The sequence below is a fragment of the Castellaniella denitrificans genome, from assembly GCF_027214045.1.
Taxonomy (GTDB): domain Bacteria; phylum Pseudomonadota; class Gammaproteobacteria; order Burkholderiales; family Burkholderiaceae_B; genus Castellaniella; species Castellaniella denitrificans_A.
Genome location: NZ_JAPWHE010000010.1, coordinates 1 through 95,062, shown reverse-complemented (window position 1 = coordinate 95,062; position 95,062 = coordinate 1). Strand labels below are relative to the sequence as shown.

General features: G+C 65.2%; 107 protein-coding genes, 3 tRNA genes and 1 pseudogene. 64 read left to right on the top strand and 47 right to left on the bottom strand.

Annotated features, from left to right (window positions below; translation table 11 throughout):
* The coding region (locus O4H32_RS12800; protein ID WP_269359757.1) for an MCP four helix bundle domain-containing protein at nucleotides 1–884 on the bottom strand (884 nt) is incomplete at its 3' end.
* Nucleotides 885–1,119: 235 nt separating this feature from the next.
* On the opposite strand from O4H32_RS12800, the gene O4H32_RS12795 reads away from it, so the two are divergent.
* From O4H32_RS12795 to O4H32_RS12730, 14 genes are all read left to right on the top strand, one after another.
* Nucleotides 1,120–1,533: a DUF2946 family protein gene (locus O4H32_RS12795; protein WP_269359755.1), complete on the top strand. Its 414-nt coding sequence runs from the start codon at nucleotides 1,120–1,122 to the stop codon at nucleotides 1,531–1,533.
* A 32-nt stretch (nucleotides 1,534–1,565) separates the two neighbouring features.
* A complete protein-coding gene (locus tag O4H32_RS12790; protein ID WP_269359753.1) occupies nucleotides 1,566–2,105 on the top strand; it encodes a YcnI family copper-binding membrane protein in 540 nt (179 codons plus the stop codon).
* Nucleotides 2,102–3,700 carry a copper resistance CopC/CopD family protein gene (locus O4H32_RS12785; RefSeq protein ID WP_269359751.1) on the top strand — a complete coding sequence of 533 codons (1,599 nt, stop codon included), beginning with the start codon at nucleotides 2,102–2,104 and terminating at the stop codon, nucleotides 3,698–3,700. The genes O4H32_RS12790 and O4H32_RS12785 overlap by 4 nt, the downstream gene beginning before the upstream one ends.
* Nucleotides 3,701–3,873: 173 nt before the next feature.
* The gene (locus tag O4H32_RS12780; RefSeq protein ID WP_269359750.1) at nucleotides 3,874–4,839 is read left to right on the top strand and encodes a chemotaxis protein; all 966 of its coding nucleotides are present in this window, start codon (nucleotides 3,874–3,876) and stop codon (nucleotides 4,837–4,839) included.
* Nucleotides 4,840–4,861: 22 nt separating this feature from the next.
* A complete protein-coding gene (locus O4H32_RS12775; protein ID WP_269359748.1) occupies nucleotides 4,862–6,043 on the top strand; it encodes an acetyl-CoA C-acyltransferase family protein in 1,182 nt (393 codons plus the stop codon).
* Between the two features lie 3 nt (nucleotides 6,044–6,046).
* Nucleotides 6,047–6,802, top strand: a complete 756-nt coding sequence (locus tag O4H32_RS12770; protein ID WP_269359747.1) for a class I SAM-dependent methyltransferase — start codon at nucleotides 6,047–6,049, stop codon at nucleotides 6,800–6,802.
* A 74-nt stretch (nucleotides 6,803–6,876) separates the two neighbouring features.
* Nucleotides 6,877–6,953: transfer RNA gene (locus tag O4H32_RS12765), tRNA-Val, on the top strand.
* 248 nt (nucleotides 6,954–7,201) lie between these two features.
* The gene (gene thrS, locus O4H32_RS12760) at nucleotides 7,202–9,148 is read left to right on the top strand and encodes a threonine--tRNA ligase (protein ID WP_269359745.1); all 1,947 of its coding nucleotides are present in this window, start codon (nucleotides 7,202–7,204) and stop codon (nucleotides 9,146–9,148) included.
* A 36-nt stretch (nucleotides 9,149–9,184) separates the two neighbouring features.
* On the top strand, nucleotides 9,185–9,706 hold the full coding sequence (gene infC, locus O4H32_RS12755; RefSeq protein WP_269359765.1) for a translation initiation factor IF-3: 522 nt from the start codon (nucleotides 9,185–9,187) through the stop codon (nucleotides 9,704–9,706).
* 136 nt (nucleotides 9,707–9,842) lie between these two features.
* Nucleotides 9,843–10,835: a glutathione synthase gene (gene gshB / locus O4H32_RS12750; RefSeq protein ID WP_269359743.1), complete on the top strand. Its 993-nt coding sequence runs from the start codon at nucleotides 9,843–9,845 to the stop codon at nucleotides 10,833–10,835.
* Nucleotides 10,832–11,245: a PTS sugar transporter subunit IIA gene (locus O4H32_RS12745; RefSeq protein WP_269359741.1), complete on the top strand. Its 414-nt coding sequence runs from the start codon at nucleotides 10,832–10,834 to the stop codon at nucleotides 11,243–11,245. Before gshB ends, O4H32_RS12745 begins: the two co-directional genes overlap by 4 nt.
* Nucleotides 11,246–11,273: 28 nt before the next feature.
* Nucleotides 11,274–11,543: an HPr family phosphocarrier protein gene (locus O4H32_RS12740; RefSeq protein ID WP_269359739.1), complete on the top strand. Its 270-nt coding sequence runs from the start codon at nucleotides 11,274–11,276 to the stop codon at nucleotides 11,541–11,543.
* A 13-nt stretch (nucleotides 11,544–11,556) separates the two neighbouring features.
* Nucleotides 11,557–13,311, top strand: a complete 1,755-nt coding sequence (gene ptsP, locus O4H32_RS12735) for a phosphoenolpyruvate--protein phosphotransferase (RefSeq protein ID WP_269359737.1) — start codon at nucleotides 11,557–11,559, stop codon at nucleotides 13,309–13,311.
* A 148-nt stretch (nucleotides 13,312–13,459) separates the two neighbouring features.
* Nucleotides 13,460–15,493: a diguanylate cyclase domain-containing protein gene (locus tag O4H32_RS12730; RefSeq protein ID WP_269359735.1), complete on the top strand. Its 2,034-nt coding sequence runs from the start codon at nucleotides 13,460–13,462 to the stop codon at nucleotides 15,491–15,493.
* Here the strand turns inward: O4H32_RS12730 and O4H32_RS12725 are convergent.
* Entirely contained in the window at nucleotides 15,481–16,710 is a 1,230-nt protein-coding gene (locus O4H32_RS12725) for an ammonium transporter (protein WP_269359733.1), read from the bottom strand. The two genes, O4H32_RS12730 and O4H32_RS12725, sit on opposite strands and share 13 nt — an antisense overlap.
* A gap of 25 nt (nucleotides 16,711–16,735) precedes the next feature.
* Entirely contained in the window at nucleotides 16,736–17,074 is a 339-nt protein-coding gene (locus O4H32_RS12720; protein ID WP_269359731.1) for a P-II family nitrogen regulator, read from the bottom strand.
* A 501-nt stretch (nucleotides 17,075–17,575) separates the two neighbouring features.
* Here O4H32_RS12720 and O4H32_RS12715 point away from each other — a divergent pair.
* The 9 genes from O4H32_RS12715 (at nucleotide 17,576) to O4H32_RS12675 (ending at nucleotide 25,035) form a co-directional block, all read left to right on the top strand.
* Entirely contained in the window at nucleotides 17,576–17,983 is a 408-nt protein-coding gene (locus tag O4H32_RS12715) for a hypothetical protein (RefSeq protein ID WP_269359729.1), read from the top strand.
* 89 nt (nucleotides 17,984–18,072) lie between these two features.
* Entirely contained in the window at nucleotides 18,073–19,590 is a 1,518-nt protein-coding gene (locus O4H32_RS12710) for a YifB family Mg chelatase-like AAA ATPase (RefSeq protein WP_269359727.1), read from the top strand.
* A gap of 79 nt (nucleotides 19,591–19,669) precedes the next feature.
* Nucleotides 19,670–19,909, top strand: coding sequence for an accessory factor UbiK family protein (locus O4H32_RS12705; protein WP_269359725.1), 240 nt, complete (start codon nucleotides 19,670–19,672; stop codon nucleotides 19,907–19,909).
* Between the two features lie 276 nt (nucleotides 19,910–20,185).
* Nucleotides 20,186–20,383 carry a 50S ribosomal protein L35 gene (gene rpmI, locus O4H32_RS12700; RefSeq protein WP_043682165.1) on the top strand — a complete coding sequence of 66 codons (198 nt, stop codon included), beginning with the start codon at nucleotides 20,186–20,188 and terminating at the stop codon, nucleotides 20,381–20,383.
* A gap of 13 nt (nucleotides 20,384–20,396) precedes the next feature.
* Nucleotides 20,397–20,756 carry a 50S ribosomal protein L20 gene (rplT, locus tag O4H32_RS12695; protein ID WP_043682169.1) on the top strand — a complete coding sequence of 120 codons (360 nt, stop codon included), beginning with the start codon at nucleotides 20,397–20,399 and terminating at the stop codon, nucleotides 20,754–20,756.
* 78 nt (nucleotides 20,757–20,834) lie between these two features.
* A complete protein-coding gene (gene pheS, locus O4H32_RS12690) occupies nucleotides 20,835–21,857 on the top strand; it encodes a phenylalanine--tRNA ligase subunit alpha (RefSeq protein ID WP_269359720.1) in 1,023 nt (340 codons plus the stop codon).
* Between the two features lie 32 nt (nucleotides 21,858–21,889).
* Nucleotides 21,890–24,295 carry a phenylalanine--tRNA ligase subunit beta gene (gene pheT / locus O4H32_RS12685; RefSeq protein WP_269359718.1) on the top strand — a complete coding sequence of 802 codons (2,406 nt, stop codon included), beginning with the start codon at nucleotides 21,890–21,892 and terminating at the stop codon, nucleotides 24,293–24,295.
* Nucleotides 24,296–24,307: 12 nt separating this feature from the next.
* Nucleotides 24,308–24,616: an integration host factor subunit alpha gene (locus O4H32_RS12680; protein ID WP_269359716.1), complete on the top strand. Its 309-nt coding sequence runs from the start codon at nucleotides 24,308–24,310 to the stop codon at nucleotides 24,614–24,616.
* On the top strand, nucleotides 24,613–25,035 hold the full coding sequence (locus O4H32_RS12675; protein WP_269359715.1) for a MerR family transcriptional regulator: 423 nt from the start codon (nucleotides 24,613–24,615) through the stop codon (nucleotides 25,033–25,035). The genes O4H32_RS12680 and O4H32_RS12675 overlap by 4 nt, the downstream gene beginning before the upstream one ends.
* Before the next feature lie 76 nt (nucleotides 25,036–25,111).
* On the opposite strand, the gene O4H32_RS12670 is transcribed toward O4H32_RS12675, so the two are convergent.
* A complete protein-coding gene (locus O4H32_RS12670) occupies nucleotides 25,112–25,582 on the bottom strand; it encodes a hypothetical protein (protein ID WP_269359713.1) in 471 nt (156 codons plus the stop codon).
* Complete coding sequence (locus tag O4H32_RS12665) at nucleotides 25,579–26,106, bottom strand: sigma factor (protein WP_269359711.1); 528 nt, start codon at nucleotides 26,104–26,106, stop codon at nucleotides 25,579–25,581. The genes O4H32_RS12670 and O4H32_RS12665 overlap by 4 nt, the downstream gene beginning before the upstream one ends.
* Before the next feature lie 133 nt (nucleotides 26,107–26,239).
* Between O4H32_RS12665 and O4H32_RS12660 the strand changes: the two genes are divergently transcribed.
* The 14 genes from O4H32_RS12660 (at nucleotide 26,240) to O4H32_RS12590 (ending at nucleotide 39,949) form a co-directional block, all read left to right on the top strand.
* A complete protein-coding gene (locus tag O4H32_RS12660) occupies nucleotides 26,240–28,033 on the top strand; it encodes an ABCB family ABC transporter ATP-binding protein/permease (RefSeq protein WP_269359708.1) in 1,794 nt (597 codons plus the stop codon).
* 58 nt (nucleotides 28,034–28,091) lie between these two features.
* Complete coding sequence (locus O4H32_RS12655; protein ID WP_269359706.1) at nucleotides 28,092–28,604, top strand: SUF system Fe-S cluster assembly regulator; 513 nt, start codon at nucleotides 28,092–28,094, stop codon at nucleotides 28,602–28,604.
* Nucleotides 28,601–30,049: a Fe-S cluster assembly protein SufB gene (sufB, locus tag O4H32_RS12650; protein ID WP_269359704.1), complete on the top strand. Its 1,449-nt coding sequence runs from the start codon at nucleotides 28,601–28,603 to the stop codon at nucleotides 30,047–30,049. Before O4H32_RS12655 ends, sufB begins: the two co-directional genes overlap by 4 nt.
* Before the next feature lie 11 nt (nucleotides 30,050–30,060).
* Nucleotides 30,061–30,843 (top strand): Fe-S cluster assembly ATPase SufC, encoded by a 783-nt coding sequence (gene sufC, locus O4H32_RS12645; protein WP_269359702.1) that lies wholly within the window; start codon nucleotides 30,061–30,063, stop codon nucleotides 30,841–30,843.
* Nucleotides 30,840–32,177: a Fe-S cluster assembly protein SufD gene (sufD, locus tag O4H32_RS12640; RefSeq protein WP_269359701.1), complete on the top strand. Its 1,338-nt coding sequence runs from the start codon at nucleotides 30,840–30,842 to the stop codon at nucleotides 32,175–32,177. Before sufC ends, sufD begins: the two co-directional genes overlap by 4 nt.
* Nucleotides 32,174–33,451: a cysteine desulfurase gene (locus O4H32_RS12635; protein WP_269359699.1), complete on the top strand. Its 1,278-nt coding sequence runs from the start codon at nucleotides 32,174–32,176 to the stop codon at nucleotides 33,449–33,451. Before sufD ends, O4H32_RS12635 begins: the two co-directional genes overlap by 4 nt.
* 4 nt (nucleotides 33,452–33,455) lie before the next feature.
* A complete protein-coding gene (sufU, locus tag O4H32_RS12630; RefSeq protein WP_269359697.1) occupies nucleotides 33,456–33,908 on the top strand; it encodes a Fe-S cluster assembly sulfur transfer protein SufU in 453 nt (150 codons plus the stop codon).
* 23 nt (nucleotides 33,909–33,931) lie between these two features.
* Nucleotides 33,932–34,489, top strand: coding sequence for a putative Fe-S cluster assembly protein SufT (gene sufT / locus O4H32_RS12625; protein WP_269359695.1), 558 nt, complete (start codon nucleotides 33,932–33,934; stop codon nucleotides 34,487–34,489).
* A 153-nt stretch (nucleotides 34,490–34,642) separates the two neighbouring features.
* Entirely contained in the window at nucleotides 34,643–36,499 is a 1,857-nt protein-coding gene (locus tag O4H32_RS12620) for a GGDEF domain-containing protein (protein ID WP_269359693.1), read from the top strand.
* A 28-nt stretch (nucleotides 36,500–36,527) separates the two neighbouring features.
* Nucleotides 36,528–36,604, top strand: a tRNA-Pro gene (locus tag O4H32_RS12615).
* Between the two features lie 224 nt (nucleotides 36,605–36,828).
* Nucleotides 36,829–37,815 carry a serine hydrolase gene (locus tag O4H32_RS12610; RefSeq protein WP_269359691.1) on the top strand — a complete coding sequence of 329 codons (987 nt, stop codon included), beginning with the start codon at nucleotides 36,829–36,831 and terminating at the stop codon, nucleotides 37,813–37,815.
* Nucleotides 37,816–37,902: 87 nt separating this feature from the next.
* Complete coding sequence (locus O4H32_RS12605; RefSeq protein WP_269359763.1) at nucleotides 37,903–38,520, top strand: class I SAM-dependent methyltransferase; 618 nt, start codon at nucleotides 37,903–37,905, stop codon at nucleotides 38,518–38,520.
* Between the two features lie 103 nt (nucleotides 38,521–38,623).
* A complete protein-coding gene (locus O4H32_RS15000; protein ID WP_331284293.1) occupies nucleotides 38,624–39,490 on the top strand; it encodes a PAS domain S-box protein in 867 nt (288 codons plus the stop codon).
* 249 nt (nucleotides 39,491–39,739) lie between these two features.
* Nucleotides 39,740–39,949, top strand: a complete 210-nt coding sequence (locus O4H32_RS12590) for a cold-shock protein (protein ID WP_269359689.1) — start codon at nucleotides 39,740–39,742, stop codon at nucleotides 39,947–39,949.
* Between the two features lie 475 nt (nucleotides 39,950–40,424).
* Here O4H32_RS12590 and O4H32_RS12585 read toward each other — a convergent pair whose 3' ends face one another.
* From O4H32_RS12585 to O4H32_RS12410, 36 genes are all read right to left on the bottom strand, one after another.
* The gene (locus O4H32_RS12585; RefSeq protein WP_269359688.1) at nucleotides 40,425–41,579 is read right to left on the bottom strand and encodes a type I restriction endonuclease; all 1,155 of its coding nucleotides are present in this window, start codon (nucleotides 41,577–41,579) and stop codon (nucleotides 40,425–40,427) included.
* Between the two features lie 733 nt (nucleotides 41,580–42,312).
* The gene (locus O4H32_RS12580; RefSeq protein WP_269359687.1) at nucleotides 42,313–42,519 is read right to left on the bottom strand and encodes a hypothetical protein; all 207 of its coding nucleotides are present in this window, start codon (nucleotides 42,517–42,519) and stop codon (nucleotides 42,313–42,315) included.
* A 156-nt stretch (nucleotides 42,520–42,675) separates the two neighbouring features.
* Complete coding sequence (locus O4H32_RS12575; protein WP_269359685.1) at nucleotides 42,676–42,837, bottom strand: hypothetical protein; 162 nt, start codon at nucleotides 42,835–42,837, stop codon at nucleotides 42,676–42,678.
* Entirely contained in the window at nucleotides 42,837–43,511 is a 675-nt protein-coding gene (locus tag O4H32_RS12570; protein WP_269359683.1) for a hypothetical protein, read from the bottom strand. The genes O4H32_RS12575 and O4H32_RS12570 overlap by 1 nt, the downstream gene beginning before the upstream one ends.
* Nucleotides 43,508–43,819: a holin gene (locus O4H32_RS12565; RefSeq protein ID WP_269359682.1), complete on the bottom strand. Its 312-nt coding sequence runs from the start codon at nucleotides 43,817–43,819 to the stop codon at nucleotides 43,508–43,510. Before O4H32_RS12565 ends, O4H32_RS12570 begins: the two co-directional genes overlap by 4 nt.
* Nucleotides 43,816–44,214, bottom strand: a complete 399-nt coding sequence (locus O4H32_RS12560; protein ID WP_269359679.1) for a hypothetical protein — start codon at nucleotides 44,212–44,214, stop codon at nucleotides 43,816–43,818. Before O4H32_RS12560 ends, O4H32_RS12565 begins: the two co-directional genes overlap by 4 nt.
* Nucleotides 44,215–44,252: 38 nt before the next feature.
* Nucleotides 44,253–45,344, bottom strand: coding sequence for a hypothetical protein (locus tag O4H32_RS12555; RefSeq protein WP_269359677.1), 1,092 nt, complete (start codon nucleotides 45,342–45,344; stop codon nucleotides 44,253–44,255).
* 166 nt (nucleotides 45,345–45,510) lie between these two features.
* The gene (locus O4H32_RS12550) at nucleotides 45,511–48,213 is read right to left on the bottom strand and encodes a phage tail tip lysozyme (RefSeq protein ID WP_269359675.1); all 2,703 of its coding nucleotides are present in this window, start codon (nucleotides 48,211–48,213) and stop codon (nucleotides 45,511–45,513) included.
* Between the two features lies 1 nt (nucleotide 48,214).
* Entirely contained in the window at nucleotides 48,215–49,501 is a 1,287-nt protein-coding gene (locus O4H32_RS12545) for a hypothetical protein (RefSeq protein ID WP_269359673.1), read from the bottom strand.
* Nucleotides 49,501–50,862, bottom strand: coding sequence for a tail fiber domain-containing protein (locus O4H32_RS12540; protein WP_269359671.1), 1,362 nt, complete (start codon nucleotides 50,860–50,862; stop codon nucleotides 49,501–49,503). The genes O4H32_RS12545 and O4H32_RS12540 overlap by 1 nt, the downstream gene beginning before the upstream one ends.
* Nucleotides 50,849–51,307, bottom strand: coding sequence for a GNAT family N-acetyltransferase (locus tag O4H32_RS12535; protein ID WP_269359670.1), 459 nt, complete (start codon nucleotides 51,305–51,307; stop codon nucleotides 50,849–50,851). The genes O4H32_RS12540 and O4H32_RS12535 overlap by 14 nt, the downstream gene beginning before the upstream one ends.
* Complete coding sequence (locus O4H32_RS12530) at nucleotides 51,304–52,827, bottom strand: hypothetical protein (protein ID WP_269359668.1); 1,524 nt, start codon at nucleotides 52,825–52,827, stop codon at nucleotides 51,304–51,306. Before O4H32_RS12530 ends, O4H32_RS12535 begins: the two co-directional genes overlap by 4 nt.
* 23 nt (nucleotides 52,828–52,850) lie before the next feature.
* The gene (locus O4H32_RS12525; RefSeq protein ID WP_269359666.1) at nucleotides 52,851–53,753 is read right to left on the bottom strand and encodes a hypothetical protein; all 903 of its coding nucleotides are present in this window, start codon (nucleotides 53,751–53,753) and stop codon (nucleotides 52,851–52,853) included.
* Between the two features lie 6 nt (nucleotides 53,754–53,759).
* The gene (locus tag O4H32_RS12520) at nucleotides 53,760–54,347 is read right to left on the bottom strand and encodes a hypothetical protein (protein WP_269359664.1); all 588 of its coding nucleotides are present in this window, start codon (nucleotides 54,345–54,347) and stop codon (nucleotides 53,760–53,762) included.
* An 82-nt stretch (nucleotides 54,348–54,429) separates the two neighbouring features.
* Nucleotides 54,430–54,633, bottom strand: coding sequence for a hypothetical protein (locus O4H32_RS12515; protein WP_269359662.1), 204 nt, complete (start codon nucleotides 54,631–54,633; stop codon nucleotides 54,430–54,432).
* A gap of 9 nt (nucleotides 54,634–54,642) precedes the next feature.
* Nucleotides 54,643–54,933 carry a hypothetical protein gene (locus O4H32_RS12510; protein ID WP_269359660.1) on the bottom strand — a complete coding sequence of 97 codons (291 nt, stop codon included), beginning with the start codon at nucleotides 54,931–54,933 and terminating at the stop codon, nucleotides 54,643–54,645.
* Nucleotides 54,934–54,983: 50 nt separating this feature from the next.
* A complete protein-coding gene (locus O4H32_RS12505) occupies nucleotides 54,984–55,985 on the bottom strand; it encodes a phage major capsid protein (RefSeq protein ID WP_269359658.1) in 1,002 nt (333 codons plus the stop codon).
* 15 nt (nucleotides 55,986–56,000) lie between these two features.
* A complete protein-coding gene (locus O4H32_RS12500; protein ID WP_269359656.1) occupies nucleotides 56,001–57,032 on the bottom strand; it encodes a hypothetical protein in 1,032 nt (343 codons plus the stop codon).
* Between the two features lie 26 nt (nucleotides 57,033–57,058).
* The gene (locus tag O4H32_RS12495; protein ID WP_269359654.1) at nucleotides 57,059–57,349 is read right to left on the bottom strand and encodes a hypothetical protein; all 291 of its coding nucleotides are present in this window, start codon (nucleotides 57,347–57,349) and stop codon (nucleotides 57,059–57,061) included.
* A 1-nt stretch (nucleotide 57,350) separates the two neighbouring features.
* A complete protein-coding gene (locus O4H32_RS12490) occupies nucleotides 57,351–57,842 on the bottom strand; it encodes an HNH endonuclease (protein ID WP_269359652.1) in 492 nt (163 codons plus the stop codon).
* Nucleotides 57,839–59,959 (bottom strand): hypothetical protein, encoded by a 2,121-nt coding sequence (locus tag O4H32_RS12485; protein ID WP_269359650.1) that lies wholly within the window; start codon nucleotides 59,957–59,959, stop codon nucleotides 57,839–57,841. The genes O4H32_RS12490 and O4H32_RS12485 overlap by 4 nt, the downstream gene beginning before the upstream one ends.
* On the bottom strand, nucleotides 59,959–60,102 hold the full coding sequence (locus O4H32_RS12480) for a hypothetical protein (protein ID WP_269359648.1): 144 nt from the start codon (nucleotides 60,100–60,102) through the stop codon (nucleotides 59,959–59,961). The genes O4H32_RS12485 and O4H32_RS12480 overlap by 1 nt, the downstream gene beginning before the upstream one ends.
* An 18-nt stretch (nucleotides 60,103–60,120) precedes the next feature.
* Nucleotides 60,121–61,500 carry a PBSX family phage terminase large subunit gene (locus O4H32_RS12475; protein ID WP_269359647.1) on the bottom strand — a complete coding sequence of 460 codons (1,380 nt, stop codon included), beginning with the start codon at nucleotides 61,498–61,500 and terminating at the stop codon, nucleotides 60,121–60,123.
* Nucleotides 61,497–62,012 carry a helix-turn-helix domain-containing protein gene (locus O4H32_RS12470; RefSeq protein ID WP_269359645.1) on the bottom strand — a complete coding sequence of 172 codons (516 nt, stop codon included), beginning with the start codon at nucleotides 62,010–62,012 and terminating at the stop codon, nucleotides 61,497–61,499. Before O4H32_RS12470 ends, O4H32_RS12475 begins: the two co-directional genes overlap by 4 nt.
* Nucleotides 62,009–62,389: a ParB N-terminal domain-containing protein gene (locus tag O4H32_RS12465; protein WP_269359644.1), complete on the bottom strand. Its 381-nt coding sequence runs from the start codon at nucleotides 62,387–62,389 to the stop codon at nucleotides 62,009–62,011. Before O4H32_RS12465 ends, O4H32_RS12470 begins: the two co-directional genes overlap by 4 nt.
* Before the next feature lie 94 nt (nucleotides 62,390–62,483).
* Nucleotides 62,484–62,927: a hypothetical protein gene (locus O4H32_RS12460; RefSeq protein ID WP_269359642.1), complete on the bottom strand. Its 444-nt coding sequence runs from the start codon at nucleotides 62,925–62,927 to the stop codon at nucleotides 62,484–62,486.
* A complete protein-coding gene (locus tag O4H32_RS12455; RefSeq protein ID WP_269359640.1) occupies nucleotides 62,924–63,211 on the bottom strand; it encodes a hypothetical protein in 288 nt (95 codons plus the stop codon). The genes O4H32_RS12460 and O4H32_RS12455 overlap by 4 nt, the downstream gene beginning before the upstream one ends.
* Entirely contained in the window at nucleotides 63,208–63,843 is a 636-nt protein-coding gene (locus O4H32_RS12450) for a RuvC family protein (RefSeq protein WP_269359638.1), read from the bottom strand. The genes O4H32_RS12455 and O4H32_RS12450 overlap by 4 nt, the downstream gene beginning before the upstream one ends.
* Nucleotides 63,840–64,784 carry an AAA family ATPase gene (locus tag O4H32_RS12445; protein WP_269359636.1) on the bottom strand — a complete coding sequence of 315 codons (945 nt, stop codon included), beginning with the start codon at nucleotides 64,782–64,784 and terminating at the stop codon, nucleotides 63,840–63,842. Before O4H32_RS12445 ends, O4H32_RS12450 begins: the two co-directional genes overlap by 4 nt.
* Nucleotides 64,781–65,128: a hypothetical protein gene (locus O4H32_RS12440; protein ID WP_269359634.1), complete on the bottom strand. Its 348-nt coding sequence runs from the start codon at nucleotides 65,126–65,128 to the stop codon at nucleotides 64,781–64,783. The genes O4H32_RS12445 and O4H32_RS12440 overlap by 4 nt, the downstream gene beginning before the upstream one ends.
* Nucleotides 65,125–66,039, bottom strand: coding sequence for a DUF1376 domain-containing protein (locus O4H32_RS12435; RefSeq protein ID WP_269359632.1), 915 nt, complete (start codon nucleotides 66,037–66,039; stop codon nucleotides 65,125–65,127). The genes O4H32_RS12440 and O4H32_RS12435 overlap by 4 nt, the downstream gene beginning before the upstream one ends.
* Nucleotides 66,036–66,488 (bottom strand): class I SAM-dependent methyltransferase, encoded by a 453-nt coding sequence (locus O4H32_RS12430; RefSeq protein WP_269359759.1) that lies wholly within the window; start codon nucleotides 66,486–66,488, stop codon nucleotides 66,036–66,038. The genes O4H32_RS12435 and O4H32_RS12430 overlap by 4 nt, the downstream gene beginning before the upstream one ends.
* A gap of 41 nt (nucleotides 66,489–66,529) precedes the next feature.
* On the bottom strand, nucleotides 66,530–66,889 hold the full coding sequence (locus O4H32_RS12425) for a DUF968 domain-containing protein (protein ID WP_269359630.1): 360 nt from the start codon (nucleotides 66,887–66,889) through the stop codon (nucleotides 66,530–66,532).
* Nucleotides 66,886–67,317: a NinB/YbcN family protein gene (locus O4H32_RS12420; protein WP_269359628.1), complete on the bottom strand. Its 432-nt coding sequence runs from the start codon at nucleotides 67,315–67,317 to the stop codon at nucleotides 66,886–66,888. The genes O4H32_RS12425 and O4H32_RS12420 overlap by 4 nt, the downstream gene beginning before the upstream one ends.
* A gap of 1 nt (nucleotide 67,318) precedes the next feature.
* A complete protein-coding gene (locus O4H32_RS12415; RefSeq protein WP_269359627.1) occupies nucleotides 67,319–67,705 on the bottom strand; it encodes a hypothetical protein in 387 nt (128 codons plus the stop codon).
* Nucleotides 67,706–67,889: 184 nt separating this feature from the next.
* A complete protein-coding gene (locus tag O4H32_RS12410; protein ID WP_269359625.1) occupies nucleotides 67,890–68,138 on the bottom strand; it encodes a transcriptional regulator in 249 nt (82 codons plus the stop codon).
* 78 nt (nucleotides 68,139–68,216) lie between these two features.
* Here O4H32_RS12410 and O4H32_RS12405 point away from each other — a divergent pair, with 78 nt between their 5' ends.
* The 23 genes and pseudogenes from O4H32_RS12405 to O4H32_RS14995 all read left to right on the top strand — a co-directional run.
* The gene (locus O4H32_RS12405) at nucleotides 68,217–68,876 is read left to right on the top strand and encodes a LexA family protein (RefSeq protein WP_269359623.1); all 660 of its coding nucleotides are present in this window, start codon (nucleotides 68,217–68,219) and stop codon (nucleotides 68,874–68,876) included.
* Nucleotides 68,873–69,199, top strand: coding sequence for a hypothetical protein (locus O4H32_RS12400; RefSeq protein ID WP_269359621.1), 327 nt, complete (start codon nucleotides 68,873–68,875; stop codon nucleotides 69,197–69,199). The genes O4H32_RS12405 and O4H32_RS12400 overlap by 4 nt, the downstream gene beginning before the upstream one ends.
* 157 nt (nucleotides 69,200–69,356) lie before the next feature.
* Nucleotides 69,357–69,602, top strand: coding sequence for a hypothetical protein (locus O4H32_RS12395; RefSeq protein ID WP_269359619.1), 246 nt, complete (start codon nucleotides 69,357–69,359; stop codon nucleotides 69,600–69,602).
* A gap of 1 nt (nucleotide 69,603) precedes the next feature.
* The gene (locus O4H32_RS12390; protein ID WP_269359617.1) at nucleotides 69,604–69,912 is read left to right on the top strand and encodes a hypothetical protein; all 309 of its coding nucleotides are present in this window, start codon (nucleotides 69,604–69,606) and stop codon (nucleotides 69,910–69,912) included.
* Nucleotides 69,906–70,268, top strand: coding sequence for a hypothetical protein (locus O4H32_RS12385; protein ID WP_269359616.1), 363 nt, complete (start codon nucleotides 69,906–69,908; stop codon nucleotides 70,266–70,268). Before O4H32_RS12390 ends, O4H32_RS12385 begins: the two co-directional genes overlap by 7 nt.
* A gap of 23 nt (nucleotides 70,269–70,291) precedes the next feature.
* The gene (locus O4H32_RS12380; protein ID WP_269359614.1) at nucleotides 70,292–70,810 is read left to right on the top strand and encodes a pentapeptide repeat-containing protein; all 519 of its coding nucleotides are present in this window, start codon (nucleotides 70,292–70,294) and stop codon (nucleotides 70,808–70,810) included.
* Nucleotides 70,807–71,082, top strand: a complete 276-nt coding sequence (locus O4H32_RS12375; RefSeq protein ID WP_269359612.1) for a hypothetical protein — start codon at nucleotides 70,807–70,809, stop codon at nucleotides 71,080–71,082. The genes O4H32_RS12380 and O4H32_RS12375 overlap by 4 nt, the downstream gene beginning before the upstream one ends.
* 1 nt (nucleotide 71,083) lies before the next feature.
* Nucleotides 71,084–71,986, top strand: coding sequence for a recombinase RecT (locus O4H32_RS12370; RefSeq protein ID WP_269359611.1), 903 nt, complete (start codon nucleotides 71,084–71,086; stop codon nucleotides 71,984–71,986).
* On the top strand, nucleotides 71,983–72,792 hold the full coding sequence (locus tag O4H32_RS12365) for a lambda exonuclease family protein (RefSeq protein ID WP_269359610.1): 810 nt from the start codon (nucleotides 71,983–71,985) through the stop codon (nucleotides 72,790–72,792). Before O4H32_RS12370 ends, O4H32_RS12365 begins: the two co-directional genes overlap by 4 nt.
* A 10-nt stretch (nucleotides 72,793–72,802) precedes the next feature.
* The gene (locus O4H32_RS12360; protein ID WP_269359608.1) at nucleotides 72,803–73,171 is read left to right on the top strand and encodes a hypothetical protein; all 369 of its coding nucleotides are present in this window, start codon (nucleotides 72,803–72,805) and stop codon (nucleotides 73,169–73,171) included.
* Between the two features lie 9 nt (nucleotides 73,172–73,180).
* On the top strand, nucleotides 73,181–73,681 hold the full coding sequence (locus tag O4H32_RS12355; RefSeq protein WP_269359606.1) for a hypothetical protein: 501 nt from the start codon (nucleotides 73,181–73,183) through the stop codon (nucleotides 73,679–73,681).
* A gap of 138 nt (nucleotides 73,682–73,819) precedes the next feature.
* Nucleotides 73,820–73,999 carry a hypothetical protein gene (locus O4H32_RS12350; RefSeq protein WP_269359604.1) on the top strand — a complete coding sequence of 60 codons (180 nt, stop codon included), beginning with the start codon at nucleotides 73,820–73,822 and terminating at the stop codon, nucleotides 73,997–73,999.
* Between the two features lie 2 nt (nucleotides 74,000–74,001).
* Nucleotides 74,002–74,247 (top strand): hypothetical protein, encoded by a 246-nt coding sequence (locus O4H32_RS12345; protein ID WP_269359602.1) that lies wholly within the window; start codon nucleotides 74,002–74,004, stop codon nucleotides 74,245–74,247.
* Nucleotides 74,244–74,588 (top strand): hypothetical protein, encoded by a 345-nt coding sequence (locus O4H32_RS12340; RefSeq protein ID WP_269359600.1) that lies wholly within the window; start codon nucleotides 74,244–74,246, stop codon nucleotides 74,586–74,588. The genes O4H32_RS12345 and O4H32_RS12340 overlap by 4 nt, the downstream gene beginning before the upstream one ends.
* 61 nt (nucleotides 74,589–74,649) lie before the next feature.
* On the top strand, nucleotides 74,650–74,925 hold the full coding sequence (locus O4H32_RS12335; protein ID WP_269359598.1) for a hypothetical protein: 276 nt from the start codon (nucleotides 74,650–74,652) through the stop codon (nucleotides 74,923–74,925).
* The gene (locus O4H32_RS12330) at nucleotides 74,922–75,353 is read left to right on the top strand and encodes a hypothetical protein (protein WP_269359596.1); all 432 of its coding nucleotides are present in this window, start codon (nucleotides 74,922–74,924) and stop codon (nucleotides 75,351–75,353) included. Before O4H32_RS12335 ends, O4H32_RS12330 begins: the two co-directional genes overlap by 4 nt.
* On the top strand, nucleotides 75,347–75,481 hold the full coding sequence (locus O4H32_RS12325; RefSeq protein WP_269359594.1) for a hypothetical protein: 135 nt from the start codon (nucleotides 75,347–75,349) through the stop codon (nucleotides 75,479–75,481). The genes O4H32_RS12330 and O4H32_RS12325 overlap by 7 nt, the downstream gene beginning before the upstream one ends.
* Before the next feature lie 58 nt (nucleotides 75,482–75,539).
* Nucleotides 75,540–75,854 (top strand): hypothetical protein, encoded by a 315-nt coding sequence (locus O4H32_RS12320; RefSeq protein ID WP_269359592.1) that lies wholly within the window; start codon nucleotides 75,540–75,542, stop codon nucleotides 75,852–75,854.
* A complete protein-coding gene (locus O4H32_RS12315) occupies nucleotides 75,851–76,210 on the top strand; it encodes a hypothetical protein (RefSeq protein ID WP_269359590.1) in 360 nt (119 codons plus the stop codon). The genes O4H32_RS12320 and O4H32_RS12315 overlap by 4 nt, the downstream gene beginning before the upstream one ends.
* 146 nt (nucleotides 76,211–76,356) lie before the next feature.
* Entirely contained in the window at nucleotides 76,357–77,208 is an 852-nt protein-coding gene (locus tag O4H32_RS12310) for a hypothetical protein (protein WP_269359588.1), read from the top strand.
* Nucleotides 77,201–77,446, top strand: coding sequence for a helix-turn-helix domain-containing protein (locus tag O4H32_RS12305; protein ID WP_269359586.1), 246 nt, complete (start codon nucleotides 77,201–77,203; stop codon nucleotides 77,444–77,446). The genes O4H32_RS12310 and O4H32_RS12305 overlap by 8 nt, the downstream gene beginning before the upstream one ends.
* A gap of 155 nt (nucleotides 77,447–77,601) precedes the next feature.
* Nucleotides 77,602–77,934 (top strand): hypothetical protein, encoded by a 333-nt coding sequence (locus O4H32_RS12300; protein WP_269359584.1) that lies wholly within the window; start codon nucleotides 77,602–77,604, stop codon nucleotides 77,932–77,934.
* Nucleotides 77,935–78,005: 71 nt separating this feature from the next.
* A pseudogene (locus O4H32_RS14995) lies at nucleotides 78,006–78,737 on the top strand (tyrosine-type recombinase/integrase); the annotation flags it as partial.
* Here O4H32_RS14995 and O4H32_RS12290 read toward each other — a convergent pair.
* Nucleotides 78,642–78,899, bottom strand: coding sequence for a hypothetical protein (locus O4H32_RS12290; RefSeq protein ID WP_269359583.1), 258 nt, complete (start codon nucleotides 78,897–78,899; stop codon nucleotides 78,642–78,644). The pseudogene O4H32_RS14995 and the gene O4H32_RS12290 overlap by 96 nt on opposite strands.
* Before the next feature lie 8 nt (nucleotides 78,900–78,907).
* A tRNA-Ile gene (locus O4H32_RS12285) sits at nucleotides 78,908–78,986 on the bottom strand.
* A 133-nt stretch (nucleotides 78,987–79,119) separates the two neighbouring features.
* Here O4H32_RS12285 and O4H32_RS12280 point away from each other — a divergent pair.
* The 4 genes from O4H32_RS12280 (at nucleotide 79,120) to O4H32_RS12265 (ending at nucleotide 89,458) form a co-directional block, all read left to right on the top strand.
* Nucleotides 79,120–85,092 (top strand): alpha-2-macroglobulin family protein, encoded by a 5,973-nt coding sequence (locus tag O4H32_RS12280; protein WP_269359581.1) that lies wholly within the window; start codon nucleotides 79,120–79,122, stop codon nucleotides 85,090–85,092.
* 8 nt (nucleotides 85,093–85,100) lie between these two features.
* Nucleotides 85,101–87,371 carry a penicillin-binding protein 1C gene (gene pbpC / locus O4H32_RS12275; RefSeq protein WP_269359579.1) on the top strand — a complete coding sequence of 757 codons (2,271 nt, stop codon included), beginning with the start codon at nucleotides 85,101–85,103 and terminating at the stop codon, nucleotides 87,369–87,371.
* Nucleotides 87,372–87,484: 113 nt separating this feature from the next.
* The gene (locus tag O4H32_RS12270; protein ID WP_269359577.1) at nucleotides 87,485–88,021 is read left to right on the top strand and encodes a hypothetical protein; all 537 of its coding nucleotides are present in this window, start codon (nucleotides 87,485–87,487) and stop codon (nucleotides 88,019–88,021) included.
* Between the two features lie 144 nt (nucleotides 88,022–88,165).
* Nucleotides 88,166–89,458 carry an aspartate carbamoyltransferase gene (locus tag O4H32_RS12265; protein ID WP_269359575.1) on the top strand — a complete coding sequence of 431 codons (1,293 nt, stop codon included), beginning with the start codon at nucleotides 88,166–88,168 and terminating at the stop codon, nucleotides 89,456–89,458.
* A 68-nt stretch (nucleotides 89,459–89,526) separates the two neighbouring features.
* On the opposite strand, the gene O4H32_RS12260 is transcribed toward O4H32_RS12265, so the two are convergent.
* The 4 genes from O4H32_RS12260 to O4H32_RS12245 all read right to left on the bottom strand — a co-directional run bounded on the left by O4H32_RS12260 (nucleotide 89,527) and on the right by O4H32_RS12245 (nucleotide 94,894).
* The gene (locus tag O4H32_RS12260; RefSeq protein WP_269359573.1) at nucleotides 89,527–90,432 is read right to left on the bottom strand and encodes a recombination-associated protein RdgC; all 906 of its coding nucleotides are present in this window, start codon (nucleotides 90,430–90,432) and stop codon (nucleotides 89,527–89,529) included.
* Between the two features lie 116 nt (nucleotides 90,433–90,548).
* Nucleotides 90,549–91,097: a dTDP-4-dehydrorhamnose 3,5-epimerase gene (gene rfbC / locus O4H32_RS12255; RefSeq protein ID WP_269359571.1), complete on the bottom strand. Its 549-nt coding sequence runs from the start codon at nucleotides 91,095–91,097 to the stop codon at nucleotides 90,549–90,551.
* Nucleotides 91,094–91,972 (bottom strand): glucose-1-phosphate thymidylyltransferase RfbA, encoded by an 879-nt coding sequence (gene rfbA, locus O4H32_RS12250; protein ID WP_269359569.1) that lies wholly within the window; start codon nucleotides 91,970–91,972, stop codon nucleotides 91,094–91,096. The genes rfbC and rfbA overlap by 4 nt, the downstream gene beginning before the upstream one ends.
* A gap of 108 nt (nucleotides 91,973–92,080) precedes the next feature.
* Nucleotides 92,081–94,894: an ATP-binding protein gene (locus O4H32_RS12245; protein ID WP_269359567.1), complete on the bottom strand. Its 2,814-nt coding sequence runs from the start codon at nucleotides 94,892–94,894 to the stop codon at nucleotides 92,081–92,083.
* Between the last annotated feature and the right edge of the window lie 168 nt (nucleotides 94,895–95,062).

Below are 95,062 nucleotides of genomic sequence, written 5' to 3'. Positions count from 1 at the left end.
AGGGAACTGGCCTGCTGTTCGGTGCGCGAGGACAGGTCCAGGTTGCCGGCGCTGATCTGCGCCGAGGCCGAGGCGATGGAGTCGGCGCCGGTGCGCACATCCTGCACGGTCTGCTGCAGGCTGAGCATCATGTCGTGCAGATTGTGTTCCAGCACGGTGATCTCGTCCTTGCCCTGAGGCGTGACATTGTGGTCGAGGTTCCTTCGTGCGACGAAACCGGCCAGTTCCACGGCCCGCCCCAGGGGCTGCGCGATGGAACGGCTGATGCGCCAGGCCAGCAGGATGCCACAGGCCAGCGCCAGGATGGCGATCAGCCCCAGGACGAGCAACATGCGCTGGCCGGCCTGCTGACCTGCGGCGAACAGGCGCTTTTCATTTTCCTGCTGGAAGGCGTAGACCGCGTCGATCGAGCTCTGGTAGGCGCTGATCAGGCCCGGCATCTCTTGCAGGAAGAACTGGTTGGCTTTGTCGGCGTCGCCTTTCTGCTGGTCCTCGATGGCGATCTTGCGCCGGCTGGTGTAGTTCTTGCGTGTCTCCAGCACTTTGGCGTACAGGGCCTTGGCCTCGGGCATCCTGATGCGCGCGCCGATCTGGTCCTGCAGGTCGGTGATCTGTTTCGAGGTGGCCGCCATCTTTTTCTGCATGGCGTCGCGCGCAGCGGGGTCGGTGATGTGCGTCATGGCGAGCGTGCGCTCGCCGTTGACTTCGACGGATCGCGCCCATTGCAGGACCATGGCGTTGATCTCGTGGCGGTTCCGGACGACCTCGCTGTCGTTCAGACTGTTCTGGGTTTGCCAGGCGCCCAGTCCGGCCAGCAGCGCGACGATCAGGATCAGGATGCCGAATCCGAGCGAAAGTCTGGTGCTGATTTTGATGCTGCGCATGTTCATTGAGGCTCCTTGGAGTCGGGTGTGTCGGGTGCAAAAAAGGTGCGGCCGCTCATGCAGAAACGGGATTCATGCAAAAAAAGGATGGAATAACACTATCTTTAACATGGGTTAAATACATAGAGAGCGTCGAAATGGCCCCCGGAAGCCGGGTATTTAGGTGGAAAGAGGTCTGGCCGGGTCCTGTGGCGCGGGGCGCGCGACCGTTTCGGGTGCCCTATACTGCATCCGCATGAAGCCCCCTCCGCCACGACGGCCGCTCCGCGCCCTGTGCCCGCTCTGGGTCTGGACCTTGTGTCTGGCCCTGGTGCTGCGCGCATTGGTGCCGTCGGGCACGATGCCGGATTTCGGGAACCGGGATGGCTTCTTTCCGGGGCTGGTGCTGTGTCCGGTCCAGAATCCAGGTGTGCCGGTGGGGGGGCATCATCGCTCCGATGACCTTCCCCGGTCCCACGCCAGCCCCTTGTGCCTGCTCGTCCAGCATGCCGGCGGCTCGCCCTTGCCGGGGGCGGCTCCGACGCTCGCATCGGCCGCGCCGGCGGCGGTTGCGCCGGTCTCGCCCGGGATTTCCGCGCCTGCGGCGCGGCGCGTACGCCGGGTGCCCCTGGGATCCCGGGCGCCCCCTCTGCCTTTCATCCGGACCTAGGGAACCTCTGAATTCATTTGAAAGGCATCATCATGAAAATTTTTCTTGCCGCGGGCTTGACGGCCCTGCTCGGCCTGGCGACAGTCGCCCAGGCCCACATCACCCTGGAAACGCCCCAGGCCGCCGCCGGCGGCTACTACAAAGCGGTGCTGCGTGTCGGCCACGGCTGCGACGGCGCCGCTACGACCCGGCTGCGCGTGCGCATCCCCGATGGCGTGCTGGCGGTCAAGCCGCAGCCCAAGGCCGGCTGGACCCTGGACCTGACCCAGGGCAAGTATGACCATCCCCAGACCCTGCATGGCGCAGCCGTGGACAGCGGCGTGCGCGAAATCGGCTGGCGCGGCGACTTGCCGGACGCGTATTACGACGAGTTCGTGTTTCGCGTCTATCTGTCGGACTCTTTCAAGGCGGGGCAGACCGTGTATTTTCCCGTCGTCCAGGAATGCGGCCAGAGCGTGTCGCGCTGGATCGACATGTCGGGCGATCCCGATGCGCAGGGCCCCGCGCCGGGCGTGAAGATCGTGGCGCCCGCCCATGAGGGTACGGGCGGCGGCCACGGCCATCACCATTGAAGGCCTTGCTCGTCCTGGCCGCCTGCCTGTCGATGTGGGGTCAGGCGGTCTGGGGGCATGCCGCGCTGGTGTCTGCGGACCCGGCGCCCGGGGCCGTGCTCGAACAGGCGCCGGGCTTCGTCGTCCTGGTGTTCAGCGAACCGGTCAGCGTCACCGCGTTGCGCCTGATCGGTCCCCGGGGAGCGGCCAAGGTGGTGGCGCCGATGGATGCCGGGGGGCGCCGGATTCGCGTGTCGCTGCCCGGCGACGCGGCCCGGGGCGCCTACCTGCTCAGTTGGCGCGTCGTGTCGGCGGATGGACACCCCGTGGGCGGCACATTGGACTATGCGGTCGGCGAGTCCGCCGGCCCGGCTGGGGCGGCGGGCGTCTCCGCCGCGCCCGGCGGACGCCAGGCGGCCATCTGGCTGAGCCGCTGGCTGGGCTACGTCTGCCTGTTCGTCTGTGTGGGCGCGGCCGTGTTCCGAGCGTGGAATCCATCGGACCGCCAGACCTGGGCCTGGCCCCTGGTCTGGGTCGGGCTGGGCCTGCTGCCCGTGAGCCTGGGCCTGCAGGGACTGGACCTCTTGGACTTGCCCGAATCCGCCCTGTTCCATGGGGCGGCGTGGAAGGCCGCCCTGGGCAGTCGCTCTGCCTGGACGCTGGGCCTGTGCGCCCTGGTCTTGCTGGCCTCTGCGGGGGCTTTGCACACCCGCAGGGCCGCGCTGTCGCGGGCATGCGCGGTCGGCGCCCTGGCGTTGGCGGGCGTGGCGCTCGCCGCCAGCGGCCATGCCGGCACGGCGCCGCCGCAATGGCTGTCGCGTCCGTTGGTCGCGCTGCACGTGGCGACGGCGGCGGCGTGGCTGGGGGCGTTCGTGCCGCTGATCCGCGTGTCGGGCGCCGGCAGGGGCGGCGCTGCGGGATTGGCGCCGCTGGCCTGGTTCTCCCGGTGGATCCCACCGGTTGTGGCCGTCCTGCTGGCGAGCGGAGCGGGGCTGGCGTTACTGCAACTGAACCAGCCAGGTGACTTGTGGCGCACGCCGTACGGCATCGTCCTGAGCGCGAAGCTGGCGCTGGTGTGCGGGTTGCTCGCCATCGCGGCGTTCAACCGCTGGCAATGCACGGGGCCCGTCCTGGCGGGCGAGGCGCCGGCGCGCCGGCGACTGCGGCGCGGCATGCTGCTGGAAACCGCCGTCGCCGTGGCCTTGCTGGGCGTGGTGTCGCTCTGGCGCTTCACGCCGCCACCCCGCAGCCTGGGTGCTGCCGCCGACCTCCTCGACGGCGCGCCCGGCCGGTGGCATGGCCATGCTTCGGCGTCCTTCACGCTGTCCGGGGATAGGGCGCAGGCCGTCGTGACGCGATCCGGGGAGACATGGTCCGTGCGGCTGACCGATCCGGCCGGCAGGCCGTTCGTCGCCCAGGGGCTGACGCTGGCGCTGAGCAATCCGCAGGCGGGCATCGAGCCGCTGCGCCGCACCGCGCGCCTTCTGGCCGATGGACGCTGGCATGCCGGAATGGGGCCTCTGCCTTCGCCGGGCATCGGGCACTGGCGGCTGGGCCTGGAGATCCTGGTGGACGATTTCGATCAAGTGACGCTGGAGGGGCCGCTGCCTCCCTGAAGCAAGTTCGGCCCGTTGCATGAGCCGGCCACGCTTTGAAGCGATGCGGCGCGGATTCGCGGGCAAGGGGAGATGCGCTCAGGGCCGGAATATTTTCAGGACTTGGCTGCAAGAGATTGCGGCGCCCTTTAGAATCTCCGGTTCGGGGACCCCGCATTCACACAAGGCCTGACATGAGCTCACTCCAGAAAGAAATCGATGAACGCACCAACCTGACCGGGACCAACCGGTTCGAACTGCTGCTGTTCCGCCTGGGCACGGATGCCGTTCTGGGCCAGTCGGAGCTCTTCGGCATCAATGTGCTGAAGGTCCGCGAAATCGTGACCCTGCCCACCATCACGCCGATCGCGGGCGCGCCGAAGTTCTCGCTCGGCGTGGTGCACCTGCGCGAACAGGTGATTCCCGTGTACGACCTGCCCGCGATCATCGGCTGCAAGCTGTCGGCCGCGCCGAGCCTGATGCTGGTGACGGAGTACGCCAGGACCACGCAGGCCTTCACGGTCGAGTCGGTCGAGGACATCGTGCGGCTGGACTGGAACCAGGTCATCTCCGCCGAGAACACCGGGACAGGGCCCAGCCTGATCACCAGCATCGCCCGGCTTTCCGAGGGCAGCGGCGATGAGGCGCGCCTGGCCCAGGTGCTGGACGTCGAGGCCATCCTGCAGGCCATCACGCCCGAGCAAAACCGGCACCAGGTCGATCCCAGGGAAGTCGGGGACAAATTCGCTCTCAAGCCCGGCACCGTGATCCTGGTGGCCGACGACTCTTTCGTGGCCCGCGCGCTGATGGAACAGACCCTCAAGGCCATGGAAATCCCCTACGAGATGACCAAGTCCGGGCAGGAAGCCTGGAACCGTCTGAACACGCTGGCCTCGGCCGCCGAGGCCGAGGGCAAGACCATTCACGACAAGGTCAGCCTGATGCTGACCGATCTGGAGATGCCCGAAATGGATGGCTTCACGCTGACGCGCAACATCAAGCAGGACCCGCGATTCAGCGCCATGCCGGTGGTGATCCATTCGTCCTTGTCCGGCTCGGCCAACGAAAACCACGTGCGCAGCGTCGGCGCCAACGGTTACGTTCCCAAGTTTTCCGCCGAGGAACTGTCCAGCGCCATCCGCAAGGCGCTGGGGCGCTGATTTTCATCATCTGGAGTTGAACATGCAAGACATCGTCATCGTTGAAGCGTGCCGCACCGCCGTCGGGGATTTCGGCGGAGGCCTGAAGGACGTCGCCCCCTGCGAACTGGGGGAACTCGTGGTGCGCGGCGTGCTGGCGCGCGCGGGCGTGGCGGCGGAGGACGTCGGCCATGTCGTCTTCGGCCACGTCATCAACACCGAGCCGCGCGACATGTACCTGTCGCGCGTGGCGGCCCTGAACGCGGGCATTCCCCAGGTCGTGCCGGCCTTCAACGTCAACCGCCTGTGCGGTTCGGGCCTGCAGGCCATCGTGTCCGCCGCCCAGGTGCTGATGCTGGGCGACGCGGAGGTCGCCATCGGCGCCGGTGCCGAAAGCATGAGTCGCGCGCCCTACATGGCGCTCGGCCAGCGCTGGGGCTCGCGCATGGGCGACTCGCGCCTGGTGGACATGATGACCGGGGCCTTGTCCTGCCCGTTCGAGAAATACCACATGGGCGTCACGGCCGAGAACGTCGCACAGAAATATGGGATCAGCCGCGAAGACCAGGATGCCCTTGCGCTGGAATCTCACCGACGCGCGGCCCATGCCATCGAGCAAGGCCATTTCAAATCGCAGATCGTGCCGGTCGTGCAAAAAACCCGCAAGGGCGAGGTCGTGTTCGAACAGGACGAGCATGTGCGCTTCGATGCCACGGCCGACAGCTTCAGCAAGCTCAAGCCCGTCTTCGCCAAGGAAAACGGCACGGTGACGGCGGGCAACGCGTCCGGCCTGAACGACGGCGCGGCCGCCGTGCTGCTGATGACCGGACAGGCCGCTCGGGCACGGGGGCTGACGCCCATGGCGCGCCTGGTGTCCTACGGCCATGCCGGCGTGGACCCCCAGTACATGGGGATCGGTCCGGTGCCGGCCACGCGCGCCGCCCTGGCGCGCGCCGGCCTGACCCTGGACCAGATCGACGTGATCGAGGCCAACGAGGCCTTCGCGGCCCAGGCCTGCGCAGTCTCGCGCGAACTGGGTTTCGATCCTGCCAAGGTCAACCCCAACGGCAGCGGCATCAGCCTGGGGCACCCGATCGGCGCCACCGGCGCGCTGATCACGGTCAAGGCGCTGCACGAACTGCGGCGCGTCCAGGGCCGCCATGCGCTGGTCACCATGTGCATCGGCGGCGGGCAGGGTATCGCCGCCATCTTCGAGCGCCTGTAGTCCGTGGCACGCGCGACGCGCGGGCCGGCCGTCGAGGCCGACCTGCCGACCCTGTCCGAAGAGGCCGGCATCCGCTACCTGCATTTCGACTCGGAATGGATCCAGGGCGCGATGCGCATCGCCCGGCCATCCGAGCTGGTGTTGGCCTATACCCAGCAGATGATGGCCTGGCTGCTGTTCGTCACGGCCGGCGCCCGCGACCGGGTCGGCATCCTGGGGCTGGGCGCCGGCTCGCTGCTGCGCTTCACTCTGCGGCATACCCGCTCCCCTGTGGACACGGTCGAACGCAATCCCGCCGTGACGGCCCTGTGCCGGGCCTTCTTTCGGCTGCCGGGCGGCGCACGTTCCGTCGTCGACCACGCCGACGCGCGCGACTGGGTGGCCGAGCCGGGCAGGGCGGGGCGTTATCGGGCGCTGATGGTGGATCTGTACGACAGCCGGGCCGAAGGACCTGTGTGCGGCGATCCGGATTTCTACCGGGATTGCTACCGGATCCTGGACGAGCCGGGCGTGATGAGCGTGAATCTCTTCGGCCGCCACGAAAGCTTCGAGGAAAACCTGCGTGGCATCCGCGCGGCCTTCGGCGGGCGCGTGCTGTGCCTGCCGGAGATCGACGAGGGCAACACGGTGGCACTGGCCTTCAAGGGCGATGCCCTGGACCTGTCGCGCCAGGACTTGCTTGACCGGGCGGAACGGCTGGAAGCGCGCACCGGTCTGCCGGCGCGGCGTTGGGCGCGCTCGCTGCTGGTCGGCGGCTGAAAGCCGGTCTTGCTTGTCGGCTTTGGGTGTTTGACAGCCTGAGAAATCCACCCTAAAATTGCGTTCTTTCCTGAAGGCGGTTAGCTCAGTTGGTTAGAGCGCTACGTTGACATCGTAGAGGTCGCTGGTTCGAATCCAGTACTGCCTACCAGAATTCCGCGATGGCCGCCTGGCCGTGCCAAAAAGCCGCCTAACCCATTGGTTTGGCGGCTTTTTGCTGTTTCACAACAATCCACGCGCTCCTGTGTGCCAGGCTTGCCTGGAATCCGTCGTGTTTCCCGCATCAAATTGATTGTTGCCCGTCCGGTTGCTACACTTGGAAATTACCTCCTGCACGGCAAATTCAGGCTTTTTATCGACGCGGCGCAGGCCGCGTTTCGCATTTTCAGGATACGCTCAATGGTTTGCATCACCCTTCCCGACGGTTCGCAGCGCGAATTCGACCATCCTGTTTCCGTGCACGAGGTCGCGCGCTCCATCGGGACCGGGCTGGGCAAGGCGGCGCTGGCGGGCAAGCTGGCCGTGGACGGCCAGCCGGCGCGGCTGGTGGATGCCAGCCACATCATCGATCATGATGCGGGCCTGAGCATCATCACCGACAAAGACCCCGAGGGCCTCGACCTGATCCGTCATTCGACGGCGCATCTGCTGGCCTACGCGGTCAAGACCCTGTTTCCCGACGCCCAGGTCACCATTGGTCCGGTGATCGAAAACGGCTTCTATTACGATTTTTCGTACAAGCGGCCCTTTACGCCCGAAGACCTTGAGGCCATTGAAAAGAAGATGGCCGAACTGGCCCGCCGCGACGAGGCCGTGACGCGCGAGGAATGGGACCGCGACGATGCCGTGAAATTCTTCCGCGGCATCGGCGAGGCCTACAAGGCCGAGATCATCGCCTCGATTCCGGCCAACGAAAAGATCAGCCTGTACCGCGAGGGCGATTTCATCGACCTGTGCCGCGGCCCGCACGTGCCGTCCACCGGCCGCCTGCGGGTGTTCAAGCTCATGAAGGTCGCCGGGGCCTATTGGCGTGGCGACAGCGGCAATGAAATGCTGCAGCGTATTTACGGCACCGCCTGGGCTCGCAAGGAAGACCAGGATGCGTACCTGCACATGCTCGAACAGGCCGAATTGCGCGATCATCGCCGCATCGGCCGCGAACTGGACCTGTTCCACTTCCAGGACGAGGCGCCCGGCCTGATTTTCTGGCATCCCAAGGGCTGGACGGTCTGGCAGCAGGTCGAACAGTACATGCGCCAGGTGTATCAGGACAATGGCTACCAGGAGGTCAAGGCGCCGCAGATCCTGGACCTGTCCCTGTGGAAGAAAACCGGCCATTGGGACAACTACAAAGAAAACATGTTCACGACGGAGTCCGAGAACCGCGTGTATGGCCTGAAGCCCATGAACTGCCCGGGCCACGTGCAGATCTTCAACGCCGGCTTGCACTCGTATCGCGAACTGCCCCTGCGTTATGGTGAATTCGGCCAGTGCCACCGTAACGAGCCTTCCGGCTCGCTGCATGGCATGATGCGCGTGCGCGGCTTCACCCAGGATGATGGTCACATCTTCTGCACCGAGGACCAGCTCCAGGCCGAATGCGCCGCCTTCACCCGGCTGCTGCAAAAGGTTTACGCCGATTTCGGTTTCACCGAAATCCTGTACAAGGTCGCCACCCGCCCCGAAAAGCGCATCGGCGCCGACGAAGTCTGGGACAAGGCCGAGCAGGCCCTGAAGGACAGCCTGGATCTTTCGAATTGCGAATACGAGGTATCCGAAGGCGAAGGCGCCTTCTACGGCCCGAAGATCGAATACACCCTGAAGGACGCCATCGGCCGGCATTGGCAGTGCGGCACCATCCAGGTGGATTTTTCCATGCCGCAACGCCTGGGGGCCGAATATGTCGACGCCCAGGACCAGCGCCGCACGCCCGTGATGTTGCATCGGGCCATCCTGGGCTCCCTGGAACGCTTCATCGGCATGCTGATCGAGAACCACGCCGGGGCGCTGCCTGCCTGGCTGGCGCCGCATCATGCCGTGGTCTGCTGTATTTCCGACAGTTCCGCCGCCTACGCCGAACAGATCGCCCGGGACCTGAAGCAGCAGGGCCTGCGTGTGTCCGCCGATATCCGGGGCGAAAAGATCACCCGTAAAATCCGTGAACATAGCCTGCAGAAAATCCCGTATATTCTGGTCGTCGGCGACAAGGAGCGCGAATCCGGCGCCGTATCCGTGCGCGGGCGTGGCAATCTGGATCTGGGTACGATGCCGGTGGCGGACTTCACCGCCCGGCTGAAGCACGAAATCTCGACCCGCCAGCAGGGGACCGAATCGGCCCAGGCCTGATTCTCCCCTTTTCATCAACTCACAGGAGTTCTAGACATCGCAACCGAAAAGAAACACCGCGTCAACGGTGATATCCGCATCCACGAAGTCCGCCTGATCGGCGTGGACGGCGAACAACTGGGTATTGTCCGCACGTCCGAGGCCATGTCCATGGCGGAACAGAACGACGTCGACCTGGTCGAAATCGCCCCCACGGCCAGTCCTCCGGTCTGCCGCCTGATGGACTACGGCAAGTTCAAGTACCAGGAACAAAAGCGTCAGGCCGAAGCCCGCGCCCGCCAGAAGATCATCCAGGTCAAGGAAGTCAAGTTCCGGCCTGGCACCGACGAAGGCGACTACCAGGTGAAACTGCGCAATCTGCGCCGCTTCATCGAGGATGGCGACAAGGCCAAGGTCACGCTGCGTTTTCGCGGCCGTGAAATGGCGCACCAGGAACTCGGCATGCGCGTCCTGGAACGGGTGCGCGACGATCTGGGCGAACTGGTCCTGGTCGAAGCCATGCCCAAGCTCGAAGGCCGTCAGATGGTGATGGTGCTGGCGCCCCGCAAAAAAGCTTGATGGAGCGGTACTTGCGACAGTCCCCGGCGGGCTGCCGCAAACCAGGCGGATCCGGGCGTCTCGCACGGCGCGCGGCGGGGTGTCGTCATGGTTCGAGAAGTCCCGGCAGGACCCCAGAGGTATCACAGAGGCATTCATGCATTTTCTGTTCGTCATCGATCCATTGCCCGCCCTGAAGGCCTGGAAGGATTCCTCCGTCGCCATCATGCGCAGCCTGGCGGCGCATGGGCACGATTTCAGCTTCGCCACGATGGGCGACCTCTATGTCCTGGAAGGCCGCGTGCTGGTTTCGGCCACGGCGATGCGCCTGCGTGCAGACGCCGACTGGCAAGGCCACGACTGGTGGACGCAGGATGCCGCACCGCGCGAATGCGCGCTGGCCGACTTCGACGCCGTGCTGATGCGCAAGGATCCGCCCTTCGACATGGAGTACGTCTACGCGACGCACTTGTTCGACTACGCGGCGTCCCAGGGTGCGCGCGTGTTCAACGCCGGGGCGGCCATCCGCAATCATCCGGAAAAGCTCGCCATCACGGAATTCGCGCAATACACGGCGCCCACGCTGGTCAGCCGCGACATGGCGAGGCTGCGCGCCTTTCAAGCGCAGCACGGCGACGTCATCGTCAAGCCTCTGGACGGGATGGGCGGCAGCGGCATCTTCCGCCTGAGGCCCGACGAGCCGAATCTGGGTTCGATCCTGGAGGCCCTGACCGGCATGGGTGAGCGCACCATCATGGCGCAACGCTATATCCCGGAAATCCGGGACGGCGACAAGCGCATCCTGATCATCGATGGCGAACCGGTGCCCTTCGCCCTGGCGCGTGTCCCGCTGCAGGGCGAGACCCGTGGCAACCTGGCGGCCGGCGGCCGGGGCCGGGCGCAGCCTCTGTCGGACCGGGACCGGGAACTGGCCCGGGCCGTGGGCCGGCGGCTGGCCGGACGCGGCCTGCTGCTGATCGGTCTGGACGTGATCGGCGACTACATTACCGAGATCAACGTCACCAGCCCCACCTGTTTCGTGGAAATCACCGAGCAGACCGGTTTCGATGTGGCCGGCCGTTTCGTGGACGCCCTGGTCCGGATTGTATCCGGGCGGCCTGCGGACCGCGGTGCGGCCGCCACGCCATGAGCACCCGCATCGCGCTGGTCATGCACGATCCTCTGGGCGCCGCCTTCCAGGCCTGCGCCAGGCATGTGCTGGGCCGCGTGCCGGACCTGACGGTTTTCGACATCGAGCCGGATGCCGATCCGCCCATCCAGACCGGACGCATCCTGGACTGGATGCGCGCACGCGGGCCGGGCGAGCCCGTCCTGATCCTGTGCGACCTGTATGGGGCGACGCCGTTCAATATCGCGGCCCAGGCCCAGCGCCAGGCGCTGGAGGACGGCTACATGGTGCATCTGCTGACCGGCACCAATGCCTGCATGGTGCTGAAAGCCTTGACAGACCAGCAGGAAAACCCCGAATCTTTCAGCGAGCGCGTGCGTCAGGGGGCGCTGCGCGGTATCGTGAATGCGGAACCCCCGTATGATTGCTAGTGTGAGCGGACCCTAGGAACCCATCCCCATGCCTTCCATCGATCTGGTGATTTCGAACAAACTGGGACTGCATGCGCGCGCGGCGGCCAAGCTGACCCAACTGGCGGGGCGCTACCGCAGCGATATCTTCATCTCGCGGGGGGCGCAGCGCGTCAACGCGAAGAGCATCATGGGCGTGATGATGCTGGCCGCGGGACTGGGTGTCACCGTCAAGATCGACGCCCAGGGCGAGGACGAGGCCCAGGCGCTGACCGACATCCGGGCGCTGTTCGAGGGCCGCTTCGGAGAAACCGAATAGGGTCTCGTTGCGCATGAATACGTCGGAACCTGTTTCTTCCACGATCGCCTCCACCGTGTGCCTGTACGGCCAGGGGGTGGTGCGCGGCTATGCCATCGGCCGGGCCGTGGTCATGAGCGCGGCCTCGCTCGAGGTCGCCCACTACCGCATCGCCCCCGAGGACATCGAGTCCGAGCAGCGGCGTTTCACGCAGGCGGTGGACGAGACCGTGCACGATTTGTGCCAGATGGCCGAGGACCTGCCGGCCGACGCACCTCGCGAACTCGGCGTGCTGCTGTCGGTGCATGGCATGTTGCTGCAGGACCCCATGCTGACGCAGTCCGTCTGCCAGTTGATCTCTGAACGCCAGTACAACGCGGAATGGGCGCTGACGACCCAGGGCCAGATCCTGGCGGAGCAGTTCTCCCTGATGGAGGACGCCTATCTTCGCGAACGCGGCGCGGACGTGCGCCAGGTGATCGAGCGCGTCCTGCGGGCTCTGTCGGGATCCGGGCATTGGCTGCCCAATCTGGATGCCGTGGATGTCGACGGCAGCCTGATCGTGGTGGCGCGCGATATTTCTCCGGCCGACATGATGCGGCTGCGGGGCGGCCGTTTCGGCGCCTTCCTGACGGACCTGGGGGGGGCCACCTCGCACACGGCCATCGTGGCGCGCAGCATGAACGTGCCGGCCGTGGTCGGCATGGGGGCGGTGCGCGCGCTGGTGCGCGACGGCGACCGGCTGATCGTCGACGGTCTCAACGGACTGGTCCTGGTCAACCCCTCGGACGCCGTGCTGCACGAATACCAGGAGCGCCAGGCGGCCTTCCTGCGCGAGCGCGACGAGCTCAAGGCGCTGCGGTTCGCGCCGGCCGTCACGCTCGACGGCGTCCAGATCCGCATGGAGGCCAATATCGAATTGCCGGAGGAGGCCGCCGACGCGCTGGCGGCCGGCGCCGAAGGCATCGGGCTGTTCCGCAGCGAATTCCTGTTCATGGGGCGTCCCGACCTTCCGGACGAGGAAGAGCAGTACCAAGCCTATGCCTCGGTCGTGCGTACCATGGCGGGCCGGCCGGTCACCATCCGGACGCTGGATATCGGGGCGGACAAGACGCTCGACGGCGAGGTGACGGTGGCCACCAATCCGGCGCTGGGCCTGCGTGCGATCCGGTACTGCCTGGCCAATCCGGAGATGTTCAACACCCAGTTGCGCGCGCTGTTGCGGGCTGCCGCCCACGGGCCGATCCGGGTGCTGTTTCCCATGGTGTCGCACATGCACGAGATCCATGCCGCCCGCCGCGCCCTGGCACGGGCCGCAGAGGAACTGCGCGCCGAAGGCCTGCCCCATGACGCGGACATCCAGGTGGGCGCCATGGTCGAGATCCCCGCCATCGCCATCGCCATCGAACCCTTCGCCGAGGCGCTGGACTTCCTGTCCATCGGCACCAACGATCTGATCCAGTACGTGCTGGCGATCGACCGGGGGGACACCGATGTCGCGTCCCTGTACGATCCGATGCATCCGGCGGTACTGCGGCTGATCGCGCACACCATCAACGCCGGTGAACGGGTGGGCAAGCCCGTATCGATCTGCGGCGAGATGGCCGGGGATGTGCGCGTCACCCGGATGCTGCTGGGGCTGGGACTGACGGGATTCTCCATGCATCCGCAGCAATTGCTGGACGTGAAGAAGGAAATCCGCAAGGCGCATTCCAACGCCCTTCGGGTCAAGGTCGCCTCCGCCCTGAACCGGGCCGAACGCATCGATCTGTCCTCTCTGGATGCCTGAGCCGGGCATCGGCGCCTTTTTCCTGGTTCCTGGTCCGGCGGTTCATTGGTAGAATCTGTCGGCGGCAATACCCCGATTGACGACCCTGATATTCCCGGGCCACTTCTTGCGACTCGATTCTCTTCCACGTACTGTGCGGCAGAAGGCCTTGCTGGCCTTCACCCTGGTGGTGTTGCTGGCGATTGGCAATGTCTCCATCGTTCAACTCCTGCTGCGGGAAAGCGATGGCGTGGCCGCGACACTGAACGTGGCGGGCAAGATGCGCATGCTCGGTCAGCGCATTGGCCTGGAGACGCTGGCCGCGCGCCGGAACCCGGATCCGCCCGATCCCGCATCGACGGATCTGTCCGCCGCATTCGAGGCCGCGCACGATGCATTGCGCTTCGGCGGACACGTGTTCGGCCTGGACATTCGCCCCGTGCCGGCGGCGCTGGCGCCGCAATTGCAGGACATCCGCCAGGCCTGGCTTCGTTACCGGCGCGCCGTCGACGCGCTGGCCGATGCGCCGGTCGAGGCGCCGGGAGAGCGGGCCGCCGTGGCGGACTTGACCCGCGCCGGCGCCGATCTGCTGGCCCGGACCGAGGCGCTCGTGGACAGGCTGGTTGCCCGGGCCAAGGAAATCCAGCGCCGGGCCCTGTATAGCGCCTATGCGCTTTTCGCGCTGGATCTGCTGTTGCTGGGGCTGGCCGGCTGGGTGGTATCCCGGCGGATCCTGCGTCCCATCCAGACTCTGGCGCGGCAGTGCCGTGCCCTGGCGGCGGGCGATCATGGTGCCCGATCTTCATTGCCGCCCGGCGACGAGCTCGGCGAGCTCGGCCGGGCCTTGAATGATTCCGCCGCCCATATCGAGCAACTGCTGCAGGACGTCGAAAAGGAGCACGCGGCGCTGGCCGACGCCCAGGCCATGTTCGACGGCCTGTCGGCCAATACGGTGGCCGGCATTTACATGGTGGACGAGACGTTGCGCTTCACCTATGCCAACGAGCGGATGGCGGACATGCTGGGCTATTCCCAGGCCGAGTTGATGGACGGCTTTCCCCTCGAACGCCTGTTCGTCGGGCCGGCCTACGAGACGGTCCGCGCCCAGGCGCTGGATCGTTTCGAGGGGCACGAGACGAGGACGCGTTATGAGTGCGCGGCGCGGCGCGGCGATGGCGAACAGATCGAACTGGAAATTTTCGGTTCCCTGATGAAGCTGCACGGTCGGCCGACGCTGATCGGCATCATGTTCGACATCACGGAACGCAAGCGCGCCGAGGTCTCCGCGCGCAGGGCCGCGCTGGTCTACGCACACACCAGCGAGGCCATGGTGGTCACCGATGCCAACGGCGTCATCCAGGATGTGAATCCGGCATTCACGGCGGTGACAGGCTACGGCCCGCAGGATGTGCTCGGGCGCACCATGAGCGTGCTCAGCTCCGGTCGCCATGGCGAAGATTTCTACCGGGCGATGTGGGCCGATCTGCAGGCGACCGGCCGCTGGAACGGCGACATCCACAATCGACGCAAGTCCGGTGAGGAATACGTCGAGCGCCTGTCGATCAATACGTCCTACAACGAGGACGGCAGCGTCAATTGCCGCATCGGCCTGTTCTCCGATGTGACCGAGAAACGGCGCCGCGAGGCTTCGATCTGGCATCAGGCGCATTACGATCACCTGACCCAGCTTCCCAACCGGCAGATGTTCGAGGAAAACCTGCGCCGCAGCATCCAGCATACCCGGCAGGGGGGATTGCCGTTCGCCTTGTTGTTCCTGGATCTGGACTTGTTCAAGGATGTCAACGACACCCTGGGGCACGAAGCGGGTGATCAACTGTTGCGCCTGGTGGCCCGGAGGCTGAGCGAATGCGTGCGCAGTTCGGACCTGGTGGCGCGGCTGGGCGGTGACGAGTTCACGCTGCTCATTCGCGATCTCCAGAATCCGGACGACATCTTTTCGCTGGCCGACAAGATCCTGGATTCCTTGTCCCAGCCTTTTTCCCTGGGCGGGCATACGGTACGGATATCCGCCAGCATGGGGGCGTCCTTTCATCCGCGCGACGGCGACAGCGACAGTGAACTGCTGCGTGCCGCCGACCTGGCGATGTACGCCGCCAAGGAGCAGGGGCGTAATCATTTCCGTGTCTACTCGGCCGACATGCGCGGGCTGGGGCCCGCGCGTATCCGGCCTCAGTCCGGGTAGGCGGTTTCCCCGTGCTCCGCCGCGTCCAGGCCCTGGCGTTCCTCGTCGGGCGCGGCCCGCAGTCCGATCAGGCGGTCGACCAGAAAGGCGCAGACCGCGGCGCTGAGCGCCGCCCACGCCAGGCTGACCAGGACGGCCTCGGCCTGCAGCCAGACTTGACGCAGCAGCGCGTCCAGACCCGACGGGCCGGGGCCGCCGAGGTCGGCGGAATAGAAGATGCCCGTCAGAATGGCGCCGACGATGCCGCCCACGGCATGGATGCCGAAGACATCGAAGGCGTCGTCGATACCCAGCAGGCGTTTCAGGCCGCTCACACCCCAGAGTGCGGCCCAGGAGGCCAGCACGCCGATGACGAGCGAGGCGCCGGGCGCGACCAGGCCGGCGGCCGGGGTGATGCCCACCAGCCCGGCGATGGCGCCGGAGGCCGCGCCCAGCAGCGAGGCCCGGCCCTTCAGGATGCGTTCCGCCAGCGCCCAGGCCAGCACGCCGCTGACGGCGGCCAGCAGCGTATTGGCCACGGCCAGCACGGCTTGTTCGTTGGCGGCCAGCGCCGACCCGCCGTTGAAGCCGAACCAGCCGATCCACAGCAGCGCGGCCCCGGTCAGGTTCAGCGGCAGGCTGTGGGGCAGCATGGGTTCCCGGCCATACCCCAACCGGGGGCCGACCCAACGCGCGCCCACCAGGCCAGCCACCCCGGCGCTGATGTGGACGACGGTCCCGCCGGCGAAGTCCAGGGCGCCGCGCAAATGCAGCCAGCCGTCGCCCGCCCAGACCATGTGCGCGATCGGCATGTAGCCCATCGTGAACCAGAGTCCGGCGAATGCCAGCGCCGCGCCGAATCGCGTACGTTCGGCCATGCTGCCGGTGATCAGCCCGCAGGTGATGGCCGCGAAGGTCGCCTGGAACAGGGCGAACAGCAACTCGGGAATCGTGCCGAGCAGCGGCAGGGGCGCGGCGTCTCCCGCCCGGTACAGGCCGGCCAGTCCCAGGCGCGTCCATCCGCCCAGGCCGCCGAATCCCTCGGTGAACACCAGGGAATAGCCGTAGGCGAACCACAGCACCGTAATCAGGGCGCAGACGCCCAGCGTCTGGGTCATGACGGACAGTGCATGTCGCTTGCGCGCCAGGCCGCCATAGAACAGTGCCAGACCCGGCACGCACATCAGCCAGACCAGCAGGGTCGAGGTCATGGTCCAGACCAGATCGCTCTTGTCCATGAGAAGAACTCCTTTTTCGTTGAGGTCAGAGGGCGGCTTCGCCGGTTTCGCCGGTGCGGATGCGCACGACATGTTCGAGAGGGGAGACGAAAATCTTGCCGTCGCCGATCTTGCCGGTACGGGCCGCCTGACACAGGCATTCCACCGTCATTTCGACCTGGTCGTCCGGGACGGCGACCTGGATTTGCAGCTTGGGCAGGAAGTCGACCTGGTATTCCGCTCCCCGGTAGAGTTCGGTGTGCCCCTTCTGCCGGCCGAATCCCTTGGCCTCCGTGACGGTCATGCCCTGAATGCCGGCGGCTTCCAGCGCGGCATGGACCTCCTCCAGCTTGAAAGGTTTGATGAGCGCGGTGACGAGTTTCATGAATGCTCCTTTGCAGTGTGCTTGCATCGGAATTCAAGCAAAAGGCGTGCCAACTTTTCCTCGGCGCGCCGGCAGGGGCTGTGAAGGGAGGCTGCGAGGGGGCGGGGAGGCGGCTGCGTCGATCCTTGCACCGAACGGGTGCGCGACCGCCCCGGACCGGTGCGCGGGGATGTCCGGCACGTCGCTGCGTGCATGGATCGTGCCTGTGGCGGAGTTGAAAGCCGGAACGAGGGCTTCAGGGCCGGGTTCCCGGATTGCCACGGTTTTGTGTCCAGTTGTTGACCGCAAGGCGGACCGCCGTGCGGCGGCCCGGGCCTGTTTCCCCGGGAGCGGGGCGGTTGGGGGGCGTCTTGCGCGCCCGGCCGTCCGGACATCAGTCATTACATGTCAGGGTTTACCCGCGATTCTGGGTGGCTAGAATTGTAACCAAGCCGGTTGTAACAGACTGGTCCTCGAAAATGATCCGCACGTCATCCTGCGGAATTTTGTATAGGGAAGATCATGAACACGACGCGTAAAACGCTGACGCTGGCCGCCATGGTGGCATCGCTGAGTCTGTTGGCCGCTTGCTCCAAGAGCGATGACGCTTCGGCGCCGCCACCGGCGGCTCCCGCGCCTTCGACGGCGCCGACCCCGGCTCCCGTGCCTCCCGTCACGCCCGCTCCGCAGGAACAGCAGAGCGCCCCGGCCGACCAGCAGTCCATGCAGGACAAGATCAAGGAATCCGCCGCGGCGGCCAAGGAAAAGGCCGCCGAAGTCGGCCAGGCCGTGTCCGACAAGGCGGGCGAGCTGGCCCATGAGGCGGGTGAGGCCGCCAACAGCGCCCGCGAATCCGTGAAGGAAGGCGCGGCCAAGGCCGATGCCGCCATCCAGGGCGCCGTCGGCGACTCGAACAGCGGCGCGAAGTAGGCGCGACGGGGCGGGACGGATTCGTCCCGCCCGCCTCCCATGATGCGTTCTTCGACCCTATAGTGGCGGGGAGCATGCGGGAGGAGCCGATGTCGCTTGCCGTTCTATCCAGCCGGGCGCTGTTCGGGCTGCAGGTCCGCCCGGTGCAGGTCGAAGTCCATGTGGGCGGCGGCCTGCCCACTTTTTCAATTGTCGGCCTGCCGGGCGCGGGCGTGCGCGAAAGCCGTGAGCGGGTACGCTCGGCGCTGCTCAGCAGCGGCTTCGAATTCCCGGCGGGGCGCATCACCGCCAACCTGGCGCCCGCCGACTTGCCCAAGGATTCCGGCCGCTTCGATCTGCCGATTGCGCTGGGCGTCCTGCTTGCTTCGGGGCAGGTTGCCGATGTCCGGGGACAGGCGCCCGATGTGCGGCATTATGTCCTGGCGGGCGAACTGTCGCTCACCGGCAGTATCGTGCCGGCGGACGCGGCGCTGGCGATCGCGCTCTCGGTCGCACGCGACGATCCCGAGGCCGTCCTGATCATGGCGCCGGCCTCGGCCGCAGTGGCCGCGCGTGTGCCGGGCCTGCGGGTGCTGGCGGCGTCGGGCCTGGACGAAGTCGTGGCGCATTTCTCCGCTCGGCTCGAACTGCCCGCCGCCGCGCCGGCGCGCGACGAGCCGGCCGACGAAGTGTCCGTGCCCTGCCTGTCGGACGTCCGGGGGCAGGCGGCGGCGCGCCGTGCCCTGGAATTGGCGGCGGCCGGAGGACATGGCCTGTTGATGAGTGGCTGCCCCGGCGTGGGCAAGAGCATGCTGGCGCGGCGCCTGCCCGGCCTGTTGCCGCCCCTGAGCGCCGAGCAGGCCCTGGAGGTCGCCGCCGTGCACGGGCTGGCCCGGTCGGATCCCACCGTGTCCCGGGTGCCGCCGTTTCGCGCACCGCATCATGGCGCGTCCATGCCGGCGCTGGTGGGCGGAGGCGCCAGGCCGCGGCCAGGAGAAATCAGTCTGGCCCATCACGGGGTGCTGTTCCTGGACGAACTGCCGGAATTCGGACGTCAAGCCCTGGAGGCCCTGCGCGAGCCGCTGGAGACCGGCTGCGTCACGATCGCCCGGGCCGCTGGCGGCTGTACTTTCCCTGCCCGTTTCCAGCTCGTGGCCGCCATGAATCCCTGTCCGTGCGGCTGGCATGGGCACCCGCATCCCCGGCGGGAATGCCACTGTACGCGTGAAGTCATCGCACGCTATCGGGCGCGGATCTCGGGGCCTTTGCTGGACCGGATCGATCTGCATGTCGGCCTGGGCGTGGAGCCTGCGTGGATGGACGCGCCGCCTGGAGAGCATTCGGCGCAGGTCCGGGAACGGGTGTGGGCGGCCCGGCGCCGGCAGCATGCCCGACAGGGCTGTCTTAACGCCGCGCTGGATGGCGCGGCACTGGACCGCCACGGCGATCCGGGCGCCGAGGGCAGGGCGCTGCTGATGCGCGCCGCGTCGACCTGGGGCTGGTCGGCGCGTGCCGCGCGTCGCACCCAGCGCGTGGCGAGGACCCTGGCCGATCTGCAGGAGCGTGACCGGGTCGAAGCCGGTCACATGGCCCAGGCCATCCAGTACCGCTCGGATGTCGCCGCATGATGCGTCGCGGGGGACGCGCGGGAACGGGTTGGCGTGCCGGGTAAAATGTATTTTTATTCGCAAATCCCAGGAGGCCGCGATGATCGCCCCCAATCAATTGTTCGATGATTTCCAGAAGAACATGTCAGAATTCCTGGCCAAGACCCCGGCCGCCGACATCGAGCGCAACATGAAGGCCTTCATGACGCAGGCCTTCTCCCGCATGGACCTGGTCACCCGGGAGGAATTCGACATCCAGGCCGATCTGCTGGCCCGTGCGCTGGAGCGTGTCGAGTCCCTGGAAGCCCGCGTCCAGGCTTTGGAGCAAGATGGCGAATAGCGGCCTTTCCGCCGCCCGACCGTCCCAAGGCGAAAGCGCCTCTGACGAGGCGGCAATCGGTCGAAGGGCCGCGCGGCGCGGGTCCCGGCCGCAAGTGGACAAGTCCAAAGAAAGTGCCTTATAATCAATGGCTTTTCCCAATGGGTAACCAGTGGGGGAAGCAGGATTCGCGCATGCAGGTTGCGCACGCCGGGTCCGAAACACATGCGAATGCCAGGTCTGACAAGCGCCCGGACCCCGGGTCACCTGGATTTGCCAAGCCAACAGAGTATCGTCATGCCCAAGATGAAGAGCAAAAAAGGCGCTTCCAAGCGCTTCAAGGTGCGCGGCAGTGGTTCCATCAAGCGCGGCCAGGCTTTCAAGCGTCACATCCTGACCAAGAAAACCACGAAAAACAAACGTCAGCTGCGCGGTTCGGCCGCTGTCCATGAAACCAACGTCGCCTCCGTGAAGGCGATGCTGCCTTTCGCCTGATCGGAGATTACACATGCCTCGCGTCAAACGCGGCGTCACCGCTCGTGCACGCCATAAAAAAGTCATCAAGGCCGCCAAGGGCTACCGCGGCCGCCGCGGCAACGTCTTCCGGATCGCCAAACAGGCGGTCATGCGCGCCGGCCAATACGCCTACCGCGACCGCCGCAACAAGAAGCGCACTTTCCGCGCCCTGTGGATCACCCGCATCAACGCGGGCTGCCGCGAACTGGGCGTGACCTACAGCGTCTTCATCGCCGGTCTGAAGAAGGCCTCGATCGAACTCGACCGCAAGGTCCTCGCCGACATGGCCGTGCACGACAAGGCGGGTTTCGCCGCCGTTGTGGCCCAGGCGAAATCCGCGCTGGCCGCCTGACCGACACAGTTTCGTTTTCGATTCTGTATCATCGCAAACGGAGCTCCATCGGGCTCCGTTTGCGTTTTGGAATGCACCATGGACTCATCGCTCGACGAACTGATTGCCCAGGCCCGAGACCGTTTCGCCCAGGCCGGGGACGCCGCCACGCTGGAAAATGAAAAAGCCGTCTTCCTGGGCAAGCAAGGATCGCTGACCGCGCTGCTCAAGGGCCTCGCGGCGCTGCAGGGCGAGGAAAAGCGCACGCGCGGCGCGCAGATCAACCAGGCCAAGCAGCAGGTCGAGGCGCTATTGAATACGCGGCGCGGCGAACTGGCGCAGGCCGAACTGGACCGGCGTCTGGCGGCCGAGACCATCGATGTCACCCTGCCGGGCCGGGGGCGCGGCGTCGGCGGCATCCATCCGGTGATCCGCACCTGGCAGCGTGTCGAGCAGATCTTCCGCTCCATCGGTTTCGATGTGGCCGACGGCCCCGAGATCGAAAACGACTGGACCAATTTCACCGCCCTGAACAATCCGGAAAACCATCCGGCGCGCTCCATGCAGGACACGTTCTACGTGGACATGAATGATGCGGGCGGGCTGCCGCTGGTGCTGCGCACCCACACCAGTCCCATGCAGGTGCGTTATGCCCGCATGAACAAGCCGCCCATCAAGGTCATCGCGCCGGGGCGCACCTATCGCGTCGACAGCGACGCCACGCATTCCCCCATGTTCCATCAGGTCGAGGGCCTCTGGATCGCCGAGGACATCTCTTTCGCGGATCTCAAGGGCGTCTATACGAACTTCCTGCGGGCCTTCTTCGAGACCGACGATCTGACCCTGCGCTTCCGGCCTTCGTTCTTTCCGTTCACCGAGCCTTCGGCCGAGATCGACATGATGTTCACCTCCGGCCCCAACCAGGGCCGCTGGCTGGAAATCTCCGGCTCGGGCCAGGTGCACCCACAGGTCGTGCGCAATTTCGGGCTGGACCCGGAACGCTACATCGGTTTCGCCTTCGGCTCCGGACTGGAACGCCTGACCATGCTGCGCTACGGCGTGGACGACCTGCGCCAGTTCTTCGAGGGCGATCTGCGCTTCCTGCGCCAGTTCAACGACTAGGCCCCAGGCCTCAGCGACACGGAATCCGAATCATGCAATTTCCCGAATCATGGCTGCGCGCCTGGGCTGATCCTGATATCGACGGCCAGGAGCTGGCCCATCGGCTGACCATGGCCGGCCTCGAGGTCGAGGACGCCGAACCTTACGCGCCGCCGTTCTCCGGCGTCGTGGTGGCGCGCATCGACTCGGCCGAACCGCATCCCGACGCCGACAAATTGCGCGTCTGCCGGGTCGACGATGGCTCGGGCGAGCCGCTGCAGATCGTCTGCGGCGCGCCCAACGCGGCGGCCGGTCTGATGGTGCCCCTGGCCCGCGTGGGCGCGGAACTGCCGGGCGGCATGCGCATCGGCCCCGTCAAGATGCGTGGCGTCGAATCGCGCGGCATGCTGTGTTCGGCCCGCGAACTGGGGCTGTCCCAGGACCATGCCGGACTGCTCGAATTGCCCGCCGATCTGACGCCGGGACAGGACCTGCGCCAGGCCCTGGACCTGGACGACACGATCTATACCCTGAAGCTGACCCCCAACCGGGCCGATTGCCTGTCCATCCTGGGCGTGGCGCGCGAGGTCGCGGCCTTGACGGGCTGCGCGCTGCGCGCGCCGGATGTTCCCCAGGTCCCCGTGACCCTCGAGGACCGCCTGCCCGTGACCGTGCAGGCCCCGGACCTGTGCGGCCGTTTCGCCGGGCGCATCGTGCGCGGCGTGAACGCCCGCGCCGCCACGCCCGAGTGGATCAAGTCCCGCCTGGAACGCGCCGGCCAACGACCGGTGTCGGCGCTGGTGGACATCTCCAACTACGTCATGCTGGAACTGGGGCGTCCCACCCACGTTTTCGATCTCAAGCGGATCGAGGGCGGTCTGACCGTGCGCTGGGCGCGCGACGGTGAACGGCTGGCACTGCTCAACGACCAGACGGTCGAACTGGCACCCGACGTGGGCGTCATCGAGGCCGGCGGATCCCTGGAAAGTCTGGCCGGCATCATGGGCGGCCAGGCCTCCGCCGTGAGCCTGGATACGACCGATGTCTATCTGGAAGCGGCCTTCTGGTGGCCGGAGGCCATCATGGGCCGCCCGCGCCGCTACAAGCTCAACTCCGAGGCGGGCCACCGCTTCGAGCGCGGGGTGGATTTCGCCACCATTCCCGAGCACCTGGACCTCATGACGTCCCTGATCCTGGACATCTGCGGCGGCCGGGCCGGCCCGCTGGATGACCGGATCGTGAACCTGCCCGCGCGCGAACCCGTGCGCATGCGACTGGCGCGCTGTGCCCGCGTGCTGGGGATCCCTCTGGATGCCGGGGCCGTCGGCGACGTGTTCGCGCGCCTGGGCTTCGCATTCGAGCGGCAGGGTGACGATTTCATCGTCACGCCGCCCGCCGCGCGCTTCGATCTGATGATCGAGGAAGACCTGATCGAAGAGGTCGCCCGCATCCACGGCTTTGACCGCATCCCCGACCGGCCGCCGGTGGCGCCGGCGGTCATGCGGGCGGCTCCCGAGACCCTGTACGGTCCGCATGCGCTGCGCGCCGCCCTGGCCGCACGCGATTACCAGGAAGTCATCAATTTTTCCTTCGTCGAGGAATCCTGGGAACGGGACTACTGCGGCAACGCCGACCCCATCCGTTTGCTCAACCCCATCGCCAGCCAACTGGCGGTGATGCGTTCCGGCCTGATCGGCGGCCTGCTGGCCAACATCGCCCACAACGTCAAGCACCGCCAGACGCGCGTGCGGGTCTTCGAGCTGGGCCGCGTGTTCGCCCGCGACCCTGCGGTGGCGGACGGCGGTCTGGCCGTCGCGGGTGTGGCACAGCCCACCCACCTGGCCGCCGCGGCCTGGGGGCCGGTTCTGGACGAGCAATGGGGCGAGCCGGTCCGTGCGGTGGATTTCTTCGACGTCAAGCGCGACCTGGAAGCATTGCTGGGCGCGCGCGCGGCCGGCCTGCGCTGCGAGGCCGCCAGCCACCCCGCACTGCATCCCGGACGCAGTGCACGGCTGCTGCTGGACGGCGACGCGATCGGCTGGCTGGGCGAGGTTCATCCGCGCTGGGCGCAGGCCTTGGGCCTGCCGCATGCGCCCGTCGTCTTCGAACTTGATGCCGAAGCCGTGTCGGAACGTATCTTCCCCCATCCCCGGGAACAGTCCCGGCAGCCCGTGGCGGTGCGGGATCTGGCGATCTGGGTCGATGCGGATGTGCCGTGGCAGTCGCTGCTTGATACACTGCGTCAGCGGATCGCGGCCGACGATACCCTCTCCGTGGTCAAAGACATTAAACTGTTCGATATCTGGCGCGAAGCCGCGACTTCACAGCAACGCAGCCTGGCGCTGCGCCTCTGGCTCCAGGGCCGCGACGCGACGCTGGAGGACCGCCAGGTCGAACATTGCGTGCAAAGCCTGCTCGACGCCCTGACCGAGACACATGGCGCGCGCCTGCGCTCATAGGAGAAATCGTTGGTGAATACGGATCGGACGCTCACCAAAGCCCACCTCGCCGAACTGCTGTTCGAACGTGTGGGCCTGAACAAGCGCGAAGCCAAGGACATCGTGGACACGTTTTTCTCCGAGGTTCGCGACGCCCTGGTCCAGGGCACCGAGGTCAAGCTGTCGGGTTTCGGCAGTTTCCAGGTGCGCAACAAGCCGCCTCGGCCCGGCCGCAATCCCAAGACCGGCGAGGTGATCCCGATCGCCGCGCGCCGGGTGGTCACCTTCCATGCCAGCCAGAAGCTCAAGGACGGCGTGGGTTCCGATGGAGACGCCGCATGACGTCCGCCACGCCAGCGGCCGCGCTGCCGCCGATCCCCGCCAAGCGTTATTTCACCATCGGCGAGGTCTCCGAACTGTGCGGGGTCAAGCCGCACATCCTGCGTTATTGGGAACAGGAATTCGTCCAGCTCAAGCCGGTCAAGCGGCGCGGCAACCGCCGCTACTACCAGCACCATGAAGTCCTGCTCGTGCGCCGCATTCGCGACCTGCTCTACGAACAGGGCTTCACCATCGCCGGGGCGCGCAACCGCCTGGGCGACAGCGGCGATGCGCCGCATGATCAGGACGCCGCCGTGCGCCTGAGCGGCGCCGAACTCCAGGCCCTGCGCGCCGACCTCCTGGCCGCGCGGGACCGTTTGGCCCAGGCGCTGGACGGCAACCGCCGGGACCATCAGGCGGCGGGGCTGCTGGATCTCTGATTCCGTCCATATGCCGGATGGCCATGAAAACCCCAGCCACGCGGCTGGGGTTTTCATGGGGCGACGACGGGACTGCTTACCGGTTTTCCAGGTGGACGGGCTGCTGAACGACCGTGCCGACAGGCGTCGGGCGCAGGCCGGCCCATAGCGCCAGGGCCACCAGACAGAGTACGACGGCGATGCCCAGCGCAGCGGCCACGCGGCCGCGCCGCAGCCGGACGCCACGCTGCGCGCGCCGATGACGGGACCCGTCAACGGCCGTCGGGCGCTGCGCGGCGCTGTCCGTCGCGGATTCGCCCATGACGGGCGGCTCGTCCATTTCTATGCCCAGGCTCTGGCGGATGCGCTCCAGAACGGCATCGGGCACGGGCTGCGCGGGCAGCGCGTCGACGATCCCCAGGAAATAGGCCTCCCATTTCAAGGCGCGGGCCGCAGCCGCATTGTCATGGGCCAGGCGCGACTGGATGTCCGCCACGCGGTCGGGCATGTCCAAGCCCAGCACGTAACGGGCGATCTCGTCGTCGGAGTAGGAGCGCAGGGGCTTCATGCGCGCACCGCCGCGTCGATGTGTGTCAGGGCGGCGTCCAGGGAAGCCTCGATGTCGGGCTCGGAGCGATCCAGGCGGGCCGCGATGCGGGCCGGATCGCCGCCGTGCAGATAGGCCTGCAGCAGGGCATCGAGTTGCGGGCCGGGCAGGGAAGCCAGGGCGCCGGCCACCGTGCCCGCAGGCGCGTCGGGCGGCAGGTCCAGACGGGGCAGGGGGGTGTTCTCCGCCGGGTGGCGGCCTTCGGCGCGCATCTGCCGCGCGTGAGCGGAGGCACGGTAACGCAGGATGCTGTAGATCCAGGCGCGCGCCGTGCCGATGGCTGGGCTGTAGCCGGCCGCATTGCGCCAGATCAGGACGAAGGTTTCGTGCAGCACGGTGTCGGCCGCGTCTGGGTCGTCCAGCATGGCCAGCGCCAGGGCGCGCATGGCGGGGGATTCCTGGCGATACAGCGCCAGGAAGGCGGCGCGATCGCCGGCCGCGCAGGCACCCAGCTCCGCCTCGAAATCGAAAACCGAAACAGTCATACAATCTTTCCCGTTCACCGGGTCTCGGAACGCGTGGGTCGGGCGGCGCGTTCCCCAGGGATGACATTATTGTATGCGGTCCCGCCCTCGCGCACCCCGCCATCCGCCATTCGCCTGATTTCCGGATATTTCCATGCGCTTTTCCCATACCGGTCCCGCGCCCGAGCGGCGCGACGACTGGCTGACCCTGAAGACCCTGTGGCCGTACGTCTGGGCTTTTCGCGGCCGGGTCGCACTGGCCTTCGCCTGTCTGGTCGCGGCCAAGGTCGCCAACGTCGCCACGCCGGTCTGGCTGAAGGATATTGTCGATGCGCTGGGCGTGGCGCCGACGCTGATGGCCGTGCCGCTGGCGGCCCTGCTTGGCTACGGGCTGTCGCGCCTGGCCACCTCGGTATTCGGCGAACTGCGTGACGCCCTGTTCGCCCGCGTGACCCAGGGTGCCATCCAGCGGGTCGCCAGCCAGGTCTTCCGCCATCTGCTGTCGCTGTCCTTGCGTTTCCACATGGGCCGGCGCACCGGCGGCTTGACGCGAGACATCGAACGCGGCACCAAGGGTATCGGCTTCCTGCTCAATTTCACGGTCTTCAACATCGCACCCACGCTGCTGGAGATCGCCATGGTCACGGGCGTGCTGCTGTGGCGCTACGACTGGATCTTCGCCGCGCTGACGCTGGGCACCATCGCGGCCTACGTCCTGTTCACGCTGAAGGTCACGGAGCGACGCATGGCCTACCGTCGCACCATGAACACCCTGGACAGCCAGGCCAACGGCCGGGCGGTCGATGCGCTGCTGAACTACGAGACCGTCAAGTATTTCGGCAACGAGGATTACGAAAGTCACCGCTACGACGCCGACATGGCGCGCTGGGTGGACTCGGCCGTGCGCAACCAGGTGTCGCTGAACCTGTTGAACATGGGGCAGGGCGTCATCATCACGCTGGGGATGACCGCGCTCCTGTGGCAGTCGGCGCGCGGGGTGGTGCAGGGGCATATGACCGTGGGCGACGTGGTGCTGGTGTCGGCCTACCTGACCCAGTTGTACGCGCCGCTGAATTTCCTGGGCTTCGTCTATCGGGAGATCAAGCACGCCCTGGCCGACATGGAACGCATGTTCGACCTGCTGGGCAACCGCCAGGAAGTGGCCGACCGCCCCGACGCCGTCGAATTGCGGACGGACCGGGCCAGCCTGGCCTTCGAGGCTGTGGATTTCGCCTACCAGCCGGACCGCCAGATCCTGCATGGGGTCGGCTTCAGCGTGCCGGCGGGCGGCTCGTTGGCGGTGGTCGGCGCCTCCGGCGCCGGGAAGTCGACCTTGTCGCGCCTGTTGTTCCGTTTCTACGATCCCACGGCGGGCAGCGTGCGGGTGAATGGCCGCGATATCCGCGAGTACACACAGGCCAGCCTGCGTGCCCATATCGGCATCGTGCCTCAGGATACCGTACTGTTCAACGACACCATCGGCTACAACATCGCCTATGGCCGTCCCGACGCTACACAAGAAGACGTCGAGCAGGCGGCGCGGGCCGCCCACATCCACGATTTCATCGCGTCGCTGCCCCAGGGCTACGAGACGCCGGTCGGCGAACGCGGATTGAAACTGTCGGGCGGGGAAAAGCAGCGCGTCGCGATCGCCCGGGCGCTGCTCAAGTCCCCCCCGATCCTGGTTTTCGACGAGGCGACCAGCGCCCTGGACACGCGCACCGAACGCGCCATCCAGTCGCAACTGGAGCGCATCGCCCAGGGCCGCACGACACTCATCATCGCGCACCGTCTGTCGACCATCGTCCATGCCGATCACATCCTGGTCATGGACGCGGGGCGCGTGGTGGAACAGGGCACCCACGAGTCGCTCCTGGCGCTGGACGGTCGTTACGCCCGCATGTGGCATTTGCAACAATCCAGGCCCGAACGGGATATTGGGGTTTGACCTATATCGTACCAAAGAGGTACTATTTGGTTTTCAACGCCCGACCCTGGAACAGCCGATGCTGCGGATCAGCAAGATCGTCGATTACGGAATCCTCGTGCTCACGCACATGGCCTCCCGTCCGACGCACGTCTGCAGCGCGGCCGAACTGGCGGGCGATCTGGGTCTGGGCCAGCCCGTCGTCAGCAAGGTCCTGAAACTGCTCGCCCAGCGCGACCTCGTCGCCAGCACCCGGGGCGCCCACGGCGGCTACCGGCTGGGCCGCGACGCCGACCGGATCAACGTGGCCGAGATCATCGACGCCCTCGAAGAGCAGCCCTTCGGCCTGACCGAATGCACGGCGCTTCCGGGCGCCTGCAGTGTCGAAGGCGCTTGCCACATCCGCTCCCATTGGCAGCGCATCAACCGCATCGTGCGCCGCACGCTGGAATCCGTCACCGTGGCCGACATGCTCGACGGCGAGAGCCCCGGCGCGCCGGCCGCGCCCGCGTCTTCCGTCCTGGTGCCCGCGCCCAAGCCCGGCTCGCGCCGGGCCATCCCGAATATCACGAACTGGAGTCTGTCCAAATGAGTACCGTCAACGACAAGCTCGATTCCTTTCTCGACCGAGACTACGAGGCCGGCTTCGTCACGCAGATCGAATCCGAGACCTTCCCCAAGGGGCTCGACGAGGATGTGATTCGCCGCCTGTCCGCCATCAAGCGCGAGCCCGAATTCATGCTCGAATGGCGCCTGAAGGCCTATCGGGAATGGCTCAAGATGACCTTGCCCAAATGGGCCAAGGTCCACTATCCCGACCCCGATTTCCAGGACATCAGCTATTACTCGGCGCCCAAATCGAAAAAGGACGGTCCCAAGAGCCTGGACGAGGTCGACCCCGAACTGCTGCGCACCTATGAAAAACTGGGCGTGCCGCTGCACGAACGCGCCAAGCTGGCCGGGGTGGCGGTGGACGCGGTGTTCGACTCGGTCTCCGTGGCGACCACCTTCCGCAAGCAACTGGCCGACGTCGGGATCATCTTCTGTTCGTTCTCCGAAGCCGTGCGTTCGCATCCCGACCTGGTGCAGAAATACATGGGCTCGGTCGTGCCCCCCGGCGACAATTTCTACGCGGCGCTGAATTCGGCGGTGTTTTCCGACGGTTCCTTCGTCTACATCCCCAAGGGCGTGAAATGCCCGATGGAACTGTCCACTTATTTCCGCATCAACAACGCCGACACCGGCCAGTTCGAGCGCACCCTGATCATCGCCGACGAAGGCGCCAGCGTCAGCTACCTGGAAGGCTGTACGGCGCCCATGCGCGACGAAAACCAGTTGCACGCCGCCGTGGTGGAACTTGTCGCGCTGGATGATGCCAAGATCAAATACTCCACGGTGCAGAACTGGTACCCCGGCGACGAGAACGGCGTGGGCGGCATCTACAACTTCGTCACCAAGCGCGGCGACTGTCGCGGGCCGCGTTCGCGGATTTCCTGGACCCAGGTGGAAACCGGATCGGCCATCACCTGGAAATATCCCAGCGTGATCCTGCGCGGCGACGATTCCACCGGAGAATTCTATTCCGTGGCGCTGTCCAACCATCACCAGCAGGCCGATACCGGCACCAAGATGATCCACATGGGGCGCAACACGCGCAGCACCATCATCTCCAAGGGCATCTCCGCCGGACACGGCAGCAACACCTTCCGCAGCCTGGTGCGCATGACGCCCAAGGCCGAGAACGCGCGCAACTACACGCAGTGCGACTCGCTGCTGATCGGCAGCAAGTGCGCCGCGCATACCTTCCCCACCATGGAAGTCCAGCATCCCAGCGCCAACGTCGAGCACGAGGCCACGGCCTCGCGCATCGCCGAGGACCAGCTTTTCTATGCCATGCAGCGCGGCCTGTCGGCCGAGGACGCGGTATCGATGATCGTCAACGGCTTCTGCAAGGAAGTCTTCAAGGAATTGCCCATGGAGTTCGCCGTCGAAGCACAGAACCTGCTCGGCGTGAGTCTCGAAGGCAGCGTAGGTTAAGGAGCCCTCTCATGCTGAAAATCGACAATCTGCACGCCTCGATCGAGGACAAGGAAATCCTCAAGGGTCTGAGCCTGGACATCAAGCCGGGCGAGATCCACGCCATCATGGGGCCCAATGGGGCCGGCAAGAGCACGCTGTCCCAGGTGCTGACCGGCCGCGAGGCCTACACCGTCACGTCCGGCAGCATCGAATTCGAAGGCCGCGACCTGCTGGAACTGAGCGTCGAGGAACGCGCCCGCGCCGGCATCTTCCTGGCCTTCCAGTACCCGATCGAGATCCCGGGCGTCTCCAATGCCTACTTCATGCGCGCCGCCGTCAACGCCATGCGCCGCGAACGCGGCCTGCCGGAACTGGACGCCATGGATTTCGTGAAAAAGGCCAAGGCCGAGATGAAACTCGTGGGCATGCGCGACGAATTCCTCTACCGCTCGGTCAACGAGGGTTTTTCCGGCGGCGAGAAAAAGCGCAACGAAGTCCTGCAGATGGCGTTGCTGGAACCCAAGCTGGCCATCCTGGACGAGACCGACTCGGGCCTGGACATCGACGCCCTGAAGACGGTGGCCGACGGCGTCAACCGCCTGCGTTCGCCCGACCGTTCCATGATCGTCATCACGCACTACCAGCGCCTGCTGGACTACATCGTGCCCGACTACGTGCACGTGCTGGCCCAGGGCCGGATCGTGCGCTCGGGCGGCCGTGAACTGGCCCTGGAACTGGAAGAAAAGGGCTATGGCTGGATCGAGGGCGCCGCGCCCGCCGCCAAGCCCGCCGCCCGGGGGGCTGCGGCATGAGCGGACAGCATCTGGCCAGTCCGGCGGATGCCGGCCTGCAAGTCTGGGCCGACGTGTTCGGCCGGCGCGCCGGGAGCCTGCCCGGTGCCGGGGTGACCTGGCTGGCGGACGTCCGCCGCCGGGCCCTGGACCGCTTCATGAGCGAAGGCTGGCCCACCCCCCGCATCGAGGCCTGGCGCCATACCTCGCTGGCGCCGCTGGCCGCCGCCGTCTTCGACGACGGCGACGCGCAACCGGTCGCCGAACAGATCGCCGCGCTGAAAGCCGGCGCGCCGGGTCATTGGCTGGTGTTCGTCGACGGCGCCTTCGACGCCGCCCTGTCCGACATCGGCGCGCTCCCGGCCGGTGCCACGGTCCTGCCGTTGTCGCAGGCCTGGTCCGATCACGCGGAAGTCCTCCGCGCCGCCTACGGCGATGCGGCCGAAGGCCACAGCACCAGCGCGCTGAACCTGGCGCTGGCCAGCGACGGCGCCTGGATCCGGCTGGCGCAGGGCGTCGCGGTCGAACAGCCCATTCATCTGGTCTGCGCGGCGGCCTCGCCGCGCGCGGCGCACTTCCTGCGGCATCTGATCCAGGCCGAGGCCGGTTCCCAGGCCACGGTGGTGGAACATTACGTGGGCGCCCCGGAGGCGGCCAATTTCCGCCATGCGGCCACGCGCCTGCGACTGGACCGCGACGCGCGCGTCACGCACCTGAAGCTGCAGCAGGAATCCGCACAGGCCTGGCACCTGGGCGAGATCGACGCCACCCAGGGGCGCGGCTCGACCTTCGTCTCGCATTCGGTGTCCCTGGGCGCGCGGCTGGCGCGCCACGACATCGCCACGCATTTCGCCGACGAGCGCTGCGAGACCCTGCTGAATGGCCTGTACTACGTCGACCAGCGCCGCCATGTCGACCACCACACCCTGATCGGCCACGAAAAGCCGCGCTGCGTCAGCCACGAGTCGTATCGCGGCATCATGGCCGACGCTTCGCACGGTGTCTTCAGCGGCCGCATCCTGGTGGCGCCCGGCGCCGACGGTACCGACGCCATCCAGCGCAACGACAGCCTGCTGCTGTCGCGTCTGGCCAAGTCCGACGCCCGTCCCGAACTGGAAATCTATGCCGACGACGTGAAATGCGCCCACGGCGCCACCGTTGGTCAGATCGACGAGGACAGCCTGTTCTACCTGCGCTCGCGCGGCCTGGACGAGGCCCACGCGCGCGACATCCTGATCTACGCCTTCGCCGCCGCCAGCGTTGCGCGCATTGAATCCGACCCGCTGCGCCGGCGGGTGGAGCGCGCCGTGCGCGCCCTGCTGCCGGGCGGCGCCGCCCTGGAGGAAGCCGCATGAATGCGCCGCTGACCTCGCAGCAAAGCGTCCGGCTGGCCAACGGCCCCGCCGGGGACGACCGCCTGGCGTCGCCCTGGGCGGCCGATTTTCCGATCCTGGCGCGCCCGGTGCGCAAGCGCCGCCTGGCCTATCTGGACAACGGCGCCACGACCCAGAAACCGCGCGCCGTCATCCAGGCGCTGGAGGCGTTCTACGAACAGTCCAACGCCAATATCCACCGCGGCGTGCACTGGCTGTCCCAGCATGCCACCGACCTGTACGAGCAGGCGCGGGACCGGGTGCGCATGTTGTTGAACGCGCCGGACAGTCAGGAGATCGTCCTGACGGCCGGCACCACCGCGTCCATCAATCTGGTGGCCCAGTCCTGGGGCCAGTCGCTGCGCGCCGGCGACGAGATCCTGGTCACGGGCATGGAGCATCATTCCAATATCGTGCCCTGGCAACTGCTGTGCGAGCGCACGGGCGCCGTGCTGCGTCACGCGCGCATCACCGACACCGGCGAGCTGGACCTGGACGACTTCCGCGCCCAACTGAATCCGCGCACGCGGCTGGTGGGGGTCGCCCATGTGTCCAACGCCCTGGGTACGGTCAATCCCGTGGCCGAACTGGTGCGCCTGGCCCACGAGGCCGGCGCCCTGGCCTTGATCGACGGTGCCCAGGCCGTGGCGCACGCCCCTGTCGATGTGCAGGCGCTGGATTGCGATTTCTATGCTTTTTCCGGCCACAAGCTCTACGGCCCCACCGGCATCGGCGCGCTCTACGTGCGCGGTTCGATCCTGGCCGACCTGCCGCCCTGGCAGGGCGGCGGCGACATGATCCGTACGGTCAGCTTCGAGGGCAGCACCTGGGCCTCCGGCCCGCAGCGCTTCGAGGCGGGCACGCCGAACATCGGCGGGGCAGTCGCGATGGGCGCCGCCATCGATTACGTCCTGTCCATCGGTCTGGACCGCATTGCCGCTCACGAGGCCGCGCTGCTGTCCGAGGCGACCGCGCGCATGCGGGAATTGCCGGGCGTGCGCCTGATCGGGACCGCCGCCGACAAGGCCGGCATCCTGTCGTTCCTGGTGGACGGCATCCATCCGCACGACCTGGGCACGATCCTGGACACCGACGGCGTGGCCATCCGCGCCGGCCATCATTGCGCCATGCCCCTGATGTCGCATTTCGGCATTCCCGGCACGGCGCGCGCGTCCTTCGCCCTGTACAACGACGGGCGCGACATCGACGCCCTGGTGGCGGGCGTGCGCAAGGCGCAGAAACTGTTTGGGGTATGAACCGATGAGGGATAACGACGACGGCCTGCGCGACCTGTACCAGGAAGTCATCTTCGATCACAACCGCAAGCCGCGCAACTTCCATGCGATGGACGATGCGTCGCACCGCGCCGACGGGCACAATCCGCTGTGCGGCGACCAGTTGACGGTCTACGCCAAGGTCAGCGACGGCATCGTCCAGGACGTCAGCTTCATCGGTCACGGCTGCGCCATTTCCACGGCGTCCGCTTCCCTGATGACCGAGGCCGTGCGCGGTCAGCCGGTCGAACAGGTCGAGGCGCTGTTCCGCGACATCCATGCCATGCTGACCGAGGCCCACCCGGACTGCGACCTGGGCAAACTCGAAGTCCTGTCCGGGGTGCGCGAATTCCCGTCGCGGGTGAAATGCGCCACTCTGGCCTGGCATACCCTGCACAACGCCATCACCCGGGCGGGCGATACGGCTGTCACTGAATAACGCGATGAACCAAAGGTAACCTCATGAGCTTCAATCGTCAGGAAGTGATCGTCAACCGGGACTGCCCGGCGGTCACCGTCCCCTACGGCTCGCCCGTCACCATCGAGGCCGGCTGCGAGGCCGTCATCACCCAGCAGCTGGGTGGCACCTACACCGTCATGGTCGAGGGGAACCTTTACCGCATCGAGGGCAAGGACGGCGATGCCCTGGGCTTCGAGCCGGTCGAGGAGGTCAAGCATGTCCACCAGGGCCCCGCCACGGCCGAGTCCGTGGAAGAAGCCGCCTGGGCCATGCTGTCCACCTGCTATGACCCGGAAATCCCCGTGGACATCGTGAATCTGGGGCTGGTGTACGAATGCAAAGTCGTGCCCGCCAGCGTCCAGGACCGTTTCCGCATCGAGATCAAGATGACCCTGACGGCGGCCGGCTGCGGCATGGGCACCATGATCGCCGACGAGGCCCGCAACAAGCTGCTCAACATCGAAGGCGTGGACGAAGCCGCGGTCGACCTGGTCTGGGATCCCCCCTGGAGCCGCGAAATGATCAGCGAGCCCGCGCGACTGCAACTGGGCCTGCTGTAGTCTTTTGCACGCAGGGCTTGTGCGCCGCAGGAGATCGGATCCCGTGGACCGAAGTGTTTGATCTTTCGCAGCATGGCCATCGGCGGGGTCATCCTCCTGTCATGAATTTCATTTAAGGTACGCGGTATTGCAATTTGACCCGCTGTGCCTTTCATGTCTCTTGCCCTGGATCCCGAGTTGTGCGAGCCGCCGATGATCGATCATGACCGCCCCGGGGGAGCGGACGTTGTGGCCACCCTGCTGCTTCATGGGGATCTGAGCGCCGTCTTCCAGCCCATCCTGTGGATGCGGGAAGGGACGCTGCTGGGGTACGAAGGACTCATCCGGGGCCCGCAGGGCAGTCCGCTCCGGGCGCCGGACCGCCTGTTCGAGGCGGCGCGTGCGCGCCACCTGGGCATCCAGGTCGAACACCGCGCCTGCCGCGAGGTGGTGCGCCGCTTCGCGGCGCTGAACCTGCCGGGCCGGTTGTTCCTGAACGTCAGCCCCATGGCCTTGCTGCACGCGGCCGACGGGGCGCTGGATCTGGCTGTGTTGCTGGCCGAGTCCGGCCTGGATCCCGGTCGACTGGTGATCGAAATCACCGAGCAGGACCAGGGCGAATGCTGGGCGGACCTGCCTCCGGCCGTCACCCGGTTGCGGGTCAGAGGCGTCCAGTTCGCCATCGACGACCTGGGATCGGGATTGTCCAACCTGGGGCGCTGGCTGGATCTGCGGCCCGAGTTCATCAAGACCGACAAGGTCTTCACGGCCGGCATCCAGGACGATCTGCTGCGCCAGCAGGTCTTGCGTTCGGTCTGCGACATCGCCACCGTGGCCGGCGCCGTCGTCGTCGCCGAAGGCGTCGAGACGCTGGACGAACTGGCCTGCGTCGCCGACTTGGGGGTGGCCTGCGCCCAAGGCTACTATATCGAACGGCCCGCGGCCGAGCCTTCCCGGACGCGCTGGTCCGATCTGACCGCCAGCCTGGCGGAACGCCGGCTTGCCGATTCGCGAGGCGGCCTGGAATTCGACCCGGCACACGACGGGGTCGAGGGCAGGGCGCTGCAACTGTTGCGCCGCGTGCCGTGCGTATCGTCCAACATGCCCAACGAGGCGGTGTTCGACCTGTTCCGGCGCCATTCCGAACTGCACACCATTCCCGTGGTGGACGGGGAGGTGCCGGTCGGCGTGCTGACCCGGGCCAGTCTGATCGAGCGTTTCTCGCTGCCGTATCAGCGCGAACTGTATGGCCCCAAACCCTGCCGTCTGTTCATGGACGCCTCGCCGCTGATCGTGGACATGCACACGCCGCTGATGACGCTCAGCCGCTGGCTGGCCGAGGCCGAGGGCCATCAGTTGGCCAGCGATTTCATCATCACGGGGCGGGGACGCTACCTGGGCATCGGCGCCAGCCAGGATCTCCTGCAGGCACTCAACCGGCTGCAGCTGCGTGCCGCGCAGCACGCCAACCCCTTGACGCAACTGCCGGGCAACGTCCCCATCGACAGGCGGGTCCAGCGTTTCCTGGCCGATGGGCAGCCTTTCGTGGTGTGCCATGCCGACCTGGACCACTTCAAGCCCTTCAACGACGTATTCGGCTACCGCTGCGGCGATGACGTGATCCAGCTATTGGGCCGGATCCTGTCGGCGCATACCGATGCCGGCCGGGACTTCCTGGGCCATATCGGCGGCGACGACTTCATCCTGCTGTTCCGCAGCCCGGACTGGCGGGCACGGTGCGAAGCCATGCTGGGCGATTTTTCCCTGGGGATGATGCGTCTGCTGGAAGAGACCGGACAGACGGTGGACGGCGGCTACGAGGCCGAAGATCGTCTCGGCCATCGCCGCCATTACGGACTGCCCACGCTGTCGCTGGGCGCCGTGCCGGTCGAGCCTGGCGCCTACCAGTCGCGCCACCAGATCGCCCAGGCGGCCAGCGAGGCCAAGGCCCAGGCAAAAAAACACGCCGGTCCCTGCCTGTACGTCGAGCGCAGACGGCCCCATCCGCAACCCGCGCCGCAAGCGGTGTAAAAATTTCTATGCTAGAATCACGTTCTTTCGGGGCGTAGCGCAGCCTGGTAGCGCACTTGCATGGGGTGCAAGGGGTCGCGAGTTCGAATCCCGCCGTCCCGACCAGCATTATCAAGGGCCTGCAGAGTTTTCTCTGCGGGCCCTTGTCATTTAGGATGCCGGCCGCCTCCCCGCGCCCTCGGTAAGCATGCAGCATGCATTGCATCGGCTGTGGCAGGGCATGCGGTGATTCCCGTCTCGGCGCGTCGCGCCGGCGGGAGTAAGATAGTCCCAAAACTGATGTCTTGTCGCCGCGCGGCTTTGCGCCGCGCCGGCGGATTGGGGGCGGCATGGCTGGACAGCGGGCGATCTTCCTCATGACGGCGATCCTTGCCATGGTCGCGGGTGCAGGCCGACCGTCTCCGGCGCTGGCCCAGGCCGCCAATTTCCACCCCTGCAATGCCCAGCCCGCCCTGCCGATCTGTCAGCACGGCTATGGTCGGCGTGTCGCCGCGATGCGCTGGGGCGCGCCGCGCGAAGCGCTGGACCCGGATGCCGCCGTCAAGGCGCCCTTGATCACGCGCGATCCGGCCGGTGAAATCGGAAAGCTCAGGTCGACCACGATCTTCGTGGAGGACATGGACAGGGCCGAGGTCCTGTTCGCGCGCGACGCGGATGTCGTGAGGCCGATCGCCTCCATCGTCAAGCTGATGACGGCACTGGTGGTGGTCGATGCACGCCTGCCCATGGACGAGATGATCACCATCGATGCCAGCGACGTCGGCGTGCCCAGTGAACTGCCCTCGCGCCTGGCCGCCGGCGCGCGCCTGAGCCGCGTCGATCTGCTGCACCTGGCGCTGGCCTCGTCCGAAAACAGCGCGGCGCATGCGCTGGGGCGGACCTATCCGGGCGGCATGACGGCCTTCGTCGAGGCGATGAACGCCCGGGCGACCGTGCTGGGCATGAATGATTCCCGATTCGTCGAACCCATCGGCCTGTCCAATGAGAATGTGTCCTCGGCCAGGGATCTGGCCAGGCTCGTGCATGCGGCATCCCGCCAGCCATTGATCGGCGAGTTCACCACGGATGCCCGGTACAGCGTCGACGGGCGGACATTCCACAATACCAACATGCTGGTGGGCCGGCCCCGCTGGGACATTCTGGCGTCCAAGACCGGCACCACCCGCGAGGCCGGCGACTGCCTGGTGATGATGGTCCGGCTCGGCGGTCGCAACCTGGCCATGGTGCTGCTCAACGCACAGGGTATGAGCGGCTCGCGCTTCGGCGACGCGGTGCGCTTGCGGCGAGTCCTGGACAGCCGGATGGCGGCGAATTAGAGTCTTTTCCATTGAGGACGGAAAGGGGATTCCATGTTGAAGAACGCGGGAATCGCGCTGTTGCCCCTGATCGAGGGGGTGCGGTCCATGGGGTTGCGGTATCTGGCCGACACACGCCGATTGGCCGATGGAATCCGGGCGGCGCCATCGGGACTTTTTCTGCGTGAGCTTCTGGAGTCGCCCGCCGTGGTCGGGGCGGTCTGGCCCAGCTCGGCGCGCCTGGCGCGCGCCATGGCGGCGTCGGTCGATCCCCGGAGCGACGGCCTGGTGGTGGAACTGGGGGCCGGCACCGGCGTGGTGACCCGGGCGCTGCTTGAACGGGGCGTCCCTGCGGAGCGCCTGCGCGTGGTGGAGCGCTCGCCGGCGTTCGCGCGGCATCTGCGCCGGCGCTTTCCCGAATTGACGATCCTGGAGGGCGATGCGGCCCGGCTGTCGGAGGTGCTCGATGAAAGCGCCCAAGAACGGCCGGTCGACACCATTGTTTCCAGCCTGCCGCTGCGTTCCCTGGATCCGGCCGTCGTATCCGCCGTGCTTGATCAATGCCGGCTGCTGCTGGCGCCGGGCGGCACATTGGTACAGTTCACCTATATCCTCAAAGGCCTGCCCGCCGTCGGGCTGTCGGAAGGGTTTTCCGTACGCGACGACCCGATTGTCTGGGCCAACCTGCCGCCCGCCCGGGTGATCGTGCTGGAACGGGCGGAGTAGCCGGGATCGCGCGTGGCCGGGCGCGCGACGGACCGCCGCGGGGATCGGTGAGGCGAATGCGGTGGCATGCGCTACAGTCGCTTTTCACCGATGGAGATGATGCATGACCCGCAAGACGATCAATGTCGCGTTCACGTCCGATGAATGGCGCGGCGTCGCACTGTCCAACTTCAGCCTGTCGCCGTTCGAGCTGGATGGTGTGTCGCTGGCCTCCGTGGAGGGCTTCATCCAGGGCATCAAGTTTCCCCCGGGGCACCCGGCCAGGGAGCGGGCCTTTGTGTCGTCGGCCTGGGAAGCCAAGGCCTGCGGCCAGGGGGCGGACAAGCGGTTCGCTTATTGGGGCGGGGCACAGATTGAATTTGGATCCGATGCGCATCACCGGCTGGTCGAGCGGGCGCTGCGCGCGCGCTTCGTCCAGAACGAGGGCCTGCGCCGTGTGCTGGCATCGACCCGGGGCCTGGACATCCTGCACCAGACCGGCGAAGCGCCGGAGCCGGAACGGACTTCGCTGCCGGCGGCCCTGTTCTGCCGCATCCTGAGCGACATTCGCGATGCCGCGCAGGAGCCCGGGGACCTGGCGGAACGGATCGTGGCGCAGACGACCGACGCCCTGATCTATGCCGATCGTGACGGCAGGATCGTGCGCTGGAACCCGGCGGCGAGCCGGCTGTTCGGTTTTTCGCCGGAAGAGGCGCTGGGCGCCAGTCTGGACCTGATCATCCCGGAACATCTGCGCGCCGCCCACTGGGCCGGGTATCATGCCGCACTCGCCAGCGGCCGGATGAAGCTCCAGGGCCATCCGACCCTGACACGGGGCTTGAGAAAGGACGGCGGCAAGTGCTATGTGGAGATGACCTTCGCGATGGTCCGGGACGATGCCGGCGCGGCGATCGGCTCGGTCGCCATGGCGCGCGATGTGACGGAGCGGGTGGAAAAAGAACGCGCCGCGCGGGGGCGACGAGAGGGCTGATTGCGGCTTTGCGTCGGTGTCAGGCCCCTGCGCATCAATGGGACAGCGTGCGGCCTGGTCGGCAGTCTGACTACCCGGGTCCCGGCGGCTGCGCGATGGCAGCGGATGTCAGAGTTACACCTCCTGTGGGCGCGCGTGCCGCCGTTGAGGCAGAAGGGCGTTATTTGGTAACAGTGCTGGCTTTAATGTGTTCCAGCCCCCATAGTGGCCGTGGGGATATTTTTCCCTTCCAAAAAATTAGGATTTACATTGAAAACAGAAATCGGTATCGTGAAGTGGTTCAACAACGACAAGGGCTTCGGCTTTATCATGCCCGAGTCGGGCGGCAAGGACCTCTTTGCGCATTACAGCGAAATTCAAGGCTCTGGTCATAAAAGCCTCGAAGAAAACCAGCGAGTTTCGTTTGTAGCAACGCAGGGCCAAAAAGGCCCGCAAGCATCAAACATCCAAATAGTTTGATCGCTCTGCTCGCCTGAACCGGCGGGCAAATAGAGTGGCCATATGAGGCCGAGCTCCTTGAAACATTGGGCTCGGCCTTTTGCATTGGGCGCCGAGATTTCCGACAGCCGCACTCCGGATCGGACCCGGCTGGTGCTCAGATTCCGGTCGTGCAGGCGTTGATCGTTCGCAAGTAAACGAAGATTTATTACGCGATGTGGTCTATGCTGATGAACTGACTGAAACAAATTCGTTCCGGTCACTGACAGCAGGGAAGAAATGGACAAGAAAGATAAAGATCGGATGCAAGAGGCGGTGAAGCCCGCAAATCCCAAGGCCGTGCCGAAACAGCCGCGTTGGCCTGGACTGGGCGGCAACTCAGGGATCAAAAGCGCCAAGTCTGTGCATAGCCGCATGCCAACGGGACGCGGCTCGGCGCGGGGTCGATAGACGGGGTTACTGTCTACTCCCAAGCCCGCCACGCCAGAAGGCGCGGCTACTCAGTATCTCCACCGCGCCCCTTTCTTCGGAAATTCTCATCGTCCTTGCAGTAGGCCAGAGCATCGCCCACTATCCCGACCAAGCGGTACAGGTTCTCGGGTTTGTCGAGCAGGACTTGGTCGCTGGCGCCGATCTGCAAGCCCGCGCGCGCGATCTCTGAACGGTGAGTATCGGTCAATGACACAATGAACTGCACGGCTGGATGTTTTTTGTCACCCCAGAACCGGAACAGCCAGCGGTTAGATTTTCCCCCATGCACGATTGAGAAATAGGACTCAGTGTCTCGGGCCTGGAGATACTCTCCCGGCAGGATGTCGCAGCAGATTTTGAACAGATTGCGTTCATCCGCAGTAGTAATGATGCGATCGTTTTCTGGATCTACGACAGGAGCGTCTTCATCCGCCACAACCTCCACGGGGACTGCGGCCGGTATAACCTCTGGTGCCGACAGGCTGGTGGCCACCATAGAACTGACGGATTGAGCTACCGCCTGCTTGACGATCGATTGAATGCTCTCCAAGAACTTGCTGGTCATGGTTCGTTGTGTACCCGAGCGAGTGGCGACGTATTTCACAAAGTCCAGGTCGCAGTCACGCAGCGCAGAGGTGATGGCATCCTTGAAAGCGTGCAGGTAGACGTTTTCTTCCGCCAGGGCGCGTAGCGCGTCAGGCTCCAGGTGGTCATAGTGGAAGCGCTCAAGCTGCTCGGCAATGTCTTCAGTTTCACCGGTGAAATCGACCACCAGGAACGGGTCGCGGTCCATGATGTTGCGATTGTCCAAGTCTGTGAAAAACCGCCACTCCCGGCCGTTGGTGATTGCAGCGACGGCGACCTCGGGTGTGGCGTTGTAGTAGCGTGAGAGCTGAGGGCAGTGATTCGTCAGATTGGCCGCATAGGCCTTGGCCTCGATGAACAGTACGGGAATGCCGTTGCTGAACAGTGCATAGTCGACGCGCTCACTTGCCTTGGCCCCCGGAAAGTCTGCGCCGTACTCAGCCTTGACCTTGGTCGGATCGTAGGGACTGAAACCCAAGATATCGAGCAGTGGAAGAATTAATGCCTGTTTGGTAGTTTCTTCGGTCGTGCAATGCGCGCCGACATTCTTGACGTGTTCGATATGATTCTCAATACGTCGCCTAAATTCCTGCATAATCCTCTCCGTCTTCCCTGCTAAAAATATTTTCACACGATCATAACGCTTTGTTACCTTCCATCAGAAAGTAATCCTCTCGTCTGCGCTCATCAATCAGGGTTTTTCAGAGGCCGACGCTACACCAAAAAACGCGGTCCAGATACAGTCTCACTGTTGAGCCAGTCGCTCCCTTTGTTCTGGGTTCAGGTCGATACCACCCTTGCGGGCCGCCTCGAACGTTCGTCGAAATTCCATGGGCCTGGAGTTCTCCTTAAACGGCGCTTGAGGATTTCCGGCGCTGGCTAGAACGATGGCCCCAATGTTGCATACCTCCGAGCCCGGCGATCAGTTCCGGTGCATCGTAGGCTTCCAGAAGTTGGGTGATCGCATAGAGCGGTGACCTTGGCGGAATCCCAGATGCAAAAAAGCCCGCGTTGGGGCGGGCGCAGGCAAGACCGGTATGTCAAATTTTTCCCCGCCGAACAAGCATGGCGATGGCGGGATGGCTTGGAGAACCGCATGAATTCTGGTGGGCCCCCCGAGAGTCGAACTCGGCACCAACGGATTATGAGTCTTGCACATCAGAAAGCAGCATAGGCAGTTGTCCTTTTAACTCAATGACTTGCAGCGCCAGCCGCGATTGCAGTCAGGACAATATGCTGTATGAGCATACAGTATTCTGCCGATTTTGGGCACGTTTTGGGCACACTTCAACGGTGCGATATTGCCCGCACATACCCCTGCAGCCCGTTCACCGACACAGCTTCTCGACGGTCTCATTGTGCGCCACCACTTGTCGGGTGATCCCCGGCGGCGTGGCGTCCAGTTCCTGGACATCCTGCCACCAGATTGGTCGGGCGATGTCGCAGTAGTTACCGGCCGGGCCGGCGCACCCACCGTTCAGCGCGATCACGGACAGCAGGATCATCCAGCGCATCGATTTTCTGAGCCACAGCATTGGCTTTCCCCTTCGCGGCTGCATCGCGCCGCCGTTGATCCAACTCTGCACTCCGGCGCGCCGCCCGGCCGCCCGCCGCGTAGGCCCCGGCCAGCACCAGCAGAGCGGCGCCCAGCATGAGCAGCCAGCCCTGCACGCGCGACCACAGCGCGGCAATCACGGATACCCCCGCCGGAATTGCGTCCACGCGTAGCCGTACATTTCCCGCAGGCCGGCCCAAGTCACCCGATGATCCACGATCAGCAGCAGGATGGGGTACAGCAACGGGGACACCAGCAGGACCAGCAGCACGAACGCCCGGTATGCGGCGGCGCGCATCACAGCACCCCGGCCTTGTGCTTCGAAACCTGCGACCATGCGATGAACACGGCCAAGGCCACCAGCACCAGCCCCACCACCACGCGGCTGATCTGGCCGGACGACAAGCTATCCTGCTGACGGGTGATGGCGTCCACGACGGCCGGCGCGGCTTCGGCAAGCTGGCTGATGCCCACGCCAGCGGTCGCGGTGGCGCCCACGGTCTCCCGCGTCACGGGGACGGGCCCGGCCGCACGCTTGGGTGGCTCGACCCCGGCCAGCGCCAGGCCCTTGTCGATTGTCTCGGCGTCGTACCAAGTGTTCGCCGTGTTCAGCGGGCCTTTGGTGTTTTCGTGCCGGATGATCGCTTCGACCAGCGGACGCAGGTCCGCGTAGCTCTGCATGTCCAGCCGGTCATTTGCCGCGCGGCCGGTCTGGACGGCCACGGCGCGCACGTAGGCGTTCGTGTAGTTCTCCTTCGGAGGAGCCCACCTTCCGATGATCTGCCGGATGGTCCGCAGCCCGTACTTATCCTGGTAGGTGATCAGCGTGCGGGCCAGCGCGCGGATGCCGTAAGCCGCCGACGCGAACGTGGCGAAATCCTTGTCGGGCTGATCCTTCGCCAGGCCTTGCCATGGATCGCCGTGGCGGATGTTGCCGGGGTTGTGGTTGCGAATTCCTCGGGATTGTTTCATTCTTCGGCCTCCATACGGCTGTTCATCTGGTGCTGCATAAGTTGCATTCGCAGCTGGCTTTCCAGTTCGTCACGCTTCATGCGGGCGACATGTTCCGCGTGTTCGTCGGCGCGTCGGGCCGTGTCTCTGCGATCCTGCCGGCGCTTGAAATAGCTGTTGATGGCGAAACCGCCCACGGCGACAGTCAGGCCGACGAGGCCCAGCCAGTCCACCCCGGACCACCACCCAGCAGCCCCGCCGATTGCACCGGCCACGGTGGCTTTGCTGGCGTATCCAGCCACGGCGGTGTCAACGGCGTCCAGGCTCATGCGGCGGGCTCCGGTTGCAACAGTTCGGCTTTGCGTGTCGCATCGATGATCCCGAGCGAGATCATCAGGTCCAGGCCCATTCCGACTGCGGGGTCCGACAGATCCACGAACTGAGCGGCGATCAGGCTGTCATAGGCCCGTTGCATGTCGATGCTTTCCGACGCCCGTACGGCGGCATATTCTGCGTTCGTGAAGCGCGTCAGGTATTCGCGGCTGGACAGGATCGTGCGTGGCTGGGGCGGTTCCGGTTCCGGCGCGGGCGGATCTTCGGGCGCCGGCGGATCGACCATAGCAAACCCATCTTCGATGCTGACCAGTTTCCCGGAGGCCATCCCGGCCAGCGCCTCGTCGTACTGCTCATCGTCAATTTCGATCCATGCCGGATCGCCGGACATATCAGCGCGGGATACCCCGCCAATGGTTGCGTATGGCATTATTTGATCCTCCGGTAGTACACGGCCGAGATATTGCGAGGACGCGCTTCGTCGCCGCCGCTTGATCCGGTTGTTGATGCTGAATTCGCTGAATATCGATTAGGAGTTACGGAATTTTGAACGTCAGCGCTCCCTCGCACGGCTCCGGCATGATCGTGTTCAGCGTTCTGGCTGAGTTGTGTGATTCCTTCTGTGGCGCCAGGACGAAAGAATTCACGGGTCGTATTGACCAGTCTGATCGTCTGTCCGTCCATCGGGCTGCCAGCCAGACTCACAACAGCAGTGGCGACGATGTTCGGGCTGCTGCCCGTGACGGTCTCCCCCGTCAAAACGCCTTCGTTGTAGCCACCCACCCCAGTCTGACCCGCAGTGCAGAGGATGTACCGATACCGGAGATCATTCGTGGGCGGCGGACTGTGGGGTGTGATGTAGCCGCCGATGGGGGTGCCGAGCCACTGTAGATCCGTGGTCGCGTCATCCAGGATGCGATGCTCGTAATCCCATCCGTCGTCGGCAGCATTGCGGCGCCACAATGTGTTCGTGCCGCTGTCCGCCCAGGTCATGCCGGACCATGTTTCCGCAGGCTCCGTGGGACCGAAATGATCGGAGGAAGCGGGCCGCAGGATCGCATCATTTTGCGCCCGTGGATATAGCCAGCACTGCCACTTTGTTCCATCGAGACACACGAACGCCGCGAAGTCTCCGGTCTGTGTCGTGATATCCGCTCCGCCAGGAAGAATCAGATTCGTGCCATTGGTGAGCGTGAGGGCGTCAATGAACCTCACAAGCACCATCCGCCCAGGGAAAGCCCCGGAAATCCCGGTAATGGTCGTGGTGCCGGTCACATCGAACAGCGATCCCTCGATGGGGAAGGCTATGGTGGCGGCAGATGCAACATCAGCGCCCTTCATCATTTGCTCAAAGCGCAGCGCATCGCCCTGTCCTTGGGGGGCGCCAGCATTTCGCAGCCGAAAGCCCCCGAAGTTCAGGCTTCCAGTGATCGGCGTTTGACCATCTGCGGCAATGCTTGCCTGGATGGCCGCCACCATGTCATTGAGAATCGCCATCCAGTCATTGGGCAGCGCACCCATGCCATTGACCGCCGGGTTCCAACTGTTCTGCGGTACCGTGTAACCGCCACTTCCGTTTCGGGGCATTGTGGGTACTCCAAAAAAATGCCCCGCTCGATCGCGGGGCGCTTAGAATTTCGATATGAAAGAAACGATCTGGGGCTTTGACCCTATATTCCTGGGGTGGCTACTGGCGGCGGTTATCCTGGCTTGGTGGAACAGCCGCAAGAGCTGATCCGTAGATAGCGGCTGGAATGGCAGCTCCTTGTCGCGGCGCGCGCGGCTGAATCAAGGCTCCACGCACACCCAGGGCCTTGCGTTGGCCCAAGGCCGCCTCGATGGCCTTGATCTGATCGCTGATCCCCAGCAGTTTGAATCCACGGCCGGCGCTGCCCATCATGTCCAAGACGCGTCCGATCGCCGCGGCTGCGGTGTTTGAGTTGTTGACCGCAGAGCCCACGGGCTGATTCACCATCAAGCGTCCCACACGGCCGATTGCGTGCAGTTGCCGGATTTCGGCCGGATCGAAGAATGCGCCTAGTTTTCCATCGCCCAGCGCCTTCAATGCCTTAGCGTACTGATCCGCGCTGAACCTCGCCGCCCCGATGTCATCGGGCTTTCCGGACAGCGCCCGATCCTTCAGGTGTTGCGCGATCCCCGAGCGCACCGATTCGCGCGCAGGCTGATTTTCGGCCAGCAGGCGCCCAAGGCGGCGAACATCTGCGTTCGAGGCGGACTGACTGGCGATGTACTGCTGGACGAATTTTTCAGGCGCGAGATCCCCAGCCTCCAGGGCTTGCAGGGCCGGGGTGTTCTCGATCTGGCGCTTCATGGCCCGCGTGGCGCCTCGGGCTCGGTTGAATGCCCCCACGGCCTGTTCGCCCAACGCGGAGTTTCCAGGCTCGGCTGGCAGCATTCCTGGGTTCACGGCGCGCGCGCCAACCGCTCCGGTCTGTTCTCCCAGGCCAAGGATCGGCGTGTCATCCAGCGCCTGACGCACGAGGCCCAGGGCGTAACGTGCCGATCCGTCGCTGGTCCCGCGCTGCAGAGCCGACATGCGGGTTTTCAGTTGCTCTGCATAATCCACGGTGAAAGGAACCCGACCCTGTGCGATCTGGTTCAGGTGGTTGCGCACGTCGGCGGGAAGGGCGCCTGCCACAAGGTTATCGTCCAGCAGTTGGCCCGCGCGCTGGGTGAAGGCCGCTCCATCAAGCGGGAAACTTCGTCCGGCGCTGTCGCGGGCCTGAGAGTACAGGGCGTTGATGTTGGACCGCTGCGTGTTCAGCCGGGACTGAAGCGCCCCCGTAGCGGATGCGCCCACGGCGGCCGGGTCGCTGTTCGGGTTGAATTCGTTGAGCGCCCTCACCAAGGCCGCATTGTTCTGGTTCTGGATGTCCGGCAGCCCGGCGCCGCCCAGTTGGGCCTGCATCTTCGCCAGGTTCTGTTCGCGGGTCACGATGTGGGGGTCCTGGGTCAGCATGCCGCGCGTGGGTGTGGCGCCCTGAACCTGCTGGAAGTCGGCCAGCCTGGCCAAGGCCTGAGGATTCAGGTCGCCCGTGCGCAACGCTGCCGCCGCTTCCGCCATCAGTTGCTGCTGTACGCGCGGCGGGACGGTCTCCCACGCGATGCCGGATTGGGCGAGAGAGGATTTCACGCGATCCAGCACCTGGGAAGGCCGCATGGCGGCGATGCGGTTGCCCACGCCCTGCACGATCCTCTGTCCGGCGGACGCGGCCATGGGAGCAGCCAAGCCACCCGCCAGACCAGCCATCATTTGCACGGGAGCGGGCGCCCCAGCTTCGCGCGCTGCGCCCCCGGCGGCCCCTGCGCCCCCAGCAGACACGACCTGCTGAGCGGGATTCATCGCGAGCCCCAGCAGCCCGGCTTGGGTCGCCCCGCTTGTGATCTTTGACAGCGCGCCAGCACCTCCGGAAAGCCCCCCAGCGCCAGCCATGAGCCTGGCGGTGTCGCCAACGACGTTTTCCACGGCCCCCTGAGGCTGAGGCAGGCCCAGCGCATCGGCGCCACGCGCGGCCATCTGACCGGTGGATTCGGTCGCCTCGGGCAGCCCCATCGCGCGCGCCGCCGGGTTCACAACCATCCGGCGCAGCGGCTCGGTGAATATGTCCGCCACCTGGCCCAAGCCTTCGAGGCCGTAGCGCGCCGTCAGGCCGACTTGGCGACCAAGACGGTCAACGATCCCCGGCTGGTCCTGCTCCTGAGTGGCTTGTGCGGGCTGCTGTGGCTTTGCTTGCAATCCCATGCGTCCGTAGATTTCTTCATCTGTAAATCCGGCCTCACGCGCTTTCTGAATGCGCGCGGCCATATCGGCATTGCCCTGGATACGAGCCAGTATCTCTTCGTCATTGAAGCCAGCATCCCGCGCCTTCTGGATGCGCTCCGCCATGCTCATTTTCTGTTCCAGGGGCAGTGTTCCAGCCTGGGCGGCCGGCATGATGAAATCCAGAGCCTTCTGGGTCCAAGACGCGCGGCTGTCGTATGCCGGCACTCCTGGGCGCAGAAACTGATCCGTGAACAACCGGCCGGCAGCCTGAGCATCCGGCGCGGCCCGCAAGGCAGGCAATACGCGCCCCTCTGGGGTGTCCTTCAATTCGTGCAGCAGGAACTGGTAGTTCGCCTCAGGGTCGCTCACATCTGCCTTGTTCTCAGCCGCCCACTGCTCGAACGCTTGACGGCGCGGGCCGGTCCATTGTGCCCAGCCGAATCCGCCGCGGCTGCCGGGCACCGCCGGATTTTCTTCGTTGATGGCCTGCAGCCCGGCCGATTCGTGGCCGAGTTGGCCCACAACGCCGGCGGCTTGCTGGGGCGTCAAGTTCAGGTCCGATGAGAGCCGCCGGATGACGATGGGCGCGAGAGTTTCCCAAGCCATGTCAGAACCCTAGAATGTCGTTCAATTGTTGTGCGCGATCCGGTTCCTTCTGCGGGAACATCGGATTTTCATCTGCATATTGACGCGCAATTTGGTTGAAGCCAGCATCCAGACGCCCGTTTTTCTGTACGTATTCATCTGCGAGCTTGGCGATGTCGAGTTTCCGTTTCTCCAATTTTCGAAAGGCGTCGACCATTAAGCGATTGCCCTCCGGGGAGCGATCCAGGCCGATGTTCGATTCTTTCAAGAAATTCAAGTCGCGATCCGAAACGGCCCCAGGCAAACCCATGCCTGAATCTGGGGAGCGCATCAGCAGGGCCATGCGGTTCTGCACTGCAGTTAACAGTTCGCCCCCTGCGATCTTGTCGGCATTCCCGACGCCCATCGTCAAAGCCATTTGACGAACGGCCTGTTCCGCGCTTCCCAAACTGCCAGTCCTAACACCGGAATCCAAACCTACTTGAGCCAGATCCAGTAGCCCGAGCATTTGCTGAGCGCTCTGGGCCTGAGTCGAGAGGTCGTCATAGCGCTTGGCGAACAGCTTGGCCGATTCCGTATCCCATGCTTTTTCGCCCGCGCCCACGTTGACGGTGGTGCCGCGCGTGCCTTGCAGCACCGCATCACGATACGCGGGAGTGCCGGGTTGCAGGCCTGCCGCTTCAAGGTTTTGCATGAGGGATGTCGGGCGCTGTCCAGGGTTGACGTTTTCCAACACGGCGCGCTGAAACTCGGGTGTTCCGGGCTGCAGGCCCGCAGCGGTCAGGTTTGACTGCAGACTGGTGGGAGCCTGTTGAGAGGCTGTTGCCTTCAGATAATTTCCCGGCCCCATGGCTTGGTATGCCATCAGGGAACGCTGAGGATCGTTGGGGAACAGCAGGGGCATGATGGGCTTGCCGGACAAGGCTTGCCCAAGCTGGGCCGCGTTCTGGTTCGTCGGGCCTACAGAGCCGCCTGCTGCGCCGGAGGCCAGCACCTGACCGATCATCTTGCCCTGATCTTGCTGAGGCATGAATAGCGACCTGTCGTAATCCTGCTGGGATTTCTGGATGTCGGCCAGCCGGTCCGGGATCGAGTTCATCGTCCTACCGCCCAGATAGGATTTCAGCCCCTGGGACAGGTACTGTGTCCAGGATGGCGCGACGTAATGCCCCGAGACCATCTGACCTTGGGGAATTTCGGAGCCCTGATCCATGAGCGCACGGCCCATCTGAGCGGCGCGCTCCAGTTCGAACTTCTTGCGCTGCAAATCTGGCGCAAGAAGGGGGGATGTGAATTCTTGCTGTGCCATCAGATTGCTCCATAATTCACGGTCTTGAAGCCGCCGATCTCGCTCACGGCGTGCGGTGCGACCTTTTCGACTTCATCAGCCATGTAGCCCATCTGAACGGGGCCTCCCCAGACGTATCGGTACGAGTAGATCGACAGCCCATGGGCGCCGGTGCCAACTCGCTTGATGTCTCGCTTCAGGCGACGGTCGGAAAACAGAGCACCAAATCCGCCCGCTGCGCCGGCGCCTTGCAGCAGACCGCTGCCGATTCCGAACAGGCCGCCGAGCATGTTTCCACTGGCCGCTTGGTCTGCGTTGTAAGCTCCGAGTTGCGCCTGATAGCCAGCATTCGCCGCGCCCAGCATGTCCGCGCCGCCGGTCGTGGCCTGTTGCGCGAAGCCAGGAAACTGCGGCATGGAGACCTGGTTTCCGGTTCGGAGCGCATTCAGTTCGTTCAGCGGCAGCGATCGAGCCCACGCTTGTTCCTGCAGGGCTTGCTGGCGCCCCTGCTGAGACTGGTTGAACTGCATGCCCTGCTGCTGCATGCCCAGACCGATGCCCTGCAGTTGGGCCTGGGTCAGCGCGTCGTTTCGCTGCTGTCCGAATTGGCCCATAGCGTTGTTGTACGCCTGGGATCCCTGGGTGATGCCTTGCTGAGCCAGTTGCGCCCGCAGGGCTTCCTGCTGCCGGTCCAGATCGGGATTCATGCGCTGCATGATCAGATCGGCCGCATTGTTCGTCGCCAGATTCGGGTCGTATACCCGACCAGCAGAGGGCAGATTCGACATGTCGAAGCCCTGGCCCATGGTTTCGTTCACCCGGCCTGCTGCGGAGTTCTGGGCGTCAAACAGGCCCATCTGCAGCTTGTTTTGCTGGTCCAGCAGCGCCTGCATTTCCGGGGAAAGCTTGATGGTCTGGGTCCAGTTGTCGCCGCCAGACCAAAAATCGCTTGCATTGGGGGCGACAGGCGCAGAACCATTAAATCCTGAGCCGCCGTCTCCACCAACATAGTTCACCGGGGTCTCTTCAGGCCAATTTCCCAGCAAGCCACCCCCTGCGCTGTTTCCGGCTTTTGCCGCTTGGTTCGCCAGGGCCTGGTTATAGGACGCCAGGGCGGCATCATACCCGGCTTGATTGAACGCGCGGTCGTTCGTCCAGGTGGAAGTGCCCCAGGGGGTGTACTGGTTCGGACGGTTGGCCTGGGTCGCGTATTTCGCAGCGGCGAGGTTCCCGGCTGCCGTTGCTTGGGCTGCGCCAGCGTAGTCAGGTGCGTCAGGAGCGTCCCCTTTGCCACCGCCGGCCGGCTTGATCAGGCCGCGAAAATCCGGCCGAAAAGCGCGATAGGGAAGGGCAGGGACGCCCAGGATATCAAGGGTTCGCATAGGGTAATTCCTTCAGCCAGCGGCATTTTTCCGCTGTCATGGTGTAGATGCACAAGTCGCCTTCGGGATGTGCGTCTGAAAGGATTGCTTCCAGCTCGAAACCCAGGTGTTCATCGAATCGGCGGGCGCGCTCATTCACGGACGACACTACCCCGGTGATGCGCCGCGCCTTCAGTTGGACAAAGGGGTAGTGGAAGATGACGGAAAGAAAGCGTCGGTCCAGCCATCCCCGACCTTCACCGGCGATGTGACAGAACACGTTCACGCCGTTGAAGTCCTGGTACAGGACGCCAGCCACGATTTGGCCCGCCTTGACCCTGCCTATGGCCTGCGCGGTGCCTGGCGTGTAGCGCGTGTTCATGGCACGTTCGCACACCCAGGGGCCAATCACATCGGGATCGAAAATAATCCCGTCCTGAATCATCTGGCCGCCGGCAAAGATCACAGCAAGCCTCCGCGGGTGTAGACGAAATCGGTGGCAGACCATTCGACGGGGGAGAAATTGTTCTGCACCAGCAAGCGCAGGCCGGCAGCCTTGGCGATATTGCCCACCGTCAGCCAGTCCTGGACCTGTTGCAGGGAACCCCCCCAGACCATCGAGCCCCAGACCATCGAGCCCCAGACCATGCCGTCCGGTGCGTTTGCTGTGAGCGCGCCATCCGGAACGGCAGGGAGATAATCACCGTTCAGCGCATACAAGATCGATGGATTACCACCGGTGGCGATGTATGGCCGGACCATCGTGAAATACTTGGTCTGGACCTTGGTGCCGAAGTGTCCGAAGGCCTGCAGGCAGTCGGCGGTGATCGGCTTGGCGTCGTCCGAGCTCCCAGTCCAGGCCATCATGACCTTGCCATTGGTGCCGAAAAACAGGCCCAGTTCCGAATAGCACCAGCACGTAGCATCCCAGCCGCTGAACTTCGCCCACGACCCTGTCAGCGTGTTCTGCAGGTACTGAATATTCTCTGTTTGCCCCGGAACATTCAGCACCAGGGCGGAATAGTCGGAGGCCAGGCACAGTTCCCAGCCGAATGTCGATTTGTAGGTGTTCGCGGCCAGCCGAATCTGGTTCTGGATTTTGTCAGTAAGGGCTACGCGGCGATCCACCGAGGCGGACAGAAGACCCCGGCCCAGGGGGAAAACTCCGTCCTCGCAGATGATCAGCAAGTCTCCGCCGAACTTGATCGCGCACCGCTGGCCAATCGGCCGGCCCAGGTAGAAGACACCGATCAGAGACCAATTCCCGAGTGTGGACGGATCGAATCCTGCGTATACCGCGACCTCGCCATTGCTGGAAATGACCACCATGTGATCGTCCGAGCCATTTCCGGAGTCGATGGTCCATGTCTTCGCCGTGACGATATGCCCCCCGCGCTGAAAGATCTGTCCCATGTCGATCGCCGTGGCTGCGCCGCCGATCTGCGCTGGCGGCAGATACCATAGGGACATCGAGCCCTTCTCAACCAGGTACAGACGGCCTTTGAACACCAGTCCGTCGACGATGCGAGTGGTGTCCGCAATGCCGGTGATGCTGGGCGTGCTGCTGCCGTCAATAGAGGTCCAGGTTGTCCCGTCGAACAGCAGCGGTTTGTCTGCCCCATTGAAGGCATACAGGAAAGATCCTCCGGCGGTTGTGGCGGAGACGATCTGGTAGCGCGCGCTGGTCTGTCCGCTGACATCGGGGGCCCCAACCGTGCCCGATGAGGTGATGTTGTAGATCCCACTTCCGGCCGCCGCGTACAACTGGGTCACACCGTCAGGCGGGTTGTATTCCCAGATCGTTTCCACGTTGCCCGTGATGCCGTCCGCGTGCGTCAATGATCCGCGGCGAACAGAAACCTTTCCCGGCTCCGGCCACCAGTTCTCCATGATTACCGCGTCCGTTGGCGGCATGTCGGCGATGGCATCGCGATCATTCAGGCCGCCCACAGGCGCGGGAATCGTCGTAGCGCTGGTCTGCGGCATGCGCCCAAGGGAGCGACGGCGCTTCACCATTGCGGACTGCCCCAGCTCCCGTCAGGGATATTGCGGTTGGAGAGGAACTGATTGGCCGGACGGCGGGAGATCGACAGTGCCGGCGAGCTCGCATCCTGGGCCTTGCACTGGTCCAGCAGGTTCTGGAACTGAGAATCCTCCAGGCTGAAATCGAGCCCCTTGGCTTGCAGGAAAAGAACCTTTGCGCCCAGCACCATCAAGGAATCGTCGTAGATCGTGGTGTCGGTGTCGGCGGTGAATGCAGCCTTGGGGGTGCCGTCCTGGCTCAATACCCAGTTCTTGCTGACGTACTCGAAGGCGAACAGCAAGCCATCGGGCGGGGGGGGATTCAGCGCGATGCAGTTACCCAGGATGCGGAACCGCTCCCGAGGACCGCTGTACACGATGCCGGACTTGAAGGACTGCCATGCTTGCCCGGACTGCGGACCCATCAGCGGCCAGCGGTTCGTGCGGTCCCATTCCGTCTGCGGGATCTGCTTCTTCCAGTCGTCAGGCAGAGGATATTCAACCTGGGAGAACTGCAGGTCGAACGTTCCCGAACGGTCCGCCGGCATGTTCATCGTCAGTTGCGTTGGGGAATCCACGCTGACGATCTGCGCGAACGGACGCGCTCCGGTGCCCCAGATTCCCCACTTGGGAGAGAGTCCTGACGTGTCGGCCACCGTCACCACCGCGCTGTTTTCCGTCAGCATGGCGGCCATCGTGGCGGCCTTGGTGGTCAGGATGTGTTCGCGCACCAGACGCTGCCAGTCGTGGTCGCGGGTCAGATCACCGCCCAGGCGCGACATGAGCGCGAACACCTGACGCACGGTCTGATCGTTATTCCCCACGACGCCCGAGATATTGGCAAGCCCCAACTCTGCGAGGGCCTGACGGACCAGTTCCAGCAGCGTCATGGCGGCTTACTCCGTGACCTTGCGCGGGCGCCCGGGGGCGCGTTTCTCGGTCTGGTCGGCCGCAGCGTCGGCATCGGCGGTCTTGGTGGCATTCTCGGCCTTCAGGGCCTCGTTCGCTTCTTCCAGCAGACGGATGCGCTCCTGCATGGCTTCGCGCTCCCGCGCCCATTCGGTGGCCGCAGCGTCGGCATCGGCGGATTCCAGGAACTGCTTGGCCCGTTCACGCAGCTGGTGATAGCCAGGCCCCAGCCGCTGGATGTTGCCGTCCGACACGCCGGCCAGCGACTCGACCGTCGTGATGTTGACGTGCTTCAATTCTTTGACCTGGCTGCGGGTGACCTGCGGCCATTCTTCCAGGGGGGTCCCCTGTTCAGCGATTTCCAGGCCGCGAGAAAACGCATCCCAGGCCCTCGGAAAGCGCTGCTTGTCCTGATCGGACGCCACGCGGGCGATCACCGTGCGAGTGTCCCCCGGCGTCTGGATGCGCACGAAATCCTTCTCGTCGAAGATGGGGCGGCCCGCCTCGGCCGATTTGAAATTGTTCTGGACCGCGTCCCGATAGAACTCGACCAGCGCGCCGTTTTCCTGAATCATGGTGTTTATCCTTCGCGGGATTGCCGCTGAAAAGAATGGGGCGACCCGAAAGCCGCCCCTGTTGGTGGTGAATCAGCGAATGTCACGCTGTCGTGGTGATGTCGATCTCGCGCGGATTGGCGGTGCCGGTGCTGGTCGCCGTGCCGTTGGCCGTACCCGTGAGAGTCACCTTGATCTGCAGGGCATCCACGGCGGCCTGAGCAGACGCATCGATCGCCTGCGCAATGGCGTTCGCCAGAGCAGGCGCACACCCCAGGCCGATGAAGGTTTCAGGTTTCGTTGCCATGTCGCCTCCTTAAACCGACGACGCGGCGAACCAGCCTTGGTCTCCGCTCGACATTGCTACGGGCGGGGACGTGTAGCTGCCGCCGCTGCTGGCCGCTTCGAACGTGGCCGCGTTGATCGCGCAGGCCGTCGTGCTGGCCGAAATCGAGCCGCCGGCCTGGGCGTAGACGTACCGTTTGCCGTCCGAGCCCCAGACCTGGGAGCCCAGGCGGTGGCCGGAACGGCGCTTCGTGTCGGCGCTGTCGATTTTCTGCAGCAGCGCCACCCCGATTTTCGGGGTATCGGTGAACTTCGTAGCCATGATGATTTCCTCGTGTGGTTGGAAGATGCGGGCCGAAGCCCGCATCGCAATCAGTTGGAGAGCACGCCGTTGAACTGGCTTCCAGAGCAGGTCAGGTTGCCCGCCCAGCCGATCAGGCGCACCACCGCATCCTGGTTGACCGATTGCCGGTCATTGCCAAGGGGCACGAAGTTGCGCTGACGATGGGGCCGGAACTTCAGATACGACGTATTGATGAAGTACATCGTCTTGGCGGGCATGTTGCCGCCGATCCCGCCGTCGAAGATCACGTCCGCGTTGGCGCCCGCGCCGTGGTACTTCAGGCTGGTGAAGCCGGCGCCGGCCAGGCCTTGGCCCGAGTCGTTCGTCACGCGCTGGATGGCCTGCAGCGCCGACTGGTAGTAGTCGAACGCCTCGTTATCCGCCACGATCAGATCCACGCGATCGGTACCGCGTGCGCAGGCCAGGGCCAACTTGTTCATACCCGACAAAATGGTGCTGGCCGACATGGCCGCGCCGACATCGGACGTGCAGGAGATTTCCTGATTGCGCCAGAAGTTCCAGGTCCCGCGGTCAATGCCGCCATAAACCCCGGAGGTCGGGGTGGTGGAGATCGCGGCCAGAAGGCCCGTGATGTCCTTCCCGCCGTTGCCGGTACCATCGCCGTACAGGCCGGCCGAGATCGCGTTTCGCAGCTTCGTTTCGGCAACCTGCACGCGACCGGCCAGCAGGTCGATCATCTGCTCGCGGCCGGCGTTCTGGATGATCTCCAGGCCGCTGATCGTGACAGCGCGGGCATACTGCTTGAAGTCGTACTCAGCCGCGCTGATCGGGGAATCGGGCGTGATGTCGATCACGTCATACCCGCTGTACGAGCCCGAGGACGTATCCCCATCGTCGTACACGATTTCTTCCATGATGTGCGTGCCGCCCGACACGAGTTTCACGTTGCCGCGCTGGCGCAGCTTCATAAGGAGCGCATTGTTGTGCTCCAGGTTGTCCGCCAAGGCGCGAGACCGGGCGGCGATGGTGGTGGCGAGCAGGTCGCTTACCTGAGAGTTTGCGAAAGCCATGGTAATTTCCTCGTGTTAAATGAGCCCGTCCATCGCAGCGGCCACGGTATCTTCGAGGCTTGCGTTGGCGGACAATGCACCAGATGACGAAGGCGCCGATCCTTTGACGCTGCCTGCGGCGGATTTCGCCCGGGCCTTGCGTGCTTGCTCGGTTGCCTGTTTTTCGGCTTCGGTGCGCTGTTGCTCAACGAGGGATTTCCTCAGGTCGGCTCGCGCCCATACTGCCTTGTCGTAGGCCTCTTGCAGGTCTTGAGCCATGCCGGATTGCAGCATCGTGCTCATGTCCTGTTTGACGGCCTCGAAATGCTCATGCCCGGGGGCCTGAGCAAATTCTTGGATCTGAGACAGCACGGCTTGATTCTGCTGCTGCAAAGTCTCGTGCTGGAATTGTTGGAGTTGCTGACGCTCTTGCATCAGTCGTTGGACCTGCGGATCAACCGGCGCGGCCGGCGTGAGGTCCTTCAGATCGATCTGGCAATCCCGGGCGATGCGGGCAATGGCCTCACGCTTCTGGTCGGGCGTGCCGTAGGTCAGCGTACGGTGGGCATTGAACAGGTATTCCAGGGCCTGCGCAGGCTGCACGCCGGACTGCTTGATCATGTCCATGTTCGGGCCGACGACGCGCTCGTATTCCTGTCCCAGTTGGGCGTAGGGCTTGTACTGCTCGATGCCCTTGTGATATTCGGTCTCGCGGCGCTGAATCTCGGCCTTGACCTCGGCGGGAAGATCGGCCCACTTCGAGGCCACGTCGGGTTTCCAGGAAGAGGGGGCGGCGTCAGCGGGTTGGGTTGGCTGCTCAACGGCGGGTTTATCGTCCTGCTGCGCCTCGGGCGAAGCCTGGTCCGCAGGTTTTTCCTCGGGTTTGACTTCGGACGCGCTTTCGGCGGCCGCCGTGGGCGTAGGCAGTTCGGCGGCAGGAGCATCCAGCGTTTCAGGCTGAACCTCGGGCGCTTCCAGCGTGCCGGCCTCCATCGCATCCATGGCCGCAGCAAGCGCGGCCTCTGGACCTGCGTCGTTGGCATCAGGGGTGTCGTTTTCAGTGGTCATGAGGATTACTCACAGTTGGTTGATAGTCAGAATCCCTTGCTGGCCATGACGGCAGCAACGGAGCGCCGGTAGTCGTCCCGGGAAGGATTGATGGTCTTGTGCGGGGTCAACTTTTCGTTGCCGACCTCGATGCAGCCGTGCTCGCGCAAGTGGGCGCGGTGCTGGGCGCGCCCCTGGATCATTTCGCCCGTGATCATCGACTTGTATGGCTGGATGTCGCCCATAACAAAAGGCCCCGCACTTTGGCGGGGCTGGTACTCGTCTTTCGGGATCAGCTTCAGGGTCACGGGGTCCTGCACCCAGGTCTGACGGGCCATATCAAATCGCTCCGAATGGGTGAATTTCGCGTTTCTTTTCCACATACGCGGCGTGTGCGGCTTCCCGTGTTGGAAAGCATCCAATGTGAATCTGCTTTCCACCTATGCCAATATGGGCGTGCCAGGGATTCGCCTTTTGCGCCCTGTAGTGCACGCCCAGCGTTCCAGATTTATTGTCTATTCGAGCGCGCCGCTGATTTTGCACGTTCTGGGCGTTGTCGCATTCGCGCAGATTGGAAATTCGGTTATCTGCCTTGTTTCCGTTGATGTGGTCTATGCCATCCTTCGGGAAGTGCCCATAGACGTACAGCCATGCCGCCCGGTGCAACATGATCCTGTGGCCGCCGATCAAAGCTCTGAGATAGCCTTCGATGTGCTTGCTGCCCATGACGTCGCCGCGCTCATGATTGCCGGGGCTTTCTTGTGCCCATGTAAAGATTCCGGTGGCCGGATCGTAATTGCATATTTGCTTCAATTCTTCCTGAGTAATCACGGCTTGATCTCCCTCGCAATTTCTCCGGTAGCCGTTTCCGTGGCGGCATTTTCGACTTTGGCCTTGGATGTGATATTTGCAATTTGGATCTTCGTGGCTTCTTGCAGTTCCGTCTTCCAGCGCTCGAAGTTCAGCTTTTCAGCTTCGATGGCGGCCTGCTGCTGCGCCTGCACATCGGCCCGATGCTGGTCGACCCGCGCCTGCATCTGGGCACGCTGTTGCTCAAGCATGGCCTGCATCTGCATGCGCTCGCGCTCGATCTGCATGTCTGCTTGTGCCTTTGCCTGCTGGGCCTGGATATCGGCCTGCAGCCTCATCTGGTCAGCCTGGGCACGCTGCTGCAGCTTCGCCATTTCGACCTGCTGCTGTGCCTGTGCTTGGGCCTGAGCGCCCGCATTCGGGTCAGTCGGCGGGCGATTCTCGATCTGCTGCTGGAATTGCTCGAACGCAGCCTCAACCGGGCGGCCGGCCTTGAACGCGCGCACACCCATCATCAGCAACTGCATCGCCAGCGGGGCCAGTTCAGGTACGGCTTGGGATGCCTCGACGGCCTGTTTGATGAATCCGCCGGCCGCGCCCAAGAACTCGACCGTATCCTGCTTTTCCTGAGCCTCGTCGATCGCCACCATGGAATCAGCGGCAATCTCCACCCTGTACGAGCGCAGCGGCTCGGTCTTCATGAGCGCGATGGCTTGTTCAGCGTTTTGCGCGTCCAGCGTCTGATCGATGCCTGACATCGCCAGCAGCGTCTGCGGCGAGTACAGGTCCATCATCATCTGGGCCTTGATGCGCAGGATTGCCGTGGCGAATTCCGCAATGTCCTTCTGACGGTCCTGCAGGCGCAGGCTGCCGAATTGGCTCTTGATCTGCTGCGCCTTGGCAGTTTCTCGCGCGTCGGTGGCGCCTCGGATGATGTCGCTGATGCCGGTGATCTCGTAGATGACCTGCTTGATCTGGTCGCGGGCCAGATACGCTTCGCGCAGCGCCATGGCCACGTCTTTGATAGGCACCCAGGAAATCGCGCCGGAAGCGCCGCCCTTTTCGCTGAATGCCGCCCAATTTTCAACCGGGATCAGGCTGTTGTCGGGCGATTCGAGAATGCGGGCCAGAGCAGGCTGAGCGGCATCGTAGGAGCCCACCAGGCGCAGGGCATCCACCAGACCAGATATGCGCGTGGTGATGCGGTCCAGCTCGTCGGCTTGGTCCTGGTACAGAACAAAGTCGGGCACCGGAGTCAGTTGGTCACTGGTCTGAGTCGCGTACAGCGGCTTCGGGCACGGGAAGAAGCCTTCCAGGCCATACGGATCCTCTTTCTCGTCCAGCAGCTTCGGATAGCCCTTGGCGACCCAGTAGACCGCCTTGCTGGCCTTGTCCCAGATTTCCCAGACTTCGGCCTTTTTGGCGTCGTCCGCGCATTGCTTCGCATCGCCTTCGTCCACGCCGATTGGGGCACGAGTCAGAGGCACTTCGCGGAAGTCGGCGCCGAACCGGGCAATTCCGTCCTTGCGCGTCATGTACACGCGGCGGGCCACCCATGGAACGTCTGACCAAATGCGAGCCTCACCCGTACGGAAATCCTCCCAGTAGACGTAATCGACGCAGGCGCGCTCCAAAATGTCCGGGGTGGCTGGGGTGGCGGCTGCATCAAGCTGCGCCGTCTGGGCTTGATCCTGAGGTGCCTTGGCAGTTTCCGGCCGGTCAACCTCATATTCCTCGAAGCGCACCCAGGCCACGCCGCGGCCCGGCAGCAGCCGGTCCTTGATCGCCTGCTTCATCGCCTCGTCGAAATCCGGGTATTCGCTGATCTCGTACTGCAGGGCGCGTTCCAGAATCTGCGCAGCCGTGCGAGAAACCGGATCGGCGTCCTTGTTGCGGCGCGTGACATCGGCTTTCGGCGTGCGGGCGTAGGTCGCCGGCAGGATCGTCTCGACGTTGGACCAAAGGATGTTGAAGCGCGACCCTTCGGCCATCAACTCGCGTTCGTCACGGTAGCGGCGGACCACCTTCTTGCCGCGCGCGATCCAGGCCTTTTCCTTCGCATCCTCGCCACGGGCCGCAATTTCGGCCAGCCAGCGTTGTGCTTTATTGTCGGGAGAGACAGGTTTCTTGGTAGCCATCACACGAGGCTCGACAACGCGATCCGACCCGAAGCCGTGAAGCTGTGGCCGTTTTGCACGTTCAGCACTGCCGCGTTTTCCACCGCCAGCTTGCCGTCGGCGGTGTAGGGCAGCCCATTAACCCAGGACACGATGGGACTCATGATCTATCTCCTGATGGTTCATATCCTTGCGCTCCCGCGTGCTGACGTTTTCCAGAGCTCGTCCAGCGTGACGCCGGTGCGCATGCGCCCGCCTTTCGTCGCTTGGACCGCGTACTTCGCGTCCTCTGGCTTCGCTGGGGCGGTGTATTCCTGCATCACTTGACAGCCGTATGAAAAGGCATCAGACGGGTGGGATGCCCAGTTGTGCAGAGGCTCTTTGCTGAAGACCTGCAACTCCTGGTTGAACTCGAATTCCCAGGCCTCCAGGCCGTCGATTCCGCCCGTCTTGTTCGGATCGTCGCTCTGGCATGCTGACTCTGCGAACTCGCAGCGGTCGATGATCGCGCGGGCCGCTGAAATCCGGTCCTGCTTGCTGCTGATGGGGACGATTCGGACGTGGTCATGGCCAAACGCCTTGATGAAGCGCTCGACACTGGTGTGTTTGCTCTGGAACGTCTTGGCGCGGGCGTCGTGGGGCAGCCAGATGCAGTCCAGATTGTCGCCGGCGCCCAGGTCAACCAGTTTTGCGCGGATCAGCGGTATCCAGTCGTCCGCGTCCAGGCCGGAATCCCCCAGGTACGCCAGCAGCTTGAAACCGCCCATCACCGGCTGCCAGAACCACCAGGACGCGGTATCGCGGAAACCCAGGTCAGAGGACACGACAATGCCGGCACCAGCGGGGTCGTACTGTACGCCGTCATGAATGCGGCCAGCCTTGCGGGCCTTCGTGACCCAGCGCCCCAGGATCGAACCTTCGGACACGCCGTAGCCGCCGCCCCAGATGTGCTCAGCCTTGATCGGATCGTTACGGTAATCCGCCTCCATGTCGTCGCGCAGGCTGGTTTCATCGAACCATGGGTTGTCGTGCCAGTTGGCCTCCACGCAGATCGCGTTGGCGGGCGGGTTGCGCCGGAAGAATTTGTCCACCGCATCGGTCTTGTAGCGCGGGTTCCAGGAAAACATCAGCTTGGCGTTTTTCTTGCGCAGAGTGGGGCGCAGCAGATCCAGGCTGTGCTGTGAGAGGGTCTGGGCCTCTTCGACCCACACGCCGTCGAAATCCTCGAGGGATTTGATGTTCTCGGCGTTGTAGGACTGCATGCCGCGATACGCGATCAGGCCTCCATCAGGCCCCCGGGTCTCGTACTCGAGGGCGTCGAACCCGCCGATGTTGCGGTGCTGGATCTTTGATTCGATCAGCGTCTTGACCGAATCCTTGATGCTGTTCTGGACTTCTCGGACACAGACCCAGCGTTCCCCATCGGCCACCAAGTCAACCACGCGGCCTGCGAAAAAATGGGACTTGCCCGACCCTCGGCCACCGTGGGCGCCGTAGTAGCGGAAATCGTTGCTCAGCAGAGGCACGAACACGCGGGCGACCGGGACCGTGATGACGCTCATTTCGGGTCCACCACGACGTATTCGATGCGGCTGACGGTCTGGATGGCGCCGCCACCGGCTCCGGTGTGTTCGATGCGGTCACGCCAATTCTTCGGGTCGCGGTTCTTCAGCCAGAAGATCGCCGCAGTGGTGTCTGGCGGCAGGTGGCGGTCCACATCAACCACCTCGACCGCCTCATCATTCGGCCCACGTCGGACTTTGAACGCTTGTTGCTCCGTGAAGCTGTATCCGGTGGCCCGCATGTACAGGCTGCGCTTGACCCGGGCATCAGCGTGTTCCTTGCCGATGTTTAGGGCCTGACAAAACGTCTCGGACTCGACCTTCCAGCGGTACAGCGTCCGCACAGACACGCCGAAGAAATCAGCTATTTCCGCGTCGGTCGCGCCGAGAACACACAGGCGCCAGGCCTGTTCGTCATACTCCGGCTTGTATTTCGATGGCCTGCCGCCATTGGACGCACCTTTCGCGCTCGTCTTAGCGGACTGAGCGGATCTGGTGGTCTTTGTGGTCATTTGTCGTTCTGGTGAGTGCTGCTCTGCTCAGGCCGCCAAGTCATCCTTCTGACCTTGATCGTGCGCTTGCCCTGCATCAAGGCTTTGACGATTCGATGCCGGCCGTCGATGATCGATCCAGTCCAGCTCAGCAGGATGGGGAAGGACAGATCGGCTTTCATGACCCTGCGCAGGTGGCCCGCTGCTTCGTGCAGAGTGGCGTCACGCCACACGTAGCAGCCGTCCAGATCAAGCCCGGCAAGCGGCAGGTCGAACACGGGAAGATCCTTCGATGCATCCACCAGCCGGGCCACGTCGTAGCGGTTGCCGTCGCGATCCTCGAAGTAGTCCTGCAGCGGATCGATGCGACTGAACTTCAGGACGGGCGGTTTGGTCATTTCGAGCAGGCAGCAAAAAGCCCCCGGCGATCACTCGCAAGGGGCTTGCTCTGTCGCGCTGCTATCGGGCACGCGCTGTCCGCCGAAGGGCTTTCTACTCACCCCGTAGGGCGGCCTCAGTTTGTCTTGCGGTCATTTTACCCTGATATTCCAGAATATCAACGGCTTGGCGGAATCGTTCGACCGCATCGCACAGCAGGGCCTCCCAGGATAAGAATCTGATCTTGAGCACGGAGCACACTCGGCGCGGGTCTGCATTCTCGGCCCAGTACGCCCGGATCAGCGCGCGGTCCTGCACGCTCACGCGGTAAGCGCACATGCACCAGTGGCGTTCCATGATCATCGCGTCGTCCACGTCGATTTCAGGCCTGGGGTTCGACTCGCGGTATCCGTCATGCATGCCTTTGCCGTTTGCGGCCGCCGCGTTCTGGCACACACGGTACGTTGCCGACTGGGCAGGGCGGTATTGGTCGCGGTAGTACATGCCCCAGTTTTCCAGGCGCTGGACGAATGCGGGGTCCAGGTCAGATAGTCTCATGCGTACCCCTTGCGTCTTTGTATCGCGCGGCGCTTGGCCCTGAGGCGGGCGCGAGCCAGATTTATTTCATAAGGCGAAAGTATTCGCGCAATGACGTCCGATATTTCCGTTCTCGTCATTTCTCTGCCGACTATTGCATCCTGAGAATCTCTCAATATCGCCTCCCAGTATTTTTTTGGCGCACGCAACATATCCTTGCCGCGCTGAACGTGGAGGATCATTAGGACAAGATCCCGCACGTTCGATGACGTTAACGCTACCGGTTTTTCCTTGAACGGAATCATGCTTCCTCCTGCGCAATCGCCCAATGCAGGATCGCCAGCGCATCGGCGGCGTTGTCACTGTCCGGCCGGAATCCACGACGCTTGGCCTCGGCGATCATGTCCGGCTTCTTCGCCCGGCCGGAGCCGGTCCAGTGCTTTTTCACGGGGGGCACGGCCACGCCCTGACACTCGATGTTGCGCACTGCCGCGCAGGCCAGCACCTGCCCCCAGAACGCGCCGTAGACGTTGCTGGCCTGACTGCTGCTGTGGCCGAACACCACCCGTTCGTAGACGATGTGGTGGATCTGTTCTCGGGTCAGCAGGTCGCCCAGCCATGCGCGGAAATTGACGAACCGTTGACCGTCGTGCCACTGGTTGCGCTGGATGAAATGCTCTGTGCCGTGGGAAATGCTTCCATCACGACGCCGTACGGACCATCCGGTGTAGGTCCCGAGGTCCAGGGCCAACAGGTTCCGAGCGTGCATGGTCGGCTTCTCGCCCGTTTGGGCACCACCCCATTCTTCCGTGAAATCAAGCGGTTGCGGCTGGATTGGGCGAGTTTGAGCACCACCCCCGGCGACTCGTCCGGGGGCCTGCAGGCGCTCCAGCAACTCGGGTGCGGCCGGCGGGAATGCGAGGTCTTCGAGGGTCATTCCAGGCTCCCGATGATGTCGAGCGGGATGCGCCGGCTGTCGGGCGTGTACTGCAGGCTGGGCGCGTGGTGCCAGAGCGAAATCCGGCCCTCCCACTCCCCGTGGCGGTTCTTGTCGCAGATCAGGAGGCTGTCGGGCTGGCTGACCAGTTCGTCCGGAATCGAGCTGCCCGGCACTTTCAGGGCCTTCTCGACCAGCCGTTCCTTTTTCTTGTTCCGCCAGACGGTCAGCATCTGGTCGACCTGGTCCACGATGGCGCCGGACCCCTTCGCGCTGAACTTGCCCGGTACCGCGTCCTCGCTCTCGCCCTTGCGCGCGTGGTGGACGAGGTGGATGTGCATGCCGTGATCCTGGGCCAGTCGGCACAGCAGTTCCACGAAGTCCTTCTGGCCGTTGTAGTCGTCCTCTCCCTGGACGACACGCATCAGGCTGTCCACCACAAAATGCCGGATCTTCAGCACGTCGCCGCAATAGCGGATCACGGCCGCCAAAGCCTGGGGGCTGGCCCGGCCCAGTTGGTCGTAGATCCACATGCGGCCGGTGAGCCAGGACATCAGCCGGCGTGCAGCGGTTTCCCCGGGCTGGTCGTTCTGCGCGGTCTGGCGCAGCATGCGGCGCAGCGTCTTGACCGGTCGCATTTCGAACGAGGCGATGCAGGAGCGTTCGTCCTGGGCGGCGAATCCCAGGCAGGCCTGTCCCAGCATCTCGGATTTGCCGTGCCCGTTGATGCCCTGCCACAACGTCACCTCGCCCGGGCGGAAGCGGATCAGGTCGTGGGTCTTCGACCAGGGCAGCTTCGCCCCGGTGATGCGCTCGGCCTGCTGGGTGCTGGCCACAAGCTGGTCGGTCCAGGACTCGGCCGGCATGACCTTGACCTGGGGTTCGGTCTCGGCCATGTAGGCCGAAAAATCGGTGTTGTCGGGGGTGATGATGAGGGTCATAGGTCGAAGAATCCTCGGTTGGATTTCCAAGCGCGCAAGCCCCATTCGCCGGCGGCGATGGCCTTCGCGGGTTCAAATTGCGAAATGCGTTCCAGGGCGGCCACGGTGCGGGCATGGTCGTTGCCGTGGATCTGGACGACCATGCCACGCAGGCAGCGCAGATCCACGGTGGCCGGGTTGTCCTCGGGCAGGATCACGATGTCGGGACTGCCGCCGTTCTCCATCGCACGGTCTGGGTGGGTGTACGGCCCCCAGGTCGGCGCGGTTTCGATGACCGTGACGAACGCACCGGCCGGGCAGTAGCCTTCCAGGCGCATTGCGATCAGGGGCTGGTGGCCGGTCATACCGCGTCGCTCCATGCCTCGGCAGCGGCTGGCGCAGCGTCGGATTTCAGAGGGTAGAACGTGTCCCAGGCGTGCAGGATGGACTGCTCCATCACGGCCTTCACGTCGTGGCCACCGTCCTGCAGGGCTTGCAGCTTCGCCACAGCCATGTCTCGTGCTCGGTCGGTCAGGGGCTTCTTGCGCTTCTTGCGCAGCGCCTCGAATTCACGCCACAGGTCAGCAGGCACCCAATCGGGTTTCTGCCATCCAGGCCCCGAAGGGGGATGGGGGTTGTCTTTTATATTTCTCTGTCCCTGTCCCTCTCCCTGTCCCTTGGAGTGCGTTTCCCCGGGGACAGAATCGGGACTATCAGGCGGATTCCCTGGGACATCGCCACTATGTCCCGCATCATTTACGCTCTTGTCGTCGGGACTGGCATTACCTGTCCCTGGGACATACAGGACTTGTCCCTGGGGACATCCGAGGGACACCCATGTATCGAAGTCGTGAATTTGCAGGTCTGTCCCGTGCCGCTGGTTGTGCTTCTTGACCCGAGCGCATTCGGTTTTCCAGCGTTGCTCCAGCTTGGCCTTGAGAGCATCCATCGCCTTTTCCGCCACGACAGGGTGATACAGTCTGCCGTCACTGCACTTGATCCAGCCATGCAGGGCGCCGTCTCGATGCTTCGCCCATTCGCCCACTGCGCGACCGAAGCCTGCCAGCGCGGCGAGGGTCTTGTCGTCGTCGGGCAGGCTGGCGGCCGGCACCTGATGCCAGGACGCGCACCACAGCAGCACGGCGCAGCGAAATTCCTCCCCGGTGACGTGGATCGCCAGATCGCTGTCACGCAGGCGCACGACATCCAGGGGCAGGAAAGCGAAATCCCGCAGGTCGCAATCTGCGGGGGTCAGGGGTGTGGGTAGATCGTTCATGCCGAACCCTTCATGAAAGTCATCCAGTGGGTTAGATTCAGCCTGCCGACGCGATGCCCGAAAAGAGGCCTCTCGGGCGTGCATGCCAGGATGTCGCGCAGTGGCACCTGGGTTTCGTTCCATTTGAAGATCAGCGTGCCGTAGGGGCGCAGGACGCGGAAGCACTCAGCGAAACCCTGGCGCATGTCGTCCTGCCAGTCCGCGCCCAGCTTGCCGTACTTGGCCGCCATCCAGCTACGACGGCCGGCGCGCACCAGGTGTGGGGGGTCGAACGCCACCAGCGCGAACTGCTCGTCCGGGAACGGCAGCGCGCGGAAGTCCATGCGTGCATCAGGGTGGATGTGCACGGCCCGGCTTCCGTCTTCTCGGTGCGTGCGGTCCGTGACCACGATGGATTCGTCGCGCATGTCACCGAACAGGCAGCGCTGGTCCTGGGGGTCGAACCACATCATGCGGGGTCCGCAGCAAGGGTCAAGAATCGGCAGGTCCATCATGCAGCCTCCCCGTGCACCACGCGCGACAGCGGCATGATGGCGACCTGGTATTCGGCCTCGGTCTCCTTCGCCCACTGGTTGCGGCGGATCAGCTTCGAGCGGGTGGCGTCGACCAGTTCCCATTCGAGCTGGTGGCGTTGCTCTTTGGTCAGCAGGCCGCCCTGATCGTGCTTGCGGTGGCATTCCGGGCAGGCGGGAAAGGCGAGGGCGTCGGAGGTCTTCAGCCCCAGGCCCTTGCCGAAATTGACGTGTGCACATTGGCTGGGCTCGTGCCGGCCGCAGATCGCGCAGTCCATGCTGGCGATCAGGCGCCGGTGCTTCTCGCTGCGCCAGGGCTTGGATTTGGGGAACATCATGCTGTGGACTCGCTGAGAGACAGGTCGACCCCGCGCGGCTCGAAATCGGCCCGGATCGCGTCGATGTAGCGGGCGATCTGGCTCCGATCCATGATCGACGTGACGGGCCAGTAGGCCATCACTGCCAGCTTCGTTTCGTAGGGCAGGGGCTTGATGGATTTGTCGTACGCTTCGCGGAAGTCCGGGGCTTCGGCGCGCAGGATCGGCACACCGAAATGGAGCTTGCAGTACCGCTTCCAACCGGCCGCGTCGTCGTGCGGGAATGCCTGGGCGATCATTTCGTAGATGACATGCGTGCCGGCGTTCTGGGCGCCCGTGCGGGGCGGGGGGGTGATGCGTACCGTCCAGCCATCCGGGGCCTGCGTGATGGCCCTGGTGGCGAACTCGCGCACCCTGGAGGTGGTCAGCGTGTAGACCTGGCGTTCCATGTCAGGCCTCCAACATGCCGGCGCGCTGCATCCGGCCGGCCAGCGCCTGCATGGCTTTCTGCGCTTCGATGAACTCGCGCTGCAGGCGGGCGCGCTCGTCCTCGGGCTCAATCGGCAGAGGGTCGCTGTACCCGGCTTCGCGGGCCAGATAGTTCATTGCGGCGTGACAGCCGACTTGGCGCCCGGCAGCCAGCAGCCACAGGACTTGTTCGGGACTCAGCTTCTCCGGCCGGGCCTCGTTCAGGCAGGCCAGCATCAGTGTGTGGGCGGCCTGCGGCGTCTTTTCTGGCCAGAGGCGGCAACCCACGGCTTTCGCGCCCCCGCAGGCTTTCACGACGCCGTCCAGGGCGTCCGTGACCGATTCGTAGAACAGACTGTCCTGGGTCATTTCCATTCCCGTACAAAAAATATGGAAGGATTTGTAAGGCCCGCTTCCGGGCAAAAAAATAGGATGGAGGCCATGGAAAACACCTCACATCCGACCAGAGTCACCACGCAAGACAGCGTGGATATAGCCGACTACGTAGCCGCCGCCGAAGCCAGCCAGGGCGATGAAGATGATGGTCAGGTCGTCAGGCATGGGGCGCCTCCGCAGGTTGGGGCTGCTGGGCGAGCTCGGGCCAGATCGCGGCCCAGTCGTCGGGACGCAGGTCACGGCGGGTCACGACGCCGCCGGTGGCACGTTCGATGGCGGCGCAATGCTCGACCGGCACCCGTCCGCGCGCCTTCCACATGCTGGGTGCGCTGGACGAGACACCGACCATTTCTGCAAGGCGGGAGACCCCACCGACAACCTCAACAGCTTTCAGAAGGGCATCCATATGATTCTCACGTTTTCTCACGATAGTGATTCTACGTGTCTCACCAACGTGAGTCAATGCTGTGCGACGATCACAAGCGTGAAAACCATAGCCGAACGACTCAAAGACGCCCGGGAAAAATGCGGCCTGACGCAGCCTCAGTTGGCTGCGGGTGCCGGCGTGTCCGCTGGAACCATAGGAAATATCGAGGCTGGGACCAGAAAGAACCCGCGTGAGTTACTTGCTATTGCCAAGGCGCTTGGCGTGTTGCCGCAATGGCTACGCGACGGTAGCGGGCCCCGTTATCCGGACGCTGCGGACAATGCAAATATCAGCGAGGGGCCGTCAATCAAAGGCCATGTGCCGCTGCTGACATCCGTGCAGGCGGGGGAGTGGGCGGAAATTGCCGGATCCTTTTCCCATGATGACGCCTTGGACTGGCTACCTTGCCCCGTAAATCACGGGCCGCGCACCTTTTGCCTGGAAGTGGAGGGGGAGAGCATGCGGAACCCGGGAGCGAAACCAAGCTATGACCCGGGCGATGTGATATTTGTTGATCCAGACAGGTGCGAAAAGCCCCTGGATCGAGTGGTAGCGCGCTTGGAAGGCCAAGGGAAGGCCACATTTAAGCAGTACCTGGAAGAGGACGGCAGGAAACTGCTTAAGGCCCTGAACCCAGACTGGAAGCCGCGCTACATCGAGATCAACGGTAATGCCGTGATCTGCGGAGTTGTGATCGGAAAATGGGTGCCGGAATGAACGACAGAATATCCGCTGATCCGCTGGAAAATCTCCAGAGAGAGCACGAACTTGAATTTGAGTTCGAGCATCAGGAGAAAAAGCGTCAGCAGATGCCCACCATGTTGGAAGAAAATCTGCGCGCTATCAGCGGGTTTTCGGAACAGTCAGCCGAGGCTGTTTCATCCATCAATGCTCAGATGGAAGAGCTTCGGAACCAGGTTCGAGGCCTGGAAAACCAGATGGTCTACATGCTTGAGAAGTCCAGGCCCACAGGCTGGGGTACCGTATTCCTGGGCGCCATTTGTGCCATGCTGGCGTACGCGCTGTTCTTCCGTGCCTAGAAAATCGTCCTGCGGAGATCCGCGATAACCGCCTGTGTGGCGGTTTTTTTTCGCCTGGTGGAATCCCTACATCCTTAATTCTCACAATCGTGTTGACACGATAACTCACGTATGTGAGAATTCTCCCATCGCCCAACCACGGGCATGGGAGAACGAGATGTCCAACATCCTGCCGAGCCTGCCGACCTACGGTAGCGCCTTCACCTCGAACGCCGACCGGCGCTTCGACATTCGCACCTGCGACATTCCAGGGATCGCGCAACCCGTCAGCATCCGCGCCGATTCCTTCCTGGTCCTGCTGGATCTGGACGAAGCCACGGCCCTGGGCACCCGCCTGATCGCCGCCGCTGATCACTACCGCAAGGCCGCTCGGGCCGCTGAAACCGTCGCGGAAGGGGCCTGACATGAACAAGCACACGCCTGGACCGTGGGGAAATCATCTCGTAGACGATACGGTGGTGATCATTCCGCGACGCCCGCTTCCTCGGGAGTTGAGCGTACTGGGGCATTCTGATGTAGCGGACGCCGAGGACTACGCCAATGCTCGACTGATCGCCGCCGCGCCTGATCTGCTGGAGGCCCTGATCGTGGCGGAAGCAGCGCTGAACCGCATCCGTTGCACAAGCCACACGGTTCCATGGGAAGACACAGGCCCCGCCGTCGAGCAGGCCCGCGCAGCCATCGCCAGGGCGCGAGGGGAGGCGACATGCTGACCACCACCAAAGGCCCGGGCGACCCGGAAACGTGGCCCTGCGACCCAGCCGCCGTCATCGATCTGGGCGGCGATCACATCCGCGATGTCCTGGCCGAGCGTGTTCAGTTTGATCCGGTGGGCCGGGACCGCGAACAGTTGCTGGCTGCGATGGCCGAGGAATTCGTCCTGGACGACCCCGACTGCCAGGACGAAGCGATCACGTACCTCGCGCGGCACGTTGACGATCCGGACTTCCCGCTGTACCTGCGCGACCGGATGAAAGCCGCGTTTTCCGACATCGCCCGCACCACCGATATCCGACTCGAAATCGAGCAGTCCCGCCGCCGGCGCGCTGCTGAACTCGCTGACATCTGATTTCCCCCGACAAGGACCACACCATGACCGAAAAGACCATCACCGTCACGATCCGCAACCGCTGGAACGACGAACCGATCTACACCACCGAAATTCCGGGCGACACGCCAAGCGGCATGCAGACGCGTGTCGCGCTGGAGAGGGCAGTCAGCGACCGCGCGGACCTGGGCGACGCGAACCTGTGCGACGCGAACCTGTGCGACGCGAACCTGGGCGGCGCGAACCTGGGCGGCGCGAACCTGGGCGACGTCGTCAACCTCTGGGATACCACCGGCGACCGCCGACACATCAAGAGCCTGCAGATCGAGACGTGGGGCGTGACGTACACCGCCACCCACATGCAAATCGGCTGCCAGCTTCACACGCTGGAGCGCTGGTGGGGTTTCAGCGACGAGCAGATCAGCAAAATGGATTATCAGGCACTTGAATGGTGGGGCCGCTGGAAGCCGGTCCTGCAACAGATCATCGCAATGTCTCCGGCAGATCCGGGCGGCGAGAAGCCCTTCGAAGAAGCCGCCGCACCGGTCGAGGCCACCGAATGAACGCCCGCCTGATCCTGGCCCGGCGCCGCGCCGGCATTCACCCGGGCTTTGTCCGGGCCATCGAATCGAAGCCGGACCTGCCCGCCGAAATCTACGCATACCCGGCCGCTGCGCGCCGTGAAGCCGCGAAGCAGTGGCGGCTGCTCGAACTGCCGGCCGACCCCAGCACGCTCGAACCCGCGCCGAAGGCCGTCTGCGGCTGGCTGGTCGCGGCCTACGTGGCCCTGGGTGTTGCTCTGTGGGTCGTGGCTGCAACCGTTCCCGGAGCCTGATATGGCCGTCAACAAGATCGAAACCGTCCAGGCCCTGGTCCTGAACACCCAACCGGCGTTTGAAGCCGTGCTGTGCGACAAGTCGATCGCGTTCCAGCGCGAGGCCGAGTTCGCAATGCAGGCCATGCAGGCGAACGACTACCTGATCGACTGCGCCACGAAGAACCCGCAGTCCGTGATTGATGCGGTGACGAACATCGCGGCGATCGGCATCAGCCTGAACCCGGCCAAGAAGCATGCCTATCTGGTGCCGCGCAAGGGCAAGATCTGCCTGGACATCAGCTACATGGGCTTGATGGATCTTGCAATCCAGTCTGGATCGATCCGCTGGGCGCAGGCCGTGCTTGTGCATGCCACCGACCGCTTCTCAATCATCGGTGTGGACAAGCCGCCCGTGCATGAGCGAGACCCGTTCGCCAAGGACCGGGGCGACGTCATCGGCGTGTATGTGGTCGCAAAGACCGCCGACGGCGACTACCTGACCGAGACCATGACCCGCGATGAAATCGACGGGATCATGAACAGGTCCGAATCGGTCAAGGCGGGCAAGACCACGCCCTGGAAGACAGACTACGGCGAAATGGCTAAAAAGACCGTGGTGAAGCGGGCGCAGAAATATTGGCCAAAGACTGACCGCCTGGAAAAGGCCGTGCACTACATGGACACGGACGGCGGCGAGGGCATCACCCTGAATCCTGACGTGCTGCAACTGACGCCTGACCAGATGGATGACGTCCTGGCGCGCATTGCCGAGTTCACGGACGCGGACGCCCTGGCGACCTATTACCCAGAACTGGTCAAGTGGCTGCGCACGAGCGCCAGCATGTCCCAGTACGAACACATCAAGCAGGCCGTGGCCGACAAGGGCGCCGATCTCAAGGCCGCGCAGGGAGCGCCGGCATGAGCTTCCAGGTCATCGAATGCGAACAGGGAAGCCCGGAGTGGCACCGCGCGCGCGCCGGCGTGATCACCGCCAGCATGTTTTCGACCGTCCGCGCCAAGGTCAACGGCCTGACCGCGCAGCAGTCGGCTTATGTCGCCGCACTGAAGATGGGGCAGACCGAAGCCCAAGCGCGCGAGGCAGCAGGGTACAAGGCCGCGCCGCGCGCCGAGGTCATCCAGCGCGCCCTGGAAGGGGAGCGGGTAGGGGAATGGTCCCAGGCCGCCCACGATTACGCCACGCGCTTGGCGATCGAGCGGATCAGCGGCGAGGCCTTGGACGAAGGTTTCGAGACCTGGGCGATGCGCCGTGGTCGTGAACTGGAGGCCGAGGCCAGGATGGAACACGAAATCCAGTCCCGCCTGTTCGTGCAGCGGGCCGGTTTCGTCCTGACCGATGACGGGCTGTTCGGTGCCTCGGCCGACGGACTGATCGAGCCGGACGCCGGCGCTGAATACAAGTGCTTCCTGGGCCCCGTGAAGCTGCGCGCGTTCTGGCTGGAAAACGATGTGTCCAGCGTCATCGAACAGTGTCAGGGCGGTCTGTGGATCACCGGCCGCCGCCGCTGGCACATCGGCCTGTACTGCCCGGCCCTCGCCAGCGTCGGGAAGCAGCTTTGGTGGCGCGTGGTCGAACGCGACGACGAGTTCATCGAGGCCATGGAATCCGACCTGCTGGAGTTCAAGACCCTGGTCGACCAGTACGAAGCCAAGTTCCGCGCCGACGCCACTGCGGCCGCCGGCTCAATCCTCACCCTCACCACCGCATAGGAGCATATCCATGACCGTAGACGGCGAAAGCCAATCCACGCCCCAGCGCTTCACGAAGCGCCCGGTTGTGATCGAAGCAATCCAGTACACGGGCAAGCCCCTGAATGCCTACGACATCGGGCAGTGGGCGCATGCCGGCCGCCCGCCGGAGACCAACGCGATCGTCCTCAACCATGTCACGTATCTGGTGATCCGAACGCTCGAAGGCAACATGGTGGCCCAGCCTGGGGACTGGATCATCAAGGGCGTGAAGGGCGAGTTCTACCCCTGCAAGCCCGACATATTCGCTGCGACCTACAACCCGGAAATCGTGCTGACCGAGGCGGATGCCGCGGCGGACCTTGCCGGAACCCCGCGCCCCGACCATCCCACCATCTGAGGAATCCCCATGCTGTCACTCGCTCAACAAGTCGGCCAGTTCACCAATTTCAACCTTCGCACGGAAAAGCACGGTCCCGACAATGTGCCGGGCGCCGATTTGAAAGTCACGACAACGCTCAGTAATGACGTTCTTGCCGAGTTCCACCCGACGCTGAAATCCATGCTGTTCCGCAAGCCGAACCCGGGCGAAGAAGACTTGGTCGATAAGGCTGGCGAAGCAGGTGAGACCCGCCTGCGGTTCGGCAGCAACATCAACGCCATCCGCTGGGTCCATCAGATCGTCGGCGCCGGGTTCACGGTGCACTACGGCACTGGGAAATCCGACATCGAACTGACCGACACCACCATCGACGGTTTCGTGATCGAGCCCATGGACGGCGGCAGCGTCGTGGTTTCGTTCCGCGTGAAGTGCAATCCGGACGAAAAGCAGGTCGGCAAGCTCTCGACCCTGATGGGCGGCGAAATCGAATTTTCCCTGGTGCCGCCGGAAGACGGGCCGATTCAGTAACTCCCCTCCCAGGCCAGGCTGGGGCGCATGGCGCACTCCCTTCGGCGGCTGCCCGTCGTACCTGGAACCGGCAGTAGCGGCGCAGATAGTGATCTGCATCCCGGGGCCAGCACCGGGGCCCCAACATCGGAGAAAGACATGAGCAGCAAAGCACGGATGCAGCGGTATTGGGCCGTTGTGGACGATCACGGCGCGATCTACGGCATGACCGTCTACGCGACGTATTCGGAGGCCCAGCGCGCCCGGCAGTGGTGCATGGACAACCTTGAAGGCGGCTACCGGATCACCGCGCTGGCTGCCCACCCTATTGGAGATTGAAGATGAGCAAATTCAGGACCGGCGACGAGGTCTACAACGAATACGGCCATGTCGCGCGGTATGTCATGCCTGCCGAGGCCGGTGGCCACATCGTTGAGCCGCTCTACGAAAACGACGAAAACGACGAGGACGAGGAGGCGAGCTACGGCAGGCCCGAGGCCTGGATTCACGTATTCGCCAAGCCAACGGCGAAGAAACTGGATCAGGAAATGGCCGACGCCATGCTTGCAGCCAGGGAGCGGACATGAGCGAGCTCGAATATTGGAAAGAATGCGTCAGCATCGCAGCCGACGAATGCGATCTGAAGCTGACAGATGATCAGATTGCCGCGCTCGCAGAGAGTGTCCAGGGTGGCCACGAAAACTACGGGATGGCCTTTTATACGCCGCCGCCATCCGATTACTACGACAGAATCGAGCGCGAATGGAAGGCCAAATACGAGGCCCTGCGCCGCGACTTCGATGCCTACCGAAATAACGCCGAAACTGCCGTCAAGAAGGCGCTGCGCCAGTACGACGATGCCAACGTGAGCATTGGCGAGCACGGCGAGGTGTTCCTCTACGGCGGGAGAGTGGAGCAAATCCAATGAGCAAGCGCAGCCGCCAGAGGCGCCAGAAGCCGGGCCGGGATTTTCCGGGACCGTGGGAGGAATGATGATCGACGCCCGAGCCCTACTGCTGGCCGAGCAAGCCCACCGTGCTGAGGGCAACCACGCAACAGCGAATCTGCTGCGCGAAGCTGCCAGCACGACCACCAGCCTGCGCACGGCCCTGAAACTCGCCCGCGCCCAGATCGCCGCCGAGCGTGATGACCTGATCGAGTGTCACGGTATCGGCGGCGTGATCCCGGACAGCGACCGCGAGGGGCTGGCCGGCGTGGCCGATCTGAATGCCGTGCTGGCCCAAATTGACGAGGCTTTGAAATGACCATCGACACACAGAAGCTGCGCGACGGGCCGTACCTGCGCGACGGCAAAGAAACGATGCGGATTATGAACGAGGCTGCAGACGCCATGGACGCCCAGGCAGCGGAGATAGCCGAAGCCAAGGGCCAGATCGAACGCCTGGACCGACAGAACGCAGGCTTGCGAGCTCAACATGATCGAGACAGCAAAACCCTGCGGGAGTACGCCCAGGCGCGTGATGGCCTGCGCCGGGCATGCGCAGCACTGGAAGCCGAGAAAACACGTCTGCGCTATGCGCTGCGCTGGGCTGCTGGGGCGCTGCAAGAAGCTTGCCGCAGGCCGACCATCATCACCGAAAAAGACCGGTGGCGGATCGACCACGAAACTCGCACCACAGGCGAAATTCTTGCAGCGGCGGACGCCGCTCTATCAGGAGAATCCAAATGCTGAGATTCATCATCAAGAACAAGTGGCGCGATGGCACAAGTGGAGCCGAAGGCGAGTATCTGAGGACACTCGACATCGACGTGCCAGATCTCCAAGACGCCCTGACTGTGGGCGGCTACGGCGAATCCTGATACGACATGGCATCGCTAGTCGGCGTCGAGGTTCTTCCGAAAGGAGCAGGAGAATCCCATGACTGACCGAGAACTGCTGGAATTGGCCGCGAAGGCCATCGGACGCACTACCCATGTGAGCCAGCCGGACATGCCCGGCATCGTGCTGGATAGCCTGACGTATTGGTCGCCTCTGGAAGACGACGGCGATGCGCTGCGGCTGTCTGTAAATCTTGGCATCAATATCAACTACGGCAACCGCGAGGCAGGAGCGGTCATGGCTTTTGATTTTTCCGGTCGATTTGAGGACTGCGAGGAAGAAGGCGATCCGCATGCCGCTGTCCGCCGCGCCATCGTCCGCGCTGCCGCTGCAATCGGGAGGGCCATGCCATGACTGATAAATACGAAGACCTGTGGGCCGCGCTTGCCGATGGCTCATTGCGCCTCGATCACATGGCGGTAGCCGAAATGGAAGGGGTGCGCTGGATGAGTGGAAGGAGGCTGCCCGCAGGCGTACCGTCCGTTGAATTGCACGGCATTCGGGGTGGCGCTCGGGTGCATGGGTGTGTGGCCGTAGAGCCCGAAACCATCCGCGCCCTTCTGGCCGATTACGACCGGATGCGGGATGCGCTGGAAACCATCGCCGTCTACCCACATGCACGTGATCAGGAAATGAGCACTGCGGCCATGCGAAAAATCGCCCGCGCCGCACTTGCACAGGAACAGGGAGGCAGCGATGGCACTGACTAACCAAAACGGAACCCCGATCTTCCATCCGGGCGAGCTTCAGGAAATGAGGATGCGCAATGCGCTGGCCCAGACACAAGCAACTACGAAAGACCCGGATGTGCTTTCCAGCGCAGTGCGAAACGCAGAACGGAACCGAAAGGAACATCATGACAACCAAGACTGACATCACCCTACCGCCGCTGCCGCCTTATGACAGAATTGTTCACGGCGTCAGAGAAACCGGCAAGTTCTGGGGCGAGAGCTCCATGCGCGACTACGCCCGCGCCACAGCCGAAGCCGCAGTCGAAGCCGACCGCCAGGGCCGGATGCCGAGCGATGCGGACTTGCTCAATCTTTGGTACTCACTGCCCAACCCCGGAAGGTCAGAAGATGAAGCCATTGTTTATGGCCGCGCCCTACTCGCCCGCTACGGCAGCGGCCAGCCTGCCGCAAGCGTGGGGCCGAACGCCCACATTGACGACGATGCAGTAGATCACTTCGCCGTCGCCATGAAAGACAAGCTGGCCCAGGCCCGCGCCAAGGGGCGGCACGGCTGGCATGAGTGCGATCCGGCCGACCTGTCGCAAATGCTGCGCGCGCACGTCGAGAAAGGCGACCCGCGAGACGTGGCGAACTTCTGCATGTTTTTGTGGAGCCTGGGACAACCGATCAGTGCCGCCCCTGTAGCGCAGGAGCCGGTGCCATATGGCGTCATTGTTTGCGACAAGCGTATTCCCAATGCCTTGGAAACTTTCGTCCCACAACGGTTCTTTCGTGAGGCGGAATGGCCTGACGCAGATTACTCAAAGGTGGTGGTCTACGCCCATGCGCAGCCCAGCGCCCAGGATCGGGAGGATGCGCAGCGGTGGCGTTATTGGTTTCAGTGGTTCCAATCATGCGACGATCCGGGTGAGCCGGCATACCCGCCTGATGTGGACGTCATTTGGCATGCACGCCCAGACATGGAATTTGTCGAAGCGCTGGACATCGCCCGAGCGAGAGGTGGCAGCCATGCATAGCTTCGATCCATTCGCCGGCCTGATCCACCAGATCGAAGGCTACCGCCCGCCTCCCGCGCGGAAAATGAACATGCCGCGCATAGACCCCTACGAACGCATCCTCGCGGTCCAGCGCATTGCCCGCGGCGAGAGCCCGTCCGCGATTGCAGCGGAACTCGGCGTCACGAAGGGCTGCGTGATCGGCTGGCAGAGGAAGGCCCGGGCCGAAGCGGAAGCAGCGGAGGCGGAACGTGGCTGATGTCTATGTCCCCGCGCCATGCCTCGCTGACGCCCGCCGCGTGCTTTCCGGACAGGATCCGGACGCGGCCCGGCGGGCGGAGTTGCGGTGGCCGGGCCGGGTGTGGCGGCAAGCTATCCGGTTGGCTGCCGCAGAAACGGAACATGAGGTCCAGCATGCAGCCTGACGAAACCGCGATCAGCCTGGCCGAGGCCGCGCGCCGGCTGGGCCTGTCATATCAAACCGTGTTCGCCCGCCGCCATGAAATCGGCTTCCGTCTGGAAGGGTGTCGGGCCTGGAGGGTCTGGCCGTCCCGCCTTGAAGAAATTACCCGCCCGCGCTACAAAGTCACACGGCTGGCGCTGCGGTCAACAGGAGATTCATCATGTCGATCCGACAGCGTAACGGCACCTGGTGGCTTGATATCCGCACGCCAGGCGGCCAAAGAATTAGACGCTCTACTGGCACGAGTAGCCGGCGCGAAGCCCAGGAATACCACGACCGGCTGAAAGCCGAGTTGTGGCGCCAGGATAAGCTGGGCGAGGCCCCCGACATCGTTTTCGACACGGCGGCCCTAGCGATGCTCGAAATCTCGGAAGGGCAGAGCGACTACAAGGCCAAGGCCAGGCACGTCATGTACTGGCGCGAGGCACTGGGTGGCGACACGCCAATTCGCTCTTTGACCTCCGGCAAGATCATGAATTCCTTGCCCACGCACACGACCCACAAGCACCGCAAGCCGACGCCGGTTTCGGCTGCGACGAAGAACCGCTACCTGTCCACTATGAAGCGCATTCTCAGCCTTGCCGCAGGGCGCGACTGGCTGTCGAAGGCGCCGAAGCTTGAGAGGTTCGAGGAGCCGTCCAAGCGCGTGCGATGGGAACCTCGGCCTGTCATCCAGTCGCTTATCCGGGCTATTTCGATCCCATGGATGCAAGATGTGGCCCTGGTGGCCGTGGCCACAGGCATGCGGGAGGACGAACTGCTGGGCCTGCTGCCGGCAGACGTGAACCTGGAGAACCGCACAGCATGGGTGAGGGCGGAGCAGGCGAAGTCAGGCTGCGCCCGGTCAATCCCGCTGAATGGGGATGCGGTGGCGGTCTTGCGCCGGCGCCTGCAGGGGGCCGTTCGCTATGTCTTCGAGCGCAGGCCACGCAAGGGAGATACCCCGGGGCGTATCACCCAGATCGACTCCAGGTGTTTCAAGCGGGCATGCTCAGAAGTAGGCCTCGAGGATTTCCGGTTTCACGACCTGCGGCACACCTGGGCGTCCTGGCATGTGCAGGCCGGCACGCCTCTGCTGGTGGTCAAGGAACTGGGCGGATGGGAAACCATCGAAATGGTGCAGAAGTACGCGCACCTTGCACCCAGCCACTTGGAAGCCCACGCGAACGCGGTCACGTTTTGGGCACACCATACCCCAGAAACGGAAATCGCCACCGGGCAGGGTGGCGATAAGGTACTGATTCAACATGATAATTCTGGTGGGCCCCCCGAGAGTCGAACTCGGCACCAACGGATTATGAGTCCGCTGCTCTAACCAGGCATGAGCTAGAGGCCCGATCCCGCCCTGCGCAGGGTGCGCCCGGGGCCGGAAGTCCGGCATTATCGCATAGGGTTCGGCTGAACAAGTCCCCGCGCCAATGGTAATCTGGTCGCCGGACATAAAAACAGCAAGCCCGGGAGGGCTATTCATGCGGCATCCTTTCCCACGCATCGCCCTGGCGGCGCTGATTCTCTGCGGCTCCGCCTCGGCTCACGCCCTATCTGTGACACGGTTTTCCCCGGAGGGCATGATGGCCCGGATTGCCCGGGTGCAGGCGGATTTCGATGCGCCGGCCGTGGCGCTGGGCGATGCGGCGGCGGCCGATCCGTTCCTGATCGCCTGCGACGACGACGCGGTCACGGGATCGGGCCGTTGGGCCGATCCGCGGCATTGGGTCTATGTCTTCGACAAGCCGCTGGCGGGCGCGGTGTCGTGCCAGGCCAAGCCCAATCCGGATTTCCGCGATCTCCAGGGCCAGCCGCTGGCAGGCGACGCGCGCCGTTTCGCCACCGGCGGGCCGCGTGCCCGCCTGGTGAGGCCCTGGGACCGCACGATCTCGGAGGATCAGGTCTTCGTGCTGCGGTTCAACGCCGCGCCGGACACGCGGTCCTTGCTGGACCATGCCTATTGCGAGGTCGAGGGCCTGGGCGAGGCCGTGCCGACGCGCCTGGTGACCGGCGTGGATCGCGCGCGGATCCTGAAAGCGGTGGCCGGCGTCGACGAGGCGGATGCCTGGGATGACGCCCGCTTGCTGCAGTGCAAACGTCTGCTGCCGCCCAAGGCGCAGGTGCGGCTGGTGGTGGAGGCCGGCGTGCGTTCCGAGGGGCGGGATGGACGACCGGGTGTGCCTTCCACGACCGGTTTCGCGGAGGACTTCCAGGTCCGCGACGCGTTCAACGCGGTCATGAGCTGCACGCGGACGAACGCGCAGGCGCCGTGTTCGCCGCTGTTTCCCATTCTCGTGGCCTTCTCCAGGCCCGTGCCCCGGGACCTGGCGGCACGCGTCGCACTGGACACCCCGCAGGGGCCGCGCGTGGCGCGACAGTTCGGCCCCGATGGCGAGGATCCGTCGGGAGACACGGTCGAGACCCTGCAATTCGATCCGCCTTTCGAGGAGCGGTCGACCTTGACGCTGACGTTGCCCGATACGCTGCGCGACGAGATGGGATTGCCGCTGGCCAACGCGGACCGCTTTCCCCTGACGATCGGGATGGACGCCATGCCCCCGCTGGCGAAGTTCGCCTCCGGCGATTTCGGCATCGTCGAACGTTTCGCCGAGGGTGCGCCGGGCCAGGAGCGGCCCGCGCTGGCGCCCCTGGCCCTGCGCCGGGTCGAGCCCCAGTTGCGGACCCGGGATCTGGTCCTGTCCGCCGGTCAGGTGAGCGACCAGGTGATCACGGACGATGTCCGAGCCCTGCAATGGTATGCCCGGGTCGCGAATCTCCAGGACGGCCGGATGACGGCCGGCCAGTTCGAGGACCGGCTGGCGCTGCGCCCGCCGCGCGCGGCCCGGGAAGGCGAGCCCCTCGTCGACGTGCGCTCCCGTTCCGTGTTCGAACCCAAGGACGCGGTCCGGACGTTGACGCTGCCCGGCGTCCAGGATGCGCAGGGCAAGGACATCGAAATGGTCGGCATTCCTCTGGCCGATCCGGGGCTGCACGTGCTGGAGGTCGCCTCGCCCCGCCTGGGCGCCGCGCTGCTTAAGCGCGAAGGCGCGTCCTCGGACGATCAGGTCATGCATGTGCGTTCGGCGGTGCTGGTGACGAACCTGGCGGTCCACCTGAAAGCGGGGCGCGACGACACCCTGGTCTGGGTGACGTCGCTCGACCAGGGCCGTCCGGTCGGGGGCGCCCGGGTGGCGGTACTCGATTGCGACGGGCAGCGTCTGCTGGACGGGGAGACCGACGCGCGGGGGCTCTGGCATGCGGATACGCCCGTGCCGACGGACAAGTACTGCGAAGGCACGGGCCAATCGGGGGTGTTCGTCACGGCGCGCATCGCCGCCGATCATCCCCAGGCCCGTGGCCGGGCGGATTTTTCCTTTGCCTGGTCCGGCTGGAGCAGGGGCATCGAGCCCTGGCGCTTCAACGTGCCGGTCAACCGCTCCCCGGATCCCGATCTGGTGGCCCACGCGGTGCTGGATCGCACGTTGCTGCGGGTGGGGGAAACGGTGTCCATGAAGCTCTTCCTGCGCCGCCTGGGCCGCGACGGGGTGGAAAACCTGCCGGCCGGCCGCCTGCCCGCGCAGGTGCGGCTGACGCACGAAGGTTCGGGCGATGCCGAAACGCTGGCGCTGGACTGGAAGACCAGCCCCGGCGGGGGGCAGTACGCCCTGCTGGACTACACGATCCCGCGCAAGGCCCGCCTGGGCACCTATTCGATCGAACTGCAACCAGTGGCGCGCGGGTCGGCTGACGACTGGACTCCCTGGCTGCATGCCGGCGATTTCCGGGTCGAGTCCTTCAAGCTGCCGCTGCTGACCGGCTCGCTGAAGATCGCGGGGGACGATGCGCGGGCCGCAGGGCCGCTGGTGGCGCCGCAATCGGTGCGCGCCGATCTGCAACTGGCCTGGGTTTCGGGAGGGCCGGCCCGCGACCTGCCCGCCACGCTGTCGGCGGTGGCGCGGCCCCTGACGCCGAGTTTCGCCGGGTACGGCGATTTCAGCTTCGGGGTGGAAGGCGTCGCCGGAGAGGATGCAGCAGAGTCCGGCAATCCGGAATCCGCCGGCGCCGCGGCCTCCGGCCTGCGGCGGCTGATCCTCGACCGCCGTCCGTTGCGCCTGGATGCGCAGGGCGGGGTGCGGGTGGACCTGACGGATCTGCCGCGCCCGGCCGAGCCCCAGTCCTGGCTGTTCGAGGCTTCTTTCCAGGACCCCGCCGGCGAGATCCAGACGCTGGCCCAGACGGCGCAGGTCTGGCCTTCGGCGACGGTGGTCGGCTTGCGGACGGGGCGCTGGCTGTCGCGCGGGGAAAAATCCCACGTCACGCTGCTGGCGCTGGATACGGCCGGGCGCCCGCAGGCCGGCGTGCCGGTCCAGCTGGATGGCCGTGTGCGCACCACCTACAGCACCCGCAAGCGGCTGGTGGGCGGCTTCTACGCCTACGATTCCCATGAGCAGGTCGCCTCCCTGGGCACCCTGTGCCAGGGGATGACCGACGCCAAGGGGCAACTGGAATGCCCGGTCAGCCTCGACCGGGACGGCCGGATCGAATTGTTCGCCCAGGCCCGGGATGCGCAGTCGCGCGTGTCGCGCGCCTCGACTTCGATCTGGGTGTGGGGGGACGAGGCCTGGTTCGGCGAGGGCAATGACGACCGGATCGACGTGATCCCCGCCAAGGCCGACTACAAGCCCGGCGAGACCGCCGAGTTCACCGTGCGCATGCCGTTCCGCCAGGCGCGCGCGCTGGTGGCGGTGGAGCGCGAGGGTGTGCTGGAGACGCATGTGGTTGAGCTCGACGGCGACGCGCCCGTCGTGCGCCTGCCCGTGCGGGCGGGCTGGGGGCCGAATGTCTACGTTTCGGTGCTCGCTGTACGCGGCCGGATCCGCCAGGTGCCCTGGGCGTCGTTTTTCGATTGGGGCTGGCGTCATCCGCTGGACTGGATGGAGGCGCGCTCCGCCCGCTCCGACGACGCGCCGGAACCCACCGGCCTGGTCGATCTGGCCAGGCCGGCGTTCCGCTTCGGCCTGGCGGGCATCCGGGTCCAGAGCGAAGCCGACCGCCTGCAGGTCAAGGTCGAGGCCGACCATGACACTTATCAGGTGCGCCAGCGCGCCCAGGTCCGCATCCAGGCGACCCGGCCCGATGGCAAGCCGGCCGCCGGGGCCGGTGTGGCCTTCGCCGCCGTGGACGAGGCTCTGCTGGAGCTGCGCGACAATGCCAGCTGGGACCTGCTGCGCGCCATGCGCGTGGAGCGCGACTACGGCGTGGAGACCGCCACCGGACAGGGCGAGGTCGTCGGCCGCCGCCATTACGGCCGCAAGGCGGTGGCGGCGGGCGGGGGCGGCGGCTTCAACGCCACGCGGGAACTGTTCGACACGCGTCTGCTGTGGCGCGGCGACCTGACGCTGGATGCGCAGGGTCAGGCCACGCTGGAGGTGCCGCTGAACGATTCCCTGACGCGCTTCAGGCTGGTGGCCGTGGTCGATCAGGGGCCGGACCTGTTCGGTACCGGGTTCTCGGACATCGTCAGCACCCAGGATCTGCAAGTGGTGTCGGGACTGCCTCTGGTGGCGCGCGAAGGCGACCATTACGAGGCGCGGGCGACGGTGCGCAACCGCACGGACCGGCCGATGGCGCTGTCGCTGTCGGCGAGCGTGACGCCGGCGGACGGGGCCGGACAGGCCTTGCCCGGGCAGACGCTGCGGCTCGAACCGGGCGCGTCGAAGACCGTGGCCTGGCCGGTGACGGCGCCGCCGCTGTCGGGCCAGTCGGAAACCGGAACGCTGAACTGGCTTTTCGAGGCGCGCACCACAGAGGGTGAGGCGGCATCCGACCGGATATCGGTCGCGCAGACGCTGCTGCCCGCAGTGCCGGTGACGGTGCGCCAGGCCGCGCTGCTGCGGATCGTGGGCGGCGTGCCGCAGCGGGTGCCGGTGGACGCCACGGCGCGGGCGCTGACCGATGCCGCTGGCGTGGCGCGCGGCGGCGTCCGGGTCAGCCTGCAATCCAGCCTGGCGGGATCCCTGCCCGGCGTGCGCGCCTGGCTGGACGCCTATCCCTATGCCTGCGTCGAGCAGCTCAGCGCCAAGGCGCTGGGACGGCGGGATCCGGATGCGTGGCGGGCGTTGATGCGTCTGCCCGACTACCAGACAGAATCCGGCCTGCTGTCGTATTTCCCGGGTGGCCGGGGCAGTGTGGTCCTGACGGCGCATCTGCTGGAGCTCTCTGCGCGGGCCGCGGACGACGCCTACCGGTTGCCCGCCGGGACGCGCGAGGGCATGCTGGCCGCGTTGCAGGACTATGTGTCCGGCCGCCTGACGGAGGACGGCTGGGCGCCTGTGCGCGACGAGTTCTGGCGCAGGCTGATCGCCGTCGACGCGCTGGCGTTGGCCGGCGCCTGGCAGCCCGGCATGCTGGACAGCTTCGCGCTGGAAATCAGCGGCTGGCCGACGGCTGCCGTGGTCACCTGGCTCTCGATCCTGCGGCATGTGCCGGATCTGGCCGACCGTGAAGCGCTTTCGACCCAGGCCGAAGCCGTGTTGCGCGCGCGCTTGTCGAGGCATGGGACGGCGCTGGTCCTGGCCGACGACACGGTGGACTCGGGCTGGTGGCTGATGAGCAATCCCGCCACGGCCCAGGCCCGCTTGCTGATGACGGTGCTGGACCGGCCCGGCTGGCGCGAGGATCTGCCGCGCCTGTTGACCGGCCTGCTGTCCATGCAGCGCGGGGGCGCCTGGTCCACGACCACGGCCAATGTCCTGGGCACGCTGGCGGTGGATCAGTTCGCCCGCAGGATGGAAACCCATGCGGGCGAGGGCGCGGTGCGCGTGGCCCTGCCTCCGGGCGAGCCGGCCGTGCTGTCCTGGGCCGATATGCCTCTGGCGGATGGCGTCCGTCGGCAGTCTCTGGATCTGGCTTGGCCGCGTGGCCGCAAGGGCACGCTGGAAATCAGCCAGCAGGGACAGGGAGGCGGATGGGCCACGGTCCTGGCGCGCGCCGCCGTGCCCTTGACGCAGGCCAGGGACGCCGGCCTGCGGGTCGAGCGCACGGTGATACCGGTGTTCAGGGCGCGGCCGGACCGCTGGTCGGTGGGCGATGTCTACCGCGTTCGCCTGCGCGTCCGGGCCCGCGAAGCCCTGGCGTGGTCCGTGATCAGCGACCCGGTGCCGGCGGGGGCGTCCGTTCTGGGCGGTGGCCTGGGGCGTGATTCCAGTCTGTCGACGGCGGGTGAAAACCGGGAAGACTGGTGGAACCGGCCCAGCTTCGTCGAACGCGGCGCCGGCGTGTTCCGGGCCTACTACGAAGTGATGGAACCCGGCGAGCGCACACTGGAATACACGGTGCGGCTGAACGTGCCGGGGGATTACCAGTTGCCGCCGACGCGCGCCGAGGCCCTGTACCAGCCGGATGTCTTCGGTGAGGCGCCCAACGCCTCCCTGCGTGTGGAGCCTCAGCCCTGATGGGCCGGATGGAACCGTGGGACCGGATGCGCCGCCGGGTCCGGCGGGCCGTCGCGTCCTTGCCGGGCCTGGCCCTGATCCTGGCGCTGGCGGCGCCCCTGGCCCGGGCGCAGGTTCCGGTTCCGTTCCCGCCGGACTACGCGGCAGTCCGGGCGGACTGGCGTCCCTCCGACGCGCGGCTGCTGGCCTCGGACGGACGGGAACTGCAGCGCCTGCGTACGGATTTTTCCAGCCGGCGTGGCGACTGGCTGCCTCTGGCCGAGGTCTCGGTCGCCTTGCAGCGGGCCGTGGTCCTGTCCGAGGACCGGCGTTTCTATGAACATGGCGGGGTGGACTGGCTGGCGAGCGCTTCGGCGGCCTGGTCGTCCGCCTGGGGCGATGGCGTCCGGCGGGGCGCCTCGACCTTGAGCATGCAGTTGGCGGCCTTGCTGGATCCCGGGCTGCGGCGCGGGCCGGGCGGGAGGGATGTCCTGCAGAAGATCGACCAGATGTGGGCGGCCCGGGCGCTGGAATCCCGCTGGTCGAAGGCCGAGATCCTGGAGGCTTATCTGAACCTGGCGGCCTGGCGCGGCGAACTGGTCGGGGTCGATGCCCTGTCGCGCGTGATGTTTCAGAAACACGCCGCCGGCCTGACGCTGCGCGAAGCCGCCCTGGCCGCCGTGCTGCTGCGCGGTCCGAACGCGCCGCTCCCGACGCTGGTTCAGCGCGGCTGCGCTCTGCTGCGCGAACTGGGCCGGCCCGGTGAATGCCGGGGCCTGCGGGATTTCACGCAGGCGGCCTTGTCGCGTGTCCATCAGGCGCGTTTCGACGCGCCGGCGCTGGCGCCGCATTGGGCCCGGCTGTTATGGGACGCCGGCCAGGCCGATGCGCGGGGCGAGATCCGCTCCACCCTGGATTCCGTGCTGCAGGAGACGGCGGTGCGCGCCGTGCGCCGGCATCTGGAGGAATTGCGCGGCACGGGGGTGACCGATGCCGCCGTGGTGGTGCTGGACAACCGCAGCGGCGCCGTGCTGGCCTATGTGGGCTCGTCCGGTGCGCTGTCCGAGGCAGCCGACGTGGACCATGCGAGGGCCATCCGCCAGGCGGGTTCGACCCTGAAGCCTTTTCTGTACGGCATGGCGCTTGACCAGCGGCGCCTGACGGCCGCTTCATTGCTGGACGACAGCCCGGTGGGACTGGACGGAGGCGGCGGGCTCTACGTGCCGGACAACTACGACCACCGGTTCGGGGGCTGGGTCAGCGCGCGCACGGCGCTGGCGTCCTCCTTGAACGTGCCGGCCGTGCGCACGCTGATGCTGGTCGGTCCCGATGCGCTGGCAGGCCGCCTGGTCGCCCTGGGCCTGCCTTTGACCCGGGGCGGAGATTATTACGGCTATAGCCTGGCGCTGGGCTCGGCGGACGTGACGCTGCTGTCCCTGACCAACGCCTACCGGGCGCTGGCACGCGGGGGCGACTACGCGCCTGTGAACCTGAAAGCCCGGCCCGGCGCCGGTCCCCAGGCGGGGACCCGGCTGTATTCGCCCGAGGCCGCCTGGATCATCGGCGACATGCTGGCCGACCGTCCGGCGCGCGCCCGGACCTTTGGGCTGGACAGTCCGCTGACCACACGCTTCTGGACGGCGGTGAAGACCGGCACCAGCCGCGACATGCGTGACAACTGGTGCGTGGGCTGGTCGGCGGACTACACGGTGGGTGTCTGGGTGGGCAACAGCGCCGGGGCCAGCATGCGCAACGTATCGGGCGTCAGCGGCGCCTGTCCCATCTGGCATGATGTGTTCGACCGGCTCTACCGGGACCATGTGCCCGCGGCGCCCCCCAGACCAGCGGAAGTCACCGCCCAGACAGTGGTGTTCGGCCAGGGGTTGGAGCCCGCGCGCGTCGAATATTTCCTGGGGGATACGGCCCAGGCCCGGTTCGCGCCGCCGGCCATGCGAGCCGGCCAGGGAAGCCCGCGCATTGCCGAACCGGTGGACGGCACCATCCTGGCCCTGGACCCCGACATTCCCTGGGACCGCCAACGCCTGCGCCTGCGGGCGGCGGATGCCGGTTCGCGGCCGGTGGCCGCACACTGGTTCCTGGATGGCGAGCCTTATGGCAGGGTCCACGGACCGGATCTGGCGCCGGACTGGACACCCAGGCCGGGCTCGCACGTGTTTGAGTTGCGGGACGCGCGCGGCTCGGTGCTGGATCGTGCCCGGGTGGTCGTCCGGGGCGGACGCTTCGCGACAGGCGCCGAGCGGCCGGCCGGGAACCATCCTGATGCGCCGGGTACCCATTGATGACAGCCTGAATAGGCGAGCATGAAATGATGAACAGGATGAAAAGGAAACGAGGAATGCGCAATCGGCAGTTTGGATGTGGGCGATGGGTGAGGGGTTCGGTGGTGTGCGCGATGGCGGCGGCCTTGGCCGGCTGCCAGACCTTGCCTGGCGCGAAGGGCGGCATGGAAAAGGCGGACACCCGGGTCACGGCATCGGCTCAAGCGCAGACACAGGCGGTCGGGGCCCCGCACGCCATCGTCGAAAACCGGCAGGCGCTCGATCTCCGGGTGTTTCTGGCCGACACCCGGTCCCGGCCCGGCTGGACGCCGGTACCTCTGAAACCGTCCGGCATGCTGTACGTGCAGCCGATGGCGGTGATCGATCGCGGCGACCTGATCGGCATCCAGTCGGCGACCGACCAGAAAGGCGATGGCGTGCTGGTGCTGATCCTGGGCGACGAGGGTCTGCGCAAGCTGCGCGAGGCCACGGCGGCCAATCCGGGCCTGCGTCTGGCCCTGGTCGTGGGCCACACCATGCTGGCCGCGCCGGAGTATGCCGCGCCGATCACCCAGCAGCAGCTCGCCTTCGGTGTGGGCTCCGCCCACAATGCCGAACTAGCCGCGCGCTCGGTGGCCGGGGTCGACGCCGCGCCCATGGGCGCGTTCTGAGGCCGGGGAATCACGCGCCCCGCCTGCGGAGCGGGTCGCCACCCGTTGTTTTTTCGACGCGCCCGGCGGGGCGCTGAAAATTCCGCTTGCCCGAATTTCGTTCGATCGGTGAAAATCTACGCATTGCGTATATAGGAGCCGGTCATGGCGATTTCCCAGCAAGTCTTCCTGCGCGACGCGATGCGCCGCCTGAACCTGACCCGCGATGTGTTCGCGGCCCGTATCGGAGTCAAGCGCCGCGCCCTGGATACCTGGCTGTTGCCGGAAGGCTCCCAGGAAGCCCGCGCCATGCCGGAAGTCGTCTCCCGTTTCGTCACCGAGATCGTGGAGAACAGCGCGCTGATGGAAAAATACGCGCAAAGCGCACAGTCAGGCCCCCTGCGCGACCGCATCGCCACCAACAACAAGCATCAGCTTCTGTCGGTGGATCAATTCACCCGGGAATCCGTCGAGGAACTGTTCCGCGTGGCCGATCTGATGCAGCCCATCGCGCGCCGGCGCAAGGTTTCCCGCGTCCTGGAGGGCGCGGTGCTGGGCAATCTGTTCTTCGAGGCCAGCACGCGCACGCGGGTCAGCTTCGGCGCGGCCTTCTGCCGCCTGGGCGGTTCGGTATGCGATACCACCGGCTTCACCTTTTCGTCCATGGCCAAGGGCGAGTCCATCTACGACACCAGCCGTGTGATGAGCGGCTACGTGGACGCCATGGTGATCCGGCACCCGGAAAAGGGCTCGGTGGCCGAATTCGCCGCCGCCACCAACATTCCCGTGGTCAACGGCGGCGATGGCGCGGGCGAACACCCCAGCCAGGCGCTGCTGGACCTCTATACTATCCTCACGGAATTTTCGCGCCTGGGAAAATTGCTGGACGGGGCGCACATCGTCATGGCCGGCGATCTGAAATATGGCCGCACGGTGCATTCATTGATCAAGCTGCTGTCCCTGTATCGCGGCATGAAATTCACCCTGGTTTCGCCACCGGGCCTTGAAATGCCGGAATACCTGCTGGACCAGGCCAGCCGCAACGGCCATGTCGTCGAACAGACCCATGATCTGGCGGCGGGCCTGAAAGGCGCCGACGTGGTCTACGCTACCCGGGTACAGAAAGAGCGCTTTTCCGGCGAGAACCTGGAAGGCTATACGGCCGATTTCCAGGTCAACAAGGCCATCGTGGACGCCTGCTGCGGCCCCGACACCATCGTCATGCACCCTTTGCCGCGCGACAGCCGCGAGGGCGCCAACGACCTCGGCACCGACCTGAACCATGACCCGCGCCTGGCGATCTTCCGCCAGACGGACAACGGCATCCCGGTGCGCATGGCGATCTTCGCCGTGCTGATGGGGGTGGAGGGCCTGGTGCAGCATTCGCTGCGTGACGTCACCTGGTCGCCGCCGTCCCACATCGGCCCGGACGACAGCGTGTTCCACGGGATCGACTGATCGGGAAAGGGGCGGCGGACCGCAGGCCGTCGCCCGGCATGCGGCGGCACGCAATAGTCCGCAGGGGGCTATTGCGTGTTCGACCGCTCTCCACCCAGGGCCGCCACCAGGTCGTCCAGCATGCGCGCCAGTTCGCCCGCCATCAGGGCGAAGTCGGCCTCGAACTGCTCGGCCTCGTTGGCGGCCTGGGCGTCCTGGTGTTCCTTCAGCACGTCCAGGGGTGCGACGCGCTTGATGTCCAGGTTCTCGGTCAGCACGAAGGAAACCCGGTCATTCCAGGTCATGGCCAGGCGCGTGCATTGCTTGCCGGCCTGGACGTGGCGGCGGACTTCGTCCAGCTCGACCGTCTGGCGCACGTAGCGCACGGTGGCGCGAGACTCGCCGGTGGAGCGCAGCTCCGTGTCCTGGTCGATGGTGAAGCCGGCCGGCGCCTCGTCCTCGGACAGCCACAACGTCATGGCGGCGCCCGGCGACATCTCCACGTGCAGCGGCACGATGGGGAAGGGGGTGAGGGTCTTGGCCAGCAAGCCCAGGACTTCGTCGCTGCGCGCGGTGGCGGCGGCGTCGATGGCCACCCAGCGGTTCACGGTATCGATCCAGACGCGGGTGTCGTGAGCGATGACGAAGGCGCGCGGCAGCAGCTCCATCGTCATCTGCTCCTTGATTTCCTTCATCTGCTTGCGTCCGGGCTTGTAGCCCTGCTGCTCTTCCATCTGCAGGGCGCGCGCGCGGCTGGCCTGGTTCACGACCGTGGCCGGCAGCAGTTTCTTTTCCGTCTGCAGGCGCAGCAGGATCTGGCCGTGCTGCGCATAGGCCAGACCGCTGTCTTCGCGTGGGGGCAGCCACCCCGATACCTGGCTGTCCTGGCTGCCGCCGGGCTGGAAGGCGAGGGGTTCCAGGGCCGCTTCAAGGTCGGCGGCGGTCAGGGAAGCGTTGGGGGCGAGACGGTAAAGTTTGAGATTCTTGAACCACATGGTCTTGTCGAGCGGGCCGGCGGGCGGCGGTGAAAACGGGACGGGAGGCCTCTCTGATTCAGAGGGCCCCCAATCAGAGGGGCCTCAATTGTACGCGCTAAAAAAAGGCGGCCGGTTCAGCGGGCCTGCGTCCGCGCCCAGATCTTCAGCCCCGGGTGCCGCCGGTCCTTGTCCGACAGGACGGGGGTATCGATCGGCCAGGGGATCGCCAGGTCGGGGCAGTTCCAGGCCAGGCCGCCCTCGTCGGCCGGATCGTAGTAGTCCGTGCACTTGTACTGGAAGGTCGCGGCCTCGCTGGTGACGCAGAAGCCGTGCGCATAGCCGGGCGGGATCCAGATCTGGCGGTGGTTTTCGGCCGACAATTCCACCGCTACGTGTTGTCCGTAGGTGGCGGACCGGGGGTCGATGTCCACGGCCACGTCGAAGACGGCGCCATCGATCACCTGGATCAGTTTGCCCTGCGGCCGCGTTCGCTGGAAATGCAGTCCGCGCAGCACGCCGCGCGCGGAGCGCGAAACATTGTCCTGCACGAAATCCAGATCGATGCCGGCTTCCGCTCGGTAACGGCGGGCGCTGAACGATTCCAGGAACCAGCCGCGTGCGTCGCCGAAGACTTGGGGTTCGATGATGCGCACGCCGGGCAGGGCGGTCTCGATGACCTTCATCGTCCGGCGCCCTCGCGCGCCAGGGCCAACAGGTATTGCCCGTAGTCCGTCTTGTCCAGCCTTGCGCCGCGCGCTTCCAGTCCGGCGCGGTCCAGCCAGCCATTGTTGAAGGCGATTTCCTCCAGGCAGGCGACCTTCTGGCCCTGGCGGCGCTCGATCGTCTGCACGTAGGTGCCCGCGTCCAGCAGGCTTTCGTGCGTGCCCGTGTCCAGCCAGGCGAAGCCCCGGCCCAGCAGCTTGACGTACAGGTCGCCGCGCCGCAGGTAGGCGTTGTTCACGTCGGTGATTTCCAGTTCGCCGCGCGCCGAGGGCCTTACCCGGCGCGCGATGTCCACCACGTCGTTGTCGTAGAAGTACAGGCCGGTGACGGCATAGGGGGATTTCGGCCGCTCGGGTTTTTCCTCGATGGACACGGCGCGCCCGCCGGCGTCGAATTCGACCACGCCGAAGCGCTGCGGGTCCGCGACCCGGTAGCCGAAGACCGTGGCTCCCGAGGCCCGCTGGGCGGCCTCGCGCAGCATCCCGCTGAAGCCGTAGCCGTAGAAGATGTTGTCCCCCAGGACGAGGCAGACCCGGTCGTCCCCGATGAAGTCCGCGCCGATCAGGAAGGCCTGCGCCAACCCGTCGGGCGAGGGCTGCTGCGCATAGGACAGGGTGATGCCGAAGTCCGACCCGTCGCCCAGCAGGCGCCGGAATCCCGGCAGGTCGTCGGGCGTCGAGATCACCAGCACGTCGCGGATGCCGGCCAGCATCAGTACCGACAGCGGATAGTAGATCATCGGCTTGTCGTAGATGGGCAGCAGTTGCTTGGACACGCCGCGCGTGATCGGATGCAGCCGGGTGCCGGAGCCGCCGGCGAGGATGATGCCTTTCATGGAGCGCTTGGGGGGATCAGGGATAGACGCCAGTGTAGCGGGGAACGGGACGCGGCGATGCCGGAATCTGGCGGCGGTTTTCGGGCGGGCGACTCCATGACGCGAGCCTCAGACCGCCGCCTCCGCCCGCCGCTGCAGCACGCCGATGGGCGGCGCCCAGCGCGCGTCGCGCGGTTTCTTGGACGTGACCAGGGTGATATCGGCCGGCTCGAACACTTCCACGTTGTGCGTGATCGGGGTAGTGAGCACGTACTGGGCGCGGGTGGACTTCAGGAAATGACCGACCAACTGGATGTTGCGCACGTCCAGGTGGGCGAAGGGCTCGTCGATGAAGACGAAGCCGCCGGACATGTCGTCGTCCTTGAGCAAGCCGACCAGCAGGATCAGGGACTTGATCACCTGCTGGCCGCCCGAGGCCTCGCCGTCGTTCAGCCCGATGCGGCCCTTGCCGTCGAAATTGAAGCTGACCTTCAATTCGGCCTGGCGCAGCACGGTGTCGTCGTTGTCCAGATGGGGCAGGTCGGCGACGACCTCGACGCCGGCCAGGGTGCCCAGGTCGGTGATGTTCTTGCGATAGCGGCGCACCGTGGCGCGCAGCACGTCGATGTAGCGTTCGCGGGCGTTCGACACGGCCGTGACGGCCGCCGCGTTGCGCGCCTTGCAGGTCTCCAGGCGGGTCGCCTGGTCGCCGGCCGTGGTCTGCATCAGCAGCAGTTTTTCCTCGACGGTGGCGTCCGTCTCCCATTGGCCCTCGGCCAGTTCGCGTTCGAGGTTCTCGGCGCGCAGTCTGGCCTGCGTGGCGTTCTGATAGTGCTCGATCAGGGCGCGGCGTTTTTCGACGGTGGTCCAGTGCGCAGGGAAGCGCCGCCTGAGCGTCTGGGACGCCGCGGCGCGGCCCCGCAGCTCCTGGCGGCGCGTCTGCCAGTCGCGCTCGGTCCGTTCGGCGTCTTTTTCCGTGTCGGACAGGCGCCGCTGCAGGCTTTCGTAGCGGTTCTCCGCACGGGTCCGCCCGGCGACCGCTTTGGTATGCGCTTCCTGCAGGGACTGCCAGCGTTCGCCGGCTTCGATGCGGGCCTGTTTCAGGGTGGGCCATTGCTGGCGTGCCTGCTCGAAGGCCTCGCTGTTCCGGATGAGCGCTTCGGCAGCGCGATGGCCTTCCCCGGCCCGGCGCGCCGCGTCCAGTTCGCGTTGCAGCGTTCTTTTCCGCTGGGCCAGCTCCGTCAGTTGTCCGTCCACCTGGGCCAGTTGGCCTTGCAATGCTTCGGCGCGCGCGGTCAGCGCGGCGGCGCCGAACTGGTGCCCGGACGGATCGACCCAGACGCTGCGTCCGCCCCGACGGTCGCGCCAGTAGGCCTGGGGCGTGATCCATTCGCCACCCGCCCGGGCGCCGGCCTGGGTGTCCGCGACCCGGCGGATCTGTGCCAGTTGGTGCAGCAGCCAGCCCGGCGCGGTGTCGGTGAAGCGCAGGACGGCCAGCAGGCTGTCGGGGGGCGGGGTGGATGGCGCGCGTTCCGCATCGGCCACCAGATAATGGCGATAGCGCTCTTTTTCCGCGAGGGCCATGGCCCGGCCTTCGTCTCCGGGGTTGTCCAGCACCACCACCCAGCGCGCGGCCCGCAGCACGCCTTCAGCGGCGTCACGCCAGGCGTCGTCCGTGATCTCGATGACATCGGCCATCAGGTGGTGGCCGATCTCCTGCTGGCGCAGGGTGCGCTGGAAACGCTGGACCTCGGGCGGCGGTGGCGCCTGGTGGCAGCCCCGCAGACCGTCCAGGCCGGACTGGATCCGGGCGCGTTGATCGTTGGCCGCGTGCCAGCGGCGGTCCAGTTCGGATTTCTGTGATTCCAGGTCGCGGACACGGTCGGACAACTGGGCGGCGTCGCCTTCGATGGCCGCCAGTTTTTGCAGTTCCTCCGCCTCCTTGACCAGATCCTCGACCGGCCGTTCGGCATCGCGGGCTTGCTGCAGGGCGGCTTGCGCCGCGTCATTTTGTCGTTCCAGTTCCAGGACGTGATCCTGGGCGGCCTGCCGGGCTTCCAGCAGACGCAGCAGTTCTGCCTGGTCCTGGGCGCGCTGGCGTTTTTGCGCGGCGTGCTGCAGGCGCTGGCGATGCAGCTCATTCAGCCCGGCTGTGACGGCGCGACGGTCTTCGTGCCATTCCAGCACCGGGACGACCTCGGCCGCCAGTTCCTCGCGTTCGCGCAGCCTGATCCGGTACTGGCGGTACTGGGTGACGCGGGCTTCGAGTTCGGCCAGCTGCGCGCGGCCATGCGCCAGCTCGCGTTCGGCCATCTCGACCTCGGCCTGCTGTTCGCGCAGGTGGCGGCGGGCTTCTTCGTAGCGGTCCAGCACTTCCTGGTCGCCGAATACGTCGAAGACCAGACGCAGCAGTTCCTTGGGGGAGTATTCGCACAGCCGGTCGGTCTGGCCCTGTTCCAGGGCCAGCACGCGGGCGATGGCGCGTGACAGCCCGGCGCCCTCCAGGCGCTTGCGCCAGTGTTCGATACCCAGCCAGTCCTTGTCGGGCGCCTCGATCAGGGTCTCGATGGGCACGTCGCCGTCGGCCATCAGGTAGCGGCGCTGCCAGTCGCCGCCGTTGCGGTCGATGCGGCAGGCCAGGGTCACCTGATCCGCGTACAGCAGGTTGCGCGCGAACGGCCGGCTGGAAGTCTGGCGACCGTGCGGCCGATTGTCCACCACGGCGCGCAGCCAGGTCGTGTCGGCGTTGGCGTGGCGGGCGTAGGTCTTGTAGTTGCGCCCGCCCGAACAGTCCAGCCCCAACAGGGTGCGCATGGCGTCGAGCAGCGTTGTCTTGCCGGAGCCGTTGGGTCCGGCCACGGTGATGATGGCGCCGTCCAGGGGCAGCGTCAGGCGCTGGCAGTAATCCCACTGCAGCAGTTCCAGGGATTGCAGGTGAAACATCAGTCCTCGTCCTCCGCGACCGTATCGGTTCCCGGCCGCGGGGGGGGGGGGGCCCCCCCCGCGCCCCCCCGGGGGGGGGGGGGGGGGGGGGGGGACGGGCTCAACGCGGCCTCCGTGCGGAGACAGGGCGGACGAGCGGGGTGGAAGCGCGGTTCATGAGTCTGGGGA

Bases quoted from the DNA above. Each gene is read 5' to 3' on its own strand.
- sufD (WP_269359701.1), top strand. From the start codon at position 30,840: ATGAGCGGACAGCATCTGGCCAGTCCGGCGGATGCCGGCCTGCAAGTC.
- O4H32_RS12710 (WP_269359727.1), top strand. From the start codon at position 18,073: ATGTCGCTTGCCGTTCTATCCAGCCGGGCGCTGTTCGGGCTGCAGGTC.
- O4H32_RS12395 (WP_269359619.1), top strand. From the start codon at position 69,357: ATGTCCAACATCCTGCCGAGCCTGCCGACCTACGGTAGCGCCTTCACC.
- O4H32_RS12245 (WP_269359567.1), bottom strand. From the start codon at position 94,894: ATGTTTCACCTGCAATCCCTGGAACTGCTGCAGTGGGATTACTGCCAG.
- pheT (WP_269359718.1), top strand. From the start codon at position 21,890: ATGCAATTTCCCGAATCATGGCTGCGCGCCTGGGCTGATCCTGATATC.
- O4H32_RS12660 (WP_269359708.1), top strand. From the start codon at position 26,240: ATGCGCTTTTCCCATACCGGTCCCGCGCCCGAGCGGCGCGACGACTGG.
- O4H32_RS12380 (WP_269359614.1), top strand. From the start codon at position 70,292: ATGACCGAAAAGACCATCACCGTCACGATCCGCAACCGCTGGAACGAC.
- O4H32_RS15000 (WP_331284293.1), top strand. From the start codon at position 38,624: ATGACCCGCAAGACGATCAATGTCGCGTTCACGTCCGATGAATGGCGC.
- O4H32_RS12745 (WP_269359741.1), top strand. From the start codon at position 10,832: ATGAGCACCCGCATCGCGCTGGTCATGCACGATCCTCTGGGCGCCGCC.
- rplT (WP_043682169.1), top strand. From the start codon at position 20,397: ATGCCTCGCGTCAAACGCGGCGTCACCGCTCGTGCACGCCATAAAAAA.
- O4H32_RS12720 (WP_269359731.1), bottom strand. From the start codon at position 17,074: ATGAAACTCGTCACCGCGCTCATCAAACCTTTCAAGCTGGAGGAGGTC.
- rpmI (WP_043682165.1), top strand. From the start codon at position 20,186: ATGCCCAAGATGAAGAGCAAAAAAGGCGCTTCCAAGCGCTTCAAGGTG.
- O4H32_RS12290 (WP_269359583.1), bottom strand. From the start codon at position 78,899: ATGTTGAATCAGTACCTTATCGCCACCCTGCCCGGTGGCGATTTCCGT.
- O4H32_RS12445 (WP_269359636.1), bottom strand. From the start codon at position 64,784: ATGACCCTCATCATCACCCCCGACAACACCGATTTTTCGGCCTACATG.
- O4H32_RS12570 (WP_269359683.1), bottom strand. From the start codon at position 43,511: ATGAAACAATCCCGAGGAATTCGCAACCACAACCCCGGCAACATCCGC.
- O4H32_RS12715 (WP_269359729.1), top strand. From the start codon at position 17,576: ATGAACACGACGCGTAAAACGCTGACGCTGGCCGCCATGGTGGCATCG.
- O4H32_RS12450 (WP_269359638.1), bottom strand. From the start codon at position 63,843: ATGACCCTCGAAGACCTCGCATTCCCGCCGGCCGCACCCGAGTTGCTG.
- O4H32_RS12585 (WP_269359688.1), bottom strand. From the start codon at position 41,579: ATGCAGGAATTTAGGCGACGTATTGAGAATCATATCGAACACGTCAAG.
- O4H32_RS12575 (WP_269359685.1), bottom strand. From the start codon at position 42,837: ATGCGCGCCGCCGCATACCGGGCGTTCGTGCTGCTGGTCCTGCTGGTG.
- O4H32_RS12435 (WP_269359632.1), bottom strand. From the start codon at position 66,039: ATGAACGATCTACCCACACCCCTGACCCCCGCAGATTGCGACCTGCGG.
- O4H32_RS12385 (WP_269359616.1), top strand. From the start codon at position 69,906: ATGCTGACCACCACCAAAGGCCCGGGCGACCCGGAAACGTGGCCCTGC.
- O4H32_RS12780 (WP_269359750.1), top strand. From the start codon at position 3,874: ATGAGCTCACTCCAGAAAGAAATCGATGAACGCACCAACCTGACCGGG.
- O4H32_RS12725 (WP_269359733.1), bottom strand. From the start codon at position 16,710: ATGGACAAGAGCGATCTGGTCTGGACCATGACCTCGACCCTGCTGGTC.
- O4H32_RS12400 (WP_269359621.1), top strand. From the start codon at position 68,873: ATGAACGACAGAATATCCGCTGATCCGCTGGAAAATCTCCAGAGAGAG.
- O4H32_RS12530 (WP_269359668.1), bottom strand. From the start codon at position 52,827: ATGCCGCAGACCAGCGCTACGACGATTCCCGCGCCTGTGGGCGGCCTG.
- O4H32_RS12485 (WP_269359650.1), bottom strand. From the start codon at position 59,959: ATGGCTACCAAGAAACCTGTCTCTCCCGACAATAAAGCACAACGCTGG.
- O4H32_RS12655 (WP_269359706.1), top strand. From the start codon at position 28,092: ATGCTGCGGATCAGCAAGATCGTCGATTACGGAATCCTCGTGCTCACG.
- O4H32_RS12665 (WP_269359711.1), bottom strand. From the start codon at position 26,106: ATGACTGTTTCGGTTTTCGATTTCGAGGCGGAGCTGGGTGCCTGCGCG.
- O4H32_RS12790 (WP_269359753.1), top strand. From the start codon at position 1,566: ATGAAAATTTTTCTTGCCGCGGGCTTGACGGCCCTGCTCGGCCTGGCG.
- sufT (WP_269359695.1), top strand. From the start codon at position 33,932: ATGAGCTTCAATCGTCAGGAAGTGATCGTCAACCGGGACTGCCCGGCG.
- O4H32_RS12265 (WP_269359575.1), top strand. From the start codon at position 88,166: ATGGCGATTTCCCAGCAAGTCTTCCTGCGCGACGCGATGCGCCGCCTG.
- O4H32_RS12305 (WP_269359586.1), top strand. From the start codon at position 77,201: ATGCATAGCTTCGATCCATTCGCCGGCCTGATCCACCAGATCGAAGGC.
- rfbA (WP_269359569.1), bottom strand. From the start codon at position 91,972: ATGAAAGGCATCATCCTCGCCGGCGGCTCCGGCACCCGGCTGCATCCG.
- O4H32_RS12425 (WP_269359630.1), bottom strand. From the start codon at position 66,889: ATGATGTTCCCCAAATCCAAGCCCTGGCGCAGCGAGAAGCACCGGCGC.
- O4H32_RS12360 (WP_269359608.1), top strand. From the start codon at position 72,803: ATGACCGTAGACGGCGAAAGCCAATCCACGCCCCAGCGCTTCACGAAG.
- O4H32_RS12460 (WP_269359642.1), bottom strand. From the start codon at position 62,927: ATGAGACTATCTGACCTGGACCCCGCATTCGTCCAGCGCCTGGAAAAC.
- O4H32_RS12775 (WP_269359748.1), top strand. From the start codon at position 4,862: ATGCAAGACATCGTCATCGTTGAAGCGTGCCGCACCGCCGTCGGGGAT.
- O4H32_RS12480 (WP_269359648.1), bottom strand. From the start codon at position 60,102: ATGAGTCCCATCGTGTCCTGGGTTAATGGGCTGCCCTACACCGCCGAC.
- O4H32_RS12795 (WP_269359755.1), top strand. From the start codon at position 1,120: ATGAAGCCCCCTCCGCCACGACGGCCGCTCCGCGCCCTGTGCCCGCTC.
- O4H32_RS12415 (WP_269359627.1), bottom strand. From the start codon at position 67,705: ATGACCCAGGACAGTCTGTTCTACGAATCGGTCACGGACGCCCTGGAC.
- O4H32_RS12455 (WP_269359640.1), bottom strand. From the start codon at position 63,211: ATGATTCCGTTCAAGGAAAAACCGGTAGCGTTAACGTCATCGAACGTG.
- O4H32_RS12280 (WP_269359581.1), top strand. From the start codon at position 79,120: ATGCGGCATCCTTTCCCACGCATCGCCCTGGCGGCGCTGATTCTCTGC.
- pbpC (WP_269359579.1), top strand. From the start codon at position 85,101: ATGGAACCGTGGGACCGGATGCGCCGCCGGGTCCGGCGGGCCGTCGCG.
- ptsP (WP_269359737.1), top strand. From the start codon at position 11,557: ATGAATACGTCGGAACCTGTTTCTTCCACGATCGCCTCCACCGTGTGC.
- O4H32_RS12520 (WP_269359664.1), bottom strand. From the start codon at position 54,347: ATGATTCAGGAAAACGGCGCGCTGGTCGAGTTCTATCGGGACGCGGTC.
- O4H32_RS12330 (WP_269359596.1), top strand. From the start codon at position 74,922: ATGACCATCGACACACAGAAGCTGCGCGACGGGCCGTACCTGCGCGAC.
- O4H32_RS12420 (WP_269359628.1), bottom strand. From the start codon at position 67,317: ATGGAACGCCAGGTCTACACGCTGACCACCTCCAGGGTGCGCGAGTTC.
- O4H32_RS12545 (WP_269359673.1), bottom strand. From the start codon at position 49,501: ATGGCACAGCAAGAATTCACATCCCCCCTTCTTGCGCCAGATTTGCAG.
- gshB (WP_269359743.1), top strand. From the start codon at position 9,843: ATGCATTTTCTGTTCGTCATCGATCCATTGCCCGCCCTGAAGGCCTGG.
- O4H32_RS12580 (WP_269359687.1), bottom strand. From the start codon at position 42,519: ATGCTGTGGCTCAGAAAATCGATGCGCTGGATGATCCTGCTGTCCGTG.
- O4H32_RS12350 (WP_269359604.1), top strand. From the start codon at position 73,820: ATGAGCAGCAAAGCACGGATGCAGCGGTATTGGGCCGTTGTGGACGAT.
- O4H32_RS12510 (WP_269359660.1), bottom strand. From the start codon at position 54,933: ATGGCTACGAAGTTCACCGATACCCCGAAAATCGGGGTGGCGCTGCTG.
- O4H32_RS12505 (WP_269359658.1), bottom strand. From the start codon at position 55,985: ATGGCTTTCGCAAACTCTCAGGTAAGCGACCTGCTCGCCACCACCATC.
- O4H32_RS12525 (WP_269359666.1), bottom strand. From the start codon at position 53,753: ATGACGCTGCTGGAACTGGTCCGTCAGGCCCTCGCAGAGTTGGGGCTT.
- O4H32_RS12705 (WP_269359725.1), top strand. From the start codon at position 19,670: ATGATCGCCCCCAATCAATTGTTCGATGATTTCCAGAAGAACATGTCA.
- O4H32_RS12560 (WP_269359679.1), bottom strand. From the start codon at position 44,214: ATGTCCGGCGATCCGGCATGGATCGAAATTGACGATGAGCAGTACGAC.
- O4H32_RS12315 (WP_269359590.1), top strand. From the start codon at position 75,851: ATGACTGATAAATACGAAGACCTGTGGGCCGCGCTTGCCGATGGCTCA.
- O4H32_RS12475 (WP_269359647.1), bottom strand. From the start codon at position 61,500: ATGAGCGTCATCACGGTCCCGGTCGCCCGCGTGTTCGTGCCTCTGCTG.
- O4H32_RS12675 (WP_269359715.1), top strand. From the start codon at position 24,613: ATGACGTCCGCCACGCCAGCGGCCGCGCTGCCGCCGATCCCCGCCAAG.
- O4H32_RS12430 (WP_269359759.1), bottom strand. From the start codon at position 66,488: ATGTGGTTCGACCCCCAGGACCAGCGCTGCCTGTTCGGTGACATGCGC.
- O4H32_RS12500 (WP_269359656.1), bottom strand. From the start codon at position 57,032: ATGACCACTGAAAACGACACCCCTGATGCCAACGACGCAGGTCCAGAG.
- O4H32_RS12410 (WP_269359625.1), bottom strand. From the start codon at position 68,138: ATGGATGCCCTTCTGAAAGCTGTTGAGGTTGTCGGTGGGGTCTCCCGC.
- thrS (WP_269359745.1), top strand. From the start codon at position 7,202: ATGGTTTGCATCACCCTTCCCGACGGTTCGCAGCGCGAATTCGACCAT.
- O4H32_RS12310 (WP_269359588.1), top strand. From the start codon at position 76,357: ATGACAACCAAGACTGACATCACCCTACCGCCGCTGCCGCCTTATGAC.
- O4H32_RS12355 (WP_269359606.1), top strand. From the start codon at position 73,181: ATGCTGTCACTCGCTCAACAAGTCGGCCAGTTCACCAATTTCAACCTT.
- O4H32_RS12565 (WP_269359682.1), bottom strand. From the start codon at position 43,819: ATGAGCCTGGACGCCGTTGACACCGCCGTGGCTGGATACGCCAGCAAA.
- O4H32_RS12620 (WP_269359693.1), top strand. From the start codon at position 34,643: ATGTCTCTTGCCCTGGATCCCGAGTTGTGCGAGCCGCCGATGATCGAT.
- O4H32_RS12370 (WP_269359611.1), top strand. From the start codon at position 71,084: ATGGCCGTCAACAAGATCGAAACCGTCCAGGCCCTGGTCCTGAACACC.
- pheS (WP_269359720.1), top strand. From the start codon at position 20,835: ATGGACTCATCGCTCGACGAACTGATTGCCCAGGCCCGAGACCGTTTC.
- O4H32_RS12470 (WP_269359645.1), bottom strand. From the start codon at position 62,012: ATGACCACAAAGACCACCAGATCCGCTCAGTCCGCTAAGACGAGCGCG.
- O4H32_RS12515 (WP_269359662.1), bottom strand. From the start codon at position 54,633: ATGGCAACGAAACCTGAAACCTTCATCGGCCTGGGGTGTGCGCCTGCT.
- O4H32_RS12605 (WP_269359763.1), top strand. From the start codon at position 37,903: ATGGGGTTGCGGTATCTGGCCGACACACGCCGATTGGCCGATGGAATC.
- O4H32_RS12345 (WP_269359602.1), top strand. From the start codon at position 74,002: ATGAGCAAATTCAGGACCGGCGACGAGGTCTACAACGAATACGGCCAT.
- O4H32_RS12320 (WP_269359592.1), top strand. From the start codon at position 75,540: ATGACTGACCGAGAACTGCTGGAATTGGCCGCGAAGGCCATCGGACGC.
- rfbC (WP_269359571.1), bottom strand. From the start codon at position 91,097: ATGAAGGTCATCGAGACCGCCCTGCCCGGCGTGCGCATCATCGAACCC.
- O4H32_RS12610 (WP_269359691.1), top strand. From the start codon at position 36,829: ATGGCTGGACAGCGGGCGATCTTCCTCATGACGGCGATCCTTGCCATG.
- O4H32_RS12740 (WP_269359739.1), top strand. From the start codon at position 11,274: ATGCCTTCCATCGATCTGGTGATTTCGAACAAACTGGGACTGCATGCG.
- O4H32_RS12670 (WP_269359713.1), bottom strand. From the start codon at position 25,582: ATGAAGCCCCTGCGCTCCTACTCCGACGACGAGATCGCCCGTTACGTG.
- O4H32_RS12495 (WP_269359654.1), bottom strand. From the start codon at position 57,349: ATGGCCCGTCAGACCTGGGTGCAGGACCCCGTGACCCTGAAGCTGATC.
- O4H32_RS12635 (WP_269359699.1), top strand. From the start codon at position 32,174: ATGAATGCGCCGCTGACCTCGCAGCAAAGCGTCCGGCTGGCCAACGGC.
- O4H32_RS12300 (WP_269359584.1), top strand. From the start codon at position 77,602: ATGCAGCCTGACGAAACCGCGATCAGCCTGGCCGAGGCCGCGCGCCGG.
- sufB (WP_269359704.1), top strand. From the start codon at position 28,601: ATGAGTACCGTCAACGACAAGCTCGATTCCTTTCTCGACCGAGACTAC.
- O4H32_RS12340 (WP_269359600.1), top strand. From the start codon at position 74,244: ATGAGCGAGCTCGAATATTGGAAAGAATGCGTCAGCATCGCAGCCGAC.
- O4H32_RS12465 (WP_269359644.1), bottom strand. From the start codon at position 62,389: ATGACCAAACCGCCCGTCCTGAAGTTCAGTCGCATCGATCCGCTGCAG.
- O4H32_RS12260 (WP_269359573.1), bottom strand. From the start codon at position 90,432: ATGTGGTTCAAGAATCTCAAACTTTACCGTCTCGCCCCCAACGCTTCC.
- O4H32_RS12540 (WP_269359671.1), bottom strand. From the start codon at position 50,862: ATGCGAACCCTTGATATCCTGGGCGTCCCTGCCCTTCCCTATCGCGCT.
- O4H32_RS12325 (WP_269359594.1), top strand. From the start codon at position 75,347: ATGCTGAGATTCATCATCAAGAACAAGTGGCGCGATGGCACAAGTGGA.
- sufU (WP_269359697.1), top strand. From the start codon at position 33,456: ATGAGGGATAACGACGACGGCCTGCGCGACCTGTACCAGGAAGTCATC.
- O4H32_RS12375 (WP_269359612.1), top strand. From the start codon at position 70,807: ATGAACGCCCGCCTGATCCTGGCCCGGCGCCGCGCCGGCATTCACCCG.
- O4H32_RS12555 (WP_269359677.1), bottom strand. From the start codon at position 45,344: ATGGGTGCGCTGCCCAATGACTGGATGGCGATTCTCAATGACATGGTG.
- O4H32_RS12335 (WP_269359598.1), top strand. From the start codon at position 74,650: ATGATGATCGACGCCCGAGCCCTACTGCTGGCCGAGCAAGCCCACCGT.
- O4H32_RS12550 (WP_269359675.1), bottom strand. From the start codon at position 48,213: ATGGCTTGGGAAACTCTCGCGCCCATCGTCATCCGGCGGCTCTCATCG.
- O4H32_RS12440 (WP_269359634.1), bottom strand. From the start codon at position 65,128: ATGACCGGCCACCAGCCCCTGATCGCAATGCGCCTGGAAGGCTACTGC.
- O4H32_RS12390 (WP_269359617.1), top strand. From the start codon at position 69,604: ATGAACAAGCACACGCCTGGACCGTGGGGAAATCATCTCGTAGACGAT.
- O4H32_RS12365 (WP_269359610.1), top strand. From the start codon at position 71,983: ATGAGCTTCCAGGTCATCGAATGCGAACAGGGAAGCCCGGAGTGGCAC.
- sufC (WP_269359702.1), top strand. From the start codon at position 30,061: ATGCTGAAAATCGACAATCTGCACGCCTCGATCGAGGACAAGGAAATC.
- O4H32_RS12270 (WP_269359577.1), top strand. From the start codon at position 87,485: ATGGCGGCGGCCTTGGCCGGCTGCCAGACCTTGCCTGGCGCGAAGGGC.